This window comes from Leclercia sp. LTM14, assembly GCF_023736175.1.
GTDB lineage: Bacteria > Pseudomonadota > Gammaproteobacteria > Enterobacterales > Enterobacteriaceae > Enterobacter > Enterobacter barmai.
Window position 1 is genome coordinate 1 of the sequence record NZ_JAIKTT010000007.1, and the last position, 115,343, is coordinate 115,343.

Genomic DNA, 115,343 nt, shown 5'->3' on the forward strand with positions numbered 1-115,343 from the left:
GAATCAGCCTGAAAACTGGCGGCCTGAGCCCGGTGGCGTACCGGACTCAGGCAGAAAAAACACAAGAATAGAGGTGTCCAGGAAACGGGGTTCAGTGCACGGCGAGCCCCCCTGGCACGTTCACGGGTGACGCAGCTGACAGAGAAGCACAAAACATACAGTGAACGGAACCACCACCACAGTCGCATGCTCCCCCTCACCCCAGCCCTCTCCCTGAATGGAGAGGGGGCCGACCGTGCCACTATTTTTTGTGGGGATCCCTCAACCCGATGGGAGAAGGCAACAGACCGCACAACGCTACTTAAGCGTACAGTCGCCGCACTGTTGAACATCCGGCAGGCGATAGCGCTGACAGCAGGTGCGGCGCACCAGCAGCCCGTCGCGTGGAACGACGGTGCGGTAAAGCGGGTTGTCACGGCCATCAGAAAGCTGGCGGGCAAAGAAAATTCCTTGACGCAGGGCGTCCACTTTCTCATCCCCCAGCAGGGTTTTCATTTCGGTCAGATACCAGTGAATTAAGTAGCCGGTATTGCTCCAGATAAGTTTGGCGTTGATCTCGCCCGTCTCTTCCAGCGCTTCCACAACCGGGATCAGCGCGCGGGTAATCAGCACGTCCATCCGCTGCTGCGCCGAAAGCGAGGTCGTCTGGCTGTCTTCGTGGACGTCGATCCAGAAGCAGGCGGCGCGCCCGGTCTCATGGAACTCAACGTGGAAGTGCTCAGGAGAAAGATCCAGCGCCACGTCCTGGGTAAGCAGGGCCAGCATCAATGGCGGCACCATCAGCCCGATATACCACTGCGCCCACAGCGACAGCAGCGGCTTGTTCTCGCGCGCCAGCGTAGGCTGATTACGGTAAATATGATCGGAGTAGGTCGCCAGCAACGACTGCAGCTCGGCAGGGCGTTGCCACTGCGCCAGCGTCAGAGCGTGATGCGGATGGGGTTCGTCCAGCTTGATGACGTCCAGCAGATAGGCACGCGTCCCGGCAATGGTCTCACGCACCGCGTCCGCAAGCCCTGAAGGCCCGGTCGGGAGGGGAGTTTGCCAGATGATATTCTCGACGGCTTGTGCAGAACGTATGGACATAAGTTAGCTGGATAAAAATCTAAATGATAATGATTGCCAATCCTAACTATAGATAAAACCGTTCGCAAGGAATTTTACGCATTCAGACTTAACGCTGACAAATGAGAAAATCTATCATATGATATTGGTTATCATTATCGAGATGAGAGACGGATCATGTTGAGCAGGGCGTTAGGAAGTGGATGGGGAGTGATACTGCCGGGCATGGTGATTGCCGGGCTGGCGTGTACCGATCTGTCGCTGGCGGTCTGGAAAGTGATTATCGCGTCGGGATTGCTGATTTCATCTGCCATGATCTGGCATAAACAACTGCGGCATTTCGTGCTGCTGCCATCATGTGTCGCGCTGATAGCGGGCATGTGGGTTCTGGTGATGAATCTGAACTAACGGGAGAAAGAGAGAATTTCTAAGGAGAGATAAGATAATTGGTGCGAGGGGGGGGACTCGAACCCCCACATCCTAAGGACACTAACACCTGAAGCTAGCGCGTCTACCAATTCCGCCACCTTCGCACAGTCATCTTATTTTGTTGATATCGCCTCGTTGGTGCGAGGGGGGGGACTCGAACCCCCACATCCTAAGGACACTAACACCTGAAGCTAGCGCGTCTACCAATTCCGCCACCTTCGCCCAGTGCGAGCAATATCAATCATGGTTATTGGTGCGAGGGGGGGGACTCGAACCCCCACATCCTAAGGACACTAACACCTGAAGCTAGCGCGTCTACCAATTCCGCCACCTTCGCATACCATCGATACAAAAAAAGTATCGTAACCACGGAGGCGCATTCTAGATGTTTTCAGCTGTTCGTCAACAGATAATTGTGCCGGATGTTTTATTTGTTGCAAAATGGCCTGATCGGGCGGATCAGGCCTGGGGGGCGTTATTTCTTCGCCTGGCGGGTCATGATCGCGCGGTAGATCTTAAAGCGGCCGGTTTGCGCCAGCACTTCGTGGAAACCAAAGACTTCGTCCAGCACTTTCGGGTACGGCAGGAAGGCGTTTGCCACGATACGCAGCTCGCCGCCGCTGTTCAGATGACGCACCGCGGTGCGGATCAGGGTCTGCGCCGCTTCGAGGGTGGTTTCTACCCCATCATGGAACGGCGGGTTAGAGATAATCATATCGAAACGGCCGGTCACGTCGGACAGAACGTTGGAAGCAAACACTTCGCCTTCAATGCCGTTGGCCGCAAGGGTGGCGCGGCTGGCTTCGATGGCTGATGCGCCGACATCCGTCAGGGTTAAACGCACTTTCGGTGAGTGGCTGGCCAGCACGGCGGAGAGCACGCCTGCGCCACAGCCGACGTCCAGCACTTTGCCTTTGGTGTGCGGCGTGAAGGTGGAGAGCAGCAGCTGGCTGCCCACGTCCAGACCGTCACGGCTGAAGACGCCCGGCAGGGTTTTGATGGTCAGGCCATCAAGCTGATATTCGCCCCAGTATTTTTCCGCGTCGAAGGACGGTTTTTTGTCCAGACGGCCATGATAGAAGCCGCAGCGACGGGCGCTGTCGATTTTGGTCAGGGTGGCGTACTCCGCCAGCATCTGCTCAGCGCTGCGCACGCCGCTGCGGTTTTCACCGACAACGAAGATATCGCAACCCACCGGCAGCAGGGAGAGCAGGTTCATCAGCTGGAACTGGGCTTCGGGTTTGTTCTTCGGCCAGTAGTAGATCAGCGTGTCGCAATCGGCCACGTCGGCCTGTTCGGCCACCAGGCTGAAACGGACGCGCTCGCCCATCTGACGGCTCAGCACCTGCCAGTGGTGATACTGCTGGGTGTGCGCACGGCTGTCGGCACACTCGAAACGGGCAGGCAGGTCATCCTGCATATCTCCGGCAAACAGAATACGGCTTTGTTCGAAATCATCACTGTGGCGCAGCAAGACTTCACTTGCCGGGGTAAATGCAAACATGAATTGTTCCTCTATAAACTCAGGCGGGGATTATAGTAGGTAGATGGCGCAGATTCGACACATTTGGTATATTTGCGCGCCTGACAAACAGGAGTTTTGGCAATGGCATCCCGACGAGACAGGCAATTACAGCAACTGGGCATTACCCAGTGGGCGCTGCGCCGCCCGGCGGCATTGCAGGGTGAAATCGCCATCTCCCTTCCGGCGCATATTCGTCTGGTAATGGTGGCGAAGAGCCTGCCCGCACTGAGCGAGCCGGTGGTGGCCGACGTGCTGCGCGCGCTGAGGCTGGGTGCCGATCAGGTGCTGCAGCTGACGCCCGATCGCGTCGCCATGCTGCCCGAGGGCAGCCGCTGCAACAGCTGGCAGCTTGGCGTACAGGAAGAGATTGCTCTGGAGGGCGCGAGCATGGCCACGCCAGCCCTGGACGAACTTAACGTAAACCCGGCGGCACGTCGCGCGCTGTGGCAACAAATCTGCGAACATGAACACAATTTCTTCCCTCAAGACGACTGATTTAGCGCAGGCTTTTGACATCGAAAAACGCGCCCACGCCTTTCCGTGGAGTGAAAAAACCTTTGCCAGCAACCAGGGTGAGCGTTACCTGAACTATCGGCTGGATGTCGATAATCAGCTGGCGGCATTTGCCATCACGCAGGTCGTTCTGGATGAAGCGACGCTGTTTAACATCGCTGTAGATCCTGCTTTCCAGCGCCGTGGGCTGGGCAGAGAACTGCTGGAGCATTTAATTCGCGAGCTTGAAGCACGAGACGTGTTCACGCTGTGGCTGGAAGTACGGGCCTCGAACGTCGCCGCCATCGCACTCTATGAAAGCCTGGGCTTTAACGAGGCGACGATCCGCCGTAACTATTACCCCACCGCAGAAGGACGTGAAGACGCCATCATCATGGCTCTGCCGCTTGGATAACTAATAAAGGTTGTAACGATGAACTGGGACTGGATTTTCTTTGATGCTGACGAAACGCTGTTTACCTTTGACGCGTACGGCGGCTTACAGCGGATGTTTCTCGACTACAGCGTGACCTTTACCGCTGAAGACTTCCAGGATTACCAGACGGTGAATAAACCGCTGTGGGTGGACTACCAGAACGGCGCTATCACCGCGTTACAGCTTCAGCACCAGCGTTTCCAGGGGTGGTCGGATCGCCTTAACGTTCCGCCAGGCGATCTGAACAATGCCTTCCTGAATGCGATGGCCGAGATCTGCGCCCCGCTGCCGGGCGCCGCGTCGCTGCTCGCCTCCCTGAAGGGCAAGGCGAAGCTCGGGATCATCACCAACGGCTTTACCGCGCTCCAGCAGATCCGCCTTGAGCGGACCGGTTTTCGTGACTACTTTGATTTATTAGTGATTTCAGAACAGGTGGGCGTGGCAAAACCGGCCCCGCAAATCTTCGATTATGCGCTGGCTCAGGCCGGGAACCCTGACCGGTCAAAAGTGCTGATGGTAGGGGACACGGCGGAGTCCGATATCCTTGGCGGGATGAACGCCGGGCTGTCAACCTGCTGGCTGAACGCGCACAATCGCACCCTGCCTGAGGGAATCAAACCGACCTGGACCGTGACCTCCCTCGGCGAACTGGAGCAACTCCTGTGTAAACATTGATTGCCTGCCCCCCATTGATGGGTAAAATAGCCGCATTTTCGTATTCATGATGCGCGGCCTGCTGTCGCGCTTTTTAAAGAAGATTTAATTATGACGTTGTCTCCTTATCTGCAAGAGGTGGCGAAACGCCGTACTTTTGCCATTATCTCTCACCCGGATGCCGGTAAAACGACAATCACCGAAAAGGTGTTGCTGTTCGGACAGGCTATCCAGACCGCCGGTACGGTAAAAGGCCGTGGCTCCGCCCAGCATGCAAAATCGGACTGGATGGAGATGGAAAAGCAGCGTGGTATCTCTATTACCACCTCCGTGATGCAGTTCCCGTATCACGACTGCCTGGTGAACCTGCTGGACACCCCGGGTCACGAAGACTTCTCCGAAGATACCTACCGTACCCTGACGGCGGTGGACTGCTGCCTGATGGTTATCGATGCCGCAAAAGGCGTTGAGGATCGTACCCGTAAGCTGATGGAAGTCACCCGTCTGCGCGATACGCCGATCCTGACCTTCATGAACAAACTCGACCGCGACATCCGCGATCCGATGGAAGTGATGGATGAAGTGGAGCGCGAGCTGAAGATCGCCTGTGCGCCAATCACCTGGCCGATTGGCTGCGGCAAGCTCTTCAAGGGTGTTTACCACCTTTATAAAGACGAAACTTACCTGTATCAGACCGGTAAAGGTCACACCATCCAGGAAGTGCGGGTCGTGAAAGGGCTGGATAACCCGGATCTGGACGCGGCGGTAGGCGAAGAGCTGGCAGGCCAGCTGCGTGATGAGCTGGAGCTGGTCAAAGGCGCTTCCCACGAATTTGACCAGGAGCTGTTCCTGAGCGGCGAAATTACCCCGGTCTTCTTCGGTACCGCACTGGGTAACTTCGGCGTAGACCATATGCTTGACGGCCTGGTGGAGTGGGCGCCGCAGCCGATGCCGCGTAACACCGACACCCGTGAAGTGGTTGCCAGCGAAGAGAAGTTCACCGGCTTCGTCTTTAAGATTCAGGCCAACATGGACCCGAAACACCGCGACCGCGTGGCGTTTATGCGTGTGGTCTCCGGCAAATATGAAAAAGGCATGAAGCTGCGCCAGGTGCGCACCGGTAAAGACGTGGTGATCTCCGATGCGCTGACCTTTATGGCCGGCGACCGTTCCCACGTGGAAGAGGCGTACCCGGGCGACATCATCGGTCTGCATAACCACGGCACCATCCAGATTGGTGACACCTTTACCCAGGGCGAGATGATGAAGTTCACCGGTATTCCGAACTTCGCACCGGAACTGTTCCGCCGTATCCGCCTGAAGGATCCGCTGAAGCAGAAACAGCTGCTGAAAGGGCTGGTTCAGCTGTCGGAAGAGGGCGCGGTACAGGTGTTCCGTCCAATCGCCAATAACGACCTGATCGTGGGCGCCGTGGGTGTGCTGCAGTTTGACGTGGTGGTTGCCCGCCTGAAGAGCGAGTACAACGTTGAAGCGATTTACGAATCGGTGAACGTGGCGACCGCCCGCTGGGTAGAGTGTTCTGACGTGAAGAAATTCGAAGAGTTCAAGCGTAAGAACGAGATCCAACTGGCGCTCGACGGCGGTGATAACCTCACCTATATCGCCCCGACCATGGTTAACCTGAACCTGGCGCACGATCGTTATCCGGATATTCAGTTCCGCAAAACCCGCGAGCACTAATCCCTTCCCGGAGCACGGCAGCCGCCGTGCTCTGCTTAAATTTCTTTAAATCCCTGCCTTATTAATCCCTTGCGGAATGTTCTTAATTCAACGGCTTTTGCTGCTTATTGCTCATTTTTTGCCCGATTCTGAAAGCGCGCCTGTGAGAGTGATCTATATTTAACTCAGTGTTTAACACCGGGCGCAGATGAAAGCTCTATTCAATGCGTGTTGATAAGGTTCTCATCTCGCCCGAGTGTTGATTGGTAGTAATAAAGACTACTTGCACGTAATGATTGACGCTCGAAGTCGGAGCAAAACACAGGAATACATCGATGAATACTAAAAAACTGAAGATTTCGAAAACTCTGCTGGCGGTAATGATGGGTAGCGCACTGGTATGCGGTTCTGCGATGGCGGAAACCACTGCAACCGACAAAGCGCAATCCACAGCCAATACCGCTGGTGAAAAAATCGATAACTCTATGAATAAAGTCGGTAACTTCATGGATGACAGCTCTATCACAGCAAAAGTAAAAGCTGCGCTGGTGGATGCTGATGACATTAAGAGCACCGATATTTCCGTAGAAACCGATAAAAACGTCGTTACGCTGAGTGGCTTTGTAGAAAGCCAGGCGCAGGCTGAAAAAGCCGTTAGCGTGGCGAAAGGTGTTGAAGGTGTGAAATCCGTCAGCGATAAACTGCATGTCCGTGATGGCAAAGAGCAATCTGCCAAGGGCTATGCCGGTGACGCAGCGACCACCAGCGAAATTAAAGCCAAACTGCTGGCCGATGACATCGTCCCATCACGTCACGTGAAAGTGGAAACCACTGACGGCGTGGTACAGCTGAGCGGTGAAGTAGAGTCAAAAGCACAGAGCGACCGTGCTGAAAGCATCGCCAAAGCTATTGATGGCGTGAAAAGCGTTAAAAACGATCTGAAAGTGAAATAAAAATCGATAATTCGTCCTTCTGGCTGAGGCCAGAAGGCGAGATAAGAATTAAACATGTAGATATCGCCGTGAGCAAACCTGAGCGCTCACCATGCGGTCGACATTAACTATGGTAAAGGAGAGTCATATGTTTCGTTGGGGCATCATTTTTCTGGTTATCGCGTTAATTGCCGCCGCTCTGGGTTTTGGTGGTCTGGCGGGTACCGCGGCGGGTGCGGCGAAAATTGTCTTCGTCGTCGGTATTATCCTGTTCCTGGTAAGCCTGTTCACCGGACGCCGTCGTCCATAGCTCAGGTAACCGTTATGCTGAAGAAAAGGCCCATGTTAAGCATGGGCCTTTTTATTTGGCGTACATCCGGTTTGGGAAAACCGGCGGGTGTGCGCTACTGTGTAGGGATATAACAAATAAAAAAACAGGAAGCAGAGGTGGGGCAGCGAATTCCGGTTACGCTCGGCAACATTGCGCCGTTAGCACTGAAACCCTTTCGGCCAGGCCAGATTACGCTGGTATGTGAAGGCGGTGGGCAGCGAGGGATCTTCACGGCCGGCGTGCTGGATGAGTTTATGCGCGCGCAGTTTAACCCGTTCGATCTCTTTTTTGGCACTTCCGCCGGAGCGCAGAATCTTTCGGCCTATGTCTGTAATCAGCCGGGTTACGCCCGCAAAGTGATCATGCGTTACACCACCTCCCGCGATTTCTTCGATCCGCTGCGCTTTGTGCGCGGCGGCAATCTGATCGATCTCGACTGGCTGCTGGACGCCACCGCCAGCAAAATGCCGCTGGCGATGGACAGCGCCTCGCGTCTGTTCGATGCCGGCAAAGCCTTCTGGATGTGCGCCTGTCGCGGCGATGACTACTCGGCAAGCTACTTTTCGCCGCAAAAAGAGAACTGGCTGGATATTCTTCGCGCCTCCAGCGCCATCCCCGGTTTCTACCGCACGGGGGCGCTGCTGGACGGGATTAGCTATCTGGACGGCGGCGTCAGCGATGCGATCCCGGTGCAGGAGGCGGCCCGACGCGGCGCGAATACCATCGTGGTGATCCGCACCGTGCCGTCGCAGATGTACTATACGCCGCAGTGGTTTAAGCGGATGGAGCGCTGGCTGGGTGAAAGCAGCCTGCAACCGATGCTCAACCTGGTGTCGCACCATGAGGCGAGCTATCACGCCATCCAGCATTTTATTGAAAAGCCGCCGGGCAAACTCAGGATCTTCGAAATCTATCCGCCAAAACCGCTTAACAGCATGGCGCTGGGCAGCCGCATCCCCGCTCTGCGGGACGACTACAAAACCGGACGTCTGTGCGGGCGCTATTTCCTGGCGACGGTGGGCAAACTGCTGGCCGAACAGCCGCCGCTGCGCCGCCACCAGCGGATCATCGCCCCGGCCACGGTGGTGGTTCCTCCTGCAAGCGTGGCCAACGATGCGCTTACCACCCCGCTCGTGGATGCCCCGCAGGCCAACGACACCCTGTTTGATAACGAGGATCTGGCGTGACTTACCGCTTTATTGATACCCATTGTCACTTTGATTTCTCCCCCTTTACCGGTGATGAGCCCGCCAGCATCCAGCGTGCCGCTGAGGCGGGCGTTATGGCCATCGTGGTTCCGGCCATAGATGTGGCGAGCATCGATCGGGTGTTGGATCTCGGGGCGCGCTACCCGGCGCTGTATATGGCCCTGGGTCTGCATCCCATTGTGATTGAATCCCATCAGGATGCGCATCTGGATAAGCTTGAAGCAGCGCTGGCGGCGAAGCCGGAAAGGCTGGTGGCGGTGGGGGAGATCGGCCTCGATCTCTATCGCGAGGATCCTCACTTCGAACGACAGGAAGCGATCCTCGATGCCCAGCTGAAGCTGGCGAAACGCTACGATCTGCCGGTGATCCTCCACTCCCGGCGCACCCACGACAAGCTGGCGATGCACCTCAGGCGCCACAATCTGCCGCGAACCGGGGTGGTCCATGGCTTTGCCGGAAGCCTGCAGCAGGCCCAGCGTTTTGTGGAGATGGGCTATAAAATTGGCGTCGGCGGCACCATCACCTATCCCCGCGCGAGTAAAACCCGCGATGTGATGGCGCAGCTACCGCTCTCCGCCCTGTTGCTGGAGACCGACGCCCCCGATATGCCGCTCAACGGTTTTCAGGGCCAGCCGAACCGCCCTGAGCAGGCGGCGAGGGTATTTACCACGCTGTGTGAACTGCGCCCGGAGCCCGCGGATGAGATCGCCCAGGCGCTGCTGGATAACACCCGGGCGCTGTTCAACCTGCCGCTATAGATAGAGCGCCGGGCGGATCACTGCGATCTGCTCCCGCTCCAGCAGCTGCGCCAGCGGTTCGACATCATCGGCCGTCGCGCTGCGCCAGTGACGGGCTTCGCCGTAGACGCCATGGGCATGAAAAGCGTTGATCCTGACCGGAACATCCCCCAGCTGACGGATAAATTTGACCAGTTCGCGATGGTGCGTCAGGTAATCACAGCGATCCGGGATCACCAGTAAACGCAGCTCGCTCAGCCGGTTGTGTGCCGCCAGCCAGCGAATGCTGTGCTTGATAAGCGCGTTGTCGCGCCCGGTCAGAAAACGGTGATGGGCGTTGTCCCAGGCCTTAAGATCGACCATTGCGCCATCAAATACCGGGAGCAGCTTTTGCCAGCCGGTTTCGCTTAACAGGCCGTTACTGTCCACCAGACAGGACAAATGCTGCAGCTGCGGATCGGCTTTCAGCGCGGAAAACAGCGCCACCAGAAACGGCAGCTGGGTGGTGGCTTCCCCGCCGCTGACGGTGATGCCGGAGATAAAGGGCGCGACCTTGCGGATCTGCACGATAACCTCCTCCACGCTTAACCGCTGCGCCATGGGCGTCGCCTGCTGCGGGCACATTTGCAGACAGGTATCGCACTGCTGGCAGGTCGCGTCATCCCACCAGACCCGTCCGGCCTGAATATTCAGCGCATCGTGCGGGCAGTGCGGCACGCAGGCGGCGCAGTCGTTGCAGCGCCCAATGGTCCACGGGTTGTGGCAGGTTTTGCAGCGCAGGTTGCACCCCTGCAGAAACAGGGCCAGGCGGCTGCCGGGCCCGTCAACGCAGGAGAACGGGATAACCTTACTGACTAAAGCGCGTCTGCTGTTCATGGCTTATCACGCGCGGCTGGCGCTCCAGTATGCGGGTGTTGCGGGCGGCCTCTTCGCCCAGCCAGGTGGTGTTGGTGCGTGAGCCTTCGGCGCGGTATTTTTCCAGATCGGACAGCCGCACCATATACCCCGTCACGCGAACCAGATCGTTCCCTGAAACGTTAGCGCTGAATTCGCGCATCCCGGCGCGGAAAGCGCCCAGACAGAGTTCCACCACCGCCTGCGGATTGCGCTTCACGGTCTCGTCCAGGGTCAGGATGTCGCTGATCCCGGCGTGGTAGTGGCGATGATGCGGCGCGACCGCCAGCAGGTGGCTAATCGGATCCGGCTCATCGCCATACGGCAGACGCGCCCCCGGCGTGGTGTCCACGTCAGAGCTGATCCCCGACTGGGCATGGAGCATGGCGCGGTGTCGCCAGCCATATTTGACCGGGGTGGCTTCCACAAAGGCCGCCAGCTGCTCGCTGATGCGATACCCCAGCGCATTGGCCTGGTCATCTTTGCCGTAGCGCCCGTTAATCCCCGCTTTCTCGCACAGCACGTTCACCGCTTCGGCGAGGCCGTACATGCCGAACATGGGCACAAAACGGTCGGGATCGATCAGCCCTTCTTTCACCAGGAAGCTATTCTCAAAGAAGCCGGAACGCTGATACAGGAAGTCGCAGCGCGCATCGATGATGGCGATCTGCTGCTGACAGTAGTGCGGCAGGGTGCGGGTAAAGAACGCCTCGAGGGTTTCGCTCTGCTCCGCGATGGCCTTCAGGTTGAGGCGCACAAGGGTGCTTCCCCCGCCTGCCAGCGGCAGCGAGTTGTAACAGCTGACCACGCCAAAGCCATTTTTTGTGAAAATTTTATCATTTACCGGCCCGTTGGAGATATGCGGTTTACTGCATTCGCAGATGTTCTTCGCCACCTCCAGCAGCAGATCGTCCGGCGTGATTTTGGGATCGTAAATAAAGGTGAGATTGGGTGAAACCTGCTTAATTTCTGCATCGGCGCGTAAAATGGCGCGCGTTATCGGGCCGTCTGCCGGGCCGATATTGGCATGGACGAAGGCATCCGGCAGGGTGCGATCGAGGTAGCGCCAGAAACGTTTTATTCGAATATCGATTTCTTCTTGTGTTAGAATTCTAACATACGGCTGCAGCAGCGTATCGAGATGGCCAAGGAACACCGGCATGCCGGTAACGGACGGAACATGGTGGTAAAGGATGGTCAGCAGCGACAGCGCATCATCCAGATCCTGAGCGCCTTCCAGTTCCAGCCATTCTGAACCCTGTTTCAGGAACAGCGCATAGTCAGGCAACACGTAGCGCGGTTTGTAAGGCGCGTGGCCTTCAAACATATCGCAGATAAATCCCCCGGCCAGCGCCAGACGCGCATCGTTATCCAGGGCCGGGTAGGGCAGATTGTTTTCTGCCTCCAGCGCCAGAAAGTGGCGTTTTTGTTCGGGACTTAACACCGGGCTTGTCACAATTTTCTGGCAACGTTGTTGCAGGGCGGCGGGGGTGGATGGGGACATTGTCGCTTCCTTATTCTTCTGCATGGACAGGGGAAGATTGTAGAAAGACTCCTGCCAGCTGCTTTTGATCCTGCGCGGGTGCCTGACGCTTTAATCAGCAGTTGTAGCTAAATTATTTGAAGTTGATCTCATTATGGTTATGCAAATTTGTATGCATATTTCATTAACTGTGATGAATGTCGAAGTGAGAAAGCGGGTGAATGTTAGAATACTCACAGACCCGCAAGGTGAAATTTTACGGCTATACGCCCGGAGAATGTTATGACCGATTTAACCGCAAGCAGCCTGCGTGCTTTAAAACTGATGGATCTGACCACCCTGAATGACGACGACACGAACGAGAAAGTGATCGCCCTGTGTCATCAGGCGAAAACCCCGGTGGGCACCACGGCGGCTATCTGTATCTATCCGCGTTTCATTCCGATCGCGCGTAAGACCCTGAAAGAGCAGGGCACGCCGGACGTGCGTATTGCCACCGTGACCAACTTCCCACACGGTAACGACGACATCGAAATCGCGCTGGCAGAGACCCGCGCCGCCATCGCTTACGGCGCTGACGAAGTTGACGTGGTCTTCCCTTACCGCGCGCTGATTGCCGGTAACGAGCAGGTGGGCTTTGAGCTGGTGAAAGCCTGTAAAGAGGCCTGCGCAGCGGCAAACGTGCTGCTGAAAGTGATCATCGAAACCGGCGAGCTGAAAGAAGAGGCTTTAATCCGTAAAGCGTCTGAAATCTCTATTAAAGCGGGTGCAGACTTCATTAAAACCTCCACTGGTAAAGTGCCGGTCAATGCCACCCCGGAAAGCGCACGCATCATGATGGAAGTGATCCGCGATATGGGCGTGGAAAAAACCGTGGGCTTCAAACCGGCGGGCGGCGTGCGTACCGCAGAAGACGCGCAGCAGTTCCTGGCGATTGCCGATGAGCTGTTCGGTGCCGACTGGGCTGATTCCCGCCACTACCGTTTCGGCGCATCCAGCCTGCTGGCCAGCCTGCTGAAAGCACTGGGCCACGGCGACGGTAAGAGCGCAAGCAGCTACTAATAGCACTATTCGTTGTAGGCCGGATAAGGCGTAGCCGCCATCTGGCGTTGTTCCGGTTCGCCGGGTGGCGCTACGCTTACCCGGCCTACGGTTAGCCTTCGACTCACTTCCTCAGGGGGTTATTTTGTTTCTCGCACAAGAAATTATTCGTAAAAAACGTGATGGTCATGCTTTAAGCGACGAAGAGATCCGTTTCTTTATCAACGGCATTCGCGACAATACCATCTCTGAAGGGCAGATTGCCGCCCTGGCGATGACCATTTTCTTCCACGATATGGCGATGCCGGAGCGCGTGTCGCTGACCATGGCGATGCGGGATTCAGGAACCGTTCTGGACTGGAAGAGCCTTAACCTTAATGGCCCGATCGTGGACAAACACTCCACCGGCGGCGTGGGTGATGTCACCTCGCTGATGCTGGGGCCAATGGTCGCTGCCTGCGGCGGCTACATTCCAATGATTTCCGGGCGCGGCCTCGGTCATACCGGCGGCACGCTCGACAAACTGGAAGCCATTCCGGGCTTCGATATCTTCCCGGATGACAACCGCTTCCGCGACATTATTAAAGATGTGGGTGTGGCGATTATCGGCCAGACCAGCTCTCTTGCTCCGGCGGACAAGCGTTTTTACGCCACGCGTGACATTACCGCGACCGTCGACTCCATCCCGCTGATCACCGCTTCGATCCTTGCCAAGAAACTGGCCGAAGGTCTGGATGCGCTGGTGATGGACGTGAAAGTGGGCAGCGGCGCCTTTATGCCGACCTACGAACTCTCAGCGGCGCTTGCCGAAGCGATCGTTGGCGTTGCCAATGGCGCTGGCGTGCGCACCACCGCACTGCTTACCGACATGAACCAGGTGCTGGCTTCCAGCGCGGGTAACGCGGTTGAAGTGCGCGAAGCGGTACAGTTCCTGACAGGTGAATACCGCAACCCGCGCCTGTTCGAGGTGACCATGGCGCTGTGCGTCGAGATGCTCATCTCAGGCAAACTGGCGAACGATGACGCCGAGGCCCGGGCGAAACTGCAGGCGGTGCTGGATAACGGCAAAGCGGCGGAGATCTTTGGCCGCATGGTTGCTGCCCAGAAAGGCCCGACCGATTTCGTGGAAAACTACGCCAAATACCTGCCAACCGCGATGCTCAGCAAAGCGGTGTACGCGGATACCGAAGGCTTCGTCTCGGCGATGGACACTCGCGCGCTGGGTATGGCGGTGGTCTCCATGGGCGGAGGTCGTCGTCAGGCTTCCGACAGCATTGATTACAGCGTCGGCTTCACCGATATGGCCCGTCTGGGCGACAGCGTTGACGGTCAACGTCCGCTGGCGGTGATCCACGCGAAAGATGAAAACAGCTGGCAGGACGCGGCGAAAGCCGTGAAGGCTGCCATTACTCTGGCGGATAATGCCCCAGAAAGCTCGCCTTCGGTCTATCGTCGTATTACCGAATAGCGGTATACTGATCTGATCGCTTTTTTATGAAGCACTGAGTACGGAGAACATATGAAACGTGCATTTATTATGGTGCTGGACTCTTTCGGCATCGGCGCTACAGAAGATGCAGATCGCTTTGGTGACACCGGTGCAGACACCATGGGTCACATTGCTGAAGCCTGTGCAAAAGGCGAAGCGAACAACGGTCGTCAGGGCCCGCTGCATCTGCCAAACCTGACCCGTCTGGGCCTGGTTAAAGCCCATGAAGGTTCCACCGGTAAAGTGGCAGCCGGTATGGACGCCAACGCCGAAGTGGTTGGCGCATACGCCTGGGCGCACGAGCTCTCTTCCGGGAAAGACACCCCGTCAGGCCACTGGGAAATCGCCGGTGTGCCGGTTCTGTTCGACTGGGGCTATTTCTCCGATCACGAGAACAGCTTCCCGCAGGAGTTGCTGGATAAGCTGGTTGAGCGCGCAAACCTGCCGGGCTATCTCGGCAACTGCCACTCTTCCGGCACCGTCATTCTGGACCAGCTCGGCGAAGAGCACATGAAAACCGGCAAGCCGATTTTCTACACCTCTGCTGACTCCGTGTTCCAGATTGCCTGCCACGAAGAGACCTTTGGCCTGGATCGTCTTTACGAGCTGTGCGAAATCGCCCGTGAAGAGCTGACCGAAGGCGGCTACAACATTGGCCGCGTGATCGCGCGTCCGTTTGTGGGCGACAAACCGGGCAACTTCCAGCGTACCGGCAACCGTCACGATCTGGCCGTAGAACCGCCAGCGCCGACCGTGCTGCAGAAACTGGTTGAAGAGAAAGATGGCCAGGTGGTTTCCGTCGGTAAGATTGCGGATATCTACGCTAACTGCGGCATCACCAAAAAAGTGAAAGCCACCGGTCTGGACGCGCTGTTTGACGCTACCGTGAAAGAGATGAAAGAGGCGGGCGACAAGACTATCGTCTTCACCAACTTCGTCGATTTCGACTCCTCCTGGGGTCACCGTCGCGACGTCGCTGGCTACGCTGCGGGTCTGGAGCTGTTCGACCGCCGTCTGCCGGAGCTGATGGAGCTGGTGGGTGAAGATGACATTCTGATCCTGACCGCCGACCACGGCTGCGACCCGACCTGGACCGGTACCGACCACACCCGCGAGCACATTCCGGTGCTGGTGTACGGCCCGAAAGTAAAACCAGGCTCTCTGGGTCACCGTGAATCCTTCGCGGACATCGGCCAGACCATTGCGAAATACTTTGGTACGTCTGATATGGAATATGGCAAGGCCATGTTCTGATAGCTTCGCCCGGTGGCGCTTTGCTTACCGGGCCTGTGGTTTGTAGGCCGGGTCAGGCGCAGCCGCCACCCGGCAAAAACAACAATGTAAAAGGAACTGAAGATGGCAACTCCTCACATTAATGCAGAGATGGGTGATTTCGCTGACGTCGTATTGATGCCTGGCGACCCGCTGCGTGCGAAGCACATTGCAGAAACCTTCCTCGAAGACGTGCGTGAAGTGAACAACGTTCGCGGCATGCTGGGCTTCACCGGGACCTACAAAGGCCGCAAAATTTCCGTAATGGGTCACGGTATGGGTATCCCATCCTGCTCCATCTACACCAAAGAGCTGATCACCGATTTCGGCGTGAAGAAGATCATCCGTGTGGGCTCCTGTGGCGCCGTGCGTATGGACGTGAAGCTGCGTGACATCGTTATCGGGATGGGTGCCTGCACCGACTCCAAAGTTAACCGCATGCGCTTCAAAGACCACGACTTCGCGGCAATCGCTGACTTCGGCATGGTACGCGACGCCGTTGACGCAGCCAAAGCGCTGGGCGTTGACGCTCGCGTGGGCAACATCTTCTCCGCGGACCTGTTCTACGCGCCAGACGGCGGCGAGATGTTCGATGTGATGGAGAAATACGGCATCCTGGGCGTGGAGATGGAAGCGGCAGGTATCTACGGCGTAGCGGCTGAGTTCGGTGCGAAAGCCCTGACCATCTGCACCGTGTCTGACCACATTCGCACTCACGAGCAGACCACAGCCGCTGAGCGTCAGACCACCTTCAACGACATGATCAAAATCGCGCTGGAATCCGTTCTGCTGGGCGATAAAGAGTAAGACTCTTCCTCGGGGGCGTTCTGCCCCCGCTTTTCAATCTATTCATCTTTATCTTTCTGCTTAGCTATTTCTCTTTGCATTTCAGCTGAATATAGTACTAAATTTATTCAAGTATCTATTCATGAAACCATTCACTGATGACAACCATAAGTGACCTGTTACTGCAGGGACCGCGTGCGGCTCCCGAGCTTCGCCAGCAGCTTGGCATCAGCCAGGCGACATTTTCACGTCTGGTTTCCGCCCAGGATCGAGTGATCCAGTTTGGAAAAGCACGCGCCACTCGCTACGCCTTGATAAGGCCGGTGCGGGGCGTCAGCGTATTTCCATTCTGGCAGGTGAATGCCCAGGGGAGAGCCATCAAAGGTGGCGACATTTACCCTACCTGGCCCCAGGGAAGTTGTCTGGTGCTGCAGGCTGATGGGCAATGGCAATGGTTTGATGGTCTTCCCTGGTACCTGACCGATCTCCGTCCTCAGGGCTTTTTAGGACGCGCCTGGGGTCGTCGTATGGCGCAGCAATTCTCACTCCCGGAAGATATCCGCCTGTGGCAGGAAAACGATGTGCTTTATGCGCTAAGCCAGTTTTCAGGTGAGCACTCTGGCGGCTGGCTGGTAGGGGAAGAAAACTATCAACGCTGGCTCTCTGCGACGCCGCCTGATGCTATCGCCGACGATCAAAAAAATCGGATTTATACGCAGCTATCCCGCGAGGCGCTGGCGGGGGAGATCGTGGGGTCTTCGGCAGGCGGAGAACAGCCTAAGTTCTCCTGCTTTTCCCGAACGGTATCGGGTGATGCACATGTGCTGGTTAAGTTTACCGCCCCGCAACTGAGCGCAGTTTCAGTACGCTGGGGCGATCTGCTACTGGCGGAGGCAATCGCCCTCAGCACCCTGGCATCTGCAGGGCTGGCAGCCAGCGATGCCGCAGTGCTGCAGGGTGAAAACGGACAGGTTTTTCTTGAGGCGAAACGCTTTGACTGCGAAGGCGTATCGGGCAGACGGGCCATCGTGTCTCTGGAGGCAGTACAAAGTGAATTTGTCACCGCCAGTGGGGCATGGCCGCACACGGTCGATAAGCTGGTACAGGCTGGGATCGTGGAGGACACCGCCGCCGGGCAGGTCGAAAAAATCTGGGCATTTGGTCGCCTTATCGCGAACAGCGATATGCACGCGGGGAACCTCTCTTTTTATTATTCTGCGTTCCCGTTATCCCTGACGCCCGTTTATGACATGTTGCCCATGGCGTTTGCGCCTTCCAGTGCAGGTATGATGCGGGAAGAAGCATGTGAGTTGCGTTTCGACAGCACGATATCGCGTCAGGCCTGGGAATTTGCCCTGCCGCTGGCGACACAGTTCTGGGATCGGGTAACGGCGGAGAAGCGAATAAGTGAAAACTTTCGCACAATCGCAGCGGGCATGAAAGCGCGGTTAAGTGCCATCGATGGAATGGTGCAGAGAATGGCCTGAGGAGAGCTGCCCGGTGGCGTTTCGCTTACCGGGCGTACAGTTTTCCATCCGGCTTTTTTATTACCGCACCGCCCCCGCAATCCACGCCGACAGCTCCCGTAGCTCTTTTTCCTGTTCCGGGAAGTCGCCAGTCAGGGCATCACACTCCTGCTGCAACATATCCGCCCGATACAGGCAGCCCTGCAGACGCGCCGCCAGTGCTTCTAACGGGGCCGGGTTCAGGCTGTCGGTAAAGACTTGCGTGCGTGAGATATGGCCCTTCTCGACGTCGAAGTGCAGCTCCACGCCGCCCCAGGTAAAGCGTTCATCCAGCAGATGTGAGAAAGCAGGTGCCTGACCAAAGTTCCACTCCCAGCTGCTCTGGCGGGCAAAGGTTTCGGCGAAGTTTGGCAGATCCGGCGTTTTGTCAGGGGAGATGACTTCGGCTTCAACGCGCTCGCCATAGTGGGCAAAAAACGCCTCTGAAACGGCGTCGCAGATCCGCTCATGGGTGATGCCCGGCAGCAGATCCACCAGATTCGCCACCCGGCCACGCACGGAGGTGATGCCCTTGGCCTGCAGCTTTTTCTGGTCGGGATTGAGGTAGTTCGCCAGGCGGCTGAGATCGGCATTCAGTAGCAGGGTGCCGTGGTGAAAACCGCGGTCCATGGTTTCGCGGTAGGCCGAGCCGGAGACCTTCCGGTCGCCCTCTGCCGTTTTCACCACCAGGTCGTTACGCCCGGAGGCTTCCGCCGTGGCGCCCAGGGCCTGCAGCGCATTCAGCACAATGCGGGTGGAGATGGTTTTGTCGTACTCCGGCTTTCCGGCCATAAAGGTAAAGCAGGTATTGCCGAGGTCGTGAAACACCGCGCCACCGCCGCTGCTGCGACGCGCCAGGCGCACGTTGTCCTCTTCCATGCGTCGCGTGTTGCACTCTTTCCACGGGTTTTGCGCCCGGCCAATCACCACCGTGTCGGCGTTGCGCCACAGGAACAGCACGCGCTGGGTGGCGGGCATCTGGCGGAAGATGCACTCTTCCACCGCAAGGTTAAACCAGGGATCGTATGAATCTGAGATAAGCAGACGCAATGTAGACATGCAGATTTCCTTTCCTGAAACGGTTATCGACAAAACCACTAGGTTTTCTTTTCGCTCTCTTCCTCTTCGGGCACCGATTTACTGGCGGTGAGCAGGAACGGCGACTGCTGCCAGCGGGTGCGTTTGCCCTGCAGCAGCGTGCGGGTCAGCACCACGCCAATCGCCAGCGACAGCAGCAGCATCAGGCGCAGAATATTGGTGGTGTTATCCACCTGTTTGGCCTCGGTGGCCAGGGTATGGGTGTCGAGCGTCAGGCGCAGATAGCCGAGCGGACCGTTTTTGCCCTGAATCGGCTCCACCAGCTGCTGGTTAAAGTAGCCGCCGGCTTTTTTACCGTCCAGCGCCAGCCGGTCGCGTACCTCGACCTGCTCCCCTGAGCGGGCAATCAAGCCACCTTCTTCGTCGTAAACGCTGGCGTCGAGGATGCGGCTCTCTTCCGTCAGAACATGCAGCACCTGGCTGATGCGCTTCTCATCCGGCGTTTCGGTTCGCATCAGCGGGGCGATGTTGAGCGACACCTGTCGCGCCAGCGTGTGCGCCAGCTCTTCAAGCTGCGGATTACGCTGTCGTTGATGATTCTGGCTGAACCACGATGCGCCCTGCATCAGCGCCACTAACAGGGCGAGACAGGAGAGGACAATCACGGCACGATGAAGCCGGAATTTCAGTTTTGCACGAGCCATATTCCACCTGCTGAAAATTTTCGGGGTTAATGTTGCCAGAAGTGATGGTTACAAGGTAGCCTCATGCGTTATTTTCACCCCCTGGATGATTCCCGGCGCGAACGATTTTACAGGAGCTTTAATGCCAAACATTACCTGGTGCGACCTGCCCAATGATGTCTCTCTCTGGCCAGGATTGCCGCTCTCATTAAGTGGCGATGAGGTAATGCCACTGGATTACCATGCTGGCCGTAGCGGCTGGCTGCTGTATGGACGCGGCCTGGATAAACAGCAGTTAACAACCTATCAGCGCAAGCTGGGCGCGGCGATGGTGATCGTGGCGGCCTGGTGCGTGGAAGACTACCAGGTGATCCGCCTGGCCGGCTCCCTGACCCAGCGCGCCACCCGTCTGGCGCACGACGCGGGCCTCGATGTGGCACCGCTGGGTAAAATCCCGCACCTGAAAACCCCGGGATTGCTGGTGATGGACATGGATTCTACCGCCATTCAGATCGAATGCATCGACGAGATTGCTAAACTTGCCGGTACGGGCGAGATGGTGGCCGAAGTGACCGAGCGCGCCATGCGTGGCGAACTGGACTTCACCGCCAGCCTGAAACAGCGCGTGGCGACCCTGAAAGATGCCGACGCGAATATCCTGATGCAGGTGCGTGAAAAGCTCCCCCTGATGCCGGGCCTGGTGCAGCTGGTGCTGAAGCTGGAGACCCTGGGCTGGAAAGTGGCTATCGCCTCCGGCGGCTTCACCTTCTTTGCCGAGTATCTGCGCGACAAGCTGCGTCTGGACGCCGTAGTTGCCAACGAGCTGGAGATCCGCGACGGCAAACTTACCGGGAAGGTGATTGGCGAGATCGTCGACGCCCAGTTTAAGGCCAACACCCTGACGCGTCTGGCGGAAAAATATGACATCCCGGTTGCCCAGACGGTGGCGATTGGCGACGGCGCGAACGATCTGCCGATGATTAAAGTGGCCGGGCTTGGCATTGCCTATCATGCCAAACCGACCGTGAATGAAAAGACGGAAGTCATTATCCGTCATGCTGACCTGATGGGGGTGTTCTGCATTCTCTCCGGCAGCGTAAACCAGAAATAGTTGTATAGGCCTGCTTGCCGGGCAAGCGAGAGCACCACCCCGCAAGCAGGCCGCGCAGAAATAAAGAGGTAAAACGTGGCGAAAGCTCCAAAACGCGCATTTGTCTGTAATGAATGTGGGGCGGATTATCCGCGCTGGCAGGGGCAGTGCAGCGCCTGTCATGCCTGGAACACCATCACCGAAGTGCGCGGCATTGCCGCTTCGCCAACCGTTGCCCGTAACGAGCGTCTGAGCGGTTATGCGGGCAATGCGGGCGTATCGAAAGTCCAGAAACTCTCCGAGATCAGCCTCGAAGCCCTGCCGCGCTTCTCCACCGGTTTTAAAGAGTTTGACCGGGTGCTGGGCGGCGGCGTGGTGCCGGGCAGCGCCATTCTGATTGGCGGTAGCCCGGGGGCGGGTAAATCGACCCTGCTGCTGCAAACCCTCTGCAAGCTCGCGTCGCAGATGAAAACGCTCTATGTCACCGGGGAAGAGTCGCTGCAGCAGGTGGCGATGCGCGCCCACCGGCTGGGGCTGCCCACCAACGACCTCAATATGCTCTCCGAAACCAGCATCGAGCAGATCTGCATGATTGCTGAAGAAGAGCAGCCGAAGCTGATGGTGATCGACTCCATTCAGGTGATGCACATGGCGGACGTGCAGTCGTCGCCGGGCAGCGTCGCCCAGGTGCGCGAAACCGCCGCCTACCTGACGCGCTTTGCCAAAACGCGCGGCGTGGCAATTATCATGGTCGGCCACGTCACCAAAGATGGCGCCCTGGCAGGCCCGAAGGTGCTCGAGCACTGTATCGACTGCTCGGTAATGCTGGATGGCGATGCTGATACCCGTTTCCGCACCCTGCGTAGCCACAAAAACCGCTTTGGCGCGGTGAACGAGCTGGGCGTCTTTGCCATGACCGAGCAGGGGCTGCGTGAAGTCAGCAACCCGTCGGCCATCTTCCTGAGCCGCGGCGATGAAGTCACCTCCGGCAGTTCGGTGATGGTGGTCTGGGAAGGGACGCGCCCCCTGCTGGTGGAGATCCAGGCCCTGGTCGATCACTCGATGATGGGCAATCCCCGTCGCGTCGCGGTGGGCCTTGAGCAAAACCGTCTGGCGATCCTGCTGGCGGTGCTGCACCGTCACGGCGGCCTGCAGATGGCGGATCAGGATGTGTTTGTGAACGTGGTCGGTGGGGTAAAAGTCACCGAAACCAGCGCCGACCTGGCACTGCTGCTGGCGATGGTCTCCAGCCTGCGCGACCGTCCGTTGCCGCAGGATCTGGTGGTCTTTGGCGAAGTCGGTCTGGCCGGTGAGATCCGTCCGGTGCCGAGCGGTCAGGAGCGCATTTCCGAGGCGGCAAAACACGGCTTCCGCCGGGCGATTGTGCCCGCCGCCAACGTGCCGAAAAAAATCCCCGAAGGGATGAAAGTGTTTGGGGTGAAGAAACTCGCAGATGCGTTAAACGTCTTTGACGACTTATAATTACCTATTCGATGTTGCAGGAGGCACCGTAATTTATGTCGTCATTTGACTATATCAAGACCGCAATCCGCCAGAAAGGCTGCACCCTGCAGCAGGTGGCGGAAGCCAGCGGTATGACCAAGGGCTATTTAAGCCAGCTGCTGAATGCCAAAATCAAAAGCCCCAGCGCGCAGAAGCTGGAAGCGCTGCACCGCTTTCTGGGGCTTGAATTTCCGCGGATGCAGAAGAACATCGGCGTGGTGTTCGGCAAGTTTTATCCGCTGCATACCGGGCATATCTATCTGATCCAGCGCGCCTGTAGCCAGGTGGACGAGCTGCATATCATCATGGGCTATGATGAGAAGCGCGATCGCGAGCTGTTCGAAGCGAGCGCTATGTCACAGCAGCCCACCGTCCCCGACCGCCTGCGCTGGCTGTTGCAGACCTTTAAGTACCAGAAAAATATCCGCATTCATGCCTTTAACGAAGAGGGCATGGAGCCGTATCCGCACGGCTGGGACGTCTGGAGCAACGGCATCAAAGCCTTTATGGAAGAGAAGGGCATCCAGCCTGACTTTATCTACACCTCTGAAGAGTCTGACGCCTCGCAATATCCCGAACATCTGGGCACGGAAACGGTGCTGATCGACCCTAAACGCACCTTTATGAACATCAGCGGGGCGCAGATCCGTGAGAACCCGTTCCGCTACTGGGAGTACATCCCGACGGAAGTGAAGCCGTTCTTTGTGCGCACGGTGGCGATCCTCGGCGGCGAATCCAGCGGTAAGTCGACCCTGGTCAACAAGCTGGCCAACATCTTCAACACCACCAGCGCCTGGGAATATGGCCGGGATTACGTCTTCTCGCACCTCGGCGGCGATGAGATGGCGCTGCAGTATTCCGACTACGACAAGATTGCGCTGGGGCACGCACAGTACATTGATTTCGCGGTGAAATACGCCAATAAAGTGGCGTTTGTCGATACCGATTTCGTCACCACCCAGGCGTTCTGTAAAAAATACGAAGGGCGCGAGCACCCGTTTGTGCAGGCGCTGATCGACGAATACCGCTTCGACCTGGTGATCCTGCTGGAGAACAACACCCCCTGGGTGGCGGACGGGATGCGCAGTCTCGGCAGTTCGGTGGACAGAAAAGAGTTCCAGACCATGCTGGTAGAGATGCTCGACGCGAACAATATCGACTTTGTGCACGTGGAAGAGGCGGACTATGACAACCGCTTCCTGCGCTGCGTGGAGCTGGTGAAAGAGATGATGGGGGAGAAGGGGTAACCCTTCTGCCGCTAATTGCCCGGCGGCGCGATGCTTGCCGGGCCTACAGTTTTGTAGGCCGGGTAAGGCGAAGCCGCCACCCGGCAGATAGTGCTGTGCGGCCTGATCCCCTCACCCTGGCCCTCTCCCCAAAGGGGAGAGGGGAAAACACATACAAAAACGGCAACCTGTTGGTTGCCGTTTTGCTTTTTATTTGGAGATACGCTTGTACTTGATACGCTTCGGCTCCAGGGCGTCGGCGCCCAGGGTGCGTTTCTTGTACTCTTCGTACTCGGTGAAGTTACCTTCGAAGAACTCCACTTTACCTTCATCCTGGTAATCCAGAATGTGGGTAGCGATACGGTCGAGGAACCAACGGTCGTGGGAGATAACCATTGCGCAGCCCGGGAACTCCAGCATGGCGTTTTCCAGCGCACGCAGGGTTTCGATGTCCAGGTCGTTGGTCGGTTCATCGAGCAGCAGGACGTTACCGCCAACCTGCAGCAGTTTCGCCAGATGCAGACGACCACGCTCACCGCCGGACAGCTCGCCCACGCGTTTACCCTGATCAACACCTTTGAAGTTGAAGCGCCCTACATAGGCACGGCTTGGCATTTCGGTGTTGCCGATACGCATGATATCCAGGCCGCCGGAAACTTCTTCCCAGACGGTTTTGCTGTTATCCATTGCGTCACGGAACTGGTCAACGGATGCCAGCTTCACGGTTTCGCCGAGGGTGATGGTGCCGCTGTCAGGCTGTTCCTGACCGGACATCATGCGGAACAGGGTCGATTTACCCGCGCCGTTCGGACCGATGATCCCAACAATAGCGCCTTTCGGTACCGAGAAGCTCAGATCGTCGATCAGAACGCGGTCGCCGTAGGATTTACGCAGGTTGCTGACCTCAACGACTTTATCCCCCAGACGTGCTCCAGGCGGAATAAACAGTTCGTTGGTTTCGTTACGTTTCTGGTATTCGGTGTTGTTCAGCTCTTCGAAGCGTGCCAGACGGGCTTTGCCCTTAGACTGACGGCCTTTAGTGCCCTGACGAACCCACTCCAGCTCTTTCTCAATCGACTTACGACGCGCCGCTTCCTGAGAAGCTTCCTGCGCCAGACGCTGATCTTTCTGCTCCAGCCAGGAGGAGTAGTTACCTTCCCACGGAATACCTTCACCGCGGTCCAGCTCCAGGATCCAACCGGCAACGTTATCGAGGAAGTAACGGTCGTGGGTGATCGCCACAACGGTCCCTTCGAAGTCGTGCAGGAAGCGTTCCAGCCAGGCTACGGATTCCGCATCCAGGTGGTTCGTTGGTTCGTCGAGCAGCAGCATGTCTGGCTTTTCCAGCAGCAGACGGCACAGCGCAACGCGGCGGCGTTCACCACCGGACAGTTTTTCAATTTTTGCATCCCAGTCTGGCAGGCGCAGGGCATCGGCCGCACGCTCCAGCTGTACGTTCAGGTTGTGACCGTCGTGTGCCTGGATGATCTCTTCATATTTACCCTGCTGGGCAGCGAGCTTGTCGAAGTCCGCATCCGGCTCGGCGTACTTCGCGTACACTTCGTCCAGACCCTTCAGCGCGTTAACCACTTCGGAAACGGCTTCTTCAACGGATTCGCGAACGGTGTGTTCCGGGTTCAGCTTCGGTTCCTGTGGCAGGTAACCGATTTTGAGGCCAGGCTGCGGGCGGGCTTCACCTTCGATGTCTGTATCGATGCCCGCCATGATGCGCAGCAAGGTGGACTTACCGGCACCGTTGAGACCCAGCACACCAATTTTTGCGCCCGGGAAGAAGCTCAGCGAGATATTTTTAAGAATATGACGTTTCGGCGGTACCACTTTGCCGACACGATGCATGGTATAAACGAATTGAGCCACGTTGGACTTCGCCTCTTTTATCGTGATGAGAATAGTGGCGAAGTGTAGCCTTTTTCCCCGTCTAATCCCAGCCATCGACGTCTGGAGTGTTAAAACGCGCAAGAAAGGTAAAAATGTGTCGGTAACGTGGCGCGTTGGGGGATGCCTGGTTAGCATAAGTTAATTACGCTTTTGCGCGGCACGATGCTGCATTTAATGACGATTAACAGAGGATGAGCGTGTGGTAAAAGCCAAACAAGTGGGCTGGCGACTGTTGGCTGCCAGCGTCTGCGTGCTGACCATCAGCAGCGCAGCGCGAGCCGATTCACTGGATGAACAACGTAACCGCTATGCACAGATCAAACAGGCATGGGATCAGCGACAGATGGAGACAGTGCAGGCCTTGATGCCGACGCTGAAAGCGTATCCGCTCTATCCCTATCTGGAATACCGTCAGCTTACCGACGATCTGATGAACCAGCCGACGATCACCGTTAAAAACTTTATTCAGGCCAACCCGACGCTGCCCCCGGCGCGCACCCTGCAGTCGCGCTTTGTGAACGAACTGGCGCGTCGTGAAGACTGGCGCGGCCTGCTGGCCTTTAGCCCGGAAAAACCGGGCACTACCGAAGCGCAGTGTAACTACTATTACGCAAAATGGGCGACGGGCCAGCAGGAAGAGGCCTGGAACGGCGCCAAAGAGCTGTGGCTTACCGGTAAAAGCCAGCCTAACGCCTGCGACTCGCTGTTTGGCGCGTGGCGCGCTTCCGGCAAGCAGGATCCTTTAGCCTATCTGGAGCGTATTCGTCTGGCGATGAAAGCGGGTAATACCCGTCTGGTCACCACCCTTGCCGGGCAGATGCCGTCGGATTACCAGACCATCTCCAGCGCCCTGATCCAGCTGGCGAACGATCCGAAAACGGTGATGGACTTCGCCCGCAACACCGGCGCGACCGATTTTACCCGTCAGATGGCGGCGGTGGCCTTCACCAGCGTGGCGCGGGATGACGTGGAAAACGCCCGGCTGATGATCCCAACCCTCGCTCAGGCGCAGCAGCTTAATGAGGATCAAACCCAGGAGCTGCGCGATATCGTGGCGTGGCGACTGATGGGCAATGACCTCACCGACGAGCAGGCACGCTGGCGTGATGACGCCATCATGCGTTCAAACTCCACCTCGCTGGTGGAGCGTCGTGTGCGCATGGCATTGGGGAACGGCGATCGCCGCGGCCTGAACACCTGGCTGGCGCGTCTGCCGATGGAAGCAAAAGAGAAGGATGAATGGCGCTACTGGCAGGCGGATCTGCTGCTGGAGCGGGGGCGTAATGAGGAGGCAAAATCGATCCTGCGCAGCCTGATGCAGCAGCGCGGTTTCTATCCGATGGTGGCGGCCCAGCGGCTTGGCGAAGAGTACACCCTTAAGATTGATAAAGCGCCGTCCGGCGTCAACGCCGCGCTGGTGCAAGGGCCGGAGATGGCGCGGGTGCGCGAGCTGATGTACTGGAATCTGGATAACACCGCCCGCAGCGAATGGGCGAACCTGGTCACCAGCCGTACCGTAGATGAAAAAGCCCAGCTTGCGCGCTATGCCTTCGATAATCACTGGTGGGATCTCAGCGTGCAGGCGACGATCGCCGGCAAGCTGTGGGATCATCTCGAGGAGCGTTTCCCGCTGGCCTATAAAGATCTGTTCGATCGTTACACCAGCGGGAAAGACATTCCCCAGAGCTATGCGATGGCGATTGCCCGTCAGGAGAGCGCCTGGAACCCGAAAGTGCGCTCGCCGGTCGGGGCCAGCGGTCTGATGCAGGTAATGCCCGCCACGGCTGCCCACACGGTGAAGAAGTTTGGTATTCCGGGCTACTCCAGTCCGTCGCAGCTGCTGGATCCAGAAACCAATATCAACATCGGCACCACCTATCTGCAGAGCGTTTACGACCAGTTCGGCGACAACCGCATCTTCGCCTCGGCAGCCTATAACGCCGGGCCGGGACGCGTGCGCACCTGGCTTGGCAACAGCGCCGGACGCATCGACGCGGTGGCGTTTGTCGAGAGCATTCCGTTCTCGGAAACCCGCGGCTATGTGAAGAACGTGCTGGCGTATGATGCTTACTATCGCTACTTCATGGGGCAGAAAGATACCCTGATGAGCGACAGTGAGTGGCAGCGACGTTACTGATCGGTGAGGGTTATGTTATGCTTGTACTCGTTTAAGAGTACGAAAGGCGGCATAACATGACCCAGAATTCACCTTACTCATCGGCGATGGCCGAGCAGCGTCATCAGGAGTGGCTTCGTTTTGTGGAGCTGCTTCGCCAGTCATATGAACAGGATCTGCATCTGCCGCTGCTGCAGCTGATGCTCACGCCCGACGAGCGCGAGGCGCTGGGTACCCGGGTGCGCATCATTGAGGAGTTGCTGCGCGGTGAAATGAGCCAGCGCGAGCTGAAAAGCGAGCTGGGGGCGGGGATCGCGACCATCACCCGCGGCTCAAACAGCCTGAAGTCCGCGCCGGTAGAATTACGCCAGTGGCTTGAGAATGTGCTGCTGAAAAACGCCTGATGGCGCTGCGCTTATCAGACCTACGCCCCAGGCCGGATAAGGCGAAGCCGCCATCCGGCTATTAACGGTAAATCGCGTTATGAAACGGGCTTAACGCCAGGATCACCGCCTGGTGGTAAACGCTTGAACGCGTGAGCGCGCCGGCGGTAAACACCCCAATCGCCCCCTCTTTACGTCCGATCTCATCGATGCCGGTGTATTTCGACATCACCGGCCCAAGGGCTTCCCCTTCGCGTACTTTATCCAGAATGATCGCCGGTAACGGCAGGGTGGCGGAACGTGCTTCACCGCGCTGATGTGCGCTTTCGATCACCACCCAGCTGAAGGTGCTGCCTTCGTCGATCCCGGCTTCAATGGCGACCCAAAAGTCCGCTTGCGGATATGCCTGCCTGGCGTTTGCCACGCGATTCCGTGCGCCAGCGCGGGTTTCTTCGCTGCCGATTGGCTGTTCCGGGACGCCGCTCTCGACGTTGACGGATTCGATATGGCAGGATCCTTCGCCGAAGATCTCGGCAAATGCCCTTAGAATTGCCTGAATTTTGGCAGGATTAGTGGTAGCTGAGACAACCTGGTGCATAATTAAGCCTAACTCTAAAAATATCATCGTAGTATAACGGAAAAAAGCATGTTACAGGTATACCTTGTTCGCCACGGTGAAACGCAGTGGAACGCCGAGCGACGTATTCAAGGCCAGTCAGACAGTCCACTCACTGCCAAGGGCGAGCAACAGGCCTGGCAGGTTGGCGAACGTGCCAAAACACTGGGCATCACCCACATCATCGCCAGCGATTTAGGTCGCACGCGACGCACAGCGGAGATCATCGCGCAGGCCTGCGGCTGCGATGTCACTGTGGATGCCCGCCTGCGCGAGCTGGATATGGGGGTGCTGGAACAGCGTCTTATCGATACCCTGACCGAAGAAGAAGAGGGCTGGCGTCGTACGCTGGTCAACGGCAGCGAAGAGGGCCGTATCCCGCAAGGTGAATCGATGCTGGAGCTGAGCGAGCGTATGCACGCGGCGCTGGCGGCCTGCCTGGATCTGCCGCAGGGGAGCCGACCGCTGCTGGTCAGTCACGGGATGGCGTTGGGCTGTCTGGTCAGCACCATTCTCGGGCTTCCGGCATGGGCTGAACGCCGCCTGCGTCTGCGCAACTGCTCGCTTTCCCGCATCGACTATCAGCAGAGTCCGTGGCTGGCTTCAGGCTGGATTGTGGAGATGGCAGGGGATATCTCGCATCTCGATGCCCCTGCGCTAGATGAGCTGCAGCGTTAACGGCGGACAGGAATCAGGTATTCGCAACGCAGTTCGATAGGACCTTCTTCCGGTTTCAACTCAGTGGCAGGATAGTAACGTTCAATATCCTGCCCCTTTCTGCGGTTCAGGTTCAGCATCGGCATGCAGGTGCCGTAGACCGTCAGGATAAAGTCCTGCACGCCGGTCCCCAGCCCTTCGTAGGTGAACATCACGTATTCACCGCCTTCCAGCACAACCGGTTTCGACCCCTGAATATAGCCATTGGCCATTTCCGGCGTTAACGCGGTGGTGTAGAAGACCTCCTGCTCGTCGTCTTTTTCCAGACTTGGACGCGTCTCGTTCAGGCCATACAGCAGCGGCGGGATGGCCGGCGCGTGACTGAGGAACTCGCGCCAGAACTGGACGCGCATCTGATGACGGAATTCGGAGATCTGCTCCAGCGAGCAGGAGTAGCTCTGCGTGGTGCCGATCAGGTGGGTCTCTGGCAGAGTGATGAACTCATGCTGCGGCATGGTGAACTCGCCGAGGCGCAGCGGCGGACGCATGCCGAACGAGCTCCAGTCCGGCGAGCGGCGATAGAGCGCAGGCGTCAGCGAGAACTGTTTTTTGAACGCGCGGGTGAAGGTCTGCTGTGAATCAAAACGGTACTGCAGGGCGATATCCAGAATGGGGCGCGCAGTCAGGCGAAGCGCCACGGCGGATTTGGAAAGACGACGGGCGCGGATATAGGCGCCAATGGCGTGACCGGTGACATCCTTAAACATCCGCTGTAAATGCCACTTAGAATATCCCGCTTTTGCCGCTACATTATCGAGTGACAAAGGCTGATCCAGATGGCCTTCCAGCCAGGTAAGAAGATCGCGAATAATTCCAGCCTGATCCATATACTATCCTCATCCTTAAAACAGCAGGTACCCTGCTAACAGGTTAGCGGATAATAGCATTTTTTGATGTTTTAGCATTCAGTGTTTTTTGCGCTTAAATGCGATTTTCCTGATGATCCGGAAGGATATTTTCTAATGCTGTGATCTTGCTGCTTTTTTTATATGATTGTTGAATAATTACGCAGTTCAATTTTCAAATATGGTAACAATATGAAATACAAGACATTGATCGTCACGGCGCTGCTGGTATTAACCGGTCAGGCCGCGCAGGCAGAGGAAATTGGCTCTGTTGATACCGTGTTCAAGGTTTTCGGGCCGGACCACAAAATTGTCGTTGAAGCCTTTGACGATCCCGATGTGAAGAATGTGACCTGCTATATCAGCCGGGCAAAAACCGGCGGGATAAAAGGGGGCCTTGGGCTGGCGGAAGACACCTCTGATGCCGCCATCTCCTGCCAGCAGGTGGGGCCAGTCGAGCTGAGCGAGAAGATCAAAAACGGTAAATCCCAAGGTGACGTTGTGTTCCAGAAACGCACCTCGCTGGTGTTCAAAAAACTGCAGGTAGTGCGTTTCTATGATGCGAAACGTAACACCCTGGCTTACCTGGCCTACTCGGATAAAGTCGTCGAAGGTTCGCCGAAAAACGCGCTGAGCGCGGTGCCAATTATGCCGTGGCATTAATTCAGGGATACAGCATGCAGCAACCTGTGGTCTGGCTGGTTGAAGATGAAATCAGCATTGCCGATACGCTGATCTATATGCTCCAGCAGGAGGGGTTTGCGGTGACGGCCTTTGAGCGTGGCCTGCCGGTGCTGGAGGAGGCGCGCCGACAGATCCCGGCGATCGCCATCCTGGACGTGGGGCTGCCGGATATCAGCGGGTTTGAACTGTGCCGTCAGCTTCTGACCCTGCATCCCTCGCTGCCGGTGCTGTTCCTGACGGCCCGCAGCGATGAGGTGGATAAGCTGCTCGGGCTTGAGATCGGTGCGGATGATTACGTCGCCAAACCCTTTTCCCCCCGGGAGGTATGCGCCCGGGTGCGGACCATTCTGCGGCGCATGCAAAATCCGCCGCGCCTTCAGAGATCGTTCGTATCGGCCAGTTTGAGCTGAACGAACCTGCCGCCAGAATCAGCTGGTTTGGTGAGCCCTTACCCCTGACGCGCTACGAGTTTCTGCTGCTCAAAACGCTGCTGAACGCGCCGGGCCGCGTCTTTTCTCGCCAGCAGCTGATGGATAAGGTGTGGGGGGAAGAGGGGGATAGTTTCGATCGCACCGTCGACACCCATATCAAAACTCTGCGCGCCAAACTCCGGGCGATAAACGATCGGCTCTCCCCCATCAGCACCCATCGCGGCATGGGCTATAGTCTGGGACTGTATTAATGCGCATCGGCATGCGGCTGTTGCTGGGCTACTTCCTGATCGTGGCCATCGCCGCGTGGTTTGTGCTGTCGATCTTTGTTCAGGAGGTGAAGCCCGGCGTGCGCAGGGCCACCGAAGGGACGCTGATTGACACCGCCACGCTGCTGGCGGAGGTGGGGCGAGACGACTTGCTCTCGGACAACCCGCAGGAAGGCAAGCTGGCCCAGGCCTTTTCCCGCCTCCATCTGCGCCCGTTTCGCGCCAATATTGGCGGCATCCACAAAGTGCGTAACGAGTATCACGTCTACATGACCGATGCCCGCGGCAGGGTGGTATTTGACTCCGCCGGACGTGCGGTGGGCGAGGATTACTCACGCTGGAACGACGTCTGGCTGACCCTGCGCGGGGAGTACGGCGCCCGCAGCACTCCGGGCAATCCGCAGGATCCTGAGAGCACGGTGATGTACGTTGCCGCGCCGGTGGTGGATCAGGGCAAGATCATCGGCGTGCTGTCGGTCGGAAAACCCAACAGCGCGATGGCGCCGGTGATCCAGCGCAGCGAGCGGCGGATCCTGTGGGCCGGCGGGGCGTTGCTGGGCCTGGCGTTGCTCATTGGTCTGGCGGTGGCCTGGTGGATTAACCGCTCGATTAACACCCTGTCGCGCTATGCCGACTCGGTGACCACGGATAGCCCTCTGCCGTTGCCCGATCCGGGCAGCAGTGAACTGCGCAAGCTGGCGCAGGCATTAGAGAACATGCGCGTTCGCCTGGAGGGGAAAAATTACATCGAACACTATGTGCACGCGCTTACCCACGAGCTGAAAAGCCCGCTGGCCGCCATTCGCGGGGCGGCGGAGATCCTGACAGAGCAGCCCCCGCCGCAGGTGGCGGCGCGGTTTATCGATAACATTCTGGTGCAAAACGCGCGCATGCAGTCGCTGGTGGAAAAACTTCTCGCCCAGGCGCGGCTGGAAAACCGGGTCGAGATTGTTCCGGTCAGCGTCAGCATTGACGAGCTGTTCTCGCGACTTGCCGATGCGCGCGCGGCGACGTTGGCCTCCGCACATATCACCCTGAGCTGGCAAAAGAGCGGATGCTGCGTGGAGGGGGATGCCGATCTGCTTGAGCAGGCGCTGGGCAATTTACTGGATAACGCTATCGACTTCACGCCGCAGGGTGGAACGATCCAGCTTGCGGCCAATCAGTCTCACAGGCAGGTTGAGATCGCCGTGACCGATACCGGAAGCGGGATCCCGGATTACGCCCGGCCGCGAATTTTTGAACGCTTCTATTCGCTCCCGCGCCAGAACGGGCTGAAAAGCAGCGGGCTGGGGCTGGCGTTTGTGCAGGAGGTGGCGCGTCTGCATCAGGGGAGTATCGATCTGCAAAACCGTACTGATGGCGGCGTGATCGCCACGCTGACACTTCACCGTCCCTTCACATAACTTCAAACTGGCCCCACATAGCGTTGTTAGGCTCTCCCCATCACAAAGGAGACCTGATATGAAATCCCCCCTGTTCTGGAAAGTCACCACCCTGTTGGGGTGCATCCTGCTGTTACTCGTCCCGCTGATAATGGTGGGCAACCTGATTTCGGAGCGGGAGAGCTACCGCGACGAGGTCGAAAATACCCTGCGTCAAAGCACCAGCGGCCCGCAGCAGCTGGTCGGCCCGCTGATCGCCATTCCGGTGACGGAGGTCTATTACAAGCAGGAGGACGCGAAAAAGGTAGAGTACAAGAAGCGTTATATGCACTTCATTCTGCCGGAGACGCTGCTTGTCAACGGCAAGCAGCACGTGCAGACGCGAAGCATCGGCATTTATGACGGGCAAATCTGGAATAGCGATCTCAACATTAAGGCGCAGTTCACCACGGAAAAACTGGCGGAGCTTGAGGGTGAGACGATGACGCTCGGCAAGCCGTTTATCGTGGTCGGCGTGGGTGACGCGCGCGGGATTGGCGCAGTGAGCATCTCAAAAATCAATGGTGAGACGCTTAACATCGAGCCCGGCGCTGGCGTGTACGGGGCGTTATCCGGCATTCATATTCCGCTGACCGATAAGGCGCTGGAGTCTAAAACCCTCTCGCTGGAGATGTCGCTGAATCTGGCTGGCACCGGTAGCTTTGCGGTAGTTCCGGTGGGACGTAACAGCGAGATGACCCTTACCAGCAACTGGCCGCACCCGGGCTTTATGGGCAATTACCTGCCGGTTAAGCATGAGATTAGCGCGTCCGGTTTCCAGGCGAACTGGAAAAGCAGCTGGTTTGCGAACAATCTGGCAGGCTGGTTCAACGACAACGAGGTTCCTGAATGGAACGCGATCCCGGCGTTCAGCGTCACGGTTGCGACTCCTGCCGACCAGTATCAGCTGACCGACCGGGCGATTAAGTACGCCATTCTACTGATTGCGTTGACGTTTATGGCCTTCTTCGTCTTCGAAACCTTAACCGGGCTGCGGCTGCACCCGATGCAGTATCTGCTGGTGGGGCTGGCGCTGGTGCTGTTCTACCTGGTGCTGCTGGCGTTATCTGAGCATGTGGGATTCACCCCGGCGTGGATTATCGCCAGCCTGGTGGGAGCATTAATGAACGGTGTCTACCTGCAGGCGGTGCTGAAAAGCTGGAAACGCAGCGGCCTGTTTGTGCTGGCGCTGCTGGGGCTGGACGTGGTGATGTGGTTCCTGCTGCGTTCGGAAGACAGCGCGTTGCTGCTGGGTTCAGCCGTACTGGCACTGGCGCTGTTTGCGGTGATGTACCTTACGCGGCACTTTGACTGGTACTCGCTCTCCCAGCCGAAACGCACGGAGCCACCGGCGTCACCGGATAAAGATGCGATGCGGATATGGAAATAAAAAAACGGCGCGAAAGCGCCGTTTTTTATGGCTTGCGTGCGGGATTACTCCTGCAGGTCGCCGCAGAAACGATAGCCTTCACCATGAATGGTGGCGATGATTTCTGGGGTATCCGGCGTGGATTCGAAGTGTTTACGAATACGGCGGATAGTCACATCAACGGTACGGTCGTGCGGCTTCAGCTCACGGCCGGTCATTTTTTTCAGCAGTTCTGCACGGGACTGGATCTTGCCCGGGTTTTCACAGAAGTGCAGCATGGCGCGGAATTCACTGCGCGGCAGCTTGTACTGGTCGCCCTGTGGGCTCACCAGAGAACGGCTATTAATATCAAGTTCCCAGCCGTTGAATTTGTAGCTCTCTACGCTACGACGCTCTTCGCTGACCGTGCCCAGGTTCATGGTGCGGGACAGCAGGTTGCGTGCACGAATGGTTAACTCGCGTGGGTTAAACGGTTTGGTGATGTAGTCATCCGCACCGATTTCCAGGCCAAGAATTTTATCAACTTCGTTGTCGCGGCCGGTCAGGAACATTAACGCAACGTTCGCCTGCTCGCGCAGTTCACGCGCCAGCAGAAGGCCGTTTTTACCCGGCAGGTTAATGTCCATGATAACCAGGTTGATATCATTTTCAGAAAGGATCTGATGCATCTCTGCGCCATCGGTCGCTTCAAAGACATCGTAGCCTTCTGCTTCGAAAATGCTCTTTAACGTGTTGCGTGTTACCAACTCGTCTTCAACGATAAGAATGTGCGGGGTCTGCATGTTTGCTACCTAAATTGCCAACTAAATCGAAACAGGAAGTACAAAAGTCCCTGACCTGCCTGATACATGCCACAAATTAACATGACCGGCGTAACGTGACTAAAGTACGTAATTGCGTTCTTGATGCACTTTCCATCAACGTCAACAACATCATTAGCTTGGTCGTGGGTACTTTCCCTCTGGACCCGACAGTGTCAAAAACGGCTGTCATCCTAACCATTTTAACAGCAACATAACAGGCTAAGTGACACCGGACACCCAATAAAACTACGCTTCGTTGACATATATCAAGTTCAATTGTAGCACGTTAACAGTTTGATGAAATCATCGTAGCGGATTGCTAGCCTTTGTCACAAATTTTCAATAAACCAACTAGTTGCAGTAGTTTATTAATAAACAAGGTGAATCCAATGTCAACATTGAGCCTGAGAAACTATTATCATTATTAAACATAAGGATAAGCGTTGTTCTTTAACATTATCGCGTAAAGTTCATTCATGAAATAGTTTAGTGTTTTTAATTTGTAGTGAAACGCTATTTCGGTGATTTCTGTTGCAAATTTGTAAATTCGTGATGCGTAATATGATGATGCCCATCACATTTTTATCGGCTAACTGCCTAAAAAGAGAACATAAATGCATTTGTCTATCGTACTGGTTTCCCCAGCAAGAGCAGAGAATATCGGCGCCGCCGCACGGGCCATGAAGACCATGGGGTTTACCGATTTACGTATTGTCGCCAGTGAAGCGCACGCCGAGCCTGCGGCGCGTCGTGTCGCGCATGGATCGGGAGATATCCTCGATAATTTAACCACTTACGAAACGCTTGCCGACGCGCTGCACGATATTTCTTTTACCGTAGCGACGACCGCCCGCGGTCGCTCAAAGTTCCATTACTACGCCACGCCCGCTGAGCTGGTGCCTTTACTGGCAGAAAAAAGTCAGTGGCTGCCCAAAATGGCGCTGGTTTTTGGCCGCGAAGATTCCGGCCTGACGAACGAGGAACTGGAACTTGCGGACGTGCTGACCGGCGTGCCGATGGTGGCAGATTATCCGTCGCTGAATTTGGGTCAGGCCGTGATGGTCTACTGCTATCAATTAGCATCCTTGATGCAAAACCCTGCTTCGCCTCCGGCTGAGGTGGATGAAAACCAACTTTCTGCCTTGCGTTCGCGCACTGAACGTCTGTTGACGTCGCTGAATGTCGCCGACGACCAAAAAATGGCGGAGTGGTTACAGCAGCGGTTGGGTCTGTTAGGACAGCGAGACACGGCAATGTTGCACAGATTACTGCACGATATCGAAAAAAACTGGCAGAGTAAAACGCTGTCATAGTTTTTCGTTATGGTTGAATGCTCCAAAAAGTGAGCTGTGTACGGTCTGATCTGGACGGAAATAAAAACTCAGGCAGAGAGACGTGAAAGGGCCGGAAAATGTGATCAAATTAGAAATTCGTTGACTTACCGGCAGGTTTGCTTTAACCAATAGAGTCAGACAGCACAGATAGATAAAAATTACAGAGTACACAACATCCATGAAACGCATCAGCATCATCACCATTACCACAACCATCACCATTACCACAGGTAACGGTGCGGGCTGACGCGTACAGGAAACACAGAAAAAAGCCCGCACCTGAACAGTGCGGGCTTTTTTTTCGGCCAAAGATTACGAGGTAACAACCATGCGAGTGTTGAAGTTCGGCGGTACATCAGTGGCAAATGCAGAACGATTTCTGCGTGTTGCCGATATCCTGGAGAGTAATGCCAGGCAGGGGCAGGTGGCGACGGTACTCTCTGCCCCGGCTAAAATTACCAATCACCTGGTGGCGATGATTGAGAAAACCATCGGGGGTCAGGATGCGCTGGTGAACATCAGCGACGCTGAGCAGATTTTTGCCAGCCTGCTGCAGGGCCTGGCAGATGCACAACTTGGTTTCCCTCACGCCCAGCTCAAGGCCTTTGTTGAGCAAGAATTCGCCCAGATCAAACACGTTCTGCATGGTATCAGCCTGTTGGGGCAGTGCCCGGACAGCATTAACGCGGCGCTGATCTGCCGCGGTGAAAAGCTCTCTATCGCCATCATGGCGGGCCTTTTGGAAGCGCGCGGCCATAACGTCACGGTGATCGATCCCGTCGAAAAACTGCTCGCTGTTGGTCATTACCTCGAATCCACCGTAGATATCGCCGAATCTACCCGCCGCATTGCGGCAGGCAAAATCCCTGCCGACCATATGATCCTGATGGCGGGCTTCACCGCCGGGAATGAGAAAGGGGAGCTGGTGGTGCTGGGCCGTAACGGCTCTGACTACTCCGCCGCCGTGCTGGCCGCCTGTCTGCGCGCCGACTGCTGTGAAATCTGGACCGACGTCGACGGCGTCTATACCTGCGACCCGCGCCAGGTGCCCGATGCCCGCCTGCTGAAGTCGATGTCTTATCAGGAAGCGATGGAGCTCTCCTACTTCGGCGCCAAAGTGCTTCACCCTCGTACCATCGCCCCTATCGCCCAGTTCCAGATCCCTTGCCTGATTAAAAATACCGGCAATCCGCAGGCGCCAGGTACGCTGATTGGCGCCAGCAGCAATGAAGATGGGCTGCCGGTGAAAGGCATCTCCAACCTCAATAACATGGCGATGTTCAACGTCTCCGGGCCGGGCATGAAAGGCATGGTCGGCATGGCGGCGCGCGTGTTTGCGGCTATGTCGCGCAACGGTATCTCGGTGGTGCTCATCACCCAGTCCTCGTCTGAATACAGCATCAGCTTCTGCGTCCCGCAGGTGGACTGCCTGCGTGCCCGCCGCGCGCTGGAAGAAGAGTTCTATCTGGAGCTGAAAGAAGAACTTCTGGAGCCGATGGCAATTCAGGAGCATCTGGCGATCATCTCCGTGGTAGGTGACGGCATGCGCACCCTGCGCGGCATCTCTGCGAAGTTCTTTGCCGCGCTGGCGCGGGCGAACATCAATATTGTCGCCATTGCCCAGGGCTCCTCGGAGCGTTCTATCTCCGTGGTGGTGAATAATGACGATGCCACTACCGGCGTGCGCGTGACGCACCAGATGCTGTTCAACACCGATCAGGTCATCGAGGTATTCCTGATTGGCGTCGGCGGCGTCGGTGGAGCGTTACTGGAGCAGCTTAAGCGCCAGCAGGAGTGGCTCAAGAAAAAGCATATCGACCTGCGCGTCTGCGGTATTGCCAACTCCAGAGCCCTGCTGACCAACGTTCACGGGCTGAATCTGGAGAACTGGCAGGCAGAGCTGGCGGAAGCGAAAGAGCCGTTTAATCTTGGCCGCCTGATCCGCCTTGTGAAAGAGTACCATCTGCTGAACCCGGTCATCGTCGACTGTACCTCCCATCAGGCGGTAGCCGATCAGTATGCCGACTTCCTGCGCGAAGGTTTCCACGTGGTGACGCCAAACAAAAAGGCCAACACCTCGTCGATGGATTACTACCATCAGATGCGCCATGCGGCGGCGAAATCACGGCGTAAGTTCCTGTATGACACCAACGTCGGCGCCGGGCTGCCGGTTATCGAAAACCTGCAAAACCTGCTCAACGCCGGTGATGAACTCCAGCGTTTTTCCGGCATCCTGTCGGGCTCGCTCTCCTTTATCTTTGGCAAGCTGGACGAGGGCATGAGCCTGTCGGAAGCAACCAAAGTGGCGCGTGAGCTGGGTTACACCGAACCCGACCCGCGTGACGATCTCTCCGGCATGGATGTGGCCCGCAAGCTGCTGATCCTCGCCCGCGAAACGGGCCGTGAGCTGGAGCTGTCGGATATCGTCATCGAACCGGTCCTGCCGGAAGGTTTTGACGACTCGGGCGATGTCGCGACTTTTATGGCTAACCTGCCGCAGCTGGATGACGCTTTTGCGTCCCGCGTCGCAAAAGCCCGTGATGAAGGCAAGGTATTGCGCTATGTTGGCAACATCGAAGATGACGGCGTCTGCCGGGTCAAAGTCGCGGCGGTAGACGGTAACGATCCGCTGTTCAAAGTGAAAAATGGCGAAAACGCCCTCGCGTTTTACAGCCACTATTATCAGCCACTGCCGTTGGTCCTTCGCGGCTATGGCGCGGGGAACGATGTTACGGCGGCGGGGGTGTTTGCCGATCTGCTGCGTACCCTGTCATGGAAGTTAGGAGTTTAACATGGTCAAAGTTTATGCCCCGGCTTCCAGCGCCAATATGAGCGTCGGGTTTGATGTGCTGGGCGCGGCGGTGACGCCGGTGAATGGCGCATTGCTGGGTGATACGGTTACGGTAGAAGCCGCGGAGAGCTTCAGTCTGAACAACGTCGGGCGTTTCGCCAGCAAGCTGCCGACCGACCCGCGCGAGAATATTGTCTATCAGTGCTGGGAGCGTTTTTGTCAGGAGATCGGTAAAAACGTGCCGGTCGCCATGACGCTGGAAAAAAGCATGCCGATTGGCTCCGGGCTGGGTTCGAGCGCCTGTTCGGTGGTCGCCGGGCTGGTGGCGATGAACGAACATTGCGGCAAACCGCTGAATAACACCCGTCTGCTGGCCCTGATGGGCGAGCTGGAAGGGCGCATCTCCGGCAGCATTCATTATGATAACGTCGCCCCCTGTTTCCTGGGCGGTATGCAGCTGATGATCGAAGAGAACGGCATCATCAGCCAGCAGGTGCCAGGCTTTGACGAGTGGCTGTGGGTACTGGCGTATCCGGGCATTAAAGTGTCTACCGCGGAAGCGCGCGCCATTCTGCCGGCGCAGTATCGCCGTCAGGACTGCATCGCGCACGGTCGTCATCTGGCGGGCTTTATTCATGCCTGCTATACCCGTCAGCCGCTTCTTGCGGCAAAACTGATGAAAGATGTTATTGCTGAGCCGTACCGCACCAAACTGCTGCCTGGCTTCAATGAAGCCCGCAGCGCCGCGCTGGATATCGGCGCGCTGGCCTGCGGTATTTCCGGTTCCGGGCCAACCCTGTTTGCGCTCTGCGACAAGCCGGATACGGCTGAGCGGGTTGCGGGTTGGCTGGAGAAAAACTACCTGCAAAATCAGGAAGGCTTTGTTCATATTTGCCGTCTGGATACGGCGGGCGCACGAGTACTGGGATAAACGATGAAACTCTACAATCTTAAAGATCATAACGAGCAGGTAAGTTTTGCACAGGCCGTAACGCAGGGGCTGGGCAAAAACCAGGGGCTGTTCTTCCCGCACGACCTGCCGGAATTCGGTCTGACCGAAATCGACGACATGCTGAAGCAGGATTTCGTCACCCGCAGCACCAAAATTCTCTCCGCCTTTATCGGCGACGAGATCCCGCAGGAGCTGCTGGAAGAGCGCGTCCGCGCGGCCTTTGCCTTCCCGGCACCGGTAAGCCAGGTGGAGCCGGACGTCGGCTGTCTTGAGCTGTTCCACGGCCCGACGCTGGCCTTTAAAGATTTCGGCGGCCGCTTTATGGCGCAGATGCTGACCCACATCAGCGGCGATAAGCCGGTGACCATCCTGACGGCCACCTCCGGCGATACCGGTGCGGCGGTTGCGCATGCCTTCTACGGCCTGAAAAACGTCCGCGTGGTGATCCTCTATCCGCAGGGGAAAATCAGCCCGCTGCAGGAAAAACTGTTCTGTACTCTTGGCGGCAACATTGAAACCGTCGCCATCGACGGCGATTTCGATGCCTGTCAGGCGCTGGTTAAGCAGGCCTTCGATGATGAAGAGCTGAAGGTAGCGCTGGGTCTGAACTCCGCGAACTCCATCAACATCAGCCGTCTGCTGGCGCAGATCTGCTACTACTTCGAAGCGGTGGCCCAGCTGCCGCAGGAAGCGCGTAACCAGCTGGTGATCTCGGTGCCGAGCGGCAACTTTGGCGACCTGACCGCAGGCCTGCTGGCGAAATCTCTGGGCCTGCCGGTGAAACGCTTTATCGCCGCCACCAACGCCAACGACACCGTTCCGCGCTTCCTGAAAGAGGGCAAGTGGACGCCAAACGTTACGCAGGCCACCCTGTCTAACGCGATGGATGTGTCCCAGCCTAACAACTGGCCGCGCGTGGAAGAGCTGTTCCGCCGTAAAATCTGGCGTCTGAATGAGCTGGGCTATGCAGCGGTGACTGACGAAACCACCAAACAGACCATGCGTGAACTGAAGCAGGTGGGTTACACCTCTGAACCGCACGCTGCGGTAGCCTATCGTGCCCTGCGCGATCAGCTGAACCCGGGCGAGTACGGCCTGTTCCTCGGCACGGCGCATCCGGCGAAGTTCAAAGAGAGCGTGGACGAGATCCTCGGTGAATCTCTGCCGCTGCCGAAAGAGCTGGCCGAGCGCGCCGATCTGCCGCTGCTGTCGCACAACCTGCCGGCCGATTTTGCTGCGCTGCGTAAGTTGATGATGACCCGCGGGTAAACGCTTTTTGCCCGGTGGCGCTGCGCTTACCGGGCCTACAAAACATGCGATCGCGTAGGCCGGGTAAGGCGAAGCCGCCACCCGGCTTTTTTGTGAAGAAATTAAGGAGAAAAATAGCAGGGAAAAAGTAGAAATTCCCAATAAATGCGGTCACTTACAGAATAGGATTGCAGAGAATAACATCCTCCATGCCCCTCACGTAATCTCCTTACATCGGCCCACAACGGGCAGGATTAATAAGGAGTAACCTATGTCTAAACTGAAACCTGTGCTTATCGCGCTTTCTCTGATGCTGGTGGCTCCGATGGCGGTTCAGGCCTCTGAAATCACACTGGTTCCGGCGGTCAAATTACAGATTGGCGATCGGGATAAACAGGGACACTACTGGGATGGCGGCCGCTGGCGCGACCATGACTGGTGGAAGTCACATTATGAGTGGCGGGACAACCGCTGGCACCCGCATGATGAACATCATGATAATCGCCACAACGATCGTCATGACGATCACCGTCCGGGACCGGACTGGAAGCATCATTAACAAAACCCGCCAGGTGGCGGGGTTTCGCATTACTGCTCGTGACGCTTAAAGACCAACTCGCCTTTTCCTGAAGCTTCTTCATCAAAGAAATAACCTTCGCTGTTAAAGGCGGTCAGTTGCTCTGGCTTCGTCAGGCGATTTTCAATGATGTAGCGGCTCATCAGACCACGGGCTTTCTTGGCATAGAAGCTGATGACTTTAAACTTGCCGTTTTTCTCGTCAAGGAAGACTGGCTTAATAATCTCTGCATTCAGCTTCTTCGGTTTGACGGCTTTGAAATACTCATCTGAAGCCAGATTGATGACAATGTTGTCACCCTGGGCTTCCAGGGCATCGTTCAGCTTGTTGGTAATGGTCTCGCCCCAGAACTGATAGAGATCTTTCCCTTTCGCATTTTCCAGGCGGATACCCATCTCCAGACGGTAAGGCTGCATCAGATCCAGCGGGCGCAGCACGCCGTACAGGCCGGAGAGCATACGCAAATGCTGCTGGGCGAAATCAAAATCCGCTTCGCTAAAGGTTTCTGCCTGCAGGCCGGTGTAGACGTCGCCTTTGAAGGCCAGAATCGCCTGACGCGCATTCGACGGCGTGAAATCCGGCTGCCAGTCGTGAAAACGGGTGGCATTCAGATCCGCCAGCTTGTCGCTGATGCTCATCAGGCTCGCAATTTGCGGGGCCGAAAGCTTACGCGCTTCGCGGATCAGCTGTTGCGAATGATCCAGCAGTTCCGGCTGGGTATAGCGCCCGGTGGCAAGTGGGCTCTGGTAGTCGAGCGTTTTAGCAGGTGAAATCAGAATCAGCATATCCAGTCCTTGCAGGGGAAGTGGTGCGACTTTATCAAAAAAACCGCCTCGAGTGATCGATGGCTGTTATCGACGCGGCAAATCATCCCAGGCGCCGGGGGCGAGTTGCTCTTCAATTTCAGGATAACGCGAGACGTCGAAAACCGGCTGAACCCCGAGCTTGCGCTGGCGCAGATAGTCCCGGGCGATCAGGGTTACCACCGGGGAGAGCAGCAGGATGGCCGTCAGGTTGGTGATCGCCATCAGCGCCATGATGATATCCGCCAGCTGCCAGACCGTCGGCAGGCTCAGCAGCGATCCGAGCAGCACCATCACCGCAACGCCGCCCCGCAACAGCCAGCGCGAGCGCCGGGCATCAGGGTGCAAAAAGAGCAGGTTGTTTTCGGCATAAATGTAATTCACCACAATTGAGCTGAAGGCGAACAGGATGATGATGAACCCCACGAATCCGGCACCCCAGCCTCCGGTCAGATTTATCAGCGCCTGCTGTATTATCTGTATGCCTGCGGTATCTGCCGGGAGATCCACCGGGCCTGCCAGCAGCACAATCATGGCGCTGGCGGTACAGATGATGATGGTATCGACGAATACGCCGATCATCTGCACGATCCCCTGGGAGGCCGGGTGAGGGGGCCAGGACGCGGCAGCTGCGGCGGCATTGGGGGTTGAGCCCATACCCGCTTCGTTGGAAAACATGCCGCGCTGAAAACCTGCCGTCAGGGCCTGACTCAGGGTGTAGCCCAGCGCTCCGGCCGCCGCTTCGCGCCAGCCAAAGGCGCTTTTAAAGATCAGGTTGAAAACCGCCGGTAACTGTTCGGCATGCCAGGCACAGATAAGCAGGCTGGCCATCACCCACAGCAGCGCCATCACCGGCACCATCCACTGCATCAGCCTGGCGACGCCTTTAATGCCGGTGACGACCACCACCAGGGTGAGCGCGGCCAGCGTGCCGCCGGTCAGAACCTCCGGGCAATCGAAGGCAAAGCGCAGCGCGTGGGCGACAGAGTGGGCCTGAACGGTGTTGAAAATGAGGCCGTAGGCGACGAGCAAAAAGATCGAAAACAGCACGCCCATCCAGCGCATGCCGAGGCCCCGGGCCATATACCAGGCCGGGCCGCCGCGAAACTGCCCCTGTTTATCCGCTTCTTTATACAGTTGCGCTAACGAGCACTCCGCGAAGGAGGTCGCCATGCCGATGATGGCGGTCATCCACATCCAGAATATTGCCCCTGGCCCACCGGCGGAGATCGCCAGCGCGACACCGGCTAAATTGCCGCTGCCGACCCGGGCCGCCAGGCTGGTGCAGAGCGCCTGGAACGAGGTTAAACCTCCCGGCTGGGGGCTCAGGCTGTTTTTCAGATTTTTTCGCAGTTGGGGAATAGAGCGAAACTGAATAAAGCCGCTGCGAACGGTGAACCAGATACCTGCCGCAAAAAGCAGGTAAATCATCATCGAACCCCAGAGGACTTCATTAATAAACGACAGATAATCAGGCATTAACGTCCCTCTTGTTGATGCCAAAGTGAATAGGTAATCGTTTCGAATGATTGAGCAAACAGTTAATTAGCAGCCAATTAATTTGAGGAGTTTATCACAGTATTCTTCAGCGCATTGTCTGCGGTTGCGCTGACATTCCGTCGTGTTATCATCAGGGCAGACCGGTTACATCCCCCTAACAAGTAAACCTGTCATTTTTCCGTTTCTGGCATCCGCTGGTAACGCGAATTATCCAGGGCAAGTTAAAGAGAAACACTATCATGACGGATAAATTAACCTCCCTTCGTCAGTTCACGACTGTTGTCGCTGACACCGGAGATATCGCGGCAATGAAGTTGTACCAGCCGCAGGATGCCACAACGAACCCTTCTCTGATCCTTAACGCTGCACAGATCCCTGAATACCGCAAACTGATTGATGAGGCTGTTGCCTGGGCGAAAAGCCAGAGCGATTCCCGCGATCAGCAGGTTGTTGATGCGACCGACAAACTGGCCGTTAACATTGGTCTGGAGATCCTGAAGCTGGTTCCGGGCCGTATCTCTACCGAAGTGGATGCGCGTCTGTCCTATGACACCGAAGCGTCCATCGCTAAAGCCAAACGCCTGATTAAACTGTACAACGATGCTGGCATCAGCAACGACCGTATCCTGATCAAACTGGCTTCCACCTGGCAGGGCATCCGCGCTGCAGAGCAGCTGGAAAAAGAAGGCATCAACTGTAACCTGACCCTGCTGTTCTCCTTCGCGCAGGCGCGCGCATGTGCAGAAGCGGGCGTGTTCCTGATCTCTCCATTCGTGGGCCGTATTCTGGACTGGTACAAATCCAACACCGATAAGAAAGAGTACGCGGCAGCTGAAGATCCGGGCGTGGTTTCCGTTACCGAGATTTACGAATACTACAAGCAGCACGGCTATGAAACCGTGGTGATGGGCGCAAGCTTCCGTAACGTGGGCGAGATCCTGGAACTGTCTGGCTGTGACCGCCTGACCATCGCACCTGCGCTGCTGAAAGAGCTGGCAGAAAGCGAAGGCGCAATCGAGCGTAAGCTGAGCTTCAGCGGCGAAGTGAAAGCCCGTCCAGAGCGCATCACTGAATCCGAGTTCCTGTGGCAGCACAACCAGGATCCAATGGCGGTAGACAAACTGGCGGACGGTATCCGTAAGTTTGCAATCGACCAGGAAAAACTGGAAAAAATGATCGGCGAACTGCTGTAATCATTCTGGCGTGACCGGGCTCCCGGTCACGCTACCTCTCTCGTATCCTGTCTCAATCTCCTTCCTGCGTGTATCATTCCCCTCAATCTGTATTGTTTGAATGGAATGAATATGAATACCTTACGCATTGGCTTAGTTTCTGTCTCTGACCGCGCCTCCAGCGGTGTTTATGAAGATAAAGGCATTCCTGCGCTGGAAGCCTGGCTGGCTTCTGCCCTGACTACGCCGTTTGAAGTGCAAACGCGTCTGATCCCGGATGAGCAGGCCGTCATCGAGCAAACCCTGTGTGAACTGGTTGATGAAATGAGCTGTCATCTGGTGCTGACCACGGGCGGAACAGGGCCCGCGCGCCGGGATGTGACGCCGGACGCAACCCTTGCCGTTGCCGACCGTGAAATGCCGGGCTTTGGCGAACAGATGCGCCAGATCAGTCTACACTTTGTGCCAACGGCAATCCTGTCACGCCAGGTCGGGGTGATCCGCAAGCAGGCGCTGATCCTCAACTTACCGGGCCAGCCGAAGTCGATCAAAGAGACGCTGGAAGGCGTAAAAGAGGCTGACGGCAAGGTGGTGGTGGCGGGGATTTTTGCCAGCGTACCGTATTGTGTACAGCTTCTGGAAGGGCCTTACGTCGAAACCGATCCGCAGGTGGTAGCAGCTTTTCGCCCGAAAAGCGCAAGGCGTGAAATAATCTCCTGAAATTAACAATAATGTGACATAAGCTGTAACGACGGTAGCCTGCTAATTGATTTACGGTATAGTAATTTTTTCTTTACGATCGCTGTAAATATAACTCAACAATTCAGCCCATAATGGTTCGCTATGTCACACTACACCCGGCCTCTCAATCGTCAGGATTATAAAACCCTCACGCTTGCCGCTCTCGGCGGCGCGCTGGAGTTTTATGATTTCATCATCTTCGTCTTTTTCGCCGCTGTCGTCGGGGAGCTGTTCTTCCCGGCAGACATCCCCGAATGGCTGCGTCAGGTTCAGACCTTTGGCATTTTCGCCGCCGGTTATCTGGCGCGCCCGCTTGGCGGCATCGTGATGGCCCACTTTGGCGATCTGGTGGGGCGCAAAAAGATGTTCACCCTCAGCATCCTGCTGATGGCGGTACCGACGCTGGCGATTGGCCTGCTGCCGACCTATGCCTCGATGGGCATTCTCGCGCCGGTACTGCTGCTGCTGATGCGCATCCTGCAAGGGGCGGCGATTGGCGGTGAAGTGCCGGGCGCGTGGGTGTTTGTGGCGGAACATGTTCCGGCCCGGCGGATCGGCATTGCCTGCGGCACGCTGACCGCGGGGCTGACCGTCGGCATTCTGCTCGGCTCGGTGGTGGCGACGCTGGTCAATACCAGCATGACCCAGCAGGCGGTGCACGACTGGGGCTGGCGTATTCCGTTCCTGCTTGGCGGGGCCTTTGGTCTGGTGGCCATGTATCTGCGTCGCTGGCTGCAGGAGACGCCTGTGTTCCTTGAGATGCAGCAGCGCAAGGCGCTGGCGCAGGAGCTGCCGGTTAAAGCGGTAGTGGTGCGGCACAGAAAGGCGGTGGTGGTATCGATGCTGCTGACCTGGCTGCTGTCGGCGGGCATCGTGGTGGTGATCCTGATGTCGCCGGTCTGGCTGCAAAAACAGTACGGCTTTGCCCCGGCGGTGACGCTGCAGGCCAACAGTATCGCCACCATCATGCTGTGCTTTGGCTGCCTGATTGCCGGTCTGGCGGTGGATCGTATCGGCTCCAGCCTGACCTTTATCATCGGCAGCCTGCTGCTGGCCGGGTCGAGCTGGGCGTTTTACCATCTGGCGGGCAGCCATCCCGAACAGCTGTTCCTGCTCTACGGTACGGTGGGGCTTTGCGTGGGCGTGGTGGGTGCGGTGCCTTATGTGATGGTTCGCGCCTTCCCGCCGGAAGTGCGCTTCACCGGTATTTCATTCTCCTATAACGTTTCATACGCCATCTTCGGCGGGCTGACGCCGGTTGCCGTCACCCTGTTGATGGGCGTGTCGCCGATGGCGCCCGCGTGGTACGTGCTGGCGCTGTCGCTGATGGGGCTGGCGCTGGGGATCTGGCTGCGTCAGAAACCGGTGGAAGTACCGGTCCTCGCGGGATAAAAAATGCCGGGCTCTGCCCGGCATTTTTATTAGTGCGAAGGGGTGTAGCTCAGGATGATGTTGTCATCCGGGATGTGGCTGAAATCAGTGATGATAGCGTGGTAATCCGCCTGCGGCTCCACATCCTTAAACAGCGTTGGATAGAAGATTTTGCTCAACGTCTCGATGGCGACGATGTTGTATGGGTTGTTATAGAAGTGGTGATAAAGCGCCCCGGTATGGCCCTGAGCCACCGCCGGAATGCTGGCCACTCCCTGACGCCCAACCAGCGCGTTGAACGCCGTCGTTACTTCGCCTGCCGGAACGTTATAGCCAAACGGGATAATGGCCGTGCCTTTGCCCGGGCGTTTTGAGCCGGTCATCAGGTAGTAATCCGGATTGAGAGAGATAATCTTCTCCACAGAGACATTCCCGGTCGCACCTGGCAGCAGCTGTGACCCGATATTGATCCCGCCCGCGGCTTCTACCAGTCCGCCCCAGCCGTTACGCGCGTGGGTAAAGCAGCAGCCATTATCCAGCCCGCCGACGCCGGCAATAGGTTCGATAAAGACCAGCGGTTTTTTGCTGACGGTTGCCAGACGCTGGTGGATTTTATCCAGACGCTGCTGATAGAAATCGATGTAGGCCTGGGCGCGAGCGGTCTGGCCCAGCACCTTACCCAGCAGGGCAATGCTCGGCAGGGTGTTCTCTACCGGGTGCAGCTCGTAGTCAACGAAGATGACCGGAATGTGCAGGGCTTCGAGCTTCGTGAGCACGCCGGACTGCACCAGCGAGGGCTTAGCGCGCAGCTGGGCGATCATCAGGTCTGGCTGGCGGGAGATCACCGTTTCGAGGTCGACATTTCCCTGGTCGGAAAACTTCATGTCGAGGATCTTCTCCGCTTCCGGCCACTTGCCCTTCAGCACATTCCAGGTTTCGGTATCCTGCTTTTTCGGCAGATTGTTCCACGCCACCACCTTCGCGAACGGGTTATCGCGCTCCAGCAGCGCCAGGGCGAAGATGTCGCGTCCGTCCTGCAAAATAATGCGCTGCGGTTCGTGTTCTACCGTGACCGTGCGGTTATCCATATCCTTGACCGTTACCGGCCAGCTCTGCGCCTGGGCGATGAGCGGCGTAATGAACAGTGCCAGCCCTCCGGCGGCGGCGATGAGTTTTTTTAGCGTCATGTTTTCCCCGTCTTTTTATGGTGTTAACCCGTCGACCACCACATGGGGCAGTCCGCGGGAGCAGTATTCAACCCGGCCGTCCACGCCATAAACCGCTGCCAGATTGACGGGCGTGACCACCTCTCCCGGCAGGCCGCTGGCGATCAGCTCGCCGGCTTTCAGCATCAGGGCATAGTCCGCATGGCGCAGGGCAATGTTGATGTCGTGGATCACCACGACGGTGACGATGTTGCGCAGCCGCGTTTCGCGGGCGACGATGTCCATCACTTGGAACTGGTAGTTAAGATCGAGGGCGCTCAGGGGCTCGTCCAGCAACAGCAGGTCGGGCTGGCGGATCAGAGACTGCGCGAGGCCAATCAGCTGCTTTTGCCCGCCGGAAAGTTGATCCAGAAAACTCATTGCCAGATGGGCGACGCCCAGCTTTTCAAGAATGGCGTACGCCTCCTGCTCAACGTTTTGCGTATTCACGCTGCCGCTGGCACGACGGGCGACGATCACCGATTCCAGCGCATGCAAATGCACGCCCTGAGGCAGGGATTGCGGGAGATAAACCACCTTCTGCGCCCGCTTTGCCGGGGGCAGGGTCATCAGATCCTCGCCGTTAAGCAGTAACTCGCCCTGAGCGGGATTCAGGTCTGCCAGCGCGCGCAGCAGGGTCGATTTACCCGAGCCGTTCGGCCCCAGCAGGGCGGTTATCTGTCCGCGAGGAAGTCGTGGGGTGGTTAGCCCGCTGATGACTTTTTTCTTGCGATAGCCGGTGCGCAGATCCCGGACGCGAAGGCCGTCGGTCATACGTTCCCCCGGTTACGAATAATGATGCTCAGGAAGAACGGCACCCCCACCAGCGAGGTGACAATGCCAACAGGAATGATGACGCCGGGAACGATGTTCTTGGAAAACACGGAGGCCAGCGAAAGCACCAGAGCGCCAATCAGCATGCTGCCGGGCAGATAAAAACGGTGATCCTCGCCAAACATCATGCGCGAGATATGCGGCGCCACCAGGCCAATAAAGCCTACCGGCCCGACAAAGGCGACGGTCAGCGCCGAAATAATGCTGATGCGTAGCAGCGTCGCCAGGCGCAGCTTTTTGACGTTAATCCCGAAGCTGACGGCGCGATCTTCTCCCAGACGCAGCGCCGTTAGCTTCCAGGCGTTTTTCAGCGACAGCGGCACGATAATCAGCAGCGCCACGGCCAGAATAGCCAGCTTATCCCATGAGGCCCTTGCCAGGCTGCCCATTGTCCAGAAGACCAGCCCCTGCAGGGTGTCTTCACTGGCAACGAACTGCAAAATGGAAATCAGGGCGTTGAAGGTAAAGACCAGCGCGATGCCGAACAGCACCACGCCGGACGTCGCCACGCGGGTCCAGCGGCTGATGCCATCCAGAATAAAGCAGGCCAGCAGGGCAAAGACAAAGGCGTTTGCCGGAATAAACCACTTATCGGCAATACCGGGAATGCCCAGCCCGAGCACAATCGCCAGGGCAGCGCCGAAGGAGGCGGCAGACGACACCCCAAGCGTGAACGGGCTGGCGAGCGGGTTGTTAAGGATGGTTTGCATCTCGGCTCCGGCAAGCCCCAGCGCCATACCGACGGCGACCGCCATCAGCGCAAACGGCAGCCGCAGCTCCCAGACAATGACGCGCGTACCGGCATCGACTGAAGCGGCATCGACCAGGGTGTGCCAGAGCGTAGAAACGGAGATGCCCGAAGGACCGAGCGTGAAATCGAGGATCAGGGAGCAAAGTATAAAGAAGAGCAGCACGCCTGCCAGGGTAAAACGCCTGACAAGGACTTTACGGTAATGCGACGCGATAATGGCTTCGCCAGTTTGCTCGCGGGCGGCAAGGCTGGAATTCATCAGATAACCCTATGCAACACAAAAGAATCATTTATCCCCTGCTGGTTCCATTTTAGTGGCTGCCTGATATCCATTATCCGGGATGCGCGGGTCACACTATTCGCAATGATAATGCTTATCAATTAAATGAGGTGATTATTGCCGTTCTGTTTACGTATCGTTTCTGATGCGGCTAAAAAACAGTCAGATTTAAAAAGGGGAAAGCGCAACCGCAGAGGGGAGTTCGTGCCCGCAGGGCGGGCACGAGGGGGATTAGTGTTTTTCACCAATCGGCAGCACGGTACGACCGAACTGCTCGTTCAGGACTTCACCCATTGCCAGGTAAATGGCGCTGGCGCCGCAGACCAGGCCAATCCAGCCCGCCACGTGAATAATGGCTTCACCGTTGCTCACCAGGTGGCCTACGCACAGCAGGGCGAACAGCACGGTCAGGCTCAGGAACACGAACTGCAGCGCGCGGTTACCCACCAGCGTGCCGAAGAACATGAACAGCGTGAAGACGCCCCACAGGCCCAGATAAACGCCCAGGAACTGCGGGTTTGCCGCTTCGGTCAGGCCCATTTTCGGCATCAGCAGAATGGCGACCAGGGTCAGCCAGAATGAACCGTAAGAGGTGAACGCGGTTAAACCGAAGGTATTGCCTTTCTTATATTCCAGCAGGCCCGCGAAGATCTGTGCGATACCGCCATAAAAAATGCCCATCGCCAGGATAATGCCGTCCATCGGGAAGAACCCGATGTTGTGCAGGTTCAGCAGGATGGTGGTCATGCCAAAACCCATCAGGCCCAGCGGAGCCGGATTAGCCAACTTAGTGTTGCCCATAAGTCCTCAAAAAAATCATCATTAATATGGTGAAATGGTGAATCCCACGCCAATTCTCCCTGGCGGGGCGCGGCATCATAATGGGCGCTATCGATGCCGTCTATGATCTAATCAGGGTGAAATTAAAAATTTTTTTATCCGCCCCCCTTGATGGTTGCCGTTGCGACCCCATCTTGTAGTCAACCGCAGTGTGTGGACCTGAAAAAATTCAAATCTGGACAGTTGAAAAAGCATCTTCTGCCCTTATTACAGGTACACAACCACATGTTGACCGAATTTATAGTGGAGACGTTTAGATGGGTAAAATTATTGGTATCGACCTGGGTACTACCAACTCTTGTGTAGCGATTATGGACGGCACTACTGCACGTGTGCTGGAGAATGCCGAGGGCGATCGCACCACGCCTTCTATCATTGCCTATACCCAGGATGGTGAAACTCTGGTTGGTCAGCCGGCTAAACGTCAGGCAGTGACAAACCCGCAAAACACACTGTTTGCGATCAAGCGCCTGATTGGCCGTCGCTTCCAGGACGAAGAAGTGCAGCGTGATGAAGCCATCATGCCGTACAAAATCATCGGCGCTGAAAACGGCGACGCCTGGATTGATGTTAAAGGTCAGAAAATGGCACCGCCGCAGATCTCTGCTGAAGTGCTGAAAAAAATGAAGAAAACCGCTGAAGATTACCTGGGTGAGCCGGTAACTGAAGCCGTTATCACCGTTCCAGCTTACTTCAACGATGCTCAGCGTCAGGCGACCAAAGACGCCGGCCGTATCGCGGGTCTGGAGGTCAAACGTATCATCAACGAACCAACCGCAGCGGCACTGGCCTACGGTCTGGATAAAGAAGTTGGCAACCGCACCATCGCGGTATACGACCTCGGTGGTGGTACTTTCGATATCTCTATTATCGAAATCGACGAAGTTGACGGCGAAAAAACCTTCGAAGTTCTGGCAACCAACGGTGATACCCACCTGGGTGGTGAAGACTTCGACAGCCGCATGATCAACTATCTCGTTGACGAATTTAAGAAAGATCAGGGCATTGACCTGCGTAACGACCCGCTGGCCATGCAGCGCCTGAAAGAAGCCGCAGAAAAAGCGAAAATTGAGCTCTCTTCTGCGCAGCAGACCGACGTGAACCTGCCGTATATCACTGCAGACGCGACCGGTCCAAAACACATGAACATCAAAGTGACTCGCGCGAAACTGGAAAGCCTGGTAGAAGACCTGGTTAACCGTTCCATCGAGCCGCTGAAAGTTGCTCTGCAGGACGCGGGCCTGTCCGTATCCGAAATCCAGGACGTTATCCTGGTCGGTGGTCAGACGCGTATGCCAATGGTTCAGAAGAAAGTGGCTGAATTCTTTGGTAAAGAGCCGCGTAAAGACGTTAACCCGGACGAAGCCGTTGCTATCGGTGCTGCCGTTCAGGGTGGTGTACTGACCGGTGAAGTAAAAGACGTACTGCTGCTGGACGTTACCCCGCTGTCTCTGGGTATCGAAACCATGGGCGGTGTGATGACGGCGCTGATCGCCAAAAACACCACCATCCCAACCAAGCACAGCCAGGTGTTCTCTACCGCTGAAGACAACCAGTCTGCGGTAACCATCCATGTGCTGCAGGGTGAGCGTAAACGTGCCGCGGATAACAAAGATCTGGGCCAGTTCAACCTCGATGGTATCAGCCCGGCGCCGCGCGGCATGCCACAGATCGAAGTCACCTTCGACATCGATGCTGACGGTATCCTGCACGTTTCCGCGAAGGACAAAAACAGCGGTAAAGAGCAGAAGATCACCATCAAGGCCTCTTCCGGTCTGAATGAAGAAGAGATCCAGAAAATGGTTCGCGAAGCAGAAGCGAACGCCGAGTCTGACCGTAAGTTTGAAGAGCTGGTTCAGACCCGCAACCAGGGTGACCATCTGCTGCACAGCACCCGTAAGCAGGTTGAAGAAGCAGGCGATAAACTGCCAGCTGACGACAAAACGGCTATCGAGTCTGCACTGAGCGAGCTGGAAGCGTCCCTGAAAGGCGAAGACAAAGCCGACATCGAAGCGAAGATGCAGGCGCTGGCGCAGGCTTCCGAGAAGCTGATGGAGATCGCTCAGCAGCAACACGCACAGCAGCAGGCTGGCGCGGGTGCTGACGCTTCTGCCAACAACGCGAAAGATGACGATGTTGTCGACGCAGAGTTTGAAGAAGTGAAAGACAAAAAATAATCGCCCTTTGAACGGGTAATACACTGGCACGGGCGAAGAGGTTTCCTCTCCGCCCGTGCACGCATGTTAGGGGCAGATAAAACAAGATGGCAAAGCAAGACTATTACGAGATTTTGGGCGTTTCCAAAACAGCGGAAGAGCGTGAAATCAAAAAGGCGTATAAGCGCCTGGCCATGAAATATCACCCGGACCGCAACCAGGGTGACAAAGAGGCCGAAGCCAGGTTTAAAGAGATCAAAGAAGCCTACGAAATCCTGACCGATGCGCAGAAACGTGCAGCATACGATCAGTACGGCCATGCCGCGTTTGAACAGGGCGGTATGGGCGGCGGCGGATTCGGTGGCGGCGGCGCAGATTTCAGCGATATCTTTGGTGACGTGTTCGGCGACATCTTCGGTGGCGGCCGCGGTCGTCAGCGTGCAGCCCGTGGCGCAGACCTGCGTTACAACATGGAGCTGACGCTGGAAGAAGCGGTGCGTGGCGTGACGAAAGAGATCCGCATCCCGACTCTTGAAGAGTGCGACGTCTGCCACGGCAGCGGCGCGAAAGTCGGCACCAAGCCACAGACCTGTCCAACCTGTCACGGTTCAGGCCAGGTGCAGATGCGCCAGGGCTTCTTCGCGGTGCAGCAGAGCTGTCCGCACTGTCAGGGTCGCGGTACGCTGATCAAGGATCCATGCAACAAATGTCACGGCCATGGTCGCGTCGAGAAGACCAAAACTCTGTCGGTTAAAATCCCGGCGGGCGTGGATACCGGCGATCGTATTCGTCTGTCTGGCGAAGGCGAAGCAGGGGAGCACGGCGCACCGGCAGGCGATCTGTACGTTCAGGTGCAGGTGAAGCAGCACGCAATTTTTGAACGTGAAGGCAACAACCTGTACTGTGAAGTGCCGATCAACTTTGCCATGGCGGCAATGGGCGGCGAGATCGAAGTGCCAACGCTGGACGGTCGTGTAAACCTTAAAGTGCCTGGCGAAACCCAGACCGGCAAGCTGTTCCGCATGCGCGGTAAAGGTGTGAAATCCGTCCGTGGCGGCGCTCAGGGCGACCTGCTTTGCCGCGTGGTGGTGGAAACCCCGGTTGGCCTGAACGAGAAGCAGAAGCAACTGCTGCGAGAACTGCAGGAGAGCTTTGGCGGCCCGACGGGTGAGAACAACAGCCCGCGTTCCAAAAGCTTCTTTGATGGCGTAAAAAAGTTCTTTGACGATTTGACTCGCTAACGCTGAGCTGATGTCGTTCCCGAAGCCCGGAAGCGATTCCGGGCTTTTTTATATCTGCTAAATTTAGATCGGAAAAACTGAATCAACAGTCAATATTAACCTGCTTTTACCGATGAATATCCGCGCGTATGATGGTTTTAACGAAGGATTGTCGTAAAAAGAGAGAGTAATAGTGAAACTTCTGAATCGTTTTTCCAGAATGAGGCCGCGGGCGGCATCATTCTTATCCTGGCCGCAGCCATCGCCATGCTGCTGGCAAATCTGGGCGCGACCCGCGACCTGTACCACGCTTTTCTGGAAACCCCCGTTGAGTTACGGGTCGGCGTGCTGGAAATCAACAAGAACATGCTGCTGTGGATCAACGATGCCCTGATGGCGGTCTTTTTCCTGCTGGTGGGGCTGGAGGTCAAGCGTGAGCTGATTCAGGGCTCCCTGGCAAGCCGTCAGCGTGCGGCATTCCCGGTGATTGCCGCTATTGGCGGGATGGTCGTCCCGGCGCTCATCTATCTGGCGTTTAACTATCAGGATCCTATTGCCCGTGATGGCTGGGCTATCCCGGCGGCCACGGATATTGCCTTTGCATTAGGCGTCCTGGCGCTGTTAGGCAACCGCGTGCCGATGGCGTTGAAAATCTTCCTGATGGCGCTGGCAATCATCGATGACCTGGGTGCAATTGTCATTATTGCCCTGTTCTATACCAGCGAGCTGTCGATGCTGTCCCTGGGCGTGGCGGCGGCAGCTATCGCCGCACTGGCGCTGCTGAACATCTTCAACGTGCGTCGGATTGGTATCTATGTGCTGGTGGGGATGGTGCTGTGGACGGCCGTGCTGAAATCGGGCGTGCATGCCACCCTGGCTGGGGTGATTGTCGGCTTCTTCGTGCCGCTGAGGCCGCAGCAGGGTAAATCACCGGCGAAGCAGCTGGAGCACGTTCTGCATCCGTGGGTCGCATTTATGATCCTGCCGCTCTTCGCCTTTGCTAACGCCGGTGTCTCCCTTAAGGGCGTCACGCTGGATGGAATGATGTCAATGCTGCCGCTGGGGATCATCGCCGGGCTGTTTATCGGTAAGCCGCTGGGGATCAGCCTCTTCTGCTGGCTGGCGCTGAAGCTGAAGCTGGCCACCTTGCCGCACGGAACCACCTGCCGCCAGATCATGGCCGTTGGCGTCCTTTGCGGGATTGGCTTTACAATGTCGATCTTTATTTCCACGCTGGCGTTTGGCGCGAGTGCACCTGAGCTCATCGACTGGGCTAAGTTGGCTATCTTAACCGGATCGCTGTTGTCGGCATTCACTGGCTATGCCTTACTGAAAACGAAATTGCCGGGGCAGGTGCATCCGGCGTAACGGGACTCCGGGAGGGCAGGCCGCCCTCCCGTTAACACTATCAGGGAGCGAGGAGCGTATGTCTCATCTTAACTACAACCATCTTTACTATTTCTGGCATGTCTATAAAGAGGGCTCGGTTGTCGGCGCGGCGGAGGCGCTCTATCTGACGCCACAGACCATTACCGGGCAGATCAAAGCCCTTGAAGAACGCCTGCAGGGGAAGCTGTTCAAGCGCAAAGGGCGCGGTATCGAGCCAAGCGAACTGGGCGAGCTGGTGTTTCGCTACGCGGACAAAATGTTCACCCTGAGTCAGGAGATGCTCGATATCGTCAACTACCGCAAGGAGTCGAACCTGCTCTTCGACGTGGGCATAGCGGATGCGTTGTCAAAACGGCTGGTCAGCGGGGTGCTGGATGCGGCAGTGGTGAAGGATGAGCAGATCCACCTGCGCTGTTTTGAATCCACGCACGAGATGCTGTTGGAGCAATTGAGCCAGCACAAGCTGGATATGATTATCTCCGACTGCCCTATCGATTCCACCCAACAGGAAGGTCTTTTCTCGGTGAAAATTGGCGAGTGCGGCGTCAGCTTCTGGTGCAGCAATCCGCCGCCAGAAAAGCCGTTTCCTGCCTGTCTGGAAGAGCGGCGTTTACTGGTGCCCGGACGTCGTTCGATGCTGGGACGCAAGCTGCTGAACTGGTTTAACTCTCAGGGGCTGAACGTTGAAATTCTGGGTGAGTTTGACGATGCCGCGCTAATGAAAGCCTTCGGTGAGGCGCATAACGCGATTTTTGTCGCCCCAACGCTGTATGCCCAGGATCTGTATGCGGACGAGAAAATTACCGAGATAGGGCGGGTGGACAACGTGATGGAAGAGTATCACGCGATATTTGCTGCAAGAATGATTCAGCACCCGGCGGTGCAGCGTATCTGTAACCAGGATTACAGCGCGCTGTTTACGCCACCGGCACTCTGAAGGCATAAAAAAACCCGCGTTAAGCGGGTTCTTTAAACAAGCAACAACAAGTGGCGATTAAGCCAGTTTGCTGATCTGCGCGGTCAGGTTTGCTTTATGACGCGCTGCTTTGTTTTTGTGGATCAGACCTTTAGCAGCCTGACGATCCACGATTGGTTGCATTTCGTTAAATGCGTTCTGCGCTGCAGCTTTGTCGCCAGCTTCGATTGCTGCGTATACTTTCTTGATGAAAGTACGCATCATAGAGCGACGGCTTGCGTTGTGCTTACGAGCCTTTTCAGACTGAACGGCACGTTTCTTAGCTGATTTGATATTAGCCAAGTCCAACTCCCAAATATGATCTATGTGGACAATTCAAAGGCCGAGGAATATGCCCTCTTTGCCCTCTTTTGTCAATGGATTTGTGCAAATAAGCGCCGTTAATTAGCGACGCTACGTTACGTAGTGATGGCGCAGGATTCTACCAGCTTGTCTCTCCTGAATACAGCTTTTCGACACAAAAAACGTCATCTGTAGACAGATTTTTTCGCTGTGAAAGGCAACCCTGATGAAATCATTACGGCTTTCTGTTTTGCGTGAACAATCGCCGGTTAACCTTAACCGCTGTACAAGGTATACTTTGGCGATTTTCACTGTTTTGAGCCAGTCATGAAGCTGATACGCGGCATACATAATCTGAGTCAGGCCCCGCACGGGTGTGTGCTGACTATTGGTAATTTCGACGGCGTGCATCGTGGGCATCAGGTGCTGTTGCAGGGATTGCGTGAAGAAGGGCGGGCTCGTGGTCTGCCGGTTGTAGTCATGATTTTTGAGCCGCAGCCGCTGGAGCTGTTTGCCAGCGATAAGGCGCCTGCACGCCTGACCCGCCTGCGTGAAAAATTACGTTATCTCGCGCAGTGCGGCGTGGACTATGTCCTGTGCGTCCGTTTCGACCGACGTTTTGCCGCGCTGACGGCACAAAATTTTGTCGGCGACCTGCTGGTCGATCGTCTTGGCGTGCAGTTTTTGGCTGTGGGCGATGATTTCCGCTTTGGCGCTGGTCGTCAGGGGGATTTCTTGCTATTACAGAAGGCTGGCCTGGAGTATGGCTTTGACGTCACCAGCACCCAGACCTTTTGCGAAGGCGGCGTGCGCATCAGCAGCACGGCGGTTCGTCAGGCCTTAGCCGATGACGATCTCGATACCGCAGCAAAACTGCTCGGACGCCCGTTCTCCATTTCCGGGCGTGTGGTGCATGGCGATGAACTGGGTCGCACCATTGGTTTCCCTACGGCGAATTTACCGTTGCGCCGTCAGGTTTCCCCGGTCAAAGGGGTTTATGCGGTAGAAGTGACGGGGCTGGGCGATAAGCCTTTACCCGGCGTCGCCAATATTGGCACCCGTCCGACAGTGGCTGGCATACGCCAGCAGCTCGAAGTGCATTTGCTGGACGTTGTAATGGACCTCTACGGTCGCCATATAGATGTAATCCTGCGTAAAAAAATACGCAATGAGCAGCGATTCGCCTCGCTTGATGAGCTGAAAGCGCAAATCGCGAGAGATGAATTAACAGCCCGCGACATTTTTGGGCTATCAAACCCGGCTTAATGCCTGAGATATAAATACGGAACCGAGAATCTGATGAGTGACTATAAATCAACCCTGAATTTGCCGGAAACAGGGTTCCCGATGCGCGGCGACCTCGCCAAGCGTGAACCGGGAATGCTGGCGCGTTGGACCGATGATGACCTGTACGGCATCATCCGTGCAGCCAAAAAAGGTAAAAAAACTTTCATTCTGCATGATGGCCCTCCCTATGCGAATGGCAGCATTCATATTGGTCACTCTGTAAACAAGATTCTGAAAGACATTATCGTTAAGTCCAAAGGCTTAATGGGCTATGACTCGCCTTACGTTCCAGGCTGGGACTGTCACGGTCTGCCGATCGAGCTGAAAGTGGAGCAGGAGTTCGGCAAGCCGGGTGAGAAGTTCACCGCTGCTGAATTCCGTGCCAAATGCCGTGAATACGCCGCTACCCAGGTTGACGGTCAGCGCGAAGACTTTATCCGTCTGGGCGTGCTGGGCGACTGGTCGCACCCGTACCTGACCATGGACTTCAAAACCGAAGCCAACATCATCCGTGCGCTGGGCAAAATCATCGGCAACGGCCACCTGCACAAAGGCGCCAAGCCGGTGCACTGGTGCGTGGACTGCCGCTCTGCGCTGGCTGAGGCGGAAGTTGAGTATTACGACAAAACGTCTCCATCCATCGACGTGGCCTTTGAAGGTGTCGATCAGGATGCGCTGCAGGCCAAGTTTGGTCTGCCGGGCGTCAATGGCCCAATCTCACTGGTTATCTGGACCACCACGCCGTGGACCCTGCCTGCTAACCGCGCGATCTCCCTCTCTGCGGAGTTCGAATACGCGCTGGTACAGGTTGAAGGCCGCGCGCTGATCCTGGCAAAAGATCTGGTTGAGAGCGTGCTGAAGCGCGCCAACATCACCGACTACAAAATCCTCGGCACCGTGAAGGGCGCTGAACTGGAGCTGATGCGCTTTAAGCATCCGTTCCTTAATTTCGACGTACCGGCAATCCTGGGCGAGCACGTTACCCTGGAAGCGGGTACCGGTGCGGTACATACCGCCGGTGGTCACGGTCCGGATGACTATAACATCAGCCTGCAGTACGGTCTGGAAATCGCTAACCCGGTTGGCCCGGACGGCGCTTACCTGCCAGGCACGTACCCGGCGCTGGACGGCATCAACGTCTTTAAAGCCAACGACATCATCGTCAACCTGCTGCGCGACAACGGCTCGCTGCTGCACGTTGAGAAAATGCAGCACAGCTATCCATGCTGCTGGCGCCACAAGACGCCGATCATCTTCCGTGCGACCCCGCAGTGGTTCGTCAGCATGGATCAGAAAGGCCTGCGCGCGCAGTCCCTCTCCGAGATCAAAGGCGTGCAGTGGATCCCTGACTGGGGCCAGGCGCGTATCGAATCCATGGTCGCGAACCGTCCTGACTGGTGTATCTCCCGTCAGCGTACCTGGGGCGTACCTATGTCCCTGTTCGTCCATAAAGAGACCCAGGAGCTGCACCCGCGCACCCTGGAGCTGATGGAAGAAGTGGCCAAACGCGTTGAGGTTGACGGCATTCAGGCGTGGTGGGATCTCGACTCCCGCGACATCCTGGGCGACGACGCTGATACCTACGAGAAAGTGCCGGATACCCTGGACGTCTGGTTCGACTCCGGTTCTACCCACTCCTCCGTGGTTGACGTGCGTCCGGAATTTGCCGGTCATGCCGCCGACATGTATCTGGAAGGTTCTGACCAACACCGTGGCTGGTTCATGTCATCTCTGATGATCTCCACCGCCATGAAGGGCAAAGCGCCATACCGTCAGGTACTGACTCACGGCTTCACCGTGGATGGTCAGGGCCGCAAGATGTCCAAATCTATCGGTAACACCGTTTCCCCGCAGGACGTGATGAACAAGCTGGGCGCGGATATTCTGCGTCTGTGGGTGGCATCCACCGACTACACCGGCGAAATGGCGGTCTCCGACGAGATCCTGAAACGTGCTGCCGACAGCTATCGTCGTATCCGTAACACCGCGCGCTTCCTGCTGGCGAACCTCAACGGTTTCGATCCGGCAAAAGATATGGTGAAACCGGAAGAGATGGTGGTGCTGGATCGCTGGGCGGTAGGCTGTGCCCAGGCGGCGCAGGAAGACATCGTTAAAGCGTATGACTCTTACGATTTCCACGAAGTGGTGCAGCGGCTGATGCGCTTCTGCTCCATCGAGATGGGCTCTTTCTACCTCGACATTATCAAAGACCGTCAGTACACCGCCAAAGCGGACAGCGTGGCGCGTCGCAGCTGCCAGACCGCGCTGTACCACATCGCGGAAGCGCTGGTGCGCTGGATGGCACCGATCATGTCCTTCACCGCAGATGAGATCTGGGGCTATCTGCCAGGCGACCGTGAGAAGTATGTCTTCACCGGCGAGTGGTATGAAGGCCTGTTTGGTCTGGCTGAAACTGAAGCCATGAACGATGCTTTCTGGGACGAGCTGCTGAAAGTGCGCGGCGAAGTGAACAAGGTGATCGAGCAGGCGCGTACCGACAAGAAAGTGGGCGGCTCTCTGGAAGCGGCAGTGACCCTGTATGCCGAGCCAGAGCTGGCCGCGAAGCTGACGGCGCTGGGCGATGAATTACGATTTGTCCTGTTGACCTCCGGTGCGAAAGTTGCGGATTATGCCGACGCGAGCGCTGATGCCCAGCAGAGCGAACTGCTCAAAGGGCTGAAAGTGGCGCTGGTGAAAGCCGATGGTGATAAGTGCCCGCGTTGCTGGCATTACACCACCGATGTCGGCAAGGTGGCGGAACACGCAGATATCTGCGGACGCTGTGTCAGCAACGTCGCCGGTGATGGCGAAAAACGTAAGTTTGCCTGATGAGTAAATCACTCTCTTCAACAGGGCTGCGCTGGCTGTGGCTGGTGGTAGTCGTGCTGATTATTGATTTGGGCAGCAAGTACCTGATCCTCCAGAACTTTGCTCTGGGGGACACCGTACCGCTGTTCCCGTCGCTTAATCTGCACTATGCGCGTAACTATGGCGCGGCGTTTAGCTTCCTGGCCGACAGCGGCGGCTGGCAGCGCTGGTTCTTTGCAGGTATCGCGCTCGGTATCTGTGTGGTGCTGGCTGTGCTGATGTACCGCGGGAAAGCCACGCAAAAGCTGAACAACATTGCCTACGCGCTGATCATTGGCGGTGCGCTGGGTAACCTGTTCGACCGTCTGTGGCACGGCTTTGTGGTCGATATGATCGACTTCTACGTCGGCAACTGGCATTTCGCCACTTTCAACCTGGCCGATACGGCGATTTGTATCGGTGCGGCGCTGATTGTGCTGGAAGGCTTCTTGCCGAAACCCGCAGCGAAAGAGCAGGCGTAACAGTAAATGCCGGGTGGCGCTATGCTTACCCGGCCTACGATTTTGTAGGCCCGGTAAGCGCAGCGCCACCGGGCAAACCTCAGGCTAAATTGCATGTCTAAATCCGTACAGTCCAACAGCGCGATGCTGGTTCATTTCACGCTGAAACTTGATGATGGCTCCACGGCGGAGTCCACCCGCAATAACGGCAAACCGGCGCTGTTCCGTCTGGGTGATACCTCTCTGTCTGAAGGTCTTGAGCAGCAGCTGCTGGGGCTGAAAGAAGGGGATAAAAAAACCTTCTCTCTGGAGCCGGATGCAGCATTTGGCGTGCCGTCCCCGGACCTGATCCAGTACTTCTCGCGTCGTGAATTCATGGATGCGGGGGAACCTGAGATTGGGGCGATTATGCTCTTTACCGCTATGGATGGCAGCGAAATGCCAGGCGTGATCCGTGAAATCAACGGCGACTCGATTACCGTCGATTTCAACCACCCCCTCGCCGGGCGTACCGTCCATTTTGATGTTGAAGTACTGGAAATCGACCCGGTACTGGAGGATGTGAATGCAGATCCTGTTGGCTAACCCGCGCGCTTCTGCGCCGGTGTAGACCGCGCTATCAGCATTGTTGAAAACGCGCTGGAGCTTTACGGCGCGCCTATTTATGTCCGTCACGAAGTGGTGCATAACCGCTACGTGGTGGATAGCCTGCGCGCACGCGGGGCAATCTTTATTGAGCAGATCGACGAAGTGCCGGACGGCGCGATCCTGATCTTCTCCGCACACGGCGTCTCTCAGGCGGTGCGTAACGAAGCGAAAAATCGCGATCTGACCGTTTTCGACGCCACCTGCCCGCTGGTGACCAAAGTGCATATGGAAGTGGCCCGTGCCAGCCGCCGTGGTGAAGAGTCGATTCTGATTGGTCACGCAGGCCACCCGGAAGTGGAAGGGACCATGGGACAGTACAGCAACCCGGAAGGGGGCATGTATCTGGTCGAGTCCCCTGAAGATGTGCTGACGCTGAACGTCAAAAACGAAGCCAAACTGTCGTTTATGACCCAGACCACGCTTTCCGTGGATGATACGTCCGACGTTATCGATGCGCTGCGAAGCCGCTTCCCGAAAATCGTTGGCCCGCGTAAAGATGACATCTGCTACGCCACCACCAACCGTCAGGAAGCGGTGCGCGCCCTGGCGGAGCAGGCGGATGTGGTGCTGGTTGTCGGCTCGAAAAACTCCTCTAACTCCAACCGTCTGGCCGAACTGGCGCAGCGAATGGGGAAAGCCGCGTTCCTGATCGACGATGCTACCGATATTCAGGAAGCCTGGGTAAAAGAGGTGCAGTGCGTTGGCGTGACGGCCGGTGCCTCGGCGCCGGATATTCTGGTGCAGAACGTGATTGCGCGTCTGCAGGAGCTGGGCGGCGGGGAAGCCATTCCGCTGGCGGGCCGCGAAGAGAATATCGTCTTCGAAGTGCCGAAAGAGCTGCGTATCGACGCGCGAGAAGTCGAGTAAGGTTTAAAAAATGCCAGTCACTTAATGACTGGCATTTTTTCATTCAGATAGTTGATCATTGCCCGCATTCTGGCTGGCATATGTTTGTTGCGCGTCCACAGTAGCCAGAGGTCGCCCGTATAGCTGCTGATAAACTCCCAAGCCGGCAGAACCTGCACAATCTCCCCTCGTTCCAGAGCCTCTCGCGCGGTAAACAGCGGTAAACTCCCGATGCCGACATGCTGTTTGACCGCATCCAGCCGCACGCCCGTGTGGTTAGCAGCGTAGCGTCCGTGCGTCTGGACGATCTCCGTTTTCCCCTGCAAGGTGAATTTCCAGCGTGAATCGGCCGGGGTTTCACCGAGCGAAATACAGCTATGTGCCCGCAGGTCGTGCGGATGCTGTGGCGTACCTCTGCGACGAAGGTATTCTGGCGTGGCGCAAATAACATGGGTTACCGGCATCAGCGGTTTTCCATACAGGCCAGGAGAGGGTGTCCTGGTGATGCGTAATGCCAGATCGACACCATCCTCGATCAGATCCATGTAACGATCCTCCAGGCGCAGGCAGACGTCAATTTGCGGGTAGCGCTCCAGGAACGCCGGGATCAGCGGATGGATCACAAACCGTCCCACGGCTTTCGGCACGCTCAAGGTGAGCTTTCCCTGGGCAACGGTTTGCAGACTGCTACCGGAATCTATTGCCTGTTGCGCCGCTTCCAGCATATCCAGCGCGTGTTCATAAACCGATTTTCCGGTTTCAGTAAGGGCCAGCTTGCGCGTGGTGCGGTGCAGTAACTTACATCCCATCTCCTTTTCGAGGCGTGAAACACAGCGGCTGATCGCCGAGGGCGTTGCTCCCGTAATACGGGCAGCCGTTGAAAAGTTGCCGTGCTCTACGATGGTCACGAAGGTAGCAAGATCAGGTAAGAGTGCAGGTTTCATTTGTGTCTGCCAGGCAATAGTGCATTGTTTGAAAGCAGGATTATCGATGCGGAAGTAATGAATATACTGTCAGGGTACAGAGGAGGACAACCATGACAGAACGACTTTATTACATAAGTGACGCGACAGAAGGCCACGCGAAGGTGGTCCGATGCACATCCGAGCCTGATGGCCGCTACGCCGTTGAGCTGGAGCGGACCCTTTTCCATCCGCAGGGTGGCGGACAGCCAGCGGATCGGGGTGCGATCGCGGGGATTGCGGTGGAGGGAGTGAGCCTGCGTGGGGAGTCTGTTATTCACATTCTGGCTCAACCGCTTGCGCCAGGCGCGGTGGTGGAAATGCAGATCGATAAAAGTACGCGAGCGCGTCATTCCCGCTGGCACAGCGCAGGCCATTTGATTGGTTACGCCGGTGAGCGGTTTGGTTGGGAGCCAGTAAAAGCCCATCACTGGCCCGGTGAAGGACGAATTACTTTTATCCCCCGGGAGCAACAGATATCGATGCCTGATGCCAACGCGCTGCTCGCGATGATTAAAGGCTGGCAAGCGGACAACCTGCTTCTTTATACCGACATTGAAGCGGGCAGGCGCAAGGTTCGCTTTGGCGATCTTCCTGCCTATTCGTGTGGTGGAACGCATGTTAAACAGCTGGCTGAAACCGATGGGATGCAGATCCTAGGGCTGAAAATGAAAAAAGGGCAGCTGGTGGTGACTTATGCCCTCCATGAGCAGGCATAACAGGCGTGTGATTAACCCGACAAAGCGGGCGGCTTCTCAGGAGGGTAACGGGTTAATCTGGTAAGCTTGTCATGTTGTTCTCCTCGGGCCGGAGATAAACATGAATCCTGACGTAATCCTGCCACCCCAGGTGGCGTGGGCCAGCGGTGTATTCGCTAATGCTCCACTGATCCGCAAGACGACACGCCTCGCCGATCTGCCAGACTTTTTCAGTGATAACAACGCCTGGCGTGGCTGCGATCCGCAGCAGCGCCTCTATGACGTTGAAACGATCGACTCCCCGTCGGGTGAAGGGGCGCTGTACGTCGGCGTTACCCATCTGTATGCGGGCAAAATCGGTGACGAGTTTTTTATGACGCGCGGTCATTTTCACCAGCGCCGTGAACAGGGCGAGGTCTATTTTGGCCTGTGCGGACGCGGCCTGCTGCTGCTTCAGACGGCGTCCGGTGAGGCGCGCCTTGAGCGCGTGAAGCCCGGCTCTGTGCACATCATCCCCTCCTTTACTGCGCACCGTCTGATTAACACCGGCGATGAGACGCTTTCTGCGCTGGCGGTCTGGCCCAGCGTGGCCGGGCATGACTATGCGGCTTTGGCCGGTGGTTTTGCGCTTCGCGTATTTGCCTCTGACCATCACTTGCAGGAATGGGAGGCGCGCAATGATTAATTTCGGACTGGATATGACCATTGCGCATCGACCATTGGGCTTCAGCTACGGAGATGACGTTACCGGCCCGATGCCGGAAATTCGCACCCTGGATCAGATCCGTCCGTCGCTGCGCAATCCCGACTGCGAAGGGCCGGAGCAGGTTTATGCTATCGCGATGGACGTGGCGCGCCTGGCGGACAGGCCAGAGCTCGAAAAACGGATGCTGCTGTTTGGCGTGGTCACCTACGCCGCAGGCACGCTCGGCGATGAGCCGGTCCGCAGCCAGGGGCATGTGCACTGTATCAGCCAACACAGCGGATGGTCGCCCCCTGAGCTGTATGAAATCTGGCAGGGTAAAGCGATTATCTATATGCAGGAGTTTGTTGATGACGATCCGGGACGCTGCTTTGCGGTGCTGGCGGGACCGGGTGAAAAAGTGCTGGTTCCGCCCGGATGGGGCCATGCGACCATTTCAGCCTCTGCCGGGGAGCCGCTGACCTTTGGCGCGTGGTGCGATCGGGAATACGGCTTTGAGTATGACGCCGTGCGTGCGCGCAAAGGGCTGGCATGGTATCCCCTGGTTCAGGGCGATCATATTGTCTGGCAGCAAAATAGCCACTACAGGCCGGGGCGATTACAGATGATTACGCCGCGCGGTTATTCGGAATTCGGTATTACCGATGCCCCTATTTATCAGCAGTTTATCGACGATCCGGCGCGGTTTCAGTTTATCTCGCGACCGGATAAAACCGCCGGGCTGTGGGAAAACTTCCATCCATAAAGTGACCGGGGCCTCGCCCCGGTTCTCTTATCCGGCGAACAAACCTGACGCCACGCCAAGCGCGGCCAGAACCAGCAGTAATAGCATGGCCTTAACCGGCGACACGCCGCGTTTTGCCATCAGATACCAGGTTCCCAGCACCACCGTCAGCGGAAGCAGCTGTGGGAAAATACCGTCCAGCATCTGCTGCACGTGAATGTTAACCCCGTCCCGGGTGATGAACTCCAGGCCGGTGCCGAGCTTCACGTAGCTGGCCGCCACGCCGCCCATAACGAACACCCCGAGGAGGGAGAGCGCCTCCCGAAGCCGGGTGGATTTACTGCTGACCAGCATCTCCACGGAGCCTGAGCCCATCTGGTAGCCTTTGAGAAACAGAAACCAGGAGCCAGGAATGATAATGGCCAGCCAGGCGACGGTGTAAAACAGCGGGCCGAGGATGTTTCCGCCTGCCGCCAGCGCCATCCCGATACTGAGGAGGATCGGGATCAGCATGCCCGGGATCATAGAATCGCCGATGCCGGCGATGGGTCCCATCAGGCCTACCTTCAGGGTGTTAATGGTTTCACCATCAATTGGCTCGCCGTTGGCTTTTTTCTCCTCCAGACCCAGCGCCATACCGTTGACGATCGCGCCAATTTGCGGCTCTGTGTTGTAGAACGACGCGTGACGGCGCAGCATTTCAGTGCGTTGAGCCGCATCAGGATAGAGTTTTTTTGCCACCGGCAGCATGCTCAGGCAGAAGCCGAAGGATTCCAGACGTTCAAAGCTCATGGAGGAGAGGTTATGCATCATCCACGCCCGCCAGCAGCGGCGCAGATCTCTGCGGGTAAGTTTATGTTCTTCCATCAGAATTCATCCTCGTCGTCAGCGACCGGCGCAGAAGCCACGGCCTGCGGCGTTTCAGGTTTGTAGTTGTAATGGATGAGTGCCAGCAGGGCGCCCACGATCACCAGCGCAACCATATTGAGTTTGAGAAATACGATGCAGACGAAGCCCACCAGGAAGTAGATGAGCATGGTATAGCTTTTGATGATCTGCTTAAGCAGGATGGCGATACCGACGGCGGGTAAAATACCGCCCAGCACGTTCATGGTGGAGAGGACGATCTGCGGCAGGCTATCCATAAAGCCGCTGATGTACTGCGCGCCGAAAAAGACGGCAATAAAGGTCGGGACAAAGCGCAGTACAAAGTTCATCGCCTGCGGCCAGATGGCGCTGTTGAGGTAGATCCCGCGCTCGTCGCCGTGCTCAAGCGCCACATCCGCCCGATGGTTCCAGAATGAGTTTAGTACCATCATCGCATTAAACAGAATGGTGCCAGCGATGCCGATAGTGGCAGCCAGCGCCACCGCGACCTCTGGCCCTTTGCCGGAGAGGATCCCCAGCGCGATGGCCGGATAGGCCACGAAGTTTAAATCTGCTGGCATCGAGCCGCCGGGGGTCACCATCGCGATATAGACCGCCTGCACGGCTACGCCAATGATAATCCCGGTTTTGATATCGCCCAGGATCAGGCCAACCAGCATCCCGGAGATGAGCGGGCGGGAGATGAGATACCAGCCGCCAGTCAGCCCCAGAAGCCACGGGCTGCTGAGGGCGCCCAGATAACAGAGCAAACCAATTAACGCCGCTTCGATAATCATGATCCGCTCCTTATTTCAGCTTCAGTCTGGCGTCCTGCCAGCGGTAAAAACTGGCATCGGGAACCAGGCGAAATTCAATTTCGTGCCCCTGGCCGGTTAGCCACTCGAAGGCCACGGCTTCCTCGTTCGTTACCGACTGATTCGGGCCGATGGTAATCGTGTTCGCCCGGGCGCTCATCGGCCCTACGTTAATTTTGCCATTGCTGTTTTTCAGGCTGATACCCGCCTGTTCAATGCGCTGTAGCGTGAGCGGCGATCTACCAATCACAAAATAGCGTTTCTCGCTGGCGATCACTTTTGGCAGTTTTTCAATGGCCGTTGCCGTATCAAAAAGCCACACTTTGGTGTCAGAGACGGCTCCTTTCATGACTGACGACAGCAGCGGATCGGCCGCAACGGCATCGTCAATGGCAACGATGCCGTCACAGGGCAGCTCCCTGGCCCAGCGTGTAATGAGCTGCCCGTGGATGACGCGATCGTCAATACGTACAAAAGAAATACTCATATGCGGCTCCTCAAAAATCGTCTGTCTGTACAGACTCTGTCGGCGTTGCCTGAACCAGCGTCGGCAGAGTGAGTTCGATTAGTTGCGCGGCGGCGTGATGGACATCGCTTGCCGCCATCACCTCGTCGGTTTGCAGTAGCATCGGTAAGTTGACCCCCGCCACCACGGCGACCGGGGGCTGCGTTTGCGGATTAAAGGCGACCTCGCACGCCACGTTCCACGGCGTGCCGCTTTGCATATCGCACAGCACCAGCACGCCGTCGGCATCGGCGCTTGCGGCTTCCAGCGTGGCGCAAAAATCCCGGCGAAAACCCTCAATTCCCGCCTGTTCGCTCAGGCAGACGGCGTGCACGCCGGGCAGGTCGCCGTACACCATCCGGCCACTCTCAAGCAGCGCGGCGGCAAGCGGGCCGTGGGTTGCAACTATAAAATGAATCATCGTTAGCTCCTCACCCAGGCTTTGATGGTGGCCAGCTGCTGTCCAGACGCGCTGGCGGCAGGCGAAATGCGGTATTCACCCACCCTTGCCGGGATAATGAAAGTTTCGGCGTAATGGACGGTAAACGGCGCGAAAGCGCCGGTAGGGCTGTCGACAATCGCTTCGTCGCCCTCAATAAGATTGAGCACATTCACACCACCCGCGGTGTTATGGATAACGGGTTCGCTAAACCAGTGGCGACGCGTTTCGATAAATTCACGCTCGTGCAGGCCGGTGCGTTCTTCGCGCCAGCGCTCTCCTTGCGCAATGGGTTCAAACTGATTCACCAGATGCTGATGGACCCACTGCGTGTCGCGCTGCCAGTCGATGACCTGTTCACCATGTTCCAGATGTACCGGACGCGGCTGGCCGTCCAGGCCCAGGCGGCCCCAGTCCCACAGTTTGAAGGTGAAGATGTATGGCGTGGCGCTGATCTCCAGCACCATTGTTCCAGCGCCGGAGCAGTGCACCGTACCTGCAGGGATCAGAAAATGGTCGTGTTTTTTCGCCGGGATCTGATTAACGAACCGGGCGTCATCAAAAGATTTTTCACCGCGCCCGGCACGCCTGAGGTCGTCCATCATTGCCCGGGGATCGGTACCGGTTTTGGTGCCCAGGTAGACCACGGCACCCGGCCCGGCTTCCAGGATGTAATAGCTCTCATCCTGGGTGTAGTGCATCCCAAACTGCTGCTGGATGTACTCGGTAACAGGGTGGACCTGGAAGCTCAGGTTCTGGCCACCGATGGTATCCAGGAAGTCAAAACGGATCGGGAACTCCGCGCCGAAACGCGCGTGAACTTTCTCGCCCAGCAGCGCACGAGGCTCAAGTAAAACCAGGTCCTGAGAGGGGATCTCGATCCGCACCGCGCCAAAACGCAGTAACAGGCTGTTTTCCTCGGGCACGCAGTCAAAACACCATGCGTAATTGGGTGCAGAGGGATCGAGATCGAATTGCTGTTTCATCCACTGGCCGCCCCAGACGCCGGGATCGAAAAATGGCACCACGCGAAATGGCTGGGCAGTGGTCTGGGCCAGACCGGCCCGCAGCGCCTTGCCGGTGACCATCGCAGGAAGCGCTTTGCGGGTGGTATCCAGTAAAAAATCGGCGCGCCTGAGCAGGGGGGTTTTATGGCGATCGAAGACGCGCCACTCAACAAAAAAAGCCCGCTTGTAGCGACGAAGCATATCCTCGTGCTGATTCTCTGCCCCCCAGTTGCCCATCTCACCGCTGCGCATACGCTGCTGGATCTCCCAGCGCGGAAGATCGGCGTACACCAGCACGTCACCCGGATGAATAAGCGCCGCACCGGGGCCGTAAATGACAATCAGCCCTGCGGAACACTGGCTCACCTGAGTCTGCAATGCCTCCAGACGTGCGGCGTCGAAAAATTCAACCAGCTGGTGGCAGGAGAGCACGCCAAAGACGCGATCGTCGGTGAGGTTGCGGGCAATCATCTCATGGATGGCCTGCTCACCCTGTCGTGCCTGCCCGGCATTAATCGTCAGCGCCGGGCGTAGGCGCGGCAGCACGTTGTCTTCAAGTTCGGTCATGCGCACGCCCGGATAACAATCGATCACCAGTACGGTGCGGCTGCGCGGCTGGGTTTTTGCTTCAAGGGTTCGGGTAATCGCCTCCCATCCTTGCCAGGCGCTGTCGTCATAACCCTGGATCGTCACCGTGGGGAATTTGTCGTAGGCAGTCATTCTATCCTCCATAATCGTGACTTAAGGTTATTCGATTAACCGCGTTTGAGAAGAGTGGTTAACGCGATTAACCCGCCATAAATGGCAATGTAATCCCGATCGGTAGCGGTAATGTGAAGAGACTCACAGGGAAAAATGCATAAAAAAGGTTATTCGATTAATCTTGTATGAAACGCAAGGAGACAGCATGACGGGAATGACACTGGCAGACGTCGCGAAACGCGCTGGCGTATCAACGGCAACGGTCTCAATGGTGCTCTGTAACAAAGGCCGTATTTCGCAAAGTACGCGCGAGCGCGTGCTAAAGGCGCTGGATGAGACGGGCTACGTCTATAACCAGACGGCGGCCAATTTACGTAATCGCCGCAGTAACCAGGTGGGTCTGCTTTTGCACGATATCACCAACCCTTTTTACGGAGAGATGACCGCAGGGCTAAGCCATGAAATGGAACGCCATGAGCTGCTGCTTTTTCTGGCCAACAGCGAGGAGTCCGCAGAGCGACAGCAAAAATTTGTCGATTCGCTGATGCGCAATAACGTGGGAGGGATGGTGCTGTGTGCGGCCCGCGAAACGCCCCAGGCTTTTTTTGATGGGCTAAAGCGGCGCAACATTCCGGCTATCATGGTTGTGCGCCCGCTGAAGGATCCGGATTTTGATTTTGTCGGAACGGACAACTTCCTGGGCACGCAGATGGCGACAGAGCATCTGCTCAGAATGGGCCATCGGCATATTGCGTTTATCGGGGGGAGCCAGAACTCGGGCTCGCGGGCGCAGCGTATCGGTGGTTTTACCAGCAAGCTGCTTGAATTCGGCGTGACGCCGAATCCTGCCTGGATCAGAACGTCGCAGGCCAGCCAGAGCGATGGCGCGCGCGTAGCGGAGGCGTTACTCCTTGAAAATCCAGAAATCAGCGCTGCGATTTGCTACCAGGATATTGTGGCGCTGGGGGTGATGCAAAGTTTACGCAAGATGGGCCGTGAACCGGGGCGTGACTTTGCGCTGATCGGCTTCGATGACATTACCGAAGCGGCTCTGGTCCAGCCGGCATTGACCACCGTGTCGGTGGCGGCAAAGGAGATTGGCCGCAAGGCGGGGGAGCTGCTGTACAGCCGCATCCAGGGCAATGACGAACCCGCCAAACGGATCATCCTGCCGCCTGCGCTGGTGGTGCGGGAATCATGCGGTTTTCGCTGACGATCATGTCTTTAACTGATATCTATCCCTGTTTATCATTAAATTCTAATTATTGGCGTTTTCTGTGGCGGCCTTTGCGAAGGCTGGTTAATCTGAAAACGGTTTACATCATTTTAACGTAAGAGAATAACTATGCATGATGCACAGATCCGCGTCGCCATTGCCGGCGCGGGTGGTCGTATGGGCCGCCAGTTAATTCAGGCGACATTGCAGATGGATGGCGTGGCGCTGGGGGCGGCGCTGGAGCGTGAAGGTTCCACGCTGTTGGGTGCCGATGCTGGCGAACTGGCGGGCGCAGGCAAGTCAGGCGTCACCGTCCAGAGCAGCCTTGAGGCGGTTAAAGACGACTTCGATGTCTTCATCGACTTCACTCGCCCGGAAGGCACGCTGCACCACCTGGCGTTTTGTCGTCAGCACGGCAAAGGCATGGTTATTGGTACCACCGGTTTTGATGATGCCGGTAAGCAGGCCATTCAGGATGCGGCAAAAGCGATCCCTGTCGTGTTTGCAGCCAACTTTAGTGTGGGCGTGAACGTGATGCTCAAGCTGCTGGAGAAAGCGGCGAAGGTAATGGGGGATTACACCGACATCGAGATCGTTGAAGCTCACCACCGCTATAAAGTGGATGCGCCGTCCGGCACCGCGCTGGCGATGGGCGAGGCGATTGCCCAGGCGATGGATAAAGATCTGAAAGAGTGTGCCGTCTATACCCGGGAAGGGCATACCGGTGAACGCGTTCCTGGGACCATTGGTTTTGCCACCGTGCGTGCCGGCGACATTGTTGGTGAACATACCGCCATGTTTGCCGACATCGGTGAGCGCGTTGAAATTACCCATAAGGCATCCAGTCGCATGACTTTTGCAAATGGGGCTGTTCGTTCTGCAATGTGGTTGAAAGGCAAAAAAGATGGTCTTTATGACATGCGAGATGTGCTCGATCTCAACAATTTATAATCATAGTTACCCTTCGTGATGTGGTTATTGCAGTCGTAATTACTTGATTGCAGAGGGCAATAAATTATTGCCCTTTAATTTTACAAGCTTGATGTATGTTTTTATTCCAAGCGCGATAAAAAATAACTTATACCATGATTTTTTGTTTCAATGTTGTGAATTTTGACCAGATGGTCCACTTTTTCAGGCCGGGTCAGATGTTTTAACAACAAACTTGTCTCGCAAGCGTTTTCCTGAGTGATTTAGTTGATCTTTTTAGCCATTAATAATCCTCCGCCCGGTCAGTGACACGAAAACCACAAACAAAACCCACTTTTTAAGTTGACTTCTCCCGGGTAAATCTCCAGAATGCCGCCGTTTGCCGAAAATCCACTGGCAGCAGATTTGCATTGATTCAGACTGTAGTTATGAATTAATATGCAAATAAAGTGAGTGAATATTCTCTGGAGGGTGTTTTGATTAAGTCAGCGCTATTGGTTCTGGAAGACGGAACCCAGTTTATCGGTCGGGCCATTGGGGCAACAGGTTCGGCGGTTGGGGAAGTCGTTTTCAATACTTCAATGACCGGTTATCAAGAAATCCTCACTGATCCTTCCTATTCCCGCCAAATCGTCACTTTAACTTATCCCCATATCGGTAATGTCGGCTCTAACGCCGCTGATGAAGAGTCCTCCCAGGTACATGCACAAGGTCTGATCATTCGTGACCTGCCGCTGATTGCCAGCAACTACCGCAATACTGAAGACCTCTCATCCTACCTGAAGCGCCATAACATCGTGGCGATTGCCGATATCGATACCCGTAAACTGACGCGTCTGCTGCGTGAAAAAGGTGCCCAGAACGGCTGCATTATCGCTGGCGACAACCTGGACGCGGCCCTGGCGCAAGAAAAAGCCAAAGCCTTCCCGGGTCTGAACGGCATGGATCTGGCAAAAGAAGTGACCACTGCTGAATCCTACAGCTGGACGCAGGGTAGCTGGACGCTGGCAGACGAACTGCCGGAAGCGAAAAAAGAAGACGAGCTGCCGTTCCACGTGGTGGCCTACGACTACGGCGCCAAGCGCAACATCCTGCGTATGCTGGTTGACCGCGGCTGCCGCCTGACCGTTGTGCCGGCTAAAACCCCGGCAGATGAAGTGCTGAAGATGAATCCGGACGGGATCTTCCTCTCTAACGGCCCGGGCGACCCGGCACCGTGCGACTATGCTATCGACGCGATCAAGACCTTCCTTGAAACCGACATTCCGGTGTTCGGCATCTGTCTCGGCCATCAGCTGCTGGCGCTGGCGAGCGGTGCGAAGACCGTGAAGATGAAGTTCGGTCACCACGGTGGTAACCACCCGGTGAAAGATATCGACAACAACACGGTAATGATTACCGCGCAGAACCACGGTTTTGCCGTCGATGAAGCCTCCATGCCTGCCAACCTGCGCGTTACGCACAAGTCGCTGTTCGATGGCACCCTGCAGGGCATCCATCGTACCGACAAACCGGCGTTCAGCTTCCAGGGTCACCCGGAGGCAAGCCCAGGCCCGCACGATGCCGCGCCGCTGTTCGATCACTTCATCGAACTTATCGAGCAATACCGTAAGACCGCTAAATAATCAGGAGCCGAGAAGACCATGCCAAAACGTACAGACATAAAAAGCATCCTGATCCTTGGCGCTGGCCCGATTGTTATCGGCCAGGCCTGTGAATTCGACTACTCTGGCGCACAGGCGTGTAAAGCCCTGCGCGAAGAGGGCTACCGCGTTATCCTGGTGAACTCCAACCCGGCCACCATCATGACCGACCCGGAAATGGCTGATGCCACCTACATCGAGCCAATTCACTGGGAAGTCGTGCGCAAAATCATCGAAAAAGAGCGTCCGGATGCGGTGCTGCCGACCATGGGCGGCCAGACGGCGCTGAACTGCGCGCTGGAGCTGGAGCGTCAGGGCGTGCTGGCCGAGTTCGGCGTGACCATGATTGGCGCCACTGCCGATGCGATTGATAAAGCAGAAGACCGCCGCCGTTTCGATGTGGCGATGAAAAAATCGGCCTCGACACAGCGCGCTCCGGTATCGCACACAATATGGAAGAAGCGCTGGCGGTTGCCGCTGACGTGGGTTATCCGTGCATCATCCGTCCTAGCTTCACCATGGGCGGCACCGGCGGCGGTATCGCGTACAACCGTGAAGAGTTCGAAGAGATTTGCGCCCGTGGTCTGGACCTCTCTCCAACCAACGAACTGCTGATTGACGAATCGCTGATCGGCTGGAAAGAGTACGAGATGGAAGTGGTGCGTGATAAAAACGACAACTGCATCATCGTCTGCTCCATCGAAAACTTCGACGCCATGGGGATCCACACCGGTGACTCCATCACCGTGGCACCGGCCCAGACCCTGACCGACAAAGAGTACCAAATCATGCGTAACGCCTCGATGGCGGTACTGCGTGAGATTGGCGTCGAAACCGGCGGCTCTAACGTTCAGTTCTCGGTTAACCCGAAAAACGGTCGTCTGATTGTTATCGAAATGAACCCGCGCGTATCTCGCTCTTCTGCGCTGGCATCGAAAGCCACCGGCTTCCCGATTGCCAAAGTCGCGGCGAAGCTGGCGGTAGGTTACACCCTCGACGAACTGATGAACGACATCACCGGCGGCCGTACTCCGGCATCCTTTGAGCCGTCCATCGACTACGTTGTGACCAAAATTCCTCGCTTCAACTTCGAGAAGTTTGCCGGCGCCAACGACCGTCTGACCACCCAGATGAAATCTGTTGGGGAAGTGATGGCGATTGGCCGTACCCAGCAGGAATCTCTGCAGAAAGCGCTGCGCGGCCTGGAAGTGGGCGCCACCGGTTTCGACCCGAAAGTGAGCCTGGACGACCCGGAAGCGCTGACCAAAATCCGCCGCGAGCTGAAAGACGCGGGCGCCGAGCGTATCTGGTACATTGCCGATGCCTTCCGCGCTGGCCTGTCCGTCGATGGCGTCTTCAACCTGACCAACATCGACCGCTGGTTCCTGGTGCAGATTGAAGAGCTGGTGCGTCTGGAAGAGAAAGTCGCTGAGATTGGCATCAACGGCCTTGACGCTGACTTCCTGCGCATGCTGAAGCGTAAGGGCTTCGCCGATGCGCGTCTGGCAAAACTGGCGGGCGTGCGCGAAGCGGAGATCCGCAAGCTGCGTGACCAGTATGACCTGCACCCGGTCTACAAGCGCGTGGATACCTGTGCGGCAGAATTTGCGACCGACACAGCGTACATGTACTCCACCTATGAAGACGAGTGCGAAGCGAACCCGTCCGTTGACCGCGACAAAATCATGGTGCTGGGCGGCGGTCCAAACCGTATCGGCCAGGGCATCGAGTTCGACTACTGCTGCGTACACGCCTCACTGGCGCTGCGCGAAGACGGTTACGAGACCATCATGGTCAACTGTAACCCGGAAACCGTCTCTACCGACTACGACACCTCCGACCGTCTCTACTTCGAGCCGGTAACTCTGGAAGACGTGCTGGAAATCGTGCGCATCGAGAAGCCAAAAGGCGTTATCGTGCAGTACGGCGGCCAGACGCCGCTGAAGCTGGCGCGCGCGCTGGAAGCGGCAGGCGTACCGGTTATCGGTACCAGCCCGGATGCGATTGACCGTGCGGAAGACCGCGAGCGTTTCCAGCATGCCGTTGACCGTCTGAAGCTGAAACAGCCGGCTAACGCCACCGTCACCGCCATTGAGCAGGCGGTTGAGAAGGCCAAAGAGATCACCTACCCGCTGGTGGTGCGTCCTTCCTACGTGCTGGGCGGCCGTGCGATGGAAATCGTCTACGACGAAGCCGACCTGCGCCGTTACTTCCAGACTGCGGTCAGCGTCTCTAACGACGCACCGGTACTGCTGGACCGCTTCCTGGATGACGCGGTGGAAGTGGACGTTGATGCTATCTGCGACGGCGAAATGGTGCTGATTGGCGGCATCATGGAGCACATCGAGCAGGCGGGCGTTCACTCCGGCGACTCCGCCTGTTCTCTGCCAGCCTATACGCTGAGCAAAGAGATTCAGGACGTGATGCGCGACCAGGTGAAGAAGCTGGCCTTCGAGCTGCAGGTTCGCGGTCTGATGAACGTGCAGTTTGCGGTGAAAGACAACGAAGTCTACCTGATTGAAGTCAACCCGCGTGCGGCGCGTACCGTACCGTTCGTCTCCAAAGCAACCGGCATCCCGCTGGCGAAAGTGGCGGCGCGCGTGATGGCTGGCCAGACGCTGGCACAGCAGGGCGTAACCAAAGAGATTATCCCGCCGTACTACTCGGTGAAAGAAGTGGTGCTGCCGTTCAACAAATTCCCGGGCGTTGACCCGCTGTTAGGGCCAGAAATGCGCTCTACCGGTGAAGTCATGGGCGTGGGCCGCACCTTCGCAGAAGCGTTCGCCAAGGCGCAGCTGGGCAGTAACTCCACCATGAAGAAACAGGGCCGTGCGCTGCTGTCCGTGCGTGAAGGGGATAAAGAGCGTGTGGTAGACCTGGCGGCGAAACTGCTGAAACAGGGCTTCGAGCTGGACGCCACCCACGGTACCGCGATTGTGCTGGGTGAAGCCGGTATCAACCCGCGTCTGGTGAACAAGGTGCATGAAGGTCGTCCGCACATTCAGGACCGTATCAAGAATGGTGAATACACCTACATCATCAACACCACCGAAGGACGTCAGGCGATTGAAGACTCCAAGCTGATTCGCCGCAGCGCGCTGCAGTACAAAGTACACTACGACACCACCCTGAATGGCGGTTTTGCGACAGCGATGGCGCTGAACGCGGATGCCACCGAGAAGGTGATTTCGGTGCAGGAGATGCACGCGCAGATTAACAAGTAATACGGCTGTTATCGTAGGCCCGGCAAGCGAAAGCGTCGCCGGGAAAACGGCGGGTGGCGCTTCGCTTACCCGCCCTACGATAGCGTTCTCCCTCTTCAGAACCTTCTGCTTTTCCATCTCCCGTCAGTCAGTTAGCCTAAAATTGTCAGGTCGATAATTAAATCCAACTGAAAAGCAGGGAGAACACCATGCGAAATAAACTTTTGCTGACTTCTATTTTTGCTGCCGCAGCGCTGTTCACCGTAGCCGGTTGTTCATCTAACCAGGCGGTGAAAACCACCGATGGCAAAACTATCGTCACCGACGGTAAACCGCAGGTGGATGATGATACCGGTCTGGTGTCCTATGAAAATGCGGAAACCGGGCAGACCGAGCAGATCAACCGCGATCAGGTTAAATCCATGGGTGAGCTGGATAACTGATAAAAAAATGCAGTGGCCTGGGCCACTGCATTTTTCATTACGAAACGGGAATTACCAGCGGTGATTTAACAGGATATGGCCGCCATAGGCGTCATAGCTGTTTTCGCCCCATTCGCCGCTGGCGCGCAGGGAGATCAGCGTGGTCTCGTTCAGCTTGCCGGTTACGCCCAGCTCCAGCTGGCCACGGTCATCCGGGGTGTCGTTGCTGAAGGCTTCGCCGTTGAAGGCCAGGTCATTCTGTCCGGCGCCTTTCAGCCAGTTCACCGCCACATACGGCTGCCACGCCTGTACATCTTTCTGGTTAAAGTAGCTGGATTTCACACCCAGGCGACCCAGTATGCTGTCGTTATCAAGCGCGGTGATACGTACGCCGTCGGCGTCAGTATGATCGTCCTGATCAAGATAGCTGTAGACCGCCTGGATCTGCGGCTCGATTTTCCAGGTTCTTTCGTTTTCTGAATCCACAATCCACGCATGACCTGCTTCCAGCGACACGGCAAAACCGCTGCTGTTGTAGGATTCATTGTCGCGTCCGTCGCTTCTCAGCTTGTTGTGATACCAGCCGTATGAGGCCCAGCTGTCGATATAGCTGCCTTTACGCAGCTGCTGATCTTCTTGCCAGGTGGCGTATACCCCGACGTTCACACCATCGACCTTGCCCTGCGCGGAACGCTTGCTGCCCACCGAGTTGGAGTCGGTTTTGGCCTGGCCTGCACCAAACATCATCCCGCCATGCAGCACGCCGGTATCCAGCTGCTTGCTGATGAAATCGCTGCCGACCTGCATCACGTACTGGGTGGTGTCGTAGTTGACTTTTCCGCCCGCCACGTCGTTATCATGGTAACGGCCTTTGACATACATCCAGGTATTGAGGTCTTCGCCGTTGCGCAGCGTGAGCTGATCGCGATCGTCACGTTTATGCAGGAACATCCCCTGGGCGGCCAGATAGTTCCCCAGGTAAGCACCGACTTCAGGTGCCATTACCTCAGGCGCTACCGGAGTTGTATTTCCGCCGTTATCGTTGTTTCCGCCGTTATCGGTATTAGCGCCGTTATCGTTGTCACCGTCGTTGTCGGTATTGTCGGTGCTGCTACCGTCATCATCGCCGCCGTTGTTCTGGTTATCATCTGAAGGTGGCGTTTTGGATTCAAGGTACCAGTTGCCATCGCTCTTCTGATTCAGGTTGTATTCCCACGCACCCACCACAGCAGGTTTCGCCAGGGTAAAGGCCGCATCAGAGTTTCCGCCGACGTTGATAATTTCTATCCCGTTGACCGTCTGCGCCCCGAGGCCGCCAATATTGCTGAGCTTGATACCGGACTGACCCGCGCTGTTGCCGGTAATGGTCAGATGATCGGTACGGGAACTGTCCTCGCCCAGGATGCTGTTCATGACGATCTTACTGCCGCTCTGGCCGGTATAGTCGCCGTTGATGGTGAATTTATTGCCGACATAGTCGTTGAGGCCGCTGATTTGCAGCGTGCCGCTGTTGTTAACATTGCCGTTGATGGTGTTAGCCGTGGCGGAAAGGGTGTCGCTATTGCCGGAAACCGCATTCCAGGAAGCCAGCACGCCGCCGCTCAGGATATCAACATTGTTGTTAACAGTCCCTGCGCTGGCGAAGGTGGCGCCATCCGCTACCGTCACGGTCGCGGTATTGCCTGCGCTACCCAGCGTTGCGCCTTCAGCGACCAGCGTCGTGCCGCTGTTCAGAAGCGTATTGCCGGTGTAGCTGTTGTTGCCGGTCAGCGTTAACAAATTCGCATCGATTTTTGCACATTACCGCTGCCGGTAATGTCGGTGGCAAAGGTGGAATCAGAGCCCTGGTTAAAGATAAACGTGCCGTTATTGGTCACTGTGCCGGTCAATGAACCGGTATTCGTGCCGTCACCCAACTGTAGAGCTGCATCGTTGGCAATCAGGGTGTTTCCGGCGCTGTTTTTCACATCGCCTGCGAGCGTCAGTTTGCCCGTATTGACCTTGATCGAGTCGCCGGAGCCGATGACGTCGACATTGCCGGTCAGCGCCCACTCTTCACCGCTCATGGTCAGGGAAGCGAAGCCGTCACCCGCATTCAGGCCGCGGAAGTTGCTGTCCTCTGAACCCGTACCGCGTAAAGTTAAGGTATTGGTACGTGAGTTCGTTGAGATAACGTCGCCATCAAGCTCAGACCCGGTACTCAGAGTTAATGTGTTGGTTTGGCTACTTTCAAAGGTCACTGCGCTTGCTGAACCTTTTATCAGGCCGGCGTTATTGATCAGAAGTCTGTGGTTACCGGTTGCGATAACCCCGTTCTGGGCTCCTTCGATCCTTCCGCTGTTATCAAGGTTGCTTCGGCCTGCATTATTAAGTTCTACGCCATTTCCGGCGCTGCCTTTGAAAGTGCCCGCATTATTGAAGGTGATACCCGCGTCGGCAGAAATCCCTGTTTTACCTTCGATAATTCCTGTTTTGGCATTCGCAATATTGAAGCTGCTGGAGTCTTCAAGGATCTTAATGCCATTCTCTGCCCCTCTGATGTTCCCGGCGTTGTTTATCTCCCCGCCCATATTATTGACGGTAATGCCATTGGCTGCGGTGGACTCGATCAGCGCATTTTGCTGGTTTGTCACTACGAGAGTTTGCGCTTCCGTAGAGATAAACATACCGTCGCCCGCACCCGTCAACTGCCCACCATTAAGGACACTGCGGACAATGTCGTCCGAAATAGTGACAGTAGGTGTTGTCATGGAAGGGGTGATATAGATGCCTTCAGGGATGATGTATTCACTGTCAGAGGAGAAAACCTGCGCGGTATCCGTTGAACCACTGATTGTGGTTTCTGCAGATACCATTAGTGGAGTGAATGCAATTAACGCTGATAAGGCCGGAAAAAGACTTTTAAGAAATGTTGTCGTCTGATTTAATTGCGGTGTTCTTGTTTTCATTGCCACATCCATTTTGTGATTATAAAAATATGTATTTAGATAACAACTTTTTAACTACCTGTTTTTTTAAGACTTAAACGACAGCTTAAAAGCAAAATTATTGGTTCTTAACTATTTCTTGTATAGCTATTCATTTTAAATTTTTGATTAATTTTAATTTAATTATTCCATTGCTTTTATTATTTCTGATTAATGGGTTTGAATTATAAATATTATATTTTCTTGATATATTTTTAATGGAAATGATTATTCTGACCAGAAAGTGATTTATCAATCTTTGCGGTTAACCCCGGCAAGGGCACAGAGCCCTTCAAACGCCTCCCTTTCCTGTCTACACTGACTCTTACAACAAGAAAGCAGTTAAACCAGGTTAATCATGATACTCATTGTCTATGCGCATCCTTATCCGCACCATTCCCATGCGAATAAGCGGATGCTTGATCAGGTAAGGACACTTGAAGGGGTGGAAATCCGCTCTCTTTATCAACTCTATCCGGATTTCAATATCGATATCGCCGCCGAACAAGAGGCGATATCCCGTGCCGATCTCATCGTCTGGCAGCATCCGATGCAGTGGTACAGCATACCGCCGCTGCTGAAGCTGTGGATCGATAAGGTGTTCTCTCACGGCTGGGCATACGGCCATAACGGCAGGGCGCTGAAGGGCAAAAGTCTGCTCTGGGCGGTGACCACCGGTGGCGGTGAAAGCCATTTTGATATCGGTTCTTTCCCGGGGTTTGAGGTGCTGGCGCAGCCGCTGCAGGCCACCGCGCTCTACTGTGGGCTGAACTGGCTCCCGCCGTTTGCCATGCACTGCACGTTCGTCTGCGACGACGAAACCCTTCAGGCGCAGGCGCGTCACTATAAACAACGTTTACTCGACTGGCAGGAGGCGCACCATGGATAGCCATACGCTGATTCAGGCGCTGATTTACCTGGGCGCCGCGGCGCTGATTGTGCCCGTTGCCGTGCGCCTTGGGCTTGGCTCGGTGCTGGGCTATCTGATCGCCGGCTGCGTCATTGGCCCGTGGGGGCTACGGCTGGTTACCGATGCCGAGTCGATTCTGCACTTTGCGGAAATCGGCGTGGTGCTGATGCTCTTCGTCATCGGTCTGGAGCTGGATCCGCGTCGCCTGTGGAAGCTGCGCGCCTCGGTATTTGGCGGCGGGGCGTTGCAGATGCTGGCCTGCGGCCTGCTGCTGGGCGGGTTCTGCATCCTGCTGGGCATGAACTGGAAAGTGGCGGAGCTGATCGGCATGACCCTGGCGCTCTCGTCCACGGCCATCGCCATGCAGGCCATGAATGAACGCAACCTGACGGTTTCCCAGATGGGGCGCAGCGCCTTTTCGGTGCTGTTGTTCCAGGATATTGCCGCTATTCCGCTGGTGGCGATGATCCCGCTGCTGGCTACCTCCGGAGCGTCTACGACCCTGGGCGCCTTTGCGCTTTCAGCATTAAAAGTCGTCGGGGCGCTGACCCTGGTGGTACTGCTGGGCCGGTACGTCAGTCGACCATTACTGCGTTTTGTTGCCCGTTCCGGCCTGCGGGAAGTGTTCAGCGCCGTGGCCCTGTTCCTGGTCTTCGGTTTTGGCCTGATGCTGGAAGAGGCCGGGCTCTCTATGGCGATGGGCGCGTTCCTGGCAGGCGTGCTGCTGGCGAGCTCCGAGTATCGCCACGCGCTGGAAAGCGATATCGAGCCCTTCAAGGGCCTGCTGCTGGGGCTGTTTTTCATCGGCGTGGGGATGTCCGTTGACTTCGGGACGCTGGTGACCCATCCGTTGCGCATCGCCATCCTGCTGGTGGGCTTCCTTGTCATTAAAATGGCCATGCTCTGGCTGGTGGCTCGCCCGCTGAAGGTTCCAGCAAAACAGCGTCGCTGGTTTGCGGTGCTGCTGGGCCAGGGGAGTGAGTTTGCGTTTGTGGTCTTTGGCGCAGCGAACATGGCGAACGTGCTCGATCCTGAATGGGCGAAGGCGCTGACGCTGGCGGTCGCACTGTCGATGGCGGTAACACCGCTGCTGCTGGTGGTGTTGACGCGACTGGAGGCCGCCGACAGTGGTCAGCAGCACGAGGCTGATGAAATTGACGAAGAACAGCCGCGGGTGATCATCGCCGGGTTTGGTCGCTTCGGCCAGATTGCAGGCCGTCTGCTGCTCTCCAGCGGCGTGAAGATGGTCATCCTCGATCACGATCCTGACCACGTTGAAACCTTGCGCAAGTTTGATATGAAGGTCTTTTATGGCGATGCCACGCGGGTTGATCTGCTGGAGTCCGCTGGGGCGCAGAAGGCCGAAGTGTTAATCAACGCAATAGACGATCCGAAGAACAGCCTGCAGCTGGCGGAGCTGGCGAAGACGCATTTTCCGCATCTGAAGATCATCTCCCGCGCCCGCGATGTCGATCACTACATCCAGCTCCGCCAGATGGGTATCGACGCGCCGGAGCGTGAAACCTTCGAAGGTGCGCTCAAATCCGGTCGGCTGGCGCTGGAAAGCCTCGGTCTCGGGGCTTATGAGGCCCGGGAGCGCGCCGATCTGTTCCGCCGGTTTAATACGGAGATGGTCGAAGAGATGGCGGCGATGGTTGAAAACGATGCTACCTCGCGCGCGGCAGTGGTGAAACGCACCAGCGCCATGCTGACGGAGATCATCAATGAAGACCGAAATCACCTCTCGCTGACCCAGCGCCATGGCTGGCAGGGAACCGAAGAGGGTAAGCATACCGGCGATCCGCAGGATGAGCCGGAGAGTAAACCTGTAGCGTGAAGCGGGGTTGCCAGCAAATATAAAAAATTTCCTGTTCTTTACTCTGCCGCCAGTCGACGAAAGATTAAGCTTTCCGTATAGTGGCGGCAATTTTTTGCATCCGGGAAATAACCAATGATCAGTCTGATTGCGGCGCTTGCGGTAGATCGCGTGATTGGCATGGAAAACGCCATGCCGTGGAATCTGCCTGCCGATCTCGCGTGGTTTAAACGTACAACGTTGAACAAGCCGGTAGTAATGGGTCGCCTGACCTGGGAGTCAATCGGGCGCCCGTTGCCGGGCCGTAAAAACATCGTAATAAGCAGCCAGCCCGGCACCGATGAGCGGGTTGAGTGGGTTAAATCCATTGACGAAGCCATTGCTGCCTGCGGCGATGCTGAAGAGATAATGGTGATTGGCGGGGGGCGCGTGTATGAGCAGTTCCTGCCGAAAGCGCAGAAGTTATATCTGACCCATATTGATGCTGAAGTGGAAGGGGATACCCATTTCCCGGACTACGATCCTGACGAGTGGGAATCGGTATTTAGCGAATTCCACGACGCTGACGCGCAAAATTCGCATAGCTACTGCTTCGAGATCCTTGAACGCCGCTAATCTGTTAACTGCACCTTTCCCGCCGGGAGAGGTGCAGCTCTCTTCTACGACGCTACTGCTTCATTCTCACCTGAATCCTGGTGCCGGTTCGAAGGCTGCATAAAGTAGGCTTTATCTTCCCAGCGCAGACAGGTGAGTTCTCCGCCCCAACAGCAACCCGTATCCAGCCCATAAATGCCTTCAGGCGTGCCTCTCCCTTCCAGCGATGCCCAGTGTCCGAAGATCACGCTGTACTGGTCCGTCACCGGCCCGGGGATAGCAAACCACGGCTTGAGCGGGGGCGGCGCGTTTTCCGGCACATCCTTGCAGTACATATCCAACTGACCGTTCGGGAAGCAGTAGCGCATGCGGGTGAAGGCGTTCGTGATAAAACGCAGGCGCGCAACGCCGCTCAGCTCCGCGCTCCAGTTGTTGGGCATGTCGCCATACATCGCATCGAGGAAGAACGGGTATGAGTCGCTGGAGAGCACCGCTTCGACGTCACGGGCGCACTCTTTTGCGGTTTGCAGATCCCACTGGGGGGTAATGCCCGCGTGGGCCATCACCAGCTTTTTCTCTTCGTCGATCTGTAGCAACGGCTGGCGACGCAGCCAGTTAATCAGCTCATCGGCGTCAGGCGCATCCAGCAGCGGGGTGATCCTGTCTTTCGGTTTATTACGGCTGATCCCGGCATAGACGGCCAGCAGATGCAGGTCGTGGTTGCCAAGGACTATCCGTACGCTGTCGCCCAGAGATTTAACATAGCGCAGGACGTCCAGCGAGGCAGGGCCGCGGGCAACGAGATCGCCCGTAAGCCACAGCGTGTCTGTACCCGGGGTAAAATCCACCTGCTTTAACAATGCGATCAGTTCATCGTAGCAACCGTGAACGTCGCCAATGAGATATGTAGACATGTTTAGTGAATGAGTGTTGGTACAGCCAGACGGAAAACAGGAATGGCAATGCGGAATGCATTACCCTCGGCATCGACCATTTCATAATGGCCTTGCATGGTACCCAGCGGCGTTTCGATTACCGCGCCGCTGGTGTACTGATACTCTTCGCCGGGCGCAATGTGCGGCTGTTCACCCACCACACCTTCGCCCTGCACTTCAATTTCACGGCCGTTGCCGTTGGTGATAAGCCAGTAACGCCCCAGCAGCTGCACAGGGGTTCGCCCGAGATTGCGAATGGTCACGGTGTAAGCAAAAACAAAACGTTCTTCATCCGGCGTGGATTGAGACTCGATATAAAGGCTTTGCACCTGAACACATACGCGGGGCGAATTAATCATGGCTTAGCTCTCCTTCGGCGGTGCATTTTCGCTGATGTAATTAGCCAGCTTGCAGTACTGTTCTACGGAAATGTTCTCCGCACGCATTGCCGGGTCGATACCCAGCCCGGCTAACACTTCAACGGTAAACAGATTGCCAAGGCTGTTACGAATCGTTTTACGACGCTGGTTAAAGGCTTCGGTGGTGATGCGGCTCAGCACGCGCAGCTCTTTGACCGGATACGGCTTCGTTTTATGCGGCACCAGGCGCACCACCGCAGAGTCAACTTTCGGCGGCGGCGTAAACGCTGACGGCGGCACTTCGAGTACCGGGATCACGTTACAGAAATACTGTGCCATCACGCTTAAACGACCATACGCTTTACTGTTCGGCCCTGCAACCAGTCGATTAACGACCTCTTTTTGCAACATGAAGTGCATGTCGGCAATGGCATCAGTATAGCTAAACAGGTGGAACATCAGCGGCGTGGAGATGTTATACGGCAGGTTGCCGAAAACGCGCAGCGGCTGACCCATTTTCTCCGCCAGCTCGCCGAAGTTCATCGTCATGGCATCCTGCTGATAAATCGTCAGCTTTGGCCCAAGGAACGGGTGCGTCTGCAGGCGGGCTGCCAGATCGCGGTCCAGTTCGATGACGGTCAGTTCATCGAGGCGCTCGCCAACCGGTTCGGTCAGTGCAGCCAGACCCGGCCCGATCTCGACCATCGCCTGGCCTTTTTGTGGATTGATAGCCGAAACAATACTTTCGATCACGAACTGATCGTTGAGGAAGTTTTGCCCGAAACGTTTACGGGCTAAATGGCCCTGGTGGACGCGATTATTCATTGAGTATTAACAATCATTTTGATGGCGAGATTAAGCGCCGTAATAAAACTGCCGACATCCGCTTTTCCCTGGCCTGCTAAATCGAGTGCAGTACCGTGGTCAACAGAAGTTCGAATAAAGGGTAAACCGAGGGTGATATTCACGCCGCGGCCAAAGCCCTGGTATTTTAGCACGGGAAGCCCCTGATCGTGGTACATCGCCAGCACGGCGTCGGCATTATCAAGGTATTTCGGCTGGAAAAGGGTATCCGCAGGCAGCGGCCCGCTGAGATTCATTCCCTGAGCACGCATCTCATCCAGTACCGGAATGATGGTGTCGATCTCTTCCATTCCCATGTGCCCGCCTTCGCCCGCGTGCGGATTCAGGCCACACACCAGCACGTGCGGATCGGCAATACCGAATTTGGTGCGTAAATCGTGATGCAGAATGGCGATGACGTCGCGCAGCAGATCCGGCGTAATGGCGTCGGAAACGGCTTTGATCGGCAGGTGCGTGGTGGCCAGAGCAACCCGCAACTCCTCGGTTGCCAGCATCATCACCACTTTAGGGCTGTGCGAACGCTCTTCAAAAAATTCGGTATGACCGGTAAAGGCCACGCCGGCGTCGTTGATCACCCCTTTATGAACGGGGCCGGTGATCAGCGCGGCAAATTCCCCGCTCAGACAGCCATCACAGGCGCGCGCCAGCGTCTCCACCACATAATGGCCATTTTCGGTACTCAGTTGACCTGGGATAACCGGGGCACGTAGCGGAATGGGTAACAGCGTTAAGGTACCCGCTTGCTGGGGGAGGGGGGCGTTTTCAGCCTGATACGGCAGAAGCGTGAGCGGCAGATTAAGCTGCTTCGCCCGCGCTTCGAGCACGCTGGCATCGGCACAGATCACCAGTTCGACCGGCCAGCTGCGCTGGGCAAGCTGGACGACCAGGTCGGGACCAATCCCGGCGGGTTCGCCGGGAGTGATGACAACACGATGTTGTTTCATTAGTTGCTCAGAACTTTGACGTAGGCGCTGGCGCGTTGTTCCTGCATCCAGGTCGCTGCTTCTTCAGAGAACTTACGGTTGAACAGCATGCGGTAGGCGCGATCTTTTTGCGCCGCATCGGTTTTATCCACGTTACGGGTGTCCAGCAGCTCAATCAGGTGCCAGCCGAAGGTGGAGTGAACCGGGTCGCTCAACTGACCTTTGTTCATTTTCATCAGCGCATCGCGGAAGGCCGGATCGTAAATATCCGCTGCCGCCCAGCCCAGATCGCCGCCCTGATTGGCTGAACCTGGATCCTGGGAGAACTCTTTCGCCGCGTTAGCGAAGGAGGTTTTTCCGCTGCGGATGTCGGCGGCAATCTGCTGCAGTTTCGCCCGCGCCTGATCGTCATTCATCAGCGGGGAAGGTTTCAGCAGAATGTGGCGGGCATGCACTTCGGTAACGGAGATGCTCTGGCTCTGGCCGCGCAGATCGTTCACTTTCAGAATGTGGAAGCCAACGCCGGAACGGATTGGACCCACGATATCGCCTTTCTTCGCCGTGCTCAGCGCCTGGGCAAAGATAGAGGGCAGCTCCTGAATACGACCCCAGCCCATCTGGCCGCCTTTCAGCGCCTGCTGGTCAGCCGAATAGGTGATCGCCAGTTTACCGAAATCACCGCCGTTACGCGCCTGATCGACGATAGAGCGAGCCTGGCTTTCCGCCTCGGCTACCTGGTCAGAGGATGGGTTTTCTGACAGCGGGATCAGGATGTGGCTCAGGTTCAGTTCGGTGCTGGCATCGTTCTGATTGCCAACCTGCTTAGCCAGCGCATCCACTTCCTGCGGCAGGATGGTGACGCGACGACGCACTTCGTTATTACGCACTTCTGAAATCAGCATCTCTTTGCGGATCTGATTACGGTAGGTCGAATAGCTGATGCCGTCATAGGCCAGACGGCTGCGCATCTGGTCGGCGGACATATTGTTCTGCTTCGCAATGTTGGCGATAGCCTGATCGAGCTGCTCATCAGAGATCTTCACACCCATCTTCTGACCCATCTGCAGAACGATCTGATCCATGATCAGACGTTCAAGGATCTGATGACGCAGTGTGGAATCATCCGGAAGTTGCTGACCTGCCTGACCCGCGTTGAGCTTCACAGACTGCATTAAACCATCAACGTCGCTCTCAAGTACCACACCGTTGTTCACAACGGCAGCGACTTTGTCGACAACCTGTGGGGCCGCGAAGCTGGTATTCGCGACCATAGCGATACCGAGCAGCAGCGTTTTCCAGTTCTTCATACTTTTTCCATATCAATTAACCGCAAAGCGGATTACGTGTTAAATCAAGTACATCATAATGAACTACGGTACGGCAGAATCGGTGAGCGCAGCATCTGCTGAGTACCCAGACCATAGTTGGAACTCAGGCCACGCAGCTCGATGTTAAAGCCGATGACGTTATCGTACTCGCTCTGACCTTTGTCAGGATCCCAGCCGTTCAGCTTACGCTCGTAACCGACGCGGATCGCGTAACAGCAGGAGTTATACTGCAGACCCAGCATCTGATCCGCCGACTTACTCTGATTGGTGTCAAAGTAGTACGCGCCGACGATTGACCAGCGATCGGCAATAGGCCAGCTTGCCGTGCCACCCACTTGCGAAATGCCCTCTTTGTACTGTTCGGCCGTCGAGAAGTTAGGTAACGTTGCCTGGATATACTCCGGGCTGGCGTAACGGTAGCTCAGCTGCACCATACGGTCTTCATCACGGCGATACTCAACGGTGGCACTGCTGGTGGCAATGTTATCCAGACGCGTATCGTACTGCAGGCCGCCACGCAGCCCCCAGCGATCCGTCATGCGCCAGTAGGTATCACCCGCCCAGACCAGGGAGCCGGTTTTGTCGTTTTTCTCCCAGTTGATGTTGTCATCGCCAGTACGCGATTCGGTGAAATAGTAGATTTGACCAATGGAAGCATTAAAACGTTCAACCGCAGCATCATCAAATACGCGGGTTGTGACACCGGTGGTCACCTGGTTAGCCGAGGCAATGCGGTCCAGACCACCGTAAGTACGGTCGCGGAACAGGCCGCTATAGTCGGATTGCAGCAGAGAAGAGTCGTAGTTATTGATGTTGCTCTGATCGCGATACGGCACGTACAGGTACTGCGCGCGCGGCTCCAGCGTCTGGGTATAACCTTCGCTCCAGTTCATGTCGCGCTCGAAGATGAGCTTACCGTCCATCTTGAACTGCGGCAGCGTACGGTTAACGGACTCTTCCAGATGGGTACCGTTATTGGCGTTGTACGTCTCCAGATTATCCTGCTGATAGTGGGTCGCCATCAGCTTCACTTCGGTATCCAGGCTCGCCCAGTCGTTTGACACCGGCAGGTTAATGGTCGGCTCAAGGTGAATACGCGTCGCTTCCGGCATATCGGAGTTGGTATTGACGAAATGCACGGCCTGGCCGTAGATACGGGTATCAAACGGACCGACGTCGTTCTGGTACCAGTTGACGTCCAGCTGCGGTTCCGCACCATAGGTGCTGGCGTTCTGGCTGCTGAACACCTGGAACTGACGGGTCGATACGGTAGCGTCAAAGTTTTTGACCGCGTAGCCTGCGCTGAAGATCTGCGTGGCGTAGCCGTCGGTACTTGAACCGTATTTCGAGGTGAAATCGTTGAAATAGTAAGGATCGCTGACTTTGGTATAGTTAACGTTGAAGCGCCATACCTGATCCATTACCCCGGCGTGCTGCCAGTAGTACAGCCAGCGGTGTTTATCGCCTTCTGTTGGATGCTCGTCCTGGAAGACCTTATCCGATGGCAGATAGTCCAGCTCCATCAGACCTTCACCCGCTTGCGTCAGATAGCGGAACTCGTTTTCCCACATGATGTTGCCGCGCTTGTGGATATAGTGCGGCGTGATCGTGGCGTCCATGTTGGGCGCGATGTTCCAGTAGTACGGCAGATAGAACTCAAAATAGTTTGAGGTGCTGTACTTGGCGTTGGGGATCAGGAAACCTGAGCGACGTTTATCGCCCACGGGTAACTGCAGATACGGGCTGTAAAAGACCGGTACCGGGCCGAGCTTAAAGCGGGCGTTCCAGATCTCCGCCACTTGCTCTTCGCGGTCGTGGATCACTTCGCTACCGACCACGCTCCAGGTATCTGAGCCTGGCAGACAGGAGGTAAAGGTCCCGTTCTCAAGAATGGTGTAGCGGTTTTCACCGCGCTGTTTCATCAGGTCGGCTTTACCGCGGCCCTGACGGCCTACCATCTGGTAATCACCTTCCCAGACGTTAGTGTCCTTGGTATTCAGGTTTGACCAGGCTTTCGGACCTTTCAGGATGACCTGATTATCGTCATAGTGCACATTACCCAGCGCATCCACCGTTCGTACCGGTTCGGCCGCGCCTTCTGGCTGTTTCTGGTGCAACTGAACTTCATCGGCCTGCAGGCGGCTGTTGCCCTGGTTAATATCTACATTCCCGCTAAACACGGCGTCGTCAGGATAATTCCCTTTCGCGTTGTCAGCGGTGATGGTAACCGGTAGCGTGTTCGTATCACCCTGAACCAGCGGGCGATCATAGCTGGGAATACCCAACATACATTGCGAGGCGAGATCGGCTGCCAGACCCTGTTGACTATACAGAGCCGTAGCTATCATCGTGGCCAGGAGGGTGGGGATACGTTTTTTCATACGTTTTATTTATTGTTCCGTCATCAGTGGCTTATCGCTGGCAAACGGTCAGAGACTATCTTACTCATCATCACAGTGCCAGCGTTAATCCTGCCCGTAAACAAGCCATGGTGATAGGCTCGTTATTGAATGACGAGTATGATAATGCAAATTATAGGCGATGTCCTTCACTTGACCGTGGCCAGGCCACCGGAATGATGGCGTTGCGCTGGTTTAAATACATCACCATTTGGGGAGTATATGCAGTATTGGGGAAAAATTATCGGCGTGGCGTTCGCTTTACTGATGGGCGCGGGCTTCTGGGGTATCGTTCTGGGGCTGCTTATCGGCCATATGTTTGATAAAGCACGAAGTCGTAAGATGGCCTGGTTCGCCAACCAGCGTGAACGCCAGGCGCTTTTTTTTGCGACGACGTTCGAGGTTATGGGCCATCTGACCAAATCGAAAGGGCGGGTGACCGAGGCCGACATCCACATCGCCAGCCAGTTTATGGATCGCATGAACCTGCACGGCGACTCCCGGGCGGCGGCGCAACACGCATTTCGTATCGGCAAGGCGGACAACTATCCCTTGCGCGAAAAAATGCGTCAGTTCCGCAGTATCTGCTTCGGGCGCTTCGACTTAATTCGGATGTTTCTGGAGATTCAAATCCAGGCAGCGTTTGCCGACGGTTCGCTCCACCCGAACGAACGTGAGGTGCTGTATGTCATCGCCGAAGAGCTGGGCATCTCCCGAACCCAGTTCGATCAGTTCCTGCGCATGATGCAGGGCGGGGCGCAGTTTGGCGGCGGCTATCAGCAACAGCAGGCGGGCGGTGGCGGCTGGCAGCAGGCGCAGCGCGGACCAACCCTGGAAGATGCCTGTAACGTGCTGGGCGTGAAGCCGACCGATGAGCCAACGACCATCAAGCGCGCCTACCGCAAGCTGATGAGCGAGCATCACCCGGATAAGCTGGTGGCGAAAGGGTTACCGCCAGAGATGATGGAGATGGCGAAGCAAAAAGCGCAGGAAATTCAGAAAGCCTACGAGCTCATTAAAGAGCAGAAGGGTTTTAAATAAGAGGATATGCCCGGCAAGCGTCGTGCCGCCGGGCAAGTCGTCAGAAATCCGCCGGTGCCTTAAAGGTCATCGGCGTGCCATATTCCGGATGGGTGATGGTGAGCATCTCAGCGTGCAGCTGCAGGCGCGGCGCCATGGCCAGTGCTTCTGGCGTGGCATAAAAGCGATCCCCCAGAATTGGATGGCCCAGCGCCAGCATATGCACGCGCAGCTGGTGCGAGCGACCGGTAATGGGTTTTAACAGCACGCGGGCGCTGTTGTCCGCCGCGTACTCCAGCACTTCATACTCGGTTTGCGCCGCCTTGCCGGTCTCGTAGCAGACCTTCTGCTTCGGGCGATTAGGCCAGTCGCAGATGAGCGGCAGATCAACCAGCCCTTCAGACGGCTGTGGGTGTCCCCAGACGCGCGCAAGGTACTGCTTCTTCGGCTCGCGCTCACGAAACTGACGCTTCAGCTCGCGCTCTGCCGCCTTGGTCAGCGCCACCACAATCACACCGCTGGTCGCCATGTCCAGACGGTGGACGGACTCTGCCTGCGGATAATCGCGCTGCACGCGCGTCATCACGCTGTCTTTGTGCTCATCCAGCCTGCCCGGCACGGACAACAAGCCGCTCGGCTTGTTGACCACCATAATGTGCTCATCCTGATACAGAATGACCAGCCACGGATCCTGCGGCGGATTGTAGGGTTCCATCAACATGTTTCGCTCCGCTTACTGATGCGTCACAACGATAAGGCGCAGCGCATCAAGACGCCATCCTGCCTGCTCGAGGCTCTCAAGCACCTGCTGGCGATTGGTTTCAATCGCCGCCAGTTCATCGTCACGAATATTCGGATTCACCGCACGCAGGGCCTCCAGACGCGACAGCTCCGCCGACAGTTTTTCATCCGCTTCGCTACGCGCTGCGTCAATGAGGGCACGCGCCGCTTTCTCGATCTGAGGTTCACCCTGCTGGAGAATGGTATACACGTCCTGCTGCACCGCGTTTACCAGCTTGCTGCCGGTATGGCGATTCACCGCGCTCAGCTGACGGTTAAAGCTTTCAAACTCGACCTGCGCCGCCAGGTTGGTGCCGTTCTTATCCAGCAGCAGACGTACTGGCGTTGCCGGCAGGAAGCGGTTGAGCTGTAGCTGTTTCGGCGCCTGGGCTTCAACCACGTAGATCAGCTCCAGCAGCAGGGTGCCGACCGGCAGCGCCTTGTTCTTCAGCAGCGAAATGGTGCTGCTGCCGGTGTCGCCGGAGAGGATCAGATCCAGACCGTTGCGGATCAGCGGATGCTCCCAGGTAATGAACTGCGCGTCTTCGCGGGAAAGCGCCACGTCACGCTCGAAGGTGATGGTGCAGCCATCTTCCGGCAGGCCCGGGAAGTCCGGCACCAGCATATGGTCGGACGGGGTCAGCACAATCAGGTTCTCGCCGCGATCGTCCTGGTTGATACCGACGATATCAAACAGGTTCATGGCGAAGCTGATCAGGCTGGTATCGTCATCCTGCTCTTCAATGCTCTCGGCCAGCGCCTGGGCCTTTTCGCCGCCGTTGGAGTGGATCTCCAGCAGACGGTCGCGGCCCTGTTCCAGCTGCGCTTTCAGGGCGTCATGCTGTTCACGGCAGGTTTTGATCAGATCGTCGAAACCGTCGGTATTTTCCGGGGAGGCCAGATAGCCTGTCAGCTCGCTGTGCACGCTGTCGTAATGGTACGACCGGTCGGGCAGGTATGTTCAAACGCATCCAGTCCTTCGTGGAACCAGCGCACCAGCACGGACTGGGCGGTTTTTTCCAGATATGGGACGTGGATCTGAATGTCGTGCGCCTGACCGATACGATCCAGACGGCCGATACGCTGCTCCAGCAGATCCGGGTTGAACGGTAAATCGAACATCACCAGACGGCTGGCGAACTGGAAGTTACGCCCTTCGGAACCGATTTCGGAGCAGAGCAGCACCTGCGCGCCGCTGTCCTCTTCGGAGAACCATGCCGCCGCGCGGTCGCGTTCGATAATGGACATGCCTTCATGGAACACCGCCGCGCGAATACCTTCCCGCTCGCGCAGAACCTGCTCCAGCTGCAGCGCGGTGGTGGCTTTGGCGCAGATAACCAGCACCTTCTGGGAACGGTTGGCGGTCAGATAGCCCATCAGCCACTCAACGCGCGGGTCGAAGTTCCACCAGGTGCCGCTGTCGCCTTCAAATTCCTGATAAATCTGTTCCGGATAGAGCATATCCCGGGCGCGCTCTTCCGCCGTTTTGCGTGCGCCCATGATGCCGGAGACCTTGATGGCCGTCTGGTACTGGGTGGGCAGCGGCAGACGGATGGTGTGCAGCTCGCGTTTCGGGAAGCCTTTAACCCCGTTACGGGTGTTACGGAACAGGACGCGGCTGGTGCCGTGGCGGTCCATCAGCATGGAGACCAGCTCCTGGCGAGCGGCGTCGGCGCCGTCACGATCGCTGTTGGCGGCCTGCAGTAACGGCTCGATATCCTGTTCACCAATCAGATCGCTCAGGGTGTTGAGCTCTTCGTTGGAGAGGTGTTTGCCTGCCAGCAGCAGGGCAACGGCGTCCGCCACCGGGCGGTAATTTTTCTGCTCTTCGACAAAGAGGTCAAAGTCATGGAAACGGTTTGGATCCAGCAGGCGCAGACGCGCAAAGTGGCTCTCCAGACCCAGCTGTTCCGGGGTTGCGGTCAACAGCAGCACGCCAGGCACGCGCTCGGCCAGCTGTTCAATCGCCATATATTCGCGGCTTGGGGCATCGACGCTCCACACCAGATGGTGCGCTTCATCGACCACCATGATGTCCCATTCGGCATCGCACAGGTGCTCAAGACGCTGCTTGCTGCGGCGCACGAAGTCCAGGGAGCAGATCACCAGCTGTTCGGTTTCGAACGGGTTATCGGCATCGTGCTGGGCTTCGGCGTAGCGCTCGTCGTCAAACAGGGAAAAACGCAGGTTGAAGCGACGCAGCATCTCCACCAGCCACTGATGCTGCAGGGTTTCTGGCACCACAATCAGCACGCGCTCGGCCGCGCCGGAGAGCAGCTGTTGATGCAAAATCATGCCCGCTTCGATGGTTTTACCTAAGCCGACCTCATCCGCCAGCAGGACGCGCGGCGCATGGCGACGGCCCACGTCATGAGCGATGTTTAGCTGATGGGGGATCAGGCTGGTGCGCTGGCCGCGCAGGCCGCTCCAGGGCATACGGTACTGCTCGCTCTGGAACTTACGCGCGCGGTAGCGCAGCGAGAAGCGATCCATGCGGTCAATCTGACCGGCGAACAGGCGATCCTGAGGCTTGCTGAACACCAGCTTGCTGTCGAGCAGCACTTCGCGCAGCATGACATCGGTCTCGTCGGTATCAAGACGGGTACCAATATAGGCGAGCAGTCCATTCTCTTCTTTTACGTCTTCAATCTTCAGCTGCCAGCCTTCATGGCTGGTAACGGTGTCGCCCGGGTTGAACATCACGCGGGTCACAGGGGAATCATTGCGCGCATACAGACGGTTTTCACCGGTGGCGGGGAAAAGGAGAGTCACCATACGCGCATCCAGCGCCACGACAGTTCCTAACCCAAGTTCGCTTTCTGTGTCGCTGATCCAGCGTTGACCAAGTGTAAAAGGCATATTTGTTCGGCTCTAATCTTTAATTGCAGGCAATAGTTCAACCACCGTCGGGAAATGACGGTAATCGAATAATGGGTCCGGGAATGGAAAGGGCGCTATGGTACTGGATGGCAGCGATTTCGTCACCTGTCAAAATAGCCCCAACTGACCTGTCATCAGTGTAGCAAAGTCGTCGTCCATGAACGGTAAAATTCCCTCCGCGACGGGCTGTAGCTGGCGCGTAAGGTAGTGGTCATAGTCAAGGGGCGAACGCTGATAATCCACCGGTTCCGGGCCACTGGTGGTCCAGACGTACTTGATGGTGCCGCGGTTCTGATACTGCGGCGCGCGCCCGAGGCGGACGTTCTCTTCATCGGCAAGCCGGGCGGCGCGGACGTGGGGCGGGACGTTGCGCTGATACTCCGCAAGCGGGCGGCGCAGGCGCTTGCGGTAGACCAGCTGCGCATCCAGTTCGCCCGCCATCAGGCTGGCGATGGTTTCGCGCACAAACTCCTGATAGGGCTCGCGACGGAAGATTTTCAGATAAAGCTCCTGCTGGAAGCGCTGCGCCAGCGGGGTCCAGTCGGTACGCACGGTTTCCAGCCCTTTGAACACCATCCGCTGCTTTTCCCCCTCCTGGATAAGCCCGGCGTAGCGTTTCTTGCTGCCCTGATCGGTTCCCCGGATAGTGGGCATTAAAAAGCGGCAGAAGTGGGTCTCATATTCCAGCTCCAGGGCGCTGGTCAGGCCCGCGTTCTGCAGTTGGGTTCGCCACCAGCTGTTAACGTACTCCACCAGCGACTGGCCGATGGCGGCAGCCTCCGCTTCGCTTTTCGCGCCCTTCAGCCAGACGAAGGTGGAGTCGGTGTCGCCATAAATCACGTCATAGCCCTGGGACTCCACCAGCACTTTGGTCTGGCGCATGATCTCGTGGCCGCGCATGGTGATCGACGAGGCCAGACGCGGATCGAAGAAGCGGCAGGCGCTGGTGCCGAGCACGCCGTAAAAGGCGTTCATAATGATCTTCAGGGCCTGGGAGAGCGGTTTATTACCGTGGCGTTTGGCCTCTTCACGCCCGTACCAGATCTGGCTGACGATCTCCGGCAGGCAGTGTTTTTCCCGGGAGAAGCGCGCCCCGAGGAATCCTTCGGTGCTGTGCTGCTCATCCGGTTGTGCGAGGCCTTCCACCAGCCCGACCGGATCGATAAGAAAGGTGCGAATGATCGACGGATAAAGGCTTTTATAATCCAGCACCAGCACCGAGTCGTACAGGCCGGGGCGGGAGTCCATCACGTAGCCGCCGGGGCTGGCCTGGGGCGGCACGTCACCGAGATTCGGGGCCACATAGCCCGCCCGGTGCATGCGCGGAAAGTAGAGATGGCTGAAGGCGGCCACCGAGCCGCCGTGCCGGTCGACCGCCAGGCCATTGACCGTGGCGCGCTCCAGCAGAAACGGCATGATCTCGGTTTTGTGGAAAATGCGCGTGACCAGCTCGCAGTCTTTCAGGTTATAGGTGGCCAGAGCGGGTTTATCTTCCGCGAACCGGCGGTCAATTTCGTCCATCCTGTCCCACGGGTTGTCGATGGATTTGCCCTCGCCGAGCAGTTCCTGCGATACCGACTCCAGCGAAAATGACGAGAAGCTCCAGAACGCCGATTTCAGCGCCTCGATGCCGTCGATAATCAAGCGCCCGTTAGCCTGGGCAAAGAAGACGCCGTTTTTAAACCCGTGCTCGCGCCACTCCAGCTCGCTGTTGCCGCGCCCGAGCAGGAGAGGAATGCGGTAGCGTTCGGCGTGTTTTTGTAGAACCCGCAAATCGAACTGCACCACGTTCCAGCCGATGATGACGTCCGGATCGTGCTGCGCAAACCAGGCGTTAAGTTTCTCGATCAGGTGCGGGCGGCTGTTGACGTACTCCAGCTGAAAATCGAGCCCGGAGGCGTCCCCATTCGCCGGGCCCAGCATATAGACAACCCGCTGGCCGCAGCCTTCAATGCCGATGCAGTAGAGCTCGCCGTGGCGGGTGGTTTCAATGTCCACCGACGCCCATTTCAGGGGCGGGCGATAGTGTGGGTTGGGCTTGAGGCGGGCATCGATCAGCCGACTGCCCTGGGGTGTACCGTCCACCCACACCGGGGCGGTGATAAAGCGCTCCATCAGAAAGCGCTCCGGGGGACGAACATCGGCTTCGTACAGGGTCACGCCCGCCTCGCGCAGCAGTTTTTCATAGCGCATCAGCTGGCGATGGGCGCGGCAGTAGAGGCCGTACACCGGACGGCGGTGGAAATCTTTCAGTTCAAGCGGAGTCAGCCGCCAGCCGTTTTCAGCCTGCAGCATCTGGCGGGCTTTTTCGACGTCAGGCTCAGGAATAAACGCGACGGACTCCTGGGCAGGCAGGGTGACGTTCAGCGGACCGTTATCGGTCGCCAGCCAGAATTCAACTTCGGTACCCTGGGGCGTATCCCGCCAGTGCCGGGTGAGTAAAAAGCCTTGTTGCGCCTGCGCCACGCCGTTCTCTCATAAAACAAAACCAGGCCTGATTATAGCCTGGTTGCGGGTGTATTGCTGGGGTTTTATACAGTTATCCCCTCACCCCGACCCTCTCCCCAAAGGGGCGAGGGGGAAAAGACCGCACCGTGCAGTCCCCTCTCCCCTCTGGGGAGAGGGTTAGGGTGAGGGGTATTTTTACTGCCCGTAATACGCCTTCGCGCCGTGCTTGCGCAGATAATGTTTATCCAGCAGGGTTTGCTGCATATCCGGCAACTGCGGCGCCAGCTGACGGCAGAAGATGCCCATATAGGCCACCTCTTCCAGCACAATGGCGTTATGCACTGCGTCTTCGGCGTTTTTACCCCAGGCAAACGGGCCGTGAGAGTGAACCAGCACCCCCGGCATCTGCGCGGCGTCGATTCCCTGTTTCTCAAAGGTTTCGACAATCACGTTACCGGTTTCCCACTCATACTCGCCGTTGATCTCGGCATCGGTCATCTTGCGGGTGCAGGGGATGGTGCCATAGAAGTAGTCGGCGTGGGTGGTACCGGTCGCCGGGATTGGCTGCCCTGCCTGCGCCCAGATGGTGGCATGACGGGAGTGGGTGTGAACAATGCCGCCAATCGACGGGAAAGCCTGATAGAGCAGGCGATGGGTTGGCGTATCGGAGGAGGGCTTTTTCTTCCCTTCCACCACTTCGCCGGTGGCGAGACTGACCACCACCATGTCGTCGGCGGTCATCACCCGGTAGTCGACGCCGGACGGTTTAATCACGAACACGCCTGCTTCGCGGTCGACGGCACTGACGTTGCCCCAGGTCAGGGTAACGAGGTTATGTTCCGGCAGGGCCAGGTTAGCTTCAAGCACCTGACGTTTGAGATCTTCCAGCATGTATCCTCCAGGAAAAAAGGCCCGCCCTGCGGCAGGCCAAAGGTTCCCCTGTTAACGTTTTGAACCGTAGTAGACTTCGTTCCAGCGCAGCGCATCTTTAAAGGCCGGCAGACGGGTGTCGTTATCAATGACCGTCAGTTCGATGTCGTGCAGCTCCGCGAACTGACGCATGTCGTTGAGATCCAGCGCATGGCTGAAGACGGTGTGGTGCGCGCCGCCCGCCACGATCCAGGCTTCGGACGCGGTCGCCAGATCCGGCTGGGCTTTCCACAGGGCGTTGGCGACCGGCAGTTTCGGCAGGGAGTGCGGGGTTTCAACGGCGTCAACGCAGTTCACCAGCAGGCGGAAACGATCCCCCAGATCGATCAGGCTGGCGTTAATCGCCGGGCCGGTACGGGTGTTGAAGATCAGACGCGCCGGATCGGCTTTGCCGCCGATGCCAAGATGCTGAACGTCGAGGATCGGTTTTTCATCCACGGCGATCGACGGGCAGACTTCCAGCATGTGCGAGCCCAGCACCAGATCGTTGCCGTTCTCAAAGTGGTAGGTGTAATCCTCCATAAAGGAGGTGCCGCCCTGCAGACCGGTCGACATCACTTTCATGATGCGTAGCAGAGCGGCAGTTTTCCAGTCGCCTTCACCGGCAAAGCCGTAGCCCTGCTGCATCAGACGTTGTACCGCCAGGCCCGGCAGCTGCTTGAGGCCGTGCAGATCTTCGAAGGTGGTGGTGAACGCATGGAAGCCACCCTGTTCCAGGAAGCGCTTCATCCCCAGCTCAATACGGGCCGCATCCAGCACGTTCTGGCGCTTATCCCCGTTAACCTGTGCCGCCGCCGTCAGGCGATAGCTGCTTTCGTACTCATCCACCAGCGCATTAACGTCGCCGTCGCTGATTTCATTGACGACCTGCACCAGATCGCCCACCGCCCAGGTGTTGACGGAAAAACCAAACTTAATCTGCGCAGCCACTTTATCGCCGTCGGTCACCGCCACTTCGCGCATGTTGTCGCCGAAGCGCACCACTTTCAGCTGACGGGTATCCTGTTTCGATACTGCCTGGCGCATCCAGGAACCGATGCGTTGATGAGCCTGTTTGTCCTGCCAGTGGCCGGTTACCACCGCGTGCTGCTGGCGCATACGCGCGCCGATGAAGCCGAACTCACGGCCGCCGTGTGCGGTCTGGTTCAGGTTCATAAAGTCCATGTCGATGCTGTCCCACGGCAGCGCCGCGTTGAACTGGGTATGGAACTGCAGCAGCGGTTTGTTGAGGATGGAAAGACCGTTGATCCACATCTTGGCCGGGGAGAAGGTGTGCAGCCACACCACCAGGCCCGCGCATTTATCATCGTAGTTGGCGTCGCGACAGATGTGGGTGATTTCATCCGGGGAGGTCCCCAGCGGTTTAAGCACCAGCTTGCACGGCAGTTTTGCTTCCGCATTCAGGGCATTGACCACATGTTCTGCATGCTGTGTTACCTGGCGCAGGGCTTCCGGCCCGTAAAGATGCTGGCTACCAATCACAAACCACACTTCATAATTATTAAAAATCGTCATTATCGTGTCCTTAATGTGTCAGGGTTGCCGTGGATTCCGGGATGCTCTTAACCGGGGCGGCGACAGGGAGATAGTGCTGCTCAGCGCTCTTCGCCCACTGCTGGTAGCGCTGATAAAGCTGTTCAAAACGTTGCGCCTGCTGCGCGCGCGGCTGCAGGGTGCTTTCCACCTTGCTCGCCATATGCTGCTGGGCCGTCGGGATATCGGCGTGCACGCCTGCCGCCACTGCGGCGAAGATCGCCGCGCCCAGGGCACAGCACTGATCCGAGGCGACAATCTGCAGCGGACGGTTCAGCACGTCGCAGCAGGCCTGCATAATCACCGGGTTTTTACGGGCGATACCGCCCAGGGCCATCACTTCGTTAACGGCGATCCCCTGTTCGGTAAAGCACTCCATAATGGCGCGCGCGCCGAAAGCGGTGGCGGCCACCAGCCCGCCAAACAGCGCCGGAGCGTCGGTGGCGAGGTTGAGGTCGGTAATCACCCCTTTCAGGCGCTGGTTGGCATTCGGCGTACGGCGGCCGTTAAACCAGTCGAGAACCACCGGGAGATGATCAAGAGAAGGATTTTTCGCCCAGGCTTCAGTCAGCTGCGGCAGCAGCTGTTTTTTGCTCTCTGCAATCTGGGTTTTCAGTTCCGGATGCGCAGCCGCCAACTGGTCCAGCGGCCAGCCCAGCACGCGGCCAAACCAGGCGTAGATGTCGCCGAAGGCGGACTGACCCGCTTCCAGGCCGATAAAATCAGGCACCACGCTGCCATCGACCTGGCCGCAGATACCTTTCACCGCGCGATCGCCGACGCTGGCTTTATCCGCCGTCAGGATGTCGCAGGTAGAGGTGCCGATTACTTTCACCAGCGTGTTGGGCTGAGCCCCCGCGCCAACCGCGCCCATGTGGCAGTCGAAGGCGCCGCCGGAGATGGCAACGGTCTGCGGCAGACCCAGACGTTGCGCCCACTCGGCGCACAGCGTGCCGACCGGGATATCCGCAGTCCAGGTATCGGTAAACAGGGGGTAGTCCAGGCTCTGGTTGATAATCGGATCGAGTTCGTCAAAGAAGGCGGCAGGCGGCAGGCCACCCCAGCTCTCATGCCAGAGGGATTTATGCCCGGCGCTGCAGCGACCGCGACGGATATCCTGCGGGCGGGTGGTGCCGGAGAGCAGGGCCGGAACCCAGTCGCACAGCTCAATCCACGACACAGCCGCTTGCGCCACCTGCGGATCCTGACGGGTAACGTGCAGGATTTTCGCCCAGAACCACTCGCTGGAGTAAATGCCGCCAATGTAGCGGGAGTAGTCGTTTTTGCCGGGCTGATGGCACAAACGGGTGATGGCTTCGGCTTCTTCTACCGCGGTATGGTCTTTCCACAGCACGAACATGGCGTTCGGGTTATCGGCGAACGCCGGCTGCAGCGCCAGGACGTGGCCGTCGGCGTCAATCGGTGCCGGGGTTGAACCGGTACTGTCCACGCCAATCCCGACGATCTGAGCGCGCTGCGCTTCGCTTAACTCTGCCAGCACGGTTTTGATCGCCGCTTCCATCGACTCGATATAGTCACGCGGGTGATGGCGGAACTGATTGTTCGGCGCATCGCAATAGCGCCCCTCTTGCCAGCGCGGATACCACTCGACGCTGGTCGCTATCTCCTGACCCGTTGTGCACTCCACTGCCAGGGCGCGTACTGAGTCACTGCCAAAATCGAGGCCAATCGCAATTGCCATGGTGTTGCTCCATCAAAAAACAGATATGAATGAACATTAGAGAGTGAGGGGAAAAATCGTCAGGCAGGATCCGCTAATCTTATGGATGATTTTGCTGTGACATGAGAAAGTGTGACGCCGTGCAAATAATCAATGTGGACATTTCTGCCGTGGTTATAGACACTTTTGTTACCGCCGACCCGCCCGATGTTACGGATAAATCGCAACGGAAGCGTGATGATGGCGGACCTAAAAACGGGCTGATGCCTTTTGGATCTTTGAGCGCCCCGTTTTTATGCCGCTTTTGATGATATGGACAAATGGTTTCCTTCAGGACTGCCAGGAGTACTGAAAATATGGCTGAAACGCAAAGTGATCCCCTGCTGCCGGGCTACTCGTTTAACGCGCATCTGGTTGCAGGACTGACGCCCATTGAGGCGGAAGGCTATCTCGATTTTTACGTTGATCGACCGCTGGGGATGAAGGGCTATATCCTTAACCTGACCGTGCGCGGAGAGGGGGTCATCAAGAATGGCGAGCAAACCTTTGTCTGCCGTCCGGGGGATATTTTGCTCTTTCCGCCGGGTGAAATTCACCACTACGGCCGTCATCCCGATGCCCGGGAGTGGTATCACCAGTGGGTCTACTTTCGCCCCCGCGCCTACTGGCAGGAGTGGCTGGCCTGGCCGTCGATGTTTGCCCATACCGGCTTCTACCGCCCGGATGAAGCCCATCAGCCGCAGTTTCGTGAACTGTTCGCCCAGATCATCGAGGCCGGACAGGCCGGGGGACGCTATGCCGAGCTGCTGGCCATCAATCTGCTGGAACAGCTCCTGCTGCGCCGGATGGAGGCGATCAACGAATCGCTGAACCCACCGCTGGATCACCGGGTGCGCGAAGCCTGTCAGTACATTAGCGATCATCTGGCGGACAGCCAGTTCGATATCGCCAGCGTCGCCCAGCATGTTTGCCTGTCGCCGTCGCGGCTGTCTCACCTGTTCCGGCAGCAGCTGGGGGTGAGCGTGCTGAGCTGGCGCGAAGATCAGCGTATCAGCCAGGCCAAGCTGCTGCTCAGCACGACCCGCATGCCGATTGCCACCGTCGGGCGCAACGTGGGCTTTGAGGATCAGCTCTACTTTTCCCGGGTCTTTAAAAAATGCACCGGGGCCAGCCCGAGCGAATTCCGCGCGGGGTGTGAATAAAAGGTAAATAAAACTAAACAAGATCACTCGATCCTGCTCACACCCGGTAAACTATTCAGACAATTGTTGTCTTGACGCAGCAGGCCTCTGTTCGCAGAATCCCTGCTTCGTCACCTGACCGGAACTGTTATGCAGGCATTGCTGGAACATTTTATTACTCAGTCCGTTACCTATTCGCTCATCGCCGTGGCGTTAGTGGCCTTTCTGGAATCCCTGGCGCTGGTCGGACTGATCCTGCCCGGCACGGTGCTAATGGCCGGGCTCGGCGCGCTGATTGGCAGCGGCGAGGTTAACTTCTGGGAGGCGTGGCTGGCGGGGATCGTCGGTTGCCTGCTGGGGGACTGGATCTCATTCTGGCTGGGCTGGCGCTTCAAAAAGCCGCTGCACCGCTGGTCATTTATGAAGAAAAACAAAGCGCTGCTCGATAAAACCGAGCATGCCCTGCATCAACACAGCATGTTTACCATTCTGGTGGGCCGCTTTGTGGGCCCGACGCGTCCGCTGGTGCCAATGGTGGCGGGGATGCTCGATCTGCCGGTGTCGAAATTTATCGTGCCGAACCTGATTGGCTGCCTGTTGTGGCCGCCGTTTTACTTCCTGCCGGGCATTCTGGCCGGGGCAGCAATTGATATTCCTGCCGATGTGCAGAGCGGGGGCTTTAAATGGCTGTTGCTGGCAACCGCGCTGCTGCTGTGGCTGGCGGCCTGGCTCTGCTGGCGGCTGTGGCGCAGCGGAAAGGCGGCGTCGGATCGCCTGAGCGATTATCTGCCGCGTGGACGCCTGTTCTGGCTTGCGCCCGTCACCCTGGGCATAGCGGTGGCAGCGCTGGTGATGCTGATTCGCCACCCGCTGATGCCGGTCTACGGCGAGATCTTATTGAAGGTGGTCAGCCGCTGACCCTTGTCAGTGGATCCCCAGCAGGCGCGACGCGCTCGCTTTTCCACTTGCCAGCTGTTCCGTATCGCCATCCCAGGCGATACGGCCATCGGCAATCACCACCGACCGTCGGGCGATCCTGACCGCATCTTCCACGCTGTGCGACACCATCAACATCGTCAGCTGCTGACGCTCGCACACCTCTTTGACCAGCAACAGCATCTCCTGACGTAACGCGGGATCGAGGGCCGAAAAGGGCTCATCCAGCAGCAGGATGGGCTGTTCGCGCACCAGACAGCGCGCAAGGGCCACACGCTGGCGCTGACCACCCGAGAGCTCGCCCGGCAGGCGTTCCAGCAGATCGTCTATCCCCATCTGAAGCGCAATGTCGCTTAGCTTCTGCTGCTGGGCAGCGTTCAGCTTCAGGCACGGATGCATGCCGAGGCCAATGTTCTGACGCACGGTCAGATGAGTGAAAAGATTGTTTTCCTGGAACAGCATCGACACCGGGCGCTGTGACGGCGGCGTGCGGGTATGGTCATGGCCGTTAATCGTGATGCTGCCGTTGGCCGGTTGCAGAAAACCGGCGATCAGGTTGAGGAGCGTGCTTTTCCCCGCGCCGCTGGGGCCGAGCACGGCGATAAGTTCGCCCTGGCCCACGGACAGGGTAAAGCGCATCGGCAGGTGCTGATAAAGCCAGGTTACATCAGTCAGTTTTAACATCACGCCCCGGAAGTTTTTCAATTACGGTAAATAACGCAAAGCATAGCAAGAGCAGCAGCAGCGCCGTGACGGCACCGTCCTGGCTGCGATACGAGCCAATTTGCTGGTAAAGCCAGAACGGCAGGGTGCGGAAATCATCGTTGCCAAAGAGCGCCACCACGCCGAAATCACCGATAGACAGCACGCAGGCAAAGGCCAGCGCCTGGGCCAGCGGGCGTTTCAGGGCGCGCAGCTCCACCACCTTCAGCCGCTGCCAGCCGTGCATCCCCAGGGAGTCGCAGAGCAGGGTATAGCGAGCGCTGAGATCGCGCATCGGGTTTTCCAGCACTTTCAGCGCGTAGGGGATCGCCATCAGGGCGTTGGTAAAGATGACTATGCCATCGGCCGATTCAGGCAGGCCGACAGTGCTGTTGAACAACAGGAAAAACCGCTCGCCAGCACGATGCCGGGCATCGCCAGGATCAGCATGCCGCTGAGATCCAGCGCCTGTCCGGCTACGAACGCCTGGCGGGCATACAGCTCCCGGCTGGTCCACAGCAGCATCATGGTCAGCAGCACGCAGAGCAGCCCGGCACCCAGCGCAATGCGCAGTGAGGTGCCCAGCGCCTGCCAGAGGACCGGCTGTTGCAGCACCGACAGCAGGTTGAGATTCAGACCGTCGACCACCACCGCCAGCAGCGGCGGGATCAGCAGCAGTAGCGCCAGGGCGATCAGCAGGCCATCGGTCAGACGGCTACGCAGGTTGTCCTGCGGATCGCGCCAGCCCGCGAGCTGGTTACTGCCGACGGGGATGGCTTTTCCCAGCCGCTGGCTCAGCATCACCAGCCCCAGACAGCAGACCATCTGCACGATGGCAAGCAGTGCCGCGCGGCCCGGATCGTAGTCGTAGCTCAGGGCCTGATAGATAGCGAGCTCAATGGTGGTGGCCTGCGGGCCGCCGCCGAGTGAGAGCACGGTGGCGAAGCTGGCGAAGCAGAGCATAAAGATCAGCGCCGCAACCGGCGGGATCTGACGGCGCAGCCAGGGCCACTCAACGAAGCGGAAAAATGACCAGCCGCGCATCCCGAGCTGGGCCGCAAGCTGGCGCTGCTCGCCGGGGATATTCTCCAGTGCCTGCAGCAGCAGACGCGTGGCCATCGGCATGTTGAAAAAGACGTGCGCCAGCAGGATCCCCTGCAGGCCATAGGGCGAGAAGGTCCACTCAAGTCCGAGCGCCTGACACAGGGCGGCCAGCCAGCCCTGACGTCCGTAGACGCTGAGAATGCCAAATATCGCCACCAGCACCGGCAGGATCAGGGTCATGGCGCACAGGCGCAGCAGCGCCTGCCTGCCCGGAAACCGTCGCCGGTAGAGAGCGCGGGCAAGAAATATGGCGGGGGTAACCGAGAGTAGGGCGGAGAGAAACGCCTGCCAGAAAGAGAAGCGGATAACATGCCACAGATAGCTGTCGTGCAACAGCGCCGCGACGTCGGTGGCTGGCGCGTTAAACCACAGCGCCAGAAAGGCACCCAGGGCGACGGCCACCATCAGGATGGCGGCCAGCAGCCCCGGGAGTAACCAGCCGGCGATTAGCGGCTGACGGCGCGTTGCCATTCACCGATCCAGGCAGCACGTTTCCCGGCCACTTCCTGTGGGGTAAATTCCAGCGTGGTTTGCGGTTTCACCAGGGTGTCAAAACCGGCCGGTAACGTCACGTTGGTCACCGGGTACATCCAGTTGCCGGTCGGGATGGCATTCTGGAACGACGGGGAGACCATAAATTTCAGGAACTTCTCAGCCAGTTCCGGCTGTTTGCTGGCGGCAGTACGGGCGGCGACTTCCACCTGCAGATAGTGGCCTTCGGCAAAGTCCGCGGCGGCGTAGTTCTCTTTTTTCTCTGAAATAATGTGATACGCCGGAGAGGTGGTGTAGCTCAGCACCAGGTCGCTCTCACCTTTCAGGAACAGACCGTAGGCTTCGCTCCAGCCTTTGGTCACGGTGACGGTTTTAGCGGCCAGCTTCTGCCAGGCTTCCGGCGTTTTGTCGCCGTACACTTTTTGCATCCACAGCAGCAGACCCAGCCCCGGGGTGCTGGTGCGCGGATCTTCGTAGATCACGCGCCATTTTTTATCGCTCTCAACCAGCTCTTTCAGGCTTTTCGGTGGGTTTTTCAGCTTGTTTTTGTCATAGACAAAGGCGAAGTAGCCGTAATCGAAGGGCACAAAGGTGTCGTTTTTCCAGCCGCCAGGGACGTTAACCGCATCGGTCGGCACGCCGCTTTTGGCGAACAGCCCGGTCTGCGTCGCCGCTTCCAGCAGGTTGTTATCCAGACCCAGCACCACGTCGGCTTTGCTGTTTTTACCTTCCATGCGCAGGCGGTTCAGCAGCGAGACGCCATCCTCCAGCGCCACAAACTTCAGCTCGCACTTGCAGTCGGCTTCAAAGGCTTTTTTGACCGCCGGGCCAGGGCCCCAGTCGGCAGCGAAAGAGTCGTAGGTGTAGACCGTCAGCACAGGACTGGCTACGGCAGGCAGCGCAACCAGCGCCAGCAGGGGAAGAACAGTTTTGAACACTTTGCACCTCATCGTTTGAGAGTGGCAAAGGATTTTGAGCGACAGCCTCAAATCCCTTCGCCGGCGTTATCCGGATCAGGTTCGACGGGTATTTTCTCAGCACACGCTTTCGCGCAGCACCCCGTTGAGAACGGCGGTATTGTAATGATTTGGTGAATATTACGAAAGTGTTATGGTTCCGGCGGCGCAAACCACGCCGATTTAAAGTCAAACCAGCCCAGCGTATTCATGCGTAAGCCGCGCATACTGCGCTGCCCCTGGATCATCAGCCAGTGGTGGATCAGCGGGACGATCGCCTGCTGGGCCAGCAGCTGCTGGCACCAGACCGCAAGATTCATCTCCCCGGCGCGCCACTGGGCGGCGTCCTGCTGCCAGTCCCGCGCGATGCAGTTTTGCAGAAGCGGTACCTCATACAGATGGGAGAACAGCGAGAAATCCAGCGGCAGGGTGAAGTTGACGCTGTTGAGCCAGATGTCGCTTACGATCTCTCCCCGATGCCACTCCTCGTAGCTGACCTCCTGAATGTTGAGCGTCACCTGCTCGGCGGCCAGCAGTTCGCTCATCATTCTGGCGATCACCCGGTGTTCAATATGTTCACGGTAGAAGGTCAGGGTGATGCTCTCCAGCCCGGCCGGTTTATCGCCGCGTCCCGGGCGGGCATGGTGCCAGCGCGGCAGCAGGCCATACGCCGGGAACCAGTAGGACTGGTACATCTCTTCGGCCTGATAGATCAGATTGGCAGGGGAGAGGATCCGGCTTATCCACTGGCGCACCTCGCCGCTGGCACCGCGATGGGAGCGGGCATCGAACAGCAGATAGTAGCACCCCTCTTCGAGGCGGCTCTCTACCGCCTTTTCTCCCTCCGTTGGCCCTTCGAGGGTCAGGCCGACGCTCAGCTCTTCGTTGAGATCCGGCAACACCCAGACGTTCACTTCGTCAATCAAGGCCCGGTAGCCAAAGTAGTCGTCGAAGGCGCGGATCTTCAGCTGATTATTGTTGTTGCGGGAAACGGCGTAAGGCCCGGTACCCACCGGATGGGCGGCAAAGTTGGGCATGGTTTCCCACTCGCGCGGCAGGATCATCGAGGGTACATACCCCAGCAGCCACGGCAGCCAGCGGTCGGGCTGAGAGAGCTGGATGTCCAGAGTCCAGGCGGTGGGGGACTGGATCCGACTGATGTGCGAGTAAAGAGGCAATTCGCGGGCGCGCTGCAACGTGGCGATGACGTCGGCCATCTCCAGCTCGCGTCCGTGATGGAAATGGATGCCGGGCCGTAAAAAAAATCGCCAGTGCAGCGGGGAAAGCTGCTGCCAGTGGTGAGCAATGTCAGCTTCCAGTTCCCCATTTTCCTCATTTATGCGCGTCAGGCCGCTAAAAATCTGCCGCGCCATGTGGGTTTCAGATCGCCGTAATGCGCTGCCAGGTAACAGGTTTTTCATCGGACGATAGTAGAGCACGCGCAGGATGTGTTTGCCCTGGCGGAAGCTGCGTCCGAGGTGGGATACCAGCATCTGGCGCACCGCGGCTTTATCGCCCACCAGCTGCACCAGCTGTTCGATGCGATCCTGCTCGAGCAGGTCTTCCGCCCGCTGCTGCTGGAGCGCGAGGCCGGTGTAGAGGAAGGTGAGGCGCGAACGCTTGCCGCGCCCGGCTTCGGCTTCCCAGCTCAGCCATCCCTGCTGCTGCATGGTGTTAAGCAGGGTCCGCATATGGCGACGCGAACAGCTGAGCAGATCGGCCAGCTCGCTGAGCGTGGTGTCCCGGGTCTGGCCGTCACAGCACTGCCACAGGCGGATGAATTGTTGTTGCAGACGACCAGAAGGCATAAAAGGGGAACTCCTGACAAAAAATCAGCAATTTATTAATCCCTATATTAAGCCAATAATTCTCTTCGATGAAGCGAGGAGGTGAATATGAAGAGGTCTGCCACAAATCAGTTTTACCAACAGTACTTCTCAGCGACAAAGGGAGTGTCCTGGCTGGCCCGCCGGTGTGCAGAGCAGCGGCTGAAAATACTGGAAGATCTGATGCAGTGGGGGGTGACAACGTCGACCTCGGAACGCTGAATTGCTTCTATCATGTGTGACTGAGTATTGGTGCCAATCACCACGCCAGCAGGTATTATCTGCTGGCTTTTTTCGTTTTCACGTGCGCTAAAGGGAACAGTGAATGCTCTGGTTAATGACGATGGGACGCCGTCTCAACGGTGTTTATGCCGCTTTTTTAATGGTGGCTTTTATGATGGGCGTAGCCGGGGCACTGCAGGCGCCGACCCTGAGTCTGTTCCTGAGCCGCGAGGTGGGCGCTCAACCTTTCTGGGTGGGACTGTTCTATACCGTCAACGCCGTCGCCGGGATCCTGGTCAGCCTCTGGCTGGCGAAGCGTTCCGACAGCCAGGGCGATCGCCGCAAGCTAATCCTCTTTTGCTGCGCGATGGCGATTGGCAACGCGCTGCTGTTTGCCTTTAACCGTCATTATCTGACCTTATTAACCTGCGGCGTGCTGCTGGCCTCACTTGCCAACACCGCCATGCCGCAGCTGTTTGCTCTGGCGCGGGAATATGCCGACAGCTCCGCGCGTGAAGTGGTGATGTTCAGCTCGGTGATGCGTGCCCAGCTTTCGCTGGCGTGGGTTATCGGCCCGCCGCTGGCGTTTATGCTGGCGCTTAACTACGGCTTTACCGCCATGTTCTCCATTGCGGCGGCCATTTTTGCCATCAGCCTGGGGCTGATTGCCTTCGCGCTGCCTTCCGTTGCGCGGGTGGAATCGGCGACCGCCGTGCCGGTGACCGAGGTCAGCGGCTGGAAAAACAAAAATGTCCGCAGGCTGTTTATCGCCTCCACGCTGATGTGGACCTGCAACACCATGTATATCATCGACATGCCGCTGTGGATCAGCAGCGATCTGGGCCTGCCGGACAAGCTGGCCGGGATCTTAATGGGCACCGCCGCCGGGCTGGAAATCCCGGCGATGATCCTTGCAGGCTACTACGTGAAATATTTCGGCAAGCGCCGGATGATGGTGGTTGCGGTAGCTGCGGGTGTGCTGTTTTATCTGGGATTGATCCTGTTTCACAGCCGTGAAGCGCTGCTCGCCCTGCAGCTGTTTAACGCGGTCTTTATCGGCATCATCGCCGGGATCGGCATGCTCTGGTTCCAGGATTTGATGCCGGGACGTGCGGGCTCTGCCACGACGTTATTTACCAATAGCATTTCAACCGGCGTGATTCTGGCGGGGATCGTTCAGGGAGCGCTGGCGCAAAGCTACGGTCATTCTGCGGTTTACTTGGCTATTGCGGGGATTTCGCTGGTGGCGCTGGTGCTGACCTGGCGGGTGAAAGAGAGCGAAATTCTGGAAGGCGGCTTCACGAAATGAAAGCCCATTCTGACAGCAGAGCGTAATACGCATAGAGTTCACGCGGGTGCTTGAGGCTGTTTGCCTGAAGCATTGGTGGAAGGGTAGACAGAAGAAAGCCCCACTCAACTTAACATTGATGTGAGGCTACCCAACCAACACAACTGAACCCTGTGAGGTTAGCCTCTTCATCGCTGGAAAGCAATAAGGAGGCTGGAATGCCAAAACGTACTCTGCTGTTAGGTTTGTTGATGATCTGTATGACGTTACTGATCTTCACCTGGATGGTTCGCGGCTCGCTGTGTGAGCTGCGATTCAGACAGGACCATACAGAGCTGGCGGCAGTGTTGGCTTGTGATGTGAAACGTTAAGGCGAGGGCGGGGGAATTTTCCCCCGCTTTTCCAGGTTGCATGATTGGCTCAGGCACCTTTTTAATGGCCCGCATTGCGGGCCATTAACTCAACTCATAAAGGCTGGCTGTTTGTTCTCGTAGGCGGAAATCGCCTCCTCGTGCTGCAGGGTCAGCCCGATGCTGTCCAGACCGTTGATCATGCAGTGGCGGCGGAAGGCGTCGATGTTAAAGCTATAGGTTTTCTCCCCGGCTTTGACCACCTGCGCTTCCAGATCCACTTCGAAGGTGATGCCCGGGTTGCTTTGCACTAATGTAAACAGCTCATCGACCTGCTCGTCGCTTAAGGTGACCGGCAGGAGCTGGTTGTTGAAGCTGTTGCCGTAGAAGATGTCGGCAAAGCTCGGCGCAATCACCACTTTGAAACCGTAATCGGTCAGCGCCCACGGTGCATGCTCGCGCGATGAACCGCAGCCAAAGTTTTCCCGCGCCAGCAGGATCGACGCCCCTTTAAATGCCGGGAAGTTCAGCACGAACTCCGGATTTGGCACTTCGCCTTTGTCATCCAGAAAACGCCAGTCGTTAAACAGGTGGGCACCAAAACCGGTGCGGGTCACCTTCTGCAAAAACTGCTTCGGAATGATGGCGTCGGTATCGACGTTAGCCGCGTCCAGAGGGACCACCAGGCCAGTATGTTGGGTAAATTTCTCTGCCATGATGGTCTCCTTATTTCAGGCTGCGAATATCAGCGAAATGGCCGGTCACTGCGGCGGCCGCGGCCATCGCCGGGCTAACCAGATGTGTGCGCCCACCGCGCCCCTGACGACCTTCAAAGTTACGGTTGCTGGTGGAGGCGCAGCGCTCGCCCGGATTCAGGCGGTCGTTGTTCATGGCCAGACACATGGAGCAACCCGGCAGACGCCACTCGAAGCCTGCTTCGATGAAAATCTTGTCCAGGCCTTCGGCTTCTGCCTGCGCTTTTACCGGGCCGGAGCCAGGAACCACCAGTGCCTGTACGCCCGGTGCCACTTTACGGCCTTTTGCCACTTCTGCCGCCGCGCGCAGATCTTCAATGCGCGAGTTGGTGCAGGAGCCAATAAACACTTTATCAATGTTCACGTCGGTCAGCGGCACGCCCGGTTTCAGACCCATATAGGCCAGCGCTTTCTCTGCGCTGGCGCGCTCAACCGGATCGGCGAACGAGGCCGGGTCAGGAATATTGTCGTTAACGGAGATGACCTGGCCCGGGTTAGTGCCCCAGGTGACCTGAGGCGCAATCGCTTCGGCCTGCAGGGTGACAACGGTGTCGAACACTGCGCCTTCGTCGGTTTTCAGGGTTTTCCAGTATGCGACCGCGTCGTCGTAATGCTGGCCTTTAGGGGCATGCAGACGATCTTTCACATAGGCGAAAGTGGTTTCATCCGGCGCAACCAGACCGGCTTTCGCACCCATTTCAATGGCCATGTTGCACAGGGTCATACGACCTTCCATGCTCAGGGCCTGAATTGCGCTGCCGCAGAACTCCACCACATGCCCGGTACCGCCTGCGCTACCGGTTTTACCGATGATCGCCAGCACGATGTCTTTGGCGGTGATGCCCGGGGCGGCCTCGCCGGTGACTTCAATTTTCATGGTCTTCGCGCGGCCCTGTTTCAGGGTCTGAGTCGCCAGCACATGTTCTACTTCGGAGGTGCCGATACCGAACGCCAGGGCGCCGAACGCGCCGTGGGTCGCGGTATGGGAGTCGCCGCAGACGATAGTCATTCCCGGCAGGGTGATGCCCTGCTCAGGGCCCATCACGTGGACAATCCCCTGATACGGGTGATTGAGGTCGTACAGCTCAACGCCGAACTCTTTACAGTTCTTGATCAGCTCCTGCATCTGAATTCGCGCCATCTCACCGGAGGCGTTAATGTCTTTGGTCTGCGTCGAGACGTTATGGTCCATCGTCGCAAAGGTTTTACCAGGCTGACGCACCGGGCGATGGTGCGCGCGCAGACCATCAAACGCCTGCGGGGACGTCACTTCATGCACCAGGTGGCGGTCGATATAGAGCAGCGGGGTTTCGTTCGGCGCTTCGAAGACCACGTGCGCATCAAACAATTTTTCGTACAACGTCTTCGCCATGATTACACCCCTTCAGCGACATAGCGGGCGATGATATCACCCATTTCATCAGTACCGACTGCGGCCGCACCACGGGCCAAATCACCGGTGCGAATGCCTTCTTCCAGCGCGCGGTTGATGGCGTTTTCGATGGCCGTTGCCGCGTCGTCAGCGTTCAGGCTGTAGCGCAGCAGCAGCGCCAGGGAGAGGATCTGCGCAATCGGGTTAGCAATATTTTTGCCTGCGATGTCCGGTGCGGAGCCGCCTGCCGGTTCGTACAGGCCAAAACCTTCTTCGTTCAGGCTGGCGGACGGCAGCATCCCCATGGAGCCGGTGATCATCGCGCACTCGTCGGAGAGAATGTCGCCGAACAGGTTGGAGCACAGCAGTACGTCGAACTGGGACGGATCTTTAATCAGCTGCATAGTGGCATTGTCGATATACATATGCGCCAGCTGAACGTCCGGGTACTCCTGAGCGATCTCGTTGACGATTTCGCGCCACAGGATCGAAGATTGCAGCACGTTCGCTTTATCAATTGAAGTCACTTTATGGCCGCGTTTGCGGGCGGATTCGAATGCGATCCGGGCGATACGTTCGATCTCAAAACGGTGATACACCTCGGTATCAAACGCTTTTTCGTGCTGGCCGCTGCCTTCACGGCCTTTCGGCTGACCGAAGTAGATGCCGCCGGTCAGTTCACGGACGCACAGAATGTCGAAGCCGTTGGCGGCGATATCGGCGCGCAGCGGGCAGAACTCTTCCAGACCCTGATACAGTTTGGCCGGACGCAGGTTGCTGAACAGCTTGAAGTGTTTACGTAATGGCAGCAGTGCGCCGCGCTCTGGCTGCTCGGCCGGCGGCAGGTGTTCCCATTTCGGGCCACCCACGGAACCGAACAATACCGCGTCGGCATTCTCACAGCCAGTCACCGTTGCCTGCGGCAGCGGCGTACCCTGGTTATCGATCGCGATACCGCCCACGTCGTAGTGGCTGGTTGTAATTTTCATCGCAAAACGGGTGCGGACAGCTTCCAGAACCTTCAGCGCCTGTGCCATAACTTCCGGGCCAATTCCGTCACCCGGCAACACAGCAATATGGTAATTCTTCGACATTACACGGTTTCCTTATTGTTCTCTTTATTCTGAGCTTTGCGTTGCAACTCTTTTTCAACTTCCGCGCGCGCCAGATATTGTTCAGGACGTGAACCATGGCTTTAGCGGAGGATTCGACGATATCGGTCGCCAGGCCCACGCCGTGGAAGCGACGGCCGTTATAGTTGACCACGATGTCGACCTGACCCAGCGCGTTTTTGCCCTGGCCTTTCGCCGTCAGGTCATATTTGACCAGCTCAACGTCGTAATCGGTGACGCGGTTAATGGCCTGGTAGATAGCATCGACCGGACCGTTGC

Annotated in this window: 97 protein-coding genes, 3 tRNA genes, 8 pseudogenes, 1 riboswitch and 1 other annotated feature (1 of these 110 running past the window's edge); of the genes and pseudogenes, 61 read left to right on the forward strand and 47 right to left on the reverse strand. The window is 57.1% G+C overall.

Annotated features, from left to right (window positions below):
• Nucleotides 1-297: 297 nt before the first annotated feature.
• A complete protein-coding gene (gene fhuF / locus K5I40_RS14715) occupies nt 298-1,086 on the reverse strand; it encodes a siderophore-iron reductase FhuF (RefSeq protein ID WP_223075008.1) in 789 nt (262 codons plus the stop codon).
• A 156-nt stretch (nt 1,087-1,242) separates the two neighbouring features.
• Between fhuF and K5I40_RS14720 the strand changes: the two genes are divergently transcribed.
• On the forward strand, nt 1,243-1,473 hold the full coding sequence (locus K5I40_RS14720; RefSeq protein WP_039030479.1) for a DUF1435 domain-containing protein: 231 nt from the start codon (nt 1,243-1,245) through the stop codon (nt 1,471-1,473).
• A 39-nt stretch (nt 1,474-1,512) separates the two neighbouring features.
• Here the strand turns inward: K5I40_RS14720 and K5I40_RS14725 are convergent.
• The 4 genes from K5I40_RS14725 to rsmC form a co-directional block, all read right to left on the reverse strand.
• A tRNA-Leu gene (locus K5I40_RS14725) sits at nt 1,513-1,598 on the reverse strand.
• Between the two features lie 32 nt (nt 1,599-1,630).
• Nucleotides 1,631-1,716 (reverse strand) — tRNA-Leu (locus tag K5I40_RS14730).
• 29 nt (nt 1,717-1,745) lie between these two features.
• A tRNA-Leu gene (locus K5I40_RS14735) sits at nt 1,746-1,831 on the reverse strand.
• A gap of 138 nt (nt 1,832-1,969) precedes the next feature.
• Nucleotides 1,970-2,998 carry a 16S rRNA (guanine(1207)-N(2))-methyltransferase RsmC gene (gene rsmC / locus K5I40_RS14740; protein WP_223075007.1) on the reverse strand — a complete coding sequence of 343 codons (1,029 nt, stop codon included), beginning with the start codon at nt 2,996-2,998 and terminating at the stop codon, nt 1,970-1,972.
• Between the two features lie 102 nt (nt 2,999-3,100).
• Between rsmC and K5I40_RS14745 the strand changes: the two genes are divergently transcribed.
• The 8 genes from K5I40_RS14745 (at nt 3,101) to K5I40_RS14780 (ending at nt 9,510) form a co-directional block, all read left to right on the forward strand.
• Nucleotides 3,101-3,514: a DNA polymerase III subunit psi gene (locus K5I40_RS14745; RefSeq protein ID WP_138370373.1), complete on the forward strand. Its 414-nt coding sequence runs from the start codon at nt 3,101-3,103 to the stop codon at nt 3,512-3,514.
• Nucleotides 3,483-3,926 carry a ribosomal protein S18-alanine N-acetyltransferase gene (rimI, locus tag K5I40_RS14750; protein WP_138370374.1) on the forward strand — a complete coding sequence of 148 codons (444 nt, stop codon included), beginning with the start codon at nt 3,483-3,485 and terminating at the stop codon, nt 3,924-3,926. Before K5I40_RS14745 ends, rimI begins: the two co-directional genes overlap by 32 nt.
• A gap of 18 nt (nt 3,927-3,944) precedes the next feature.
• Nucleotides 3,945-4,622, forward strand: coding sequence for a pyrimidine 5'-nucleotidase (yjjG, locus tag K5I40_RS14755; protein ID WP_138370375.1), 678 nt, complete (start codon nt 3,945-3,947; stop codon nt 4,620-4,622).
• Between the two features lie 90 nt (nt 4,623-4,712).
• Nucleotides 4,713-6,302, forward strand: coding sequence for a peptide chain release factor 3 (gene prfC / locus K5I40_RS14760; RefSeq protein WP_039030474.1), 1,590 nt, complete (start codon nt 4,713-4,715; stop codon nt 6,300-6,302).
• A gap of 314 nt (nt 6,303-6,616) precedes the next feature.
• Nucleotides 6,617-7,234, forward strand: a complete 618-nt coding sequence (gene osmY / locus K5I40_RS14765; RefSeq protein WP_039030473.1) for a molecular chaperone OsmY — start codon at nt 6,617-6,619, stop codon at nt 7,232-7,234.
• Nucleotides 7,235-7,361: 127 nt separating this feature from the next.
• Nucleotides 7,362-7,523 (forward strand): DUF1328 domain-containing protein, encoded by a 162-nt coding sequence (locus K5I40_RS14770; protein WP_002887716.1) that lies wholly within the window; start codon nt 7,362-7,364, stop codon nt 7,521-7,523.
• Between the two features lie 137 nt (nt 7,524-7,660).
• Nucleotides 7,661-8,731: a patatin family protein gene (locus K5I40_RS14775; protein ID WP_223075006.1), complete on the forward strand. Its 1,071-nt coding sequence runs from the start codon at nt 7,661-7,663 to the stop codon at nt 8,729-8,731.
• Nucleotides 8,728-9,510, forward strand: a complete 783-nt coding sequence (locus tag K5I40_RS14780) for a metal-dependent hydrolase (protein WP_223075005.1) — start codon at nt 8,728-8,730, stop codon at nt 9,508-9,510. The genes K5I40_RS14775 and K5I40_RS14780 overlap by 4 nt, the downstream gene beginning before the upstream one ends.
• Here the strand turns inward: K5I40_RS14780 and K5I40_RS14785 are convergent.
• Together K5I40_RS14785 and K5I40_RS14790 are read right to left on the reverse strand one after the other, a co-directional pair.
• Nucleotides 9,505-10,365: a YjjW family glycine radical enzyme activase gene (locus tag K5I40_RS14785; RefSeq protein WP_223075004.1), complete on the reverse strand. Its 861-nt coding sequence runs from the start codon at nt 10,363-10,365 to the stop codon at nt 9,505-9,507. The two genes, K5I40_RS14780 and K5I40_RS14785, sit on opposite strands and share 6 nt — an antisense overlap.
• A complete protein-coding gene (locus K5I40_RS14790; protein ID WP_223075003.1) occupies nt 10,337-11,887 on the reverse strand; it encodes a YjjI family glycine radical enzyme in 1,551 nt (516 codons plus the stop codon). The genes K5I40_RS14785 and K5I40_RS14790 overlap by 29 nt, the downstream gene beginning before the upstream one ends.
• Nucleotides 11,888-12,148: 261 nt before the next feature.
• Here K5I40_RS14790 and deoC point away from each other — a divergent pair, with 261 nt between their 5' ends.
• The 5 genes from deoC (at nt 12,149) to yjjJ (ending at nt 17,941) form a co-directional block, all read left to right on the forward strand.
• Complete coding sequence (gene deoC, locus K5I40_RS14795) at nt 12,149-12,928, forward strand: deoxyribose-phosphate aldolase (RefSeq protein ID WP_052246194.1); 780 nt, start codon at nt 12,149-12,151, stop codon at nt 12,926-12,928.
• 124 nt (nt 12,929-13,052) lie between these two features.
• Nucleotides 13,053-14,375 carry a thymidine phosphorylase gene (gene deoA / locus K5I40_RS14800; protein WP_223075002.1) on the forward strand — a complete coding sequence of 441 codons (1,323 nt, stop codon included), beginning with the start codon at nt 13,053-13,055 and terminating at the stop codon, nt 14,373-14,375.
• Nucleotides 14,376-14,426: 51 nt separating this feature from the next.
• Nucleotides 14,427-15,650, forward strand: coding sequence for a phosphopentomutase (gene deoB, locus K5I40_RS14805; protein WP_223075001.1), 1,224 nt, complete (start codon nt 14,427-14,429; stop codon nt 15,648-15,650).
• 102 nt (nt 15,651-15,752) lie between these two features.
• Entirely contained in the window at nt 15,753-16,475 is a 723-nt protein-coding gene (deoD, locus tag K5I40_RS14810) for a purine-nucleoside phosphorylase (RefSeq protein ID WP_014068806.1), read from the forward strand.
• A 137-nt stretch (nt 16,476-16,612) separates the two neighbouring features.
• Entirely contained in the window at nt 16,613-17,941 is a 1,329-nt protein-coding gene (gene yjjJ / locus K5I40_RS14815; RefSeq protein ID WP_223075000.1) for a type II toxin-antitoxin system HipA family toxin YjjJ, read from the forward strand.
• A gap of 60 nt (nt 17,942-18,001) precedes the next feature.
• On the opposite strand, the gene lplA is transcribed toward yjjJ, so the two are convergent.
• Nucleotides 18,002-19,018 (reverse strand): lipoate--protein ligase LplA, encoded by a 1,017-nt coding sequence (gene lplA / locus K5I40_RS14820; protein ID WP_223074999.1) that lies wholly within the window; start codon nt 19,016-19,018, stop codon nt 18,002-18,004.
• A 38-nt stretch (nt 19,019-19,056) separates the two neighbouring features.
• A complete protein-coding gene (locus tag K5I40_RS14825; RefSeq protein WP_039030464.1) occupies nt 19,057-19,701 on the reverse strand; it encodes a YtjB family periplasmic protein in 645 nt (214 codons plus the stop codon).
• A gap of 121 nt (nt 19,702-19,822) precedes the next feature.
• Here K5I40_RS14825 and serB point away from each other — a divergent pair, with 121 nt between their 5' ends.
• From serB to nadR, 3 genes are all read left to right on the forward strand, one after another.
• Nucleotides 19,823-20,791: a phosphoserine phosphatase gene (gene serB, locus K5I40_RS14830; RefSeq protein ID WP_138370382.1), complete on the forward strand. Its 969-nt coding sequence runs from the start codon at nt 19,823-19,825 to the stop codon at nt 20,789-20,791.
• Between the two features lie 75 nt (nt 20,792-20,866).
• Nucleotides 20,867-22,252, forward strand: coding sequence for a DNA repair protein RadA (radA, locus tag K5I40_RS14835; RefSeq protein ID WP_039030462.1), 1,386 nt, complete (start codon nt 20,867-20,869; stop codon nt 22,250-22,252).
• Between the two features lie 35 nt (nt 22,253-22,287).
• Nucleotides 22,288-23,520, forward strand: coding sequence for a multifunctional transcriptional regulator/nicotinamide-nucleotide adenylyltransferase/ribosylnicotinamide kinase NadR (gene nadR, locus K5I40_RS14840; RefSeq protein WP_223074998.1), 1,233 nt, complete (start codon nt 22,288-22,290; stop codon nt 23,518-23,520).
• A 189-nt stretch (nt 23,521-23,709) separates the two neighbouring features.
• On the opposite strand, the gene ettA is transcribed toward nadR, so the two are convergent.
• Nucleotides 23,710-25,377, reverse strand: coding sequence for an energy-dependent translational throttle protein EttA (ettA, locus tag K5I40_RS14845; protein WP_039030460.1), 1,668 nt, complete (start codon nt 25,375-25,377; stop codon nt 23,710-23,712).
• Between the two features lie 220 nt (nt 25,378-25,597).
• On the opposite strand from ettA, the gene sltY reads away from it, so the two are divergent.
• Complete coding sequence (gene sltY / locus K5I40_RS14850) at nt 25,598-27,535, forward strand: murein transglycosylase (protein ID WP_223074997.1); 1,938 nt, start codon at nt 25,598-25,600, stop codon at nt 27,533-27,535.
• Between the two features lie 56 nt (nt 27,536-27,591).
• Complete coding sequence (gene trpR, locus K5I40_RS14855) at nt 27,592-27,918, forward strand: trp operon repressor (RefSeq protein WP_039030458.1); 327 nt, start codon at nt 27,592-27,594, stop codon at nt 27,916-27,918.
• A 61-nt stretch (nt 27,919-27,979) separates the two neighbouring features.
• Here trpR and yjjX read toward each other — a convergent pair whose 3' ends face one another.
• Nucleotides 27,980-28,495: an inosine/xanthosine triphosphatase gene (gene yjjX / locus K5I40_RS14860; RefSeq protein WP_039030628.1), complete on the reverse strand. Its 516-nt coding sequence runs from the start codon at nt 28,493-28,495 to the stop codon at nt 27,980-27,982.
• A gap of 48 nt (nt 28,496-28,543) precedes the next feature.
• Between yjjX and gpmB the strand changes: the two genes are divergently transcribed.
• Nucleotides 28,544-29,191: a 2,3-diphosphoglycerate-dependent phosphoglycerate mutase GpmB gene (gpmB, locus tag K5I40_RS14865; protein WP_039030457.1), complete on the forward strand. Its 648-nt coding sequence runs from the start codon at nt 28,544-28,546 to the stop codon at nt 29,189-29,191.
• Here the strand turns inward: gpmB and robA are convergent.
• Nucleotides 29,188-30,057 (reverse strand): MDR efflux pump AcrAB transcriptional activator RobA, encoded by an 870-nt coding sequence (gene robA / locus K5I40_RS14870; protein WP_039030456.1) that lies wholly within the window; start codon nt 30,055-30,057, stop codon nt 29,188-29,190. The two genes, gpmB and robA, sit on opposite strands and share 4 nt — an antisense overlap.
• Nucleotides 30,058-30,267: 210 nt before the next feature.
• Between robA and creA the strand changes: the two genes are divergently transcribed.
• The 4 genes and pseudogenes from creA (at nt 30,268) to creD (ending at nt 34,273) form a co-directional block, all read left to right on the forward strand.
• Nucleotides 30,268-30,738, forward strand: coding sequence for a protein CreA (gene creA / locus K5I40_RS14875; protein WP_039030455.1), 471 nt, complete (start codon nt 30,268-30,270; stop codon nt 30,736-30,738).
• Nucleotides 30,739-30,752: 14 nt separating this feature from the next.
• A pseudogene (gene creB / locus K5I40_RS14880) lies at nt 30,753-31,441 on the forward strand (two-component system response regulator CreB).
• On the forward strand, nt 31,441-32,865 hold the full coding sequence (creC, locus tag K5I40_RS14885) for a two-component system sensor histidine kinase CreC (RefSeq protein WP_223074995.1): 1,425 nt from the start codon (nt 31,441-31,443) through the stop codon (nt 32,863-32,865). The pseudogene creB and the gene creC overlap by 1 nt, the downstream one beginning before the upstream one ends.
• 58 nt (nt 32,866-32,923) lie before the next feature.
• Entirely contained in the window at nt 32,924-34,273 is a 1,350-nt protein-coding gene (creD, locus tag K5I40_RS14890) for a cell envelope integrity protein CreD (RefSeq protein ID WP_138370388.1), read from the forward strand.
• 44 nt (nt 34,274-34,317) lie between these two features.
• Here the strand turns inward: creD and arcA are convergent, their stop codons facing one another.
• The gene (arcA, locus tag K5I40_RS14895; protein ID WP_039030451.1) at nt 34,318-35,034 is read right to left on the reverse strand and encodes a two-component system response regulator ArcA; all 717 of its coding nucleotides are present in this window, start codon (nt 35,032-35,034) and stop codon (nt 34,318-34,320) included.
• A gap of 95 nt (nt 35,035-35,129) precedes the next feature.
• Between arcA and yjjY the strand changes: the two genes are divergently transcribed.
• The 7 genes from yjjY (at nt 35,130) to K5I40_RS14930 (ending at nt 41,939) form a co-directional block, all read left to right on the forward strand.
• Entirely contained in the window at nt 35,130-35,270 is a 141-nt protein-coding gene (yjjY, locus tag K5I40_RS14900; protein ID WP_001541509.1) for a protein YjjY, read from the forward strand.
• A 399-nt stretch (nt 35,271-35,669) separates the two neighbouring features.
• Nucleotides 35,670-36,368: a tRNA/rRNA methyltransferase gene (locus K5I40_RS14905; RefSeq protein WP_251929746.1), complete on the forward strand. Its 699-nt coding sequence runs from the start codon at nt 35,670-35,672 to the stop codon at nt 36,366-36,368.
• 199 nt (nt 36,369-36,567) lie between these two features.
• Nucleotides 36,568-36,636, forward strand: coding sequence for a thr operon leader peptide (thrL, locus tag K5I40_RS14910; RefSeq protein WP_138370475.1), 69 nt, complete (start codon nt 36,568-36,570; stop codon nt 36,634-36,636).
• Nucleotides 36,575-36,692, forward strand: a sequence feature (Thr leader region). Its footprint overlaps the gene before it by 62 nt.
• 25 nt (nt 36,693-36,717) lie before the next feature.
• Nucleotides 36,718-39,180, forward strand: a complete 2,463-nt coding sequence (thrA, locus tag K5I40_RS14915) for a bifunctional aspartate kinase/homoserine dehydrogenase I (RefSeq protein WP_223074994.1) — start codon at nt 36,718-36,720, stop codon at nt 39,178-39,180.
• A 1-nt stretch (nt 39,181) separates the two neighbouring features.
• Nucleotides 39,182-40,111 (forward strand): homoserine kinase, encoded by a 930-nt coding sequence (gene thrB, locus K5I40_RS14920; protein WP_039030449.1) that lies wholly within the window; start codon nt 39,182-39,184, stop codon nt 40,109-40,111.
• A 3-nt stretch (nt 40,112-40,114) separates the two neighbouring features.
• Entirely contained in the window at nt 40,115-41,401 is a 1,287-nt protein-coding gene (gene thrC / locus K5I40_RS14925; protein WP_223074993.1) for a threonine synthase, read from the forward strand.
• 250 nt (nt 41,402-41,651) lie between these two features.
• Nucleotides 41,652-41,939 (forward strand): DUF2502 domain-containing protein, encoded by a 288-nt coding sequence (locus K5I40_RS14930; protein ID WP_138370391.1) that lies wholly within the window; start codon nt 41,652-41,654, stop codon nt 41,937-41,939.
• A gap of 29 nt (nt 41,940-41,968) precedes the next feature.
• On the opposite strand, the gene yaaA is transcribed toward K5I40_RS14930, so the two are convergent.
• A complete protein-coding gene (gene yaaA / locus K5I40_RS14935) occupies nt 41,969-42,742 on the reverse strand; it encodes a peroxide stress protein YaaA (protein WP_223074992.1) in 774 nt (257 codons plus the stop codon).
• Between the two features lie 66 nt (nt 42,743-42,808).
• Nucleotides 42,809-44,239 carry a sodium:alanine symporter family protein gene (locus K5I40_RS14940; protein ID WP_223074991.1) on the reverse strand — a complete coding sequence of 477 codons (1,431 nt, stop codon included), beginning with the start codon at nt 44,237-44,239 and terminating at the stop codon, nt 42,809-42,811.
• A gap of 260 nt (nt 44,240-44,499) precedes the next feature.
• On the opposite strand from K5I40_RS14940, the gene tal reads away from it, so the two are divergent.
• From tal to K5I40_RS14955, 3 genes are all read left to right on the forward strand, one after another.
• The gene (gene tal, locus K5I40_RS14945; RefSeq protein WP_223074990.1) at nt 44,500-45,453 is read left to right on the forward strand and encodes a transaldolase; all 954 of its coding nucleotides are present in this window, start codon (nt 44,500-44,502) and stop codon (nt 45,451-45,453) included.
• A 111-nt stretch (nt 45,454-45,564) separates the two neighbouring features.
• Nucleotides 45,565-46,152 (forward strand): molybdopterin adenylyltransferase, encoded by a 588-nt coding sequence (mog, locus tag K5I40_RS14950; RefSeq protein ID WP_139564288.1) that lies wholly within the window; start codon nt 45,565-45,567, stop codon nt 46,150-46,152.
• A gap of 123 nt (nt 46,153-46,275) precedes the next feature.
• Nucleotides 46,276-47,565, forward strand: coding sequence for an MFS transporter (locus K5I40_RS14955; protein WP_139564289.1), 1,290 nt, complete (start codon nt 46,276-46,278; stop codon nt 47,563-47,565).
• Nucleotides 47,566-47,594: 29 nt separating this feature from the next.
• On the opposite strand, the gene K5I40_RS14960 is transcribed toward K5I40_RS14955, so the two are convergent.
• From K5I40_RS14960 to satP, 4 genes are all read right to left on the reverse strand, one after another.
• Nucleotides 47,595-48,731, reverse strand: a complete 1,137-nt coding sequence (locus K5I40_RS14960; protein ID WP_223074989.1) for an ABC transporter substrate-binding protein — start codon at nt 48,729-48,731, stop codon at nt 47,595-47,597.
• 15 nt (nt 48,732-48,746) lie between these two features.
• Nucleotides 48,747-49,523, reverse strand: a complete 777-nt coding sequence (locus tag K5I40_RS14965; RefSeq protein ID WP_223074988.1) for an ABC transporter ATP-binding protein — start codon at nt 49,521-49,523, stop codon at nt 48,747-48,749.
• The gene (locus K5I40_RS14970) at nt 49,520-50,593 is read right to left on the reverse strand and encodes an iron ABC transporter permease (RefSeq protein ID WP_039030439.1); all 1,074 of its coding nucleotides are present in this window, start codon (nt 50,591-50,593) and stop codon (nt 49,520-49,522) included. Before K5I40_RS14970 ends, K5I40_RS14965 begins: the two co-directional genes overlap by 4 nt.
• Before the next feature lie 252 nt (nt 50,594-50,845).
• Nucleotides 50,846-51,415, reverse strand: a complete 570-nt coding sequence (gene satP / locus K5I40_RS14975) for an acetate uptake transporter (protein ID WP_039030438.1) — start codon at nt 51,413-51,415, stop codon at nt 50,846-50,848.
• A 296-nt stretch (nt 51,416-51,711) separates the two neighbouring features.
• On the opposite strand from satP, the gene dnaK reads away from it, so the two are divergent.
• The 4 genes from dnaK to nhaR all read left to right on the forward strand — a co-directional run bounded on the left by dnaK (nt 51,712) and on the right by nhaR (nt 57,156).
• Nucleotides 51,712-53,631 carry a molecular chaperone DnaK gene (gene dnaK / locus K5I40_RS14980; RefSeq protein ID WP_223074987.1) on the forward strand — a complete coding sequence of 640 codons (1,920 nt, stop codon included), beginning with the start codon at nt 51,712-51,714 and terminating at the stop codon, nt 53,629-53,631.
• Nucleotides 53,632-53,717: 86 nt separating this feature from the next.
• Nucleotides 53,718-54,851 (forward strand): molecular chaperone DnaJ, encoded by a 1,134-nt coding sequence (gene dnaJ, locus K5I40_RS14985; protein ID WP_039030436.1) that lies wholly within the window; start codon nt 53,718-53,720, stop codon nt 54,849-54,851.
• Between the two features lie 147 nt (nt 54,852-54,998).
• Nucleotides 54,999-56,198 carry a Na+/H+ antiporter NhaA gene (nhaA, locus tag K5I40_RS14990; protein WP_251929749.1) on the forward strand — a complete coding sequence of 400 codons (1,200 nt, stop codon included), beginning with the start codon at nt 54,999-55,001 and terminating at the stop codon, nt 56,196-56,198.
• A 58-nt stretch (nt 56,199-56,256) separates the two neighbouring features.
• Nucleotides 56,257-57,156, forward strand: a complete 900-nt coding sequence (gene nhaR / locus K5I40_RS14995; protein ID WP_039030434.1) for a transcriptional activator NhaR — start codon at nt 56,257-56,259, stop codon at nt 57,154-57,156.
• A 57-nt stretch (nt 57,157-57,213) separates the two neighbouring features.
• Here nhaR and rpsT read toward each other — a convergent pair whose 3' ends face one another.
• A complete protein-coding gene (rpsT, locus tag K5I40_RS15000) occupies nt 57,214-57,477 on the reverse strand; it encodes a 30S ribosomal protein S20 (RefSeq protein ID WP_012015991.1) in 264 nt (87 codons plus the stop codon).
• A 101-nt stretch (nt 57,478-57,578) separates the two neighbouring features.
• Between rpsT and K5I40_RS15005 the strand changes: the two are divergent.
• The 6 genes and pseudogenes from K5I40_RS15005 to ispH all read left to right on the forward strand — a co-directional run bounded on the left by K5I40_RS15005 (nt 57,579) and on the right by ispH (nt 63,587).
• Nucleotides 57,579-57,797, forward strand: a pseudogene (locus K5I40_RS15005) (DUF2575 domain-containing protein).
• 7 nt (nt 57,798-57,804) lie between these two features.
• Nucleotides 57,805-58,743 (forward strand): bifunctional riboflavin kinase/FAD synthetase, encoded by a 939-nt coding sequence (gene ribF, locus K5I40_RS15010; protein WP_138370399.1) that lies wholly within the window; start codon nt 57,805-57,807, stop codon nt 58,741-58,743.
• Between the two features lie 33 nt (nt 58,744-58,776).
• Nucleotides 58,777-61,593: an isoleucine--tRNA ligase gene (gene ileS, locus K5I40_RS15015; RefSeq protein WP_223074985.1), complete on the forward strand. Its 2,817-nt coding sequence runs from the start codon at nt 58,777-58,779 to the stop codon at nt 61,591-61,593.
• A complete protein-coding gene (gene lspA, locus K5I40_RS15020) occupies nt 61,593-62,093 on the forward strand; it encodes a signal peptidase II (RefSeq protein ID WP_039030431.1) in 501 nt (166 codons plus the stop codon). The genes ileS and lspA overlap by 1 nt, the downstream gene beginning before the upstream one ends.
• Nucleotides 62,094-62,186: 93 nt before the next feature.
• Entirely contained in the window at nt 62,187-62,657 is a 471-nt protein-coding gene (fkpB, locus tag K5I40_RS15025) for an FKBP-type peptidyl-prolyl cis-trans isomerase (RefSeq protein ID WP_138370401.1), read from the forward strand.
• A pseudogene (gene ispH / locus K5I40_RS15030) lies at nt 62,638-63,587 on the forward strand (4-hydroxy-3-methylbut-2-enyl diphosphate reductase). Before fkpB ends, ispH begins: the two are co-directional and overlap by 20 nt.
• 17 nt (nt 63,588-63,604) lie before the next feature.
• Here ispH and K5I40_RS15035 read toward each other — a convergent pair.
• Nucleotides 63,605-64,510, reverse strand: coding sequence for a LysR family transcriptional regulator (locus K5I40_RS15035; protein WP_138370402.1), 906 nt, complete (start codon nt 64,508-64,510; stop codon nt 63,605-63,607).
• Nucleotides 64,511-64,602: 92 nt separating this feature from the next.
• Between K5I40_RS15035 and K5I40_RS15040 the strand changes: the two genes are divergently transcribed.
• The 3 genes from K5I40_RS15040 (at nt 64,603) to K5I40_RS15050 (ending at nt 66,674) form a co-directional block, all read left to right on the forward strand.
• Nucleotides 64,603-65,247, forward strand: coding sequence for an alanyl-tRNA editing protein (locus K5I40_RS15040; RefSeq protein WP_223074984.1), 645 nt, complete (start codon nt 64,603-64,605; stop codon nt 65,245-65,247).
• 100 nt (nt 65,248-65,347) lie between these two features.
• Entirely contained in the window at nt 65,348-65,911 is a 564-nt protein-coding gene (locus tag K5I40_RS15045) for a glucose-6-phosphate isomerase family protein (protein ID WP_223074983.1), read from the forward strand.
• Nucleotides 65,904-66,674, forward strand: coding sequence for a glucose-6-phosphate isomerase family protein (locus tag K5I40_RS15050; protein ID WP_223074982.1), 771 nt, complete (start codon nt 65,904-65,906; stop codon nt 66,672-66,674). The genes K5I40_RS15045 and K5I40_RS15050 overlap by 8 nt, the downstream gene beginning before the upstream one ends.
• Before the next feature lie 27 nt (nt 66,675-66,701).
• Here the strand turns inward: K5I40_RS15050 and K5I40_RS15055 are convergent, their stop codons facing one another.
• From K5I40_RS15055 to K5I40_RS15075, 5 genes are read right to left on the reverse strand one after another with little or no spacing between them, the layout of a single operon-like run.
• Complete coding sequence (locus K5I40_RS15055) at nt 66,702-67,520, reverse strand: PTS system mannose/fructose/sorbose family transporter subunit IID (protein WP_138370406.1); 819 nt, start codon at nt 67,518-67,520, stop codon at nt 66,702-66,704.
• A complete protein-coding gene (locus tag K5I40_RS15060) occupies nt 67,520-68,317 on the reverse strand; it encodes a PTS sugar transporter subunit IIC (protein ID WP_039030423.1) in 798 nt (265 codons plus the stop codon). Before K5I40_RS15060 ends, K5I40_RS15055 begins: the two co-directional genes overlap by 1 nt.
• Nucleotides 68,318-68,327: 10 nt before the next feature.
• Nucleotides 68,328-68,822, reverse strand: coding sequence for a PTS sugar transporter subunit IIB (locus K5I40_RS15065; RefSeq protein WP_223074981.1), 495 nt, complete (start codon nt 68,820-68,822; stop codon nt 68,328-68,330).
• 10 nt (nt 68,823-68,832) lie between these two features.
• Complete coding sequence (locus tag K5I40_RS15070; protein ID WP_139564300.1) at nt 68,833-69,261, reverse strand: PTS sugar transporter subunit IIA; 429 nt, start codon at nt 69,259-69,261, stop codon at nt 68,833-68,835.
• Nucleotides 69,262-69,263: 2 nt separating this feature from the next.
• Nucleotides 69,264-71,006, reverse strand: a complete 1,743-nt coding sequence (locus tag K5I40_RS15075; protein ID WP_223074980.1) for a class I mannose-6-phosphate isomerase — start codon at nt 71,004-71,006, stop codon at nt 69,264-69,266.
• A gap of 187 nt (nt 71,007-71,193) precedes the next feature.
• Here K5I40_RS15075 and K5I40_RS15080 point away from each other — a divergent pair, with 187 nt between their 5' ends.
• The 5 genes and pseudogenes from K5I40_RS15080 (at nt 71,194) to K5I40_RS15100 (ending at nt 78,423) form a co-directional block, all read left to right on the forward strand.
• Nucleotides 71,194-72,201: a LacI family DNA-binding transcriptional regulator gene (locus tag K5I40_RS15080; protein WP_039030419.1), complete on the forward strand. Its 1,008-nt coding sequence runs from the start codon at nt 71,194-71,196 to the stop codon at nt 72,199-72,201.
• A gap of 132 nt (nt 72,202-72,333) precedes the next feature.
• Nucleotides 72,334-73,155 (forward strand): 4-hydroxy-tetrahydrodipicolinate reductase, encoded by an 822-nt coding sequence (gene dapB, locus K5I40_RS15085; protein ID WP_138370411.1) that lies wholly within the window; start codon nt 72,334-72,336, stop codon nt 73,153-73,155.
• 455 nt (nt 73,156-73,610) lie between these two features.
• Nucleotides 73,611-74,759, forward strand: a complete 1,149-nt coding sequence (carA, locus tag K5I40_RS15090) for a glutamine-hydrolyzing carbamoyl-phosphate synthase small subunit (RefSeq protein WP_139564307.1) — start codon at nt 73,611-73,613, stop codon at nt 74,757-74,759.
• A gap of 18 nt (nt 74,760-74,777) precedes the next feature.
• Nucleotides 74,778-78,001 (forward strand): annotated as a pseudogene (gene carB, locus K5I40_RS15095) (carbamoyl-phosphate synthase large subunit).
• A 188-nt stretch (nt 78,002-78,189) separates the two neighbouring features.
• Nucleotides 78,190-78,423, forward strand: coding sequence for a YgdI/YgdR family lipoprotein (locus K5I40_RS15100; protein WP_223074978.1), 234 nt, complete (start codon nt 78,190-78,192; stop codon nt 78,421-78,423).
• Between the two features lie 51 nt (nt 78,424-78,474).
• Here the strand turns inward: K5I40_RS15100 and K5I40_RS15105 are convergent.
• Nucleotides 78,475-81,350 (reverse strand): annotated as a pseudogene (locus K5I40_RS15105) (autotransporter outer membrane beta-barrel domain-containing protein).
• Between the two features lie 376 nt (nt 81,351-81,726).
• Here K5I40_RS15105 and kefF point away from each other — a divergent pair.
• From kefF to folA, 3 genes are all read left to right on the forward strand, one after another.
• Nucleotides 81,727-82,257 carry a glutathione-regulated potassium-efflux system oxidoreductase KefF gene (gene kefF / locus K5I40_RS15110; protein ID WP_039030413.1) on the forward strand — a complete coding sequence of 177 codons (531 nt, stop codon included), beginning with the start codon at nt 81,727-81,729 and terminating at the stop codon, nt 82,255-82,257.
• Complete coding sequence (kefC, locus tag K5I40_RS15115; RefSeq protein ID WP_223074976.1) at nt 82,250-84,115, forward strand: glutathione-regulated potassium-efflux system protein KefC; 1,866 nt, start codon at nt 82,250-82,252, stop codon at nt 84,113-84,115. The genes kefF and kefC overlap by 8 nt, the downstream gene beginning before the upstream one ends.
• Nucleotides 84,116-84,229: 114 nt before the next feature.
• Nucleotides 84,230-84,709, forward strand: a complete 480-nt coding sequence (gene folA, locus K5I40_RS15120) for a type 3 dihydrofolate reductase (RefSeq protein WP_039030411.1) — start codon at nt 84,230-84,232, stop codon at nt 84,707-84,709.
• A 44-nt stretch (nt 84,710-84,753) separates the two neighbouring features.
• Here folA and apaH read toward each other — a convergent pair whose 3' ends face one another.
• The 6 genes from apaH to lptD are packed head-to-tail and all read right to left on the reverse strand — an operon-like array spanning nt 84,754 to nt 91,478.
• Nucleotides 84,754-85,602, reverse strand: a complete 849-nt coding sequence (apaH, locus tag K5I40_RS15125) for a bis(5'-nucleosyl)-tetraphosphatase (symmetrical) ApaH (RefSeq protein ID WP_223074975.1) — start codon at nt 85,600-85,602, stop codon at nt 84,754-84,756.
• A gap of 2 nt (nt 85,603-85,604) precedes the next feature.
• Nucleotides 85,605-85,982, reverse strand: a complete 378-nt coding sequence (gene apaG / locus K5I40_RS15130) for a Co2+/Mg2+ efflux protein ApaG (protein WP_039030409.1) — start codon at nt 85,980-85,982, stop codon at nt 85,605-85,607.
• 3 nt (nt 85,983-85,985) lie between these two features.
• The gene (gene rsmA, locus K5I40_RS15135) at nt 85,986-86,807 is read right to left on the reverse strand and encodes a 16S rRNA (adenine(1518)-N(6)/adenine(1519)-N(6))-dimethyltransferase RsmA (RefSeq protein WP_039030408.1); all 822 of its coding nucleotides are present in this window, start codon (nt 86,805-86,807) and stop codon (nt 85,986-85,988) included.
• Nucleotides 86,804-87,790, reverse strand: coding sequence for a 4-hydroxythreonine-4-phosphate dehydrogenase PdxA (pdxA, locus tag K5I40_RS15140; protein ID WP_039030407.1), 987 nt, complete (start codon nt 87,788-87,790; stop codon nt 86,804-86,806). Before pdxA ends, rsmA begins: the two co-directional genes overlap by 4 nt.
• The gene (gene surA, locus K5I40_RS15145) at nt 87,790-89,076 is read right to left on the reverse strand and encodes a peptidylprolyl isomerase SurA (RefSeq protein ID WP_039030406.1); all 1,287 of its coding nucleotides are present in this window, start codon (nt 89,074-89,076) and stop codon (nt 87,790-87,792) included. The genes pdxA and surA overlap by 1 nt, the downstream gene beginning before the upstream one ends.
• A 53-nt stretch (nt 89,077-89,129) precedes the next feature.
• Complete coding sequence (lptD, locus tag K5I40_RS15150; protein ID WP_138370417.1) at nt 89,130-91,478, reverse strand: LPS assembly protein LptD; 2,349 nt, start codon at nt 91,476-91,478, stop codon at nt 89,130-89,132.
• Nucleotides 91,479-91,718: 240 nt separating this feature from the next.
• Between lptD and djlA the strand changes: the two genes are divergently transcribed.
• Nucleotides 91,719-92,537: a co-chaperone DjlA gene (gene djlA / locus K5I40_RS15155; protein ID WP_039030404.1), complete on the forward strand. Its 819-nt coding sequence runs from the start codon at nt 91,719-91,721 to the stop codon at nt 92,535-92,537.
• A gap of 40 nt (nt 92,538-92,577) precedes the next feature.
• Here the strand turns inward: djlA and rluA are convergent, their stop codons facing one another.
• The 6 genes and pseudogenes from rluA to araB form a co-directional block, all read right to left on the reverse strand.
• Nucleotides 92,578-93,237 (reverse strand): bifunctional tRNA pseudouridine(32) synthase/23S rRNA pseudouridine(746) synthase RluA, encoded by a 660-nt coding sequence (gene rluA, locus K5I40_RS15160; RefSeq protein WP_039030403.1) that lies wholly within the window; start codon nt 93,235-93,237, stop codon nt 92,578-92,580.
• Between the two features lie 12 nt (nt 93,238-93,249).
• A pseudogene (rapA, locus tag K5I40_RS15165) lies at nt 93,250-96,155 on the reverse strand (RNA polymerase-associated protein RapA).
• A 129-nt stretch (nt 96,156-96,284) separates the two neighbouring features.
• On the reverse strand, nt 96,285-98,642 hold the full coding sequence (gene polB, locus K5I40_RS15170; RefSeq protein ID WP_223074974.1) for a DNA polymerase II: 2,358 nt from the start codon (nt 98,640-98,642) through the stop codon (nt 96,285-96,287).
• Nucleotides 98,643-98,819: 177 nt separating this feature from the next.
• Nucleotides 98,820-99,515 (reverse strand): L-ribulose-5-phosphate 4-epimerase, encoded by a 696-nt coding sequence (araD, locus tag K5I40_RS15175; protein WP_138370419.1) that lies wholly within the window; start codon nt 99,513-99,515, stop codon nt 98,820-98,822.
• A gap of 51 nt (nt 99,516-99,566) precedes the next feature.
• Entirely contained in the window at nt 99,567-101,069 is a 1,503-nt protein-coding gene (araA, locus tag K5I40_RS15180; RefSeq protein WP_039030399.1) for an L-arabinose isomerase, read from the reverse strand.
• A 10-nt stretch (nt 101,070-101,079) separates the two neighbouring features.
• A complete protein-coding gene (araB, locus tag K5I40_RS15185; RefSeq protein ID WP_223074973.1) occupies nt 101,080-102,789 on the reverse strand; it encodes a ribulokinase in 1,710 nt (569 codons plus the stop codon).
• A 335-nt stretch (nt 102,790-103,124) separates the two neighbouring features.
• Between araB and araC the strand changes: the two genes are divergently transcribed.
• Together araC and K5I40_RS15195 are read left to right on the forward strand one after the other, a co-directional pair.
• Complete coding sequence (gene araC / locus K5I40_RS15190) at nt 103,125-103,970, forward strand: arabinose operon transcriptional regulator AraC (protein WP_039030397.1); 846 nt, start codon at nt 103,125-103,127, stop codon at nt 103,968-103,970.
• A 129-nt stretch (nt 103,971-104,099) separates the two neighbouring features.
• The gene (locus K5I40_RS15195) at nt 104,100-104,867 is read left to right on the forward strand and encodes a DedA family protein (protein WP_223074972.1); all 768 of its coding nucleotides are present in this window, start codon (nt 104,100-104,102) and stop codon (nt 104,865-104,867) included.
• 6 nt (nt 104,868-104,873) lie between these two features.
• On the opposite strand, the gene thiQ is transcribed toward K5I40_RS15195, so the two are convergent.
• The 4 genes and pseudogenes from thiQ to sgrR form a co-directional block, all read right to left on the reverse strand.
• The gene (thiQ, locus tag K5I40_RS15200; RefSeq protein ID WP_223074971.1) at nt 104,874-105,569 is read right to left on the reverse strand and encodes a thiamine ABC transporter ATP-binding protein ThiQ; all 696 of its coding nucleotides are present in this window, start codon (nt 105,567-105,569) and stop codon (nt 104,874-104,876) included.
• Nucleotides 105,553-107,162: pseudogene (gene thiP, locus K5I40_RS15205) on the reverse strand (thiamine/thiamine pyrophosphate ABC transporter permease ThiP). The gene thiQ and the pseudogene thiP overlap by 17 nt, the downstream one beginning before the upstream one ends.
• Entirely contained in the window at nt 107,138-108,121 is a 984-nt protein-coding gene (gene thiB / locus K5I40_RS15210) for a thiamine ABC transporter substrate binding subunit (protein WP_139564324.1), read from the reverse strand. Before thiB ends, thiP begins: the two are co-directional and overlap by 25 nt.
• A gap of 34 nt (nt 108,122-108,155) precedes the next feature.
• A riboswitch (TPP riboswitch) is annotated at nt 108,156-108,255 on the reverse strand.
• Between the two features lie 36 nt (nt 108,256-108,291).
• Nucleotides 108,292-109,947 (reverse strand): HTH-type transcriptional regulator SgrR, encoded by a 1,656-nt coding sequence (gene sgrR, locus K5I40_RS15215; protein ID WP_223074970.1) that lies wholly within the window; start codon nt 109,945-109,947, stop codon nt 108,292-108,294.
• Between the two features lie 87 nt (nt 109,948-110,034).
• Between sgrR and sgrT the strand changes: the two genes are divergently transcribed.
• The 3 genes from sgrT (at nt 110,035) to K5I40_RS15230 (ending at nt 111,846) form a co-directional block, all read left to right on the forward strand.
• A complete protein-coding gene (gene sgrT / locus K5I40_RS15220; RefSeq protein ID WP_251929744.1) occupies nt 110,035-110,187 on the forward strand; it encodes a glucose uptake inhibitor SgrT in 153 nt (50 codons plus the stop codon).
• 103 nt (nt 110,188-110,290) lie between these two features.
• Nucleotides 110,291-111,496 (forward strand): sugar efflux transporter, encoded by a 1,206-nt coding sequence (locus K5I40_RS15225; RefSeq protein ID WP_138370425.1) that lies wholly within the window; start codon nt 110,291-110,293, stop codon nt 111,494-111,496.
• Nucleotides 111,497-111,693: 197 nt separating this feature from the next.
• On the forward strand, nt 111,694-111,846 hold the full coding sequence (locus tag K5I40_RS15230; protein WP_223074969.1) for a Hok/Gef family protein: 153 nt from the start codon (nt 111,694-111,696) through the stop codon (nt 111,844-111,846).
• Nucleotides 111,847-111,935: 89 nt separating this feature from the next.
• On the opposite strand, the gene leuD is transcribed toward K5I40_RS15230, so the two are convergent.
• The 4 genes and pseudogenes from leuD to leuA form a co-directional block, all read right to left on the reverse strand.
• Entirely contained in the window at nt 111,936-112,541 is a 606-nt protein-coding gene (leuD, locus tag K5I40_RS15235) for a 3-isopropylmalate dehydratase small subunit (protein WP_039030390.1), read from the reverse strand.
• A gap of 10 nt (nt 112,542-112,551) precedes the next feature.
• Nucleotides 112,552-113,952: a 3-isopropylmalate dehydratase large subunit gene (gene leuC / locus K5I40_RS15240; RefSeq protein ID WP_039030389.1), complete on the reverse strand. Its 1,401-nt coding sequence runs from the start codon at nt 113,950-113,952 to the stop codon at nt 112,552-112,554.
• 2 nt (nt 113,953-113,954) lie between these two features.
• Nucleotides 113,955-115,046, reverse strand: coding sequence for a 3-isopropylmalate dehydrogenase (gene leuB, locus K5I40_RS15245; RefSeq protein ID WP_039030388.1), 1,092 nt, complete (start codon nt 115,044-115,046; stop codon nt 113,955-113,957).
• Nucleotides 115,046-115,343, reverse strand: a pseudogene (gene leuA, locus K5I40_RS15250) (2-isopropylmalate synthase) (it continues 1,273 nt past the right edge of the window). The gene leuB and the pseudogene leuA overlap by 1 nt, the downstream one beginning before the upstream one ends.

Bases quoted from the DNA above. Each gene is read 5' to 3' on its own strand.
- fhuF (WP_223075008.1), bottom strand. From the start codon at position 1,086: ATGTCCATACGTTCTGCACAAGCCGTCGAGAATATCATCTGGCAAACT.
- K5I40_RS14720 (WP_039030479.1), top strand. From the start codon at position 1,243: ATGTTGAGCAGGGCGTTAGGAAGTGGATGGGGAGTGATACTGCCGGGC.
- rsmC (WP_223075007.1), bottom strand. From the start codon at position 2,998: ATGTTTGCATTTACCCCGGCAAGTGAAGTCTTGCTGCGCCACAGTGAT.
- K5I40_RS14745 (WP_138370373.1), top strand. From the start codon at position 3,101: ATGGCATCCCGACGAGACAGGCAATTACAGCAACTGGGCATTACCCAG.
- rimI (WP_138370374.1), top strand. From the start codon at position 3,483: ATGAACACAATTTCTTCCCTCAAGACGACTGATTTAGCGCAGGCTTTT.
- yjjG (WP_138370375.1), top strand. From the start codon at position 3,945: ATGAACTGGGACTGGATTTTCTTTGATGCTGACGAAACGCTGTTTACC.
- prfC (WP_039030474.1), top strand. From the start codon at position 4,713: ATGACGTTGTCTCCTTATCTGCAAGAGGTGGCGAAACGCCGTACTTTT.
- osmY (WP_039030473.1), top strand. From the start codon at position 6,617: ATGAATACTAAAAAACTGAAGATTTCGAAAACTCTGCTGGCGGTAATG.
- K5I40_RS14770 (WP_002887716.1), top strand. From the start codon at position 7,362: ATGTTTCGTTGGGGCATCATTTTTCTGGTTATCGCGTTAATTGCCGCC.
- K5I40_RS14785 (WP_223075004.1), bottom strand. From the start codon at position 10,365: ATGAACAGCAGACGCGCTTTAGTCAGTAAGGTTATCCCGTTCTCCTGC.
- K5I40_RS14790 (WP_223075003.1), bottom strand. From the start codon at position 11,887: ATGTCCCCATCCACCCCCGCCGCCCTGCAACAACGTTGCCAGAAAATT.
- deoC (WP_052246194.1), top strand. From the start codon at position 12,149: ATGACCGATTTAACCGCAAGCAGCCTGCGTGCTTTAAAACTGATGGAT.
- deoB (WP_223075001.1), top strand. From the start codon at position 14,427: ATGAAACGTGCATTTATTATGGTGCTGGACTCTTTCGGCATCGGCGCT.
- deoD (WP_014068806.1), top strand. From the start codon at position 15,753: ATGGCAACTCCTCACATTAATGCAGAGATGGGTGATTTCGCTGACGTC.
- yjjJ (WP_223075000.1), top strand. From the start codon at position 16,613: ATGACAACCATAAGTGACCTGTTACTGCAGGGACCGCGTGCGGCTCCC.
- lplA (WP_223074999.1), bottom strand. From the start codon at position 19,018: ATGTCTACATTGCGTCTGCTTATCTCAGATTCATACGATCCCTGGTTT.
- K5I40_RS14825 (WP_039030464.1), bottom strand. From the start codon at position 19,701: ATGGCTCGTGCAAAACTGAAATTCCGGCTTCATCGTGCCGTGATTGTC.
- serB (WP_138370382.1), top strand. From the start codon at position 19,823: ATGCCAAACATTACCTGGTGCGACCTGCCCAATGATGTCTCTCTCTGG.
- nadR (WP_223074998.1), top strand. From the start codon at position 22,288: ATGTCGTCATTTGACTATATCAAGACCGCAATCCGCCAGAAAGGCTGC.
- trpR (WP_039030458.1), top strand. From the start codon at position 27,592: ATGACCCAGAATTCACCTTACTCATCGGCGATGGCCGAGCAGCGTCAT.
- yjjX (WP_039030628.1), bottom strand. From the start codon at position 28,495: ATGCACCAGGTTGTCTCAGCTACCACTAATCCTGCCAAAATTCAGGCA.
- gpmB (WP_039030457.1), top strand. From the start codon at position 28,544: ATGTTACAGGTATACCTTGTTCGCCACGGTGAAACGCAGTGGAACGCC.
- robA (WP_039030456.1), bottom strand. From the start codon at position 30,057: ATGGATCAGGCTGGAATTATTCGCGATCTTCTTACCTGGCTGGAAGGC.
- creA (WP_039030455.1), top strand. From the start codon at position 30,268: ATGAAATACAAGACATTGATCGTCACGGCGCTGCTGGTATTAACCGGT.
- creC (WP_223074995.1), top strand. From the start codon at position 31,441: ATGCGCATCGGCATGCGGCTGTTGCTGGGCTACTTCCTGATCGTGGCC.
- creD (WP_138370388.1), top strand. From the start codon at position 32,924: ATGAAATCCCCCCTGTTCTGGAAAGTCACCACCCTGTTGGGGTGCATC.
- arcA (WP_039030451.1), bottom strand. From the start codon at position 35,034: ATGCAGACCCCGCACATTCTTATCGTTGAAGACGAGTTGGTAACACGC.
- K5I40_RS14905 (WP_251929746.1), top strand. From the start codon at position 35,670: ATGCATTTGTCTATCGTACTGGTTTCCCCAGCAAGAGCAGAGAATATC.
- thrA (WP_223074994.1), top strand. From the start codon at position 36,718: ATGCGAGTGTTGAAGTTCGGCGGTACATCAGTGGCAAATGCAGAACGA.
- thrB (WP_039030449.1), top strand. From the start codon at position 39,182: ATGGTCAAAGTTTATGCCCCGGCTTCCAGCGCCAATATGAGCGTCGGG.
- thrC (WP_223074993.1), top strand. From the start codon at position 40,115: ATGAAACTCTACAATCTTAAAGATCATAACGAGCAGGTAAGTTTTGCA.
- K5I40_RS14930 (WP_138370391.1), top strand. From the start codon at position 41,652: ATGTCTAAACTGAAACCTGTGCTTATCGCGCTTTCTCTGATGCTGGTG.
- yaaA (WP_223074992.1), bottom strand. From the start codon at position 42,742: ATGCTGATTCTGATTTCACCTGCTAAAACGCTCGACTACCAGAGCCCA.
- K5I40_RS14940 (WP_223074991.1), bottom strand. From the start codon at position 44,239: ATGCCTGATTATCTGTCGTTTATTAATGAAGTCCTCTGGGGTTCGATG.
- tal (WP_223074990.1), top strand. From the start codon at position 44,500: ATGACGGATAAATTAACCTCCCTTCGTCAGTTCACGACTGTTGTCGCT.
- mog (WP_139564288.1), top strand. From the start codon at position 45,565: ATGAATACCTTACGCATTGGCTTAGTTTCTGTCTCTGACCGCGCCTCC.
- K5I40_RS14955 (WP_139564289.1), top strand. From the start codon at position 46,276: ATGTCACACTACACCCGGCCTCTCAATCGTCAGGATTATAAAACCCTC.
- K5I40_RS14960 (WP_223074989.1), bottom strand. From the start codon at position 48,731: ATGACGCTAAAAAAACTCATCGCCGCCGCCGGAGGGCTGGCACTGTTC.
- K5I40_RS14965 (WP_223074988.1), bottom strand. From the start codon at position 49,523: ATGACCGACGGCCTTCGCGTCCGGGATCTGCGCACCGGCTATCGCAAG.
- K5I40_RS14970 (WP_039030439.1), bottom strand. From the start codon at position 50,593: ATGAATTCCAGCCTTGCCGCCCGCGAGCAAACTGGCGAAGCCATTATC.
- satP (WP_039030438.1), bottom strand. From the start codon at position 51,415: ATGGGCAACACTAAGTTGGCTAATCCGGCTCCGCTGGGCCTGATGGGT.
- dnaK (WP_223074987.1), top strand. From the start codon at position 51,712: ATGGGTAAAATTATTGGTATCGACCTGGGTACTACCAACTCTTGTGTA.
- dnaJ (WP_039030436.1), top strand. From the start codon at position 53,718: ATGGCAAAGCAAGACTATTACGAGATTTTGGGCGTTTCCAAAACAGCG.
- nhaR (WP_039030434.1), top strand. From the start codon at position 56,257: ATGTCTCATCTTAACTACAACCATCTTTACTATTTCTGGCATGTCTAT.
- ribF (WP_138370399.1), top strand. From the start codon at position 57,805: ATGAAGCTGATACGCGGCATACATAATCTGAGTCAGGCCCCGCACGGG.
- ileS (WP_223074985.1), top strand. From the start codon at position 58,777: ATGAGTGACTATAAATCAACCCTGAATTTGCCGGAAACAGGGTTCCCG.
- lspA (WP_039030431.1), top strand. From the start codon at position 61,593: ATGAGTAAATCACTCTCTTCAACAGGGCTGCGCTGGCTGTGGCTGGTG.
- fkpB (WP_138370401.1), top strand. From the start codon at position 62,187: ATGTCTAAATCCGTACAGTCCAACAGCGCGATGCTGGTTCATTTCACG.
- K5I40_RS15035 (WP_138370402.1), bottom strand. From the start codon at position 64,510: ATGAAACCTGCACTCTTACCTGATCTTGCTACCTTCGTGACCATCGTA.
- K5I40_RS15040 (WP_223074984.1), top strand. From the start codon at position 64,603: ATGACAGAACGACTTTATTACATAAGTGACGCGACAGAAGGCCACGCG.
- K5I40_RS15045 (WP_223074983.1), top strand. From the start codon at position 65,348: ATGAATCCTGACGTAATCCTGCCACCCCAGGTGGCGTGGGCCAGCGGT.
- K5I40_RS15050 (WP_223074982.1), top strand. From the start codon at position 65,904: ATGATTAATTTCGGACTGGATATGACCATTGCGCATCGACCATTGGGC.
- K5I40_RS15055 (WP_138370406.1), bottom strand. From the start codon at position 67,520: ATGGAAGAACATAAACTTACCCGCAGAGATCTGCGCCGCTGCTGGCGG.
- K5I40_RS15060 (WP_039030423.1), bottom strand. From the start codon at position 68,317: ATGATTATCGAAGCGGCGTTAATTGGTTTGCTCTGTTATCTGGGCGCC.
- K5I40_RS15065 (WP_223074981.1), bottom strand. From the start codon at position 68,822: ATGAGTATTTCTTTTGTACGTATTGACGATCGCGTCATCCACGGGCAG.
- K5I40_RS15070 (WP_139564300.1), bottom strand. From the start codon at position 69,261: ATGATTCATTTTATAGTTGCAACCCACGGCCCGCTTGCCGCCGCGCTG.
- K5I40_RS15075 (WP_223074980.1), bottom strand. From the start codon at position 71,006: ATGACTGCCTACGACAAATTCCCCACGGTGACGATCCAGGGTTATGAC.
- K5I40_RS15080 (WP_039030419.1), top strand. From the start codon at position 71,194: ATGACGGGAATGACACTGGCAGACGTCGCGAAACGCGCTGGCGTATCA.
- dapB (WP_138370411.1), top strand. From the start codon at position 72,334: ATGCATGATGCACAGATCCGCGTCGCCATTGCCGGCGCGGGTGGTCGT.
- K5I40_RS15100 (WP_223074978.1), top strand. From the start codon at position 78,190: ATGCGAAATAAACTTTTGCTGACTTCTATTTTTGCTGCCGCAGCGCTG.
- kefF (WP_039030413.1), top strand. From the start codon at position 81,727: ATGATACTCATTGTCTATGCGCATCCTTATCCGCACCATTCCCATGCG.
- kefC (WP_223074976.1), top strand. From the start codon at position 82,250: ATGGATAGCCATACGCTGATTCAGGCGCTGATTTACCTGGGCGCCGCG.
- folA (WP_039030411.1), top strand. From the start codon at position 84,230: ATGATCAGTCTGATTGCGGCGCTTGCGGTAGATCGCGTGATTGGCATG.
- apaH (WP_223074975.1), bottom strand. From the start codon at position 85,602: ATGTCTACATATCTCATTGGCGACGTTCACGGTTGCTACGATGAACTG.
- apaG (WP_039030409.1), bottom strand. From the start codon at position 85,982: ATGATTAATTCGCCCCGCGTATGTGTTCAGGTGCAAAGCCTTTATATC.
- rsmA (WP_039030408.1), bottom strand. From the start codon at position 86,807: ATGAATAATCGCGTCCACCAGGGCCATTTAGCCCGTAAACGTTTCGGG.
- pdxA (WP_039030407.1), bottom strand. From the start codon at position 87,790: ATGAAACAACATCGTGTTGTCATCACTCCCGGCGAACCCGCCGGGATT.
- surA (WP_039030406.1), bottom strand. From the start codon at position 89,076: ATGAAGAACTGGAAAACGCTGCTGCTCGGTATCGCTATGGTCGCGAAT.
- lptD (WP_138370417.1), bottom strand. From the start codon at position 91,478: ATGAAAAAACGTATCCCCACCCTCCTGGCCACGATGATAGCTACGGCT.
- djlA (WP_039030404.1), top strand. From the start codon at position 91,719: ATGCAGTATTGGGGAAAAATTATCGGCGTGGCGTTCGCTTTACTGATG.
- rluA (WP_039030403.1), bottom strand. From the start codon at position 93,237: ATGTTGATGGAACCCTACAATCCGCCGCAGGATCCGTGGCTGGTCATT.
- araD (WP_138370419.1), bottom strand. From the start codon at position 99,515: ATGCTGGAAGATCTCAAACGTCAGGTGCTTGAAGCTAACCTGGCCCTG.
- araA (WP_039030399.1), bottom strand. From the start codon at position 101,069: ATGACGATTTTTAATAATTATGAAGTGTGGTTTGTGATTGGTAGCCAG.
- araB (WP_223074973.1), bottom strand. From the start codon at position 102,789: ATGGCAATTGCGATTGGCCTCGATTTTGGCAGTGACTCAGTACGCGCC.
- araC (WP_039030397.1), top strand. From the start codon at position 103,125: ATGGCTGAAACGCAAAGTGATCCCCTGCTGCCGGGCTACTCGTTTAAC.
- K5I40_RS15195 (WP_223074972.1), top strand. From the start codon at position 104,100: ATGCAGGCATTGCTGGAACATTTTATTACTCAGTCCGTTACCTATTCG.
- thiQ (WP_223074971.1), bottom strand. From the start codon at position 105,569: ATGTTAAAACTGACTGATGTAACCTGGCTTTATCAGCACCTGCCGATG.
- sgrR (WP_223074970.1), bottom strand. From the start codon at position 109,947: ATGCCTTCTGGTCGTCTGCAACAACAATTCATCCGCCTGTGGCAGTGC.
- sgrT (WP_251929744.1), top strand. From the start codon at position 110,035: ATGAAGAGGTCTGCCACAAATCAGTTTTACCAACAGTACTTCTCAGCG.
- K5I40_RS15225 (WP_138370425.1), top strand. From the start codon at position 110,291: ATGCTCTGGTTAATGACGATGGGACGCCGTCTCAACGGTGTTTATGCC.
- K5I40_RS15230 (WP_223074969.1), top strand. From the start codon at position 111,694: ATGCCAAAACGTACTCTGCTGTTAGGTTTGTTGATGATCTGTATGACG.
- leuD (WP_039030390.1), bottom strand. From the start codon at position 112,541: ATGGCAGAGAAATTTACCCAACATACTGGCCTGGTGGTCCCTCTGGAC.
- leuC (WP_039030389.1), bottom strand. From the start codon at position 113,952: ATGGCGAAGACGTTGTACGAAAAATTGTTTGATGCGCACGTGGTCTTC.
- leuB (WP_039030388.1), bottom strand. From the start codon at position 115,046: ATGTCGAAGAATTACCATATTGCTGTGTTGCCGGGTGACGGAATTGGC.